Annotated in this window: 98 protein-coding genes (2 of these 98 cut by a window edge); 44 read left to right on the forward strand and 54 right to left on the reverse strand. The window is 62.3% G+C overall.

What is annotated here, in order from left to right; translation table 11 throughout:
• The 4 genes in view from OHD58_RS00515 to OHD58_RS00530 are tightly spaced (at most 15 nt apart) and all read right to left on the reverse strand, a layout consistent with a single transcriptional unit that may run on beyond the window.
• Positions 1–2,059, reverse strand: partial view of an acetate--CoA ligase family protein gene (locus tag OHD58_RS00515; RefSeq protein ID WP_263801073.1) — the 5' portion only. 164 nt of this gene lie to the left of the window's left edge; the window shows 2,059 of its 2,223 coding nt (coding positions 1–2,059); it begins with the start codon at positions 2,057–2,059; the stop codon falls past the left edge of the window.
• Between the two features lie 3 nt (positions 2,060–2,062).
• Positions 2,063–3,226, reverse strand: a complete 1,164-nt coding sequence (locus OHD58_RS00520) for an acyl-CoA dehydrogenase family protein (protein ID WP_263801074.1) — start codon at positions 3,224–3,226, stop codon at positions 2,063–2,065.
• 3 nt (positions 3,227–3,229) lie between these two features.
• The gene (locus OHD58_RS00525) at positions 3,230–4,336 is read right to left on the reverse strand and encodes a 3-hydroxyacyl-CoA dehydrogenase NAD-binding domain-containing protein (protein WP_263801075.1); all 1,107 of its coding nucleotides are present in this window, start codon (positions 4,334–4,336) and stop codon (positions 3,230–3,232) included.
• A 15-nt stretch (positions 4,337–4,351) separates the two neighbouring features.
• Positions 4,352–5,278, reverse strand: a complete 927-nt coding sequence (locus OHD58_RS00530; RefSeq protein WP_263801076.1) for a 3-keto-5-aminohexanoate cleavage protein — start codon at positions 5,276–5,278, stop codon at positions 4,352–4,354.
• A 77-nt stretch (positions 5,279–5,355) separates the two neighbouring features.
• Here OHD58_RS00530 and OHD58_RS00535 point away from each other — a divergent pair, with 77 nt between their 5' ends.
• Positions 5,356–6,348 (forward strand): GlxA family transcriptional regulator, encoded by a 993-nt coding sequence (locus tag OHD58_RS00535; protein WP_263801078.1) that lies wholly within the window; start codon positions 5,356–5,358, stop codon positions 6,346–6,348.
• Between the two features lie 15 nt (positions 6,349–6,363).
• Here the strand turns inward: OHD58_RS00535 and OHD58_RS00540 are convergent, their stop codons facing one another.
• From OHD58_RS00540 to xylB, 4 genes are all read right to left on the reverse strand, one after another.
• The gene (locus OHD58_RS00540; protein ID WP_318528222.1) at positions 6,364–6,789 is read right to left on the reverse strand and encodes a GFA family protein; all 426 of its coding nucleotides are present in this window, start codon (positions 6,787–6,789) and stop codon (positions 6,364–6,366) included.
• A gap of 193 nt (positions 6,790–6,982) precedes the next feature.
• Positions 6,983–7,192: a hypothetical protein gene (locus tag OHD58_RS00545; RefSeq protein ID WP_263801079.1), complete on the reverse strand. Its 210-nt coding sequence runs from the start codon at positions 7,190–7,192 to the stop codon at positions 6,983–6,985.
• Between the two features lie 140 nt (positions 7,193–7,332).
• Positions 7,333–8,643 (reverse strand): xylose isomerase, encoded by a 1,311-nt coding sequence (gene xylA / locus OHD58_RS00550; RefSeq protein ID WP_263801080.1) that lies wholly within the window; start codon positions 8,641–8,643, stop codon positions 7,333–7,335.
• Complete coding sequence (xylB, locus tag OHD58_RS00555; RefSeq protein WP_263801081.1) at positions 8,640–10,094, reverse strand: xylulokinase; 1,455 nt, start codon at positions 10,092–10,094, stop codon at positions 8,640–8,642. Before xylB ends, xylA begins: the two co-directional genes overlap by 4 nt.
• A 385-nt stretch (positions 10,095–10,479) precedes the next feature.
• On the opposite strand from xylB, the gene OHD58_RS00560 reads away from it, so the two are divergent.
• The 4 genes from OHD58_RS00560 to OHD58_RS00575 are packed head-to-tail and all read left to right on the forward strand — an operon-like array spanning position 10,480 to position 14,310.
• Positions 10,480–11,508, forward strand: coding sequence for a sulfate ABC transporter substrate-binding protein (locus OHD58_RS00560; protein ID WP_263801082.1), 1,029 nt, complete (start codon positions 10,480–10,482; stop codon positions 11,506–11,508).
• 12 nt (positions 11,509–11,520) lie between these two features.
• Positions 11,521–12,375 (forward strand): sulfate ABC transporter permease subunit CysT, encoded by an 855-nt coding sequence (gene cysT / locus OHD58_RS00565; RefSeq protein ID WP_263801083.1) that lies wholly within the window; start codon positions 11,521–11,523, stop codon positions 12,373–12,375.
• Entirely contained in the window at positions 12,368–13,249 is an 882-nt protein-coding gene (cysW, locus tag OHD58_RS00570; protein ID WP_263801084.1) for a sulfate ABC transporter permease subunit CysW, read from the forward strand. The genes cysT and cysW overlap by 8 nt, the downstream gene beginning before the upstream one ends.
• A 20-nt stretch (positions 13,250–13,269) precedes the next feature.
• A complete protein-coding gene (locus tag OHD58_RS00575; protein WP_263801085.1) occupies positions 13,270–14,310 on the forward strand; it encodes a sulfate/molybdate ABC transporter ATP-binding protein in 1,041 nt (346 codons plus the stop codon).
• An 18-nt stretch (positions 14,311–14,328) separates the two neighbouring features.
• Here OHD58_RS00575 and OHD58_RS00580 read toward each other — a convergent pair whose 3' ends face one another.
• Positions 14,329–15,648: a tetratricopeptide repeat protein gene (locus tag OHD58_RS00580; protein ID WP_263801086.1), complete on the reverse strand. Its 1,320-nt coding sequence runs from the start codon at positions 15,646–15,648 to the stop codon at positions 14,329–14,331.
• 261 nt (positions 15,649–15,909) lie between these two features.
• On the opposite strand from OHD58_RS00580, the gene OHD58_RS00585 reads away from it, so the two are divergent.
• A complete protein-coding gene (locus OHD58_RS00585) occupies positions 15,910–18,774 on the forward strand; it encodes an autotransporter outer membrane beta-barrel domain-containing protein (protein WP_263801088.1) in 2,865 nt (954 codons plus the stop codon).
• A gap of 60 nt (positions 18,775–18,834) precedes the next feature.
• Here the strand turns inward: OHD58_RS00585 and OHD58_RS00590 are convergent, their stop codons facing one another.
• Both OHD58_RS00590 and OHD58_RS00595 read right to left on the reverse strand, forming a co-directional pair.
• Positions 18,835–19,458, reverse strand: coding sequence for a LysE family translocator (locus OHD58_RS00590; protein ID WP_263801089.1), 624 nt, complete (start codon positions 19,456–19,458; stop codon positions 18,835–18,837).
• Positions 19,459–19,552: 94 nt separating this feature from the next.
• Complete coding sequence (locus tag OHD58_RS00595; RefSeq protein ID WP_263801090.1) at positions 19,553–20,281, reverse strand: MBL fold metallo-hydrolase; 729 nt, start codon at positions 20,279–20,281, stop codon at positions 19,553–19,555.
• Between the two features lie 177 nt (positions 20,282–20,458).
• On the opposite strand from OHD58_RS00595, the gene OHD58_RS00600 reads away from it, so the two are divergent.
• The 3 genes from OHD58_RS00600 to OHD58_RS00610 all read left to right on the forward strand — a co-directional run bounded on the left by OHD58_RS00600 (position 20,459) and on the right by OHD58_RS00610 (position 23,288).
• Positions 20,459–21,139: a L,D-transpeptidase gene (locus OHD58_RS00600; protein WP_412177144.1), complete on the forward strand. Its 681-nt coding sequence runs from the start codon at positions 20,459–20,461 to the stop codon at positions 21,137–21,139.
• A 78-nt stretch (positions 21,140–21,217) separates the two neighbouring features.
• Entirely contained in the window at positions 21,218–22,384 is a 1,167-nt protein-coding gene (locus OHD58_RS00605) for a diphosphate--fructose-6-phosphate 1-phosphotransferase (protein WP_263801092.1), read from the forward strand.
• Between the two features lie 97 nt (positions 22,385–22,481).
• Entirely contained in the window at positions 22,482–23,288 is an 807-nt protein-coding gene (locus tag OHD58_RS00610; protein ID WP_263801095.1) for an ion transporter, read from the forward strand.
• A 45-nt stretch (positions 23,289–23,333) separates the two neighbouring features.
• Here OHD58_RS00610 and OHD58_RS00615 read toward each other — a convergent pair whose 3' ends face one another.
• Complete coding sequence (locus OHD58_RS00615) at positions 23,334–24,608, reverse strand: RNA polymerase sigma factor (RefSeq protein WP_263801096.1); 1,275 nt, start codon at positions 24,606–24,608, stop codon at positions 23,334–23,336.
• Positions 24,609–24,729: 121 nt separating this feature from the next.
• The gene (locus tag OHD58_RS00620; RefSeq protein WP_263801097.1) at positions 24,730–25,164 is read right to left on the reverse strand and encodes a YciI family protein; all 435 of its coding nucleotides are present in this window, start codon (positions 25,162–25,164) and stop codon (positions 24,730–24,732) included.
• A gap of 221 nt (positions 25,165–25,385) precedes the next feature.
• On the opposite strand from OHD58_RS00620, the gene OHD58_RS00625 reads away from it, so the two are divergent.
• Positions 25,386–25,610, forward strand: a complete 225-nt coding sequence (locus tag OHD58_RS00625) for a hypothetical protein (protein ID WP_263801099.1) — start codon at positions 25,386–25,388, stop codon at positions 25,608–25,610.
• 29 nt (positions 25,611–25,639) lie between these two features.
• Here OHD58_RS00625 and OHD58_RS00630 read toward each other — a convergent pair whose 3' ends face one another.
• Positions 25,640–25,876 (reverse strand): hypothetical protein, encoded by a 237-nt coding sequence (locus OHD58_RS00630; RefSeq protein WP_263801100.1) that lies wholly within the window; start codon positions 25,874–25,876, stop codon positions 25,640–25,642.
• Positions 25,877–26,083: 207 nt separating this feature from the next.
• Here OHD58_RS00630 and rpsU point away from each other — a divergent pair, with 207 nt between their 5' ends.
• The gene (gene rpsU / locus OHD58_RS00635; protein ID WP_263801101.1) at positions 26,084–26,341 is read left to right on the forward strand and encodes a 30S ribosomal protein S21; all 258 of its coding nucleotides are present in this window, start codon (positions 26,084–26,086) and stop codon (positions 26,339–26,341) included.
• A gap of 142 nt (positions 26,342–26,483) precedes the next feature.
• The gene (locus OHD58_RS00640) at positions 26,484–26,660 is read left to right on the forward strand and encodes a hypothetical protein (RefSeq protein WP_263801102.1); all 177 of its coding nucleotides are present in this window, start codon (positions 26,484–26,486) and stop codon (positions 26,658–26,660) included.
• An 86-nt stretch (positions 26,661–26,746) separates the two neighbouring features.
• Here OHD58_RS00640 and OHD58_RS00645 read toward each other — a convergent pair whose 3' ends face one another.
• The 5 genes from OHD58_RS00645 to chvE form a co-directional block, all read right to left on the reverse strand.
• Positions 26,747–27,517: an SDR family NAD(P)-dependent oxidoreductase gene (locus OHD58_RS00645; protein WP_263801103.1), complete on the reverse strand. Its 771-nt coding sequence runs from the start codon at positions 27,515–27,517 to the stop codon at positions 26,747–26,749.
• A gap of 10 nt (positions 27,518–27,527) precedes the next feature.
• Complete coding sequence (gene araD1 / locus OHD58_RS00650; RefSeq protein WP_263801105.1) at positions 27,528–28,514, reverse strand: AraD1 family protein; 987 nt, start codon at positions 28,512–28,514, stop codon at positions 27,528–27,530.
• Positions 28,515–28,720: 206 nt separating this feature from the next.
• Positions 28,721–29,977: a multiple monosaccharide ABC transporter permease gene (gene mmsB / locus OHD58_RS00655; RefSeq protein WP_263801106.1), complete on the reverse strand. Its 1,257-nt coding sequence runs from the start codon at positions 29,975–29,977 to the stop codon at positions 28,721–28,723.
• On the reverse strand, positions 29,974–31,509 hold the full coding sequence (gene mmsA / locus OHD58_RS00660) for a multiple monosaccharide ABC transporter ATP-binding protein (RefSeq protein WP_263801107.1): 1,536 nt from the start codon (positions 31,507–31,509) through the stop codon (positions 29,974–29,976). Before mmsA ends, mmsB begins: the two co-directional genes overlap by 4 nt.
• Before the next feature lie 126 nt (positions 31,510–31,635).
• Positions 31,636–32,706, reverse strand: a complete 1,071-nt coding sequence (gene chvE / locus OHD58_RS00665) for a multiple monosaccharide ABC transporter substrate-binding protein (protein WP_263801108.1) — start codon at positions 32,704–32,706, stop codon at positions 31,636–31,638.
• A gap of 246 nt (positions 32,707–32,952) precedes the next feature.
• Here chvE and OHD58_RS00670 point away from each other — a divergent pair, with 246 nt between their 5' ends.
• The 10 genes from OHD58_RS00670 (at position 32,953) to OHD58_RS00715 (ending at position 43,444) form a co-directional block, all read left to right on the forward strand.
• A complete protein-coding gene (locus OHD58_RS00670) occupies positions 32,953–33,927 on the forward strand; it encodes a LysR family transcriptional regulator (RefSeq protein WP_263801109.1) in 975 nt (324 codons plus the stop codon).
• Positions 33,928–34,142: 215 nt separating this feature from the next.
• On the forward strand, positions 34,143–35,669 hold the full coding sequence (locus tag OHD58_RS00675; protein WP_263801110.1) for an ABC transporter substrate-binding protein: 1,527 nt from the start codon (positions 34,143–34,145) through the stop codon (positions 35,667–35,669).
• 109 nt (positions 35,670–35,778) lie between these two features.
• Positions 35,779–36,720 (forward strand): ABC transporter permease, encoded by a 942-nt coding sequence (locus tag OHD58_RS00680; RefSeq protein WP_263801111.1) that lies wholly within the window; start codon positions 35,779–35,781, stop codon positions 36,718–36,720.
• Positions 36,720–37,583 (forward strand): ABC transporter permease, encoded by an 864-nt coding sequence (locus OHD58_RS00685; RefSeq protein ID WP_263801112.1) that lies wholly within the window; start codon positions 36,720–36,722, stop codon positions 37,581–37,583. The genes OHD58_RS00680 and OHD58_RS00685 overlap by 1 nt, the downstream gene beginning before the upstream one ends.
• 5 nt (positions 37,584–37,588) lie before the next feature.
• The gene (locus tag OHD58_RS00690) at positions 37,589–38,812 is read left to right on the forward strand and encodes an amidohydrolase/deacetylase family metallohydrolase (protein WP_263801113.1); all 1,224 of its coding nucleotides are present in this window, start codon (positions 37,589–37,591) and stop codon (positions 38,810–38,812) included.
• Between the two features lie 8 nt (positions 38,813–38,820).
• A complete protein-coding gene (locus OHD58_RS00695) occupies positions 38,821–39,828 on the forward strand; it encodes an ABC transporter ATP-binding protein (RefSeq protein WP_263801576.1) in 1,008 nt (335 codons plus the stop codon).
• Positions 39,825–40,820 carry an ABC transporter ATP-binding protein gene (locus OHD58_RS00700; RefSeq protein WP_263801114.1) on the forward strand — a complete coding sequence of 332 codons (996 nt, stop codon included), beginning with the start codon at positions 39,825–39,827 and terminating at the stop codon, positions 40,818–40,820. Before OHD58_RS00695 ends, OHD58_RS00700 begins: the two co-directional genes overlap by 4 nt.
• A gap of 14 nt (positions 40,821–40,834) precedes the next feature.
• Complete coding sequence (locus OHD58_RS00705) at positions 40,835–41,326, forward strand: RidA family protein (protein WP_263801577.1); 492 nt, start codon at positions 40,835–40,837, stop codon at positions 41,324–41,326.
• Positions 41,327–41,362: 36 nt separating this feature from the next.
• Complete coding sequence (locus OHD58_RS00710) at positions 41,363–42,562, forward strand: aminotransferase class V-fold PLP-dependent enzyme (RefSeq protein WP_263801578.1); 1,200 nt, start codon at positions 41,363–41,365, stop codon at positions 42,560–42,562.
• Between the two features lie 63 nt (positions 42,563–42,625).
• Complete coding sequence (locus OHD58_RS00715) at positions 42,626–43,444, forward strand: IclR family transcriptional regulator (protein WP_263801115.1); 819 nt, start codon at positions 42,626–42,628, stop codon at positions 43,442–43,444.
• Here the strand turns inward: OHD58_RS00715 and urtE are convergent.
• From urtE to urtA, 5 genes are all read right to left on the reverse strand, one after another.
• Positions 43,441–44,136, reverse strand: coding sequence for an urea ABC transporter ATP-binding subunit UrtE (gene urtE, locus OHD58_RS00720; RefSeq protein ID WP_263801116.1), 696 nt, complete (start codon positions 44,134–44,136; stop codon positions 43,441–43,443). The genes OHD58_RS00715 and urtE overlap by 4 nt on opposite strands.
• A 121-nt stretch (positions 44,137–44,257) precedes the next feature.
• Positions 44,258–45,004 (reverse strand): urea ABC transporter ATP-binding protein UrtD, encoded by a 747-nt coding sequence (urtD, locus tag OHD58_RS00725; RefSeq protein WP_263801117.1) that lies wholly within the window; start codon positions 45,002–45,004, stop codon positions 44,258–44,260.
• Between the two features lie 3 nt (positions 45,005–45,007).
• Complete coding sequence (gene urtC / locus OHD58_RS00730) at positions 45,008–46,240, reverse strand: urea ABC transporter permease subunit UrtC (protein ID WP_263801118.1); 1,233 nt, start codon at positions 46,238–46,240, stop codon at positions 45,008–45,010.
• Positions 46,237–47,847, reverse strand: a complete 1,611-nt coding sequence (gene urtB, locus OHD58_RS00735; protein ID WP_412177153.1) for an urea ABC transporter permease subunit UrtB — start codon at positions 47,845–47,847, stop codon at positions 46,237–46,239. Before urtB ends, urtC begins: the two co-directional genes overlap by 4 nt.
• A gap of 105 nt (positions 47,848–47,952) precedes the next feature.
• Positions 47,953–49,182, reverse strand: coding sequence for an urea ABC transporter substrate-binding protein (gene urtA / locus OHD58_RS00740; RefSeq protein WP_263801579.1), 1,230 nt, complete (start codon positions 49,180–49,182; stop codon positions 47,953–47,955).
• A 438-nt stretch (positions 49,183–49,620) separates the two neighbouring features.
• Here urtA and OHD58_RS00745 point away from each other — a divergent pair, with 438 nt between their 5' ends.
• Positions 49,621–50,799, forward strand: a complete 1,179-nt coding sequence (locus tag OHD58_RS00745) for an adenylate/guanylate cyclase domain-containing protein (RefSeq protein ID WP_263801120.1) — start codon at positions 49,621–49,623, stop codon at positions 50,797–50,799.
• Positions 50,800–50,810: 11 nt separating this feature from the next.
• Here the strand turns inward: OHD58_RS00745 and OHD58_RS00750 are convergent, their stop codons facing one another.
• Positions 50,811–51,614, reverse strand: coding sequence for a SapC family protein (locus OHD58_RS00750; RefSeq protein ID WP_263801121.1), 804 nt, complete (start codon positions 51,612–51,614; stop codon positions 50,811–50,813).
• Between the two features lie 91 nt (positions 51,615–51,705).
• Here OHD58_RS00750 and OHD58_RS00755 point away from each other — a divergent pair, with 91 nt between their 5' ends.
• Positions 51,706–52,053, forward strand: coding sequence for a DUF6916 family protein (locus OHD58_RS00755; protein WP_263801122.1), 348 nt, complete (start codon positions 51,706–51,708; stop codon positions 52,051–52,053).
• On the opposite strand, the gene OHD58_RS00760 is transcribed toward OHD58_RS00755, so the two are convergent.
• Positions 52,046–52,576 (reverse strand): GNAT family N-acetyltransferase, encoded by a 531-nt coding sequence (locus tag OHD58_RS00760; protein ID WP_263801124.1) that lies wholly within the window; start codon positions 52,574–52,576, stop codon positions 52,046–52,048. The genes OHD58_RS00755 and OHD58_RS00760 overlap by 8 nt on opposite strands.
• A gap of 73 nt (positions 52,577–52,649) precedes the next feature.
• On the opposite strand from OHD58_RS00760, the gene OHD58_RS00765 reads away from it, so the two are divergent.
• The gene (locus tag OHD58_RS00765) at positions 52,650–53,240 is read left to right on the forward strand and encodes a 2OG-Fe(II) oxygenase (RefSeq protein WP_263801126.1); all 591 of its coding nucleotides are present in this window, start codon (positions 52,650–52,652) and stop codon (positions 53,238–53,240) included.
• Positions 53,241–53,256: 16 nt separating this feature from the next.
• Here the strand turns inward: OHD58_RS00765 and OHD58_RS00770 are convergent, their stop codons facing one another.
• The 4 genes from OHD58_RS00770 to OHD58_RS00785 all read right to left on the reverse strand — a co-directional run bounded on the left by OHD58_RS00770 (position 53,257) and on the right by OHD58_RS00785 (position 72,090).
• A complete protein-coding gene (locus OHD58_RS00770) occupies positions 53,257–53,778 on the reverse strand; it encodes a phage tail protein (protein ID WP_263801127.1) in 522 nt (173 codons plus the stop codon).
• A 9-nt stretch (positions 53,779–53,787) separates the two neighbouring features.
• Positions 53,788–54,291, reverse strand: a complete 504-nt coding sequence (locus OHD58_RS00775; protein WP_263801128.1) for a phage tail protein — start codon at positions 54,289–54,291, stop codon at positions 53,788–53,790.
• Between the two features lie 12 nt (positions 54,292–54,303).
• Positions 54,304–54,813, reverse strand: coding sequence for a phage tail protein (locus OHD58_RS00780; RefSeq protein WP_263801129.1), 510 nt, complete (start codon positions 54,811–54,813; stop codon positions 54,304–54,306).
• A 165-nt stretch (positions 54,814–54,978) separates the two neighbouring features.
• Complete coding sequence (locus tag OHD58_RS00785) at positions 54,979–72,090, reverse strand: hypothetical protein (RefSeq protein WP_263801130.1); 17,112 nt, start codon at positions 72,088–72,090, stop codon at positions 54,979–54,981.
• 72 nt (positions 72,091–72,162) lie between these two features.
• On the opposite strand from OHD58_RS00785, the gene OHD58_RS00790 reads away from it, so the two are divergent.
• Positions 72,163–72,921: an invasion associated locus B family protein gene (locus OHD58_RS00790; protein WP_263801131.1), complete on the forward strand. Its 759-nt coding sequence runs from the start codon at positions 72,163–72,165 to the stop codon at positions 72,919–72,921.
• A gap of 9 nt (positions 72,922–72,930) precedes the next feature.
• A complete protein-coding gene (locus tag OHD58_RS00795; RefSeq protein ID WP_263801133.1) occupies positions 72,931–73,314 on the forward strand; it encodes a hypothetical protein in 384 nt (127 codons plus the stop codon).
• A gap of 23 nt (positions 73,315–73,337) precedes the next feature.
• On the opposite strand, the gene OHD58_RS00800 is transcribed toward OHD58_RS00795, so the two are convergent.
• The 6 genes from OHD58_RS00800 to OHD58_RS00825 all read right to left on the reverse strand — a co-directional run bounded on the left by OHD58_RS00800 (position 73,338) and on the right by OHD58_RS00825 (position 79,854).
• The gene (locus OHD58_RS00800; RefSeq protein ID WP_263801134.1) at positions 73,338–73,880 is read right to left on the reverse strand and encodes a gluconokinase; all 543 of its coding nucleotides are present in this window, start codon (positions 73,878–73,880) and stop codon (positions 73,338–73,340) included.
• Positions 73,881–73,895: 15 nt separating this feature from the next.
• Positions 73,896–74,879: an ABC transporter permease gene (locus OHD58_RS00805; protein ID WP_263801136.1), complete on the reverse strand. Its 984-nt coding sequence runs from the start codon at positions 74,877–74,879 to the stop codon at positions 73,896–73,898.
• Complete coding sequence (locus tag OHD58_RS00810) at positions 74,876–75,856, reverse strand: ABC transporter permease (protein ID WP_263801137.1); 981 nt, start codon at positions 75,854–75,856, stop codon at positions 74,876–74,878. Before OHD58_RS00810 ends, OHD58_RS00805 begins: the two co-directional genes overlap by 4 nt.
• Entirely contained in the window at positions 75,853–77,373 is a 1,521-nt protein-coding gene (locus tag OHD58_RS00815) for a sugar ABC transporter ATP-binding protein (protein WP_412177154.1), read from the reverse strand. Before OHD58_RS00815 ends, OHD58_RS00810 begins: the two co-directional genes overlap by 4 nt.
• 95 nt (positions 77,374–77,468) lie before the next feature.
• Positions 77,469–78,593 (reverse strand): sugar ABC transporter substrate-binding protein, encoded by a 1,125-nt coding sequence (locus tag OHD58_RS00820; RefSeq protein ID WP_263801139.1) that lies wholly within the window; start codon positions 78,591–78,593, stop codon positions 77,469–77,471.
• A 229-nt stretch (positions 78,594–78,822) separates the two neighbouring features.
• Positions 78,823–79,854 carry a LacI family DNA-binding transcriptional regulator gene (locus tag OHD58_RS00825; RefSeq protein WP_263801141.1) on the reverse strand — a complete coding sequence of 344 codons (1,032 nt, stop codon included), beginning with the start codon at positions 79,852–79,854 and terminating at the stop codon, positions 78,823–78,825.
• A gap of 276 nt (positions 79,855–80,130) precedes the next feature.
• On the opposite strand from OHD58_RS00825, the gene pcaC reads away from it, so the two are divergent.
• The 4 genes from pcaC to OHD58_RS00845 are packed head-to-tail and all read left to right on the forward strand — an operon-like array spanning position 80,131 to position 82,958.
• On the forward strand, positions 80,131–80,532 hold the full coding sequence (pcaC, locus tag OHD58_RS00830; protein WP_263801142.1) for a 4-carboxymuconolactone decarboxylase: 402 nt from the start codon (positions 80,131–80,133) through the stop codon (positions 80,530–80,532).
• Entirely contained in the window at positions 80,529–81,290 is a 762-nt protein-coding gene (gene pcaH / locus OHD58_RS00835; RefSeq protein WP_263801143.1) for a protocatechuate 3,4-dioxygenase subunit beta, read from the forward strand. Before pcaC ends, pcaH begins: the two co-directional genes overlap by 4 nt.
• On the forward strand, positions 81,290–81,904 hold the full coding sequence (pcaG, locus tag OHD58_RS00840) for a protocatechuate 3,4-dioxygenase subunit alpha (protein WP_263801146.1): 615 nt from the start codon (positions 81,290–81,292) through the stop codon (positions 81,902–81,904). Before pcaH ends, pcaG begins: the two co-directional genes overlap by 1 nt.
• Position 81,905: 1 nt before the next feature.
• Positions 81,906–82,958: a 3-carboxy-cis,cis-muconate cycloisomerase gene (locus OHD58_RS00845; protein ID WP_263801148.1), complete on the forward strand. Its 1,053-nt coding sequence runs from the start codon at positions 81,906–81,908 to the stop codon at positions 82,956–82,958.
• Between the two features lie 48 nt (positions 82,959–83,006).
• Here OHD58_RS00845 and pcaF read toward each other — a convergent pair whose 3' ends face one another.
• The 3 genes from pcaF to OHD58_RS00860 are packed head-to-tail and all read right to left on the reverse strand — an operon-like array spanning position 83,007 to position 85,862.
• Complete coding sequence (gene pcaF, locus OHD58_RS00850) at positions 83,007–84,212, reverse strand: 3-oxoadipyl-CoA thiolase (RefSeq protein WP_263801149.1); 1,206 nt, start codon at positions 84,210–84,212, stop codon at positions 83,007–83,009.
• Positions 84,205–85,008, reverse strand: a complete 804-nt coding sequence (locus OHD58_RS00855) for a CoA-transferase subunit beta (protein WP_263801150.1) — start codon at positions 85,006–85,008, stop codon at positions 84,205–84,207. Before OHD58_RS00855 ends, pcaF begins: the two co-directional genes overlap by 8 nt.
• Entirely contained in the window at positions 85,005–85,862 is an 858-nt protein-coding gene (locus OHD58_RS00860) for a CoA transferase subunit A (RefSeq protein WP_263801151.1), read from the reverse strand. The genes OHD58_RS00855 and OHD58_RS00860 overlap by 4 nt, the downstream gene beginning before the upstream one ends.
• A 131-nt stretch (positions 85,863–85,993) precedes the next feature.
• Here OHD58_RS00860 and OHD58_RS00865 point away from each other — a divergent pair, with 131 nt between their 5' ends.
• A complete protein-coding gene (locus tag OHD58_RS00865) occupies positions 85,994–86,767 on the forward strand; it encodes an IclR family transcriptional regulator C-terminal domain-containing protein (RefSeq protein ID WP_263801152.1) in 774 nt (257 codons plus the stop codon).
• Between the two features lie 29 nt (positions 86,768–86,796).
• On the opposite strand, the gene pobA is transcribed toward OHD58_RS00865, so the two are convergent.
• Both pobA and OHD58_RS00875 read right to left on the reverse strand, forming a co-directional pair.
• Positions 86,797–87,966: a 4-hydroxybenzoate 3-monooxygenase gene (pobA, locus tag OHD58_RS00870; protein ID WP_263801153.1), complete on the reverse strand. Its 1,170-nt coding sequence runs from the start codon at positions 87,964–87,966 to the stop codon at positions 86,797–86,799.
• A gap of 100 nt (positions 87,967–88,066) precedes the next feature.
• A complete protein-coding gene (locus OHD58_RS00875; RefSeq protein WP_263801154.1) occupies positions 88,067–88,981 on the reverse strand; it encodes a GntR family transcriptional regulator in 915 nt (304 codons plus the stop codon).
• A 139-nt stretch (positions 88,982–89,120) separates the two neighbouring features.
• Between OHD58_RS00875 and OHD58_RS00880 the strand changes: the two genes are divergently transcribed.
• The 6 genes from OHD58_RS00880 to OHD58_RS00905 are packed head-to-tail and all read left to right on the forward strand — an operon-like array spanning position 89,121 to position 95,329.
• The gene (locus OHD58_RS00880; RefSeq protein WP_263801155.1) at positions 89,121–90,311 is read left to right on the forward strand and encodes a C45 family autoproteolytic acyltransferase/hydolase; all 1,191 of its coding nucleotides are present in this window, start codon (positions 89,121–89,123) and stop codon (positions 90,309–90,311) included.
• Positions 90,293–91,234 carry an ABC transporter permease gene (locus tag OHD58_RS00885; protein WP_263801156.1) on the forward strand — a complete coding sequence of 314 codons (942 nt, stop codon included), beginning with the start codon at positions 90,293–90,295 and terminating at the stop codon, positions 91,232–91,234. Before OHD58_RS00880 ends, OHD58_RS00885 begins: the two co-directional genes overlap by 19 nt.
• Positions 91,231–92,064, forward strand: coding sequence for an ABC transporter permease (locus OHD58_RS00890; RefSeq protein ID WP_412177145.1), 834 nt, complete (start codon positions 91,231–91,233; stop codon positions 92,062–92,064). Before OHD58_RS00885 ends, OHD58_RS00890 begins: the two co-directional genes overlap by 4 nt.
• A 4-nt stretch (positions 92,065–92,068) precedes the next feature.
• Positions 92,069–93,724 (forward strand): ABC transporter ATP-binding protein, encoded by a 1,656-nt coding sequence (locus tag OHD58_RS00895; protein ID WP_263801157.1) that lies wholly within the window; start codon positions 92,069–92,071, stop codon positions 93,722–93,724.
• Between the two features lie 19 nt (positions 93,725–93,743).
• Positions 93,744–94,595: an alpha/beta hydrolase gene (locus OHD58_RS00900; RefSeq protein ID WP_263801158.1), complete on the forward strand. Its 852-nt coding sequence runs from the start codon at positions 93,744–93,746 to the stop codon at positions 94,593–94,595.
• Positions 94,592–95,329, forward strand: a complete 738-nt coding sequence (locus OHD58_RS00905) for an MOSC domain-containing protein (RefSeq protein WP_263801159.1) — start codon at positions 94,592–94,594, stop codon at positions 95,327–95,329. The genes OHD58_RS00900 and OHD58_RS00905 overlap by 4 nt, the downstream gene beginning before the upstream one ends.
• Here OHD58_RS00905 and OHD58_RS00910 read toward each other — a convergent pair.
• The 12 genes from OHD58_RS00910 to OHD58_RS00965 form a co-directional block, all read right to left on the reverse strand.
• Positions 95,310–96,383: a C45 family autoproteolytic acyltransferase/hydolase gene (locus OHD58_RS00910; RefSeq protein ID WP_263801160.1), complete on the reverse strand. Its 1,074-nt coding sequence runs from the start codon at positions 96,381–96,383 to the stop codon at positions 95,310–95,312. The genes OHD58_RS00905 and OHD58_RS00910 overlap by 20 nt on opposite strands.
• Before the next feature lie 107 nt (positions 96,384–96,490).
• The gene (locus tag OHD58_RS00915; protein WP_263801161.1) at positions 96,491–98,050 is read right to left on the reverse strand and encodes an ABC transporter substrate-binding protein; all 1,560 of its coding nucleotides are present in this window, start codon (positions 98,048–98,050) and stop codon (positions 96,491–96,493) included.
• A 36-nt stretch (positions 98,051–98,086) separates the two neighbouring features.
• Positions 98,087–98,938: an alpha/beta hydrolase gene (locus OHD58_RS00920; RefSeq protein ID WP_263801162.1), complete on the reverse strand. Its 852-nt coding sequence runs from the start codon at positions 98,936–98,938 to the stop codon at positions 98,087–98,089.
• A 293-nt stretch (positions 98,939–99,231) separates the two neighbouring features.
• Positions 99,232–100,248: a histone deacetylase family protein gene (locus OHD58_RS00925; RefSeq protein ID WP_263801163.1), complete on the reverse strand. Its 1,017-nt coding sequence runs from the start codon at positions 100,246–100,248 to the stop codon at positions 99,232–99,234.
• The gene (locus OHD58_RS00930) at positions 100,245–100,763 is read right to left on the reverse strand and encodes a GNAT family N-acetyltransferase (RefSeq protein WP_263801164.1); all 519 of its coding nucleotides are present in this window, start codon (positions 100,761–100,763) and stop codon (positions 100,245–100,247) included. The genes OHD58_RS00925 and OHD58_RS00930 overlap by 4 nt, the downstream gene beginning before the upstream one ends.
• Positions 100,764–101,696: a 3-keto-5-aminohexanoate cleavage protein gene (locus OHD58_RS00935; RefSeq protein WP_263801165.1), complete on the reverse strand. Its 933-nt coding sequence runs from the start codon at positions 101,694–101,696 to the stop codon at positions 100,764–100,766.
• A gap of 8 nt (positions 101,697–101,704) precedes the next feature.
• The gene (locus OHD58_RS00940; RefSeq protein WP_263801166.1) at positions 101,705–103,075 is read right to left on the reverse strand and encodes an aspartate aminotransferase family protein; all 1,371 of its coding nucleotides are present in this window, start codon (positions 103,073–103,075) and stop codon (positions 101,705–101,707) included.
• A gap of 47 nt (positions 103,076–103,122) precedes the next feature.
• Entirely contained in the window at positions 103,123–104,757 is a 1,635-nt protein-coding gene (locus OHD58_RS00945; protein WP_263801167.1) for a N,N-dimethylformamidase beta subunit family domain-containing protein, read from the reverse strand.
• Positions 104,758–104,759: 2 nt separating this feature from the next.
• Positions 104,760–105,518 (reverse strand): amino acid ABC transporter ATP-binding protein, encoded by a 759-nt coding sequence (locus OHD58_RS00950; protein WP_263801581.1) that lies wholly within the window; start codon positions 105,516–105,518, stop codon positions 104,760–104,762.
• 8 nt (positions 105,519–105,526) lie between these two features.
• A complete protein-coding gene (locus tag OHD58_RS00955; RefSeq protein WP_263801169.1) occupies positions 105,527–106,186 on the reverse strand; it encodes an amino acid ABC transporter permease in 660 nt (219 codons plus the stop codon).
• Between the two features lie 16 nt (positions 106,187–106,202).
• Entirely contained in the window at positions 106,203–106,850 is a 648-nt protein-coding gene (locus OHD58_RS00960; RefSeq protein WP_263801171.1) for an amino acid ABC transporter permease, read from the reverse strand.
• Between the two features lie 68 nt (positions 106,851–106,918).
• Positions 106,919–107,701: an ABC transporter substrate-binding protein gene (locus tag OHD58_RS00965; protein ID WP_263801173.1), complete on the reverse strand. Its 783-nt coding sequence runs from the start codon at positions 107,699–107,701 to the stop codon at positions 106,919–106,921.
• Positions 107,702–107,848: 147 nt separating this feature from the next.
• Between OHD58_RS00965 and OHD58_RS00970 the strand changes: the two genes are divergently transcribed.
• The 6 genes from OHD58_RS00970 (at position 107,849) to OHD58_RS00995 (ending at position 114,729) form a co-directional block, all read left to right on the forward strand.
• Complete coding sequence (locus OHD58_RS00970) at positions 107,849–108,826, forward strand: LysR family transcriptional regulator (protein ID WP_263801174.1); 978 nt, start codon at positions 107,849–107,851, stop codon at positions 108,824–108,826.
• Positions 108,827–109,004: 178 nt separating this feature from the next.
• Complete coding sequence (locus OHD58_RS00975) at positions 109,005–110,525, forward strand: alpha-N-arabinofuranosidase (RefSeq protein WP_263801176.1); 1,521 nt, start codon at positions 109,005–109,007, stop codon at positions 110,523–110,525.
• Positions 110,526–110,552: 27 nt separating this feature from the next.
• On the forward strand, positions 110,553–111,638 hold the full coding sequence (locus OHD58_RS00980; RefSeq protein ID WP_263801582.1) for an ABC transporter ATP-binding protein: 1,086 nt from the start codon (positions 110,553–110,555) through the stop codon (positions 111,636–111,638).
• 33 nt (positions 111,639–111,671) lie between these two features.
• A complete protein-coding gene (locus OHD58_RS00985) occupies positions 111,672–112,946 on the forward strand; it encodes an extracellular solute-binding protein (RefSeq protein ID WP_263801177.1) in 1,275 nt (424 codons plus the stop codon).
• Positions 112,947–113,020: 74 nt separating this feature from the next.
• Entirely contained in the window at positions 113,021–113,905 is an 885-nt protein-coding gene (locus tag OHD58_RS00990; protein ID WP_263801178.1) for a carbohydrate ABC transporter permease, read from the forward strand.
• Positions 113,902–114,729 carry a carbohydrate ABC transporter permease gene (locus OHD58_RS00995; protein WP_263801179.1) on the forward strand — a complete coding sequence of 276 codons (828 nt, stop codon included), beginning with the start codon at positions 113,902–113,904 and terminating at the stop codon, positions 114,727–114,729. Before OHD58_RS00990 ends, OHD58_RS00995 begins: the two co-directional genes overlap by 4 nt.
• On the opposite strand, the gene OHD58_RS01000 is transcribed toward OHD58_RS00995, so the two are convergent.
• On the reverse strand, positions 114,726–115,343 hold the 3' portion of the coding sequence (locus OHD58_RS01000; protein ID WP_263801181.1) for a LysR family transcriptional regulator. It continues 321 nt past the right edge of the window; the window shows 618 of its 939 coding nt (coding positions 322–939); its start codon lies beyond the right edge, outside the window; its stop codon occupies positions 114,726–114,728. The genes OHD58_RS00995 and OHD58_RS01000 overlap by 4 nt on opposite strands.

The raw sequence follows: 115,343 nt of genomic DNA on the forward strand, positions 1-115,343 counted from the left end.
TGCGAATCCCGAAATCGGCAATGCCGAGAATGGCATCCACCGCAGCATCGAGATCGGCCTTGGCGCGGCCGCGATAGCCGTCGAGCAGCGGGAACAGTTTCAGGCCACGCAACGCGTTCTCGACATCCTGGCGTGTCGCCGGCAAGAGCAACGTGGCGCTGTCCTTCAACAGCTCGACCAGCACGCCACCCGTACCGATGGTCATCACCGGTCCGAACAGCGGATCGGCGGTAATGCCGACGATCAGCTCGGCAATGCCGTCCTGAACCATGCGCTCGACATAAAGCCCGCTGCCCAGAACGGCGAGGTCGGCTGCTGCCGCCCTCACCGCATCGGCGTCGAGCAGATTGAGCCGCACCGCGCCATGCTCGCTCTTATGTGCAACGCCGAGCGCCTTCAGCGCGACGGGAAAGCCCAGCGCCACGGCGGCGCTCACCGCCTCATCAGTGGTCGAGACGGATCGACCGCCCGGAACAGGCAGGCCGGATGCCGCCAGGAGAGCCTTGGCGGCGGCTTCGGAAGGCTGGCTCCATTCCTCGCCCCCATGAAATGGGGGAGAGGTGGCGAGGCCCGCAGGGCCGAGACGGAGAGGGGGCAACTTCCTTGCGCCGCTCATCCCCCTCTCCGCCTCGCTTCGCTCGGCACCTCTCCCCCCCATGGGGGGCGAGGAAGGTTGCTTCCACATCTCCCCGATGAACGCCGCAGCCTCCGCCGCATCCATGGCTTCAACAATACCGTGCAACGGAACGATACCGCGTTTGAACAGCTCCGCCGCGTGCTCTTCCGGCAGGTTTTCCAGCATCGAGCTGACGATCGCACCGCGTGCGCCGTTGGTTTTCAGCGCGGCCTCGAAAGCTCGCACCGTCGGCCACCAGTCGGCATCCGAGCAACGGTCGGCGCGCGGAAAATCCAGCACCAACATATTGAGATCGAACCCGCCCGAAACCATCGCCGTAAACGTCTCGGTCATCGCCGGTTCGTTGTTCCAGATGAAGGTATGGTAGTCGAGCGGATTGGCCACCGCGACGAGCGGGCCGAGCGTCGATTTTACCCGCGCGCGGTGCGTTTCGCCGAGCGACGGGAAACGAACTCCACGCCCTTCCGCGCTGTCGGCTATCACCGAAGCCTCGCCGCCGGAGCAACTCATCGACGACAGGCTGCGGCCGGCAAGCGGCCCTCCGGCATGAAGCAGCTTCAGCGTCTCGAGAAACGACGGGATCGAATTCACCCGTGCGATGCCGAGTCGCTTCAGGAAGGCATCGGAAGCAGCGTCGGAGCCGGCGAGCGAAGCCGTATGCGAGATCGTCGCCGCGCGCGCCTGTTCGGAGCGGCCGACCTTCATCGCGACGATCGGCTTCTTCAGTTCGCGTGCGCGCGCCGCCAGCCGCTCGAATCCGGCGGCACTGTCGAAGCCTTCGATGTGCAACCCGAGGCACGAGACGCGCTCGTCCTCGATCAAGCCGAGCGCCATTTCCGACAGGCCGGTCTGCGCCTGGTTGCCGGCCGTCATCAGGAAAGCGAGCGGCAGGCCGCGCTTCTGCATGGTCAGGTTGCAGGCGATATTCGACGACTGCGTGATGATCGCGGCACCCCGTGTACCCGGTGCAAGCCGCTGGCCGCCGTGCTGGTCGGGCCACAGAAGCGCGCCGTCGGCATAGTTGATCAGGCCGTAACAATTCGGCCCGATGATCGGCATGTCGCCGGCCGCCTCGATCAGTTCGCGCTGCAGCCGCTCGCCGTCCTCGTCATAGTCGCCGGTCTCCAGGAACCCCGAGGCGAAGCAGGTGGCCGCCCCGGCGCCGCGTTCGCGCAGCGCGCGCACCATCTCGATCGTCAGGTTGCGATTGACGCCGATGAAGGTTGCGTCCGGCGCTCCCGGCAGTTCCGCGACGGTCTTGTAGGCCTTGACGCCTTCGATGGTGTCCTTGGTCGGATGGACCGGCCAGATGTCGCCGGCAAAGCCCATCTTCAGCGACTGCTTGACGACACTGGTGCCGAATGCGCCACCGCCGATGACGGCGATGGATTTCGGACGCAGAAGGCGCTCGAGGCGGTTCATGGATCAGGCTCCGAACGGCCGTAACAGCGCTCTGCTGATGATGTGGCGCTGGATTTCCGACGTTCCTTCCCAGATGCGCTCGACCCGCGCATCGCGCCAGATGCGCTCTAGTGGCAGGTCGTCCATCAGCCCCATGCCGCCATGGATCTGGATCGCCTCGTCGGCGACGAAAGCCAGCATTTCGGTGGCCTTGAGCTTGGCCATCGCCATGTCCTGGTCGGTGACCGTGCCCTGGTCGTATTTCCAGCCGGCCTCGAGGATCATCAGCTCGGCCGCCTTCAATTCGGTCGCCATGTCGGCGAGCTTGAAGGACACGCCCTGGAACTTGCCGATCTGCTGGCCGAACTGCTGGCGCTGCGCGGCGTATTCGATGGCATGGCCGAGCGCCCGGTCAGCGCGACCGAGGCAGGTCGCGCCGACCTGCAGGCGCGTCGCGCCGAGCCAGGAATTGGCCACCTCGAAACCCTTGTGCACCTCGCCGAGCACCTGTTCCTTCGGCAGCCGGCAATCGTCGAACTCAAGGATCGAATTGGTGTAGCCGCGATGCGAGACATTGCGGTAGCCGTCGCGGACGCTGAACCCCTTGGTACCCTTGTCGACGAAGAAGGCGGTGATCTTCTTGCGTTTGCCGCGTGGCGAATCCTCCTCGCCCGATGCCATGAAACAGATGGCGAAATCGGCAATGTCGGCATGGCTGATGAAATGTTTGGTGCCGTTCAGCACCCAGTCGGAGCCGTCCTGCACGGCGGTCGCCTTCATGCCGCGCAGGTCGGACCCGGCGCCAGGCTCGGTCATCGCAAGGCAGTCGGATTTTTCGCCGCGGATGCAAGGGAACAGATATTTCTCGCGCTGCGCGTCGGTGCCGGCAAGCAGGATGTTCGAGGGTCTCGCCACACAGGTCCAGTGCAGCGCATAGTTGGCGCGCCCGAGCTCCTTTTCGTAGAGCAGCCAGGTCAGCGTATCGAGGCCGGCGCCGCCGACGTCGGCAGGCATGTTCGCCGCATAGAGGCCTGCAGCGATTGCCTTGGCCTTGATCTCCTCGATCAGCTCACGGCGCAGATGGCCGCTGCGCTCGACCTCAGCCTCGTGCGGATAAAGCTCATTTTCGACAAAGGCCCGCGTCGTATCGACGATCAGCTGCTGTTCTTCGGAAAGGCCGAAATGCATGACTCAGCCCTTCTTTTTCCCGCCGGACTTCTTCTTCGATTTCTCGCTTTTGTCCTTCTTCACCGGCTTGGCCGCCTTCGCTTTTGCCGCGGCTTTCGAAACCGGCTTTTTCGAAGCGAGCCTGGCGAGCTGTTTCGTATAGTCGTTGTGCAGCGCGCCGGCGCCCCAGCCCTTGCCCTTGTTCTGCTTCGACAGCGCTTCCATGATAGCGACCAGATTGTCGTCGCGGATCTTTTCCAGCTCGCGGATCGACAGGCCGTGCGCCTGTTCGTCCGATTGCGTGGCGATCAGGTCGACCAGCTCGTCGTTGAACTCCGGCACGTCCATGAGCTTGGTCCACGGCCACTTCAGGCAGGGTCCGAACTGCGCCATGAAGTGGCGCATGCCCGCCTCGCCGCCGGCAACGCGGTAGACCTGGAACATGCCCATCTGCGCCCAGCGCAGGCCAAAGGAATAGCGCATGATGTCGTCGAGTTCCTCGACCGTGCAGATGCCGTCCTTGACCAGCCACAATGCCTCGCGCCACGCCGCTTCCAGCAGGCGGTCGCCGACGAACGCCTCGATCTCCTTGCGGATCACCACCGGCTTCATGCCGATCGAGGCATAGATTTCCTTGGCGACCTCGATCGCTTCCGGAAAGGTCTGCTCGCCGCCGACGACCTCTACCAGCGGCAGCAGATAGACCGGATTGAACGGATGGCCGACCACCAGCCGTTCCGGATGCTTCTTCATCGCCACCTGCATGTCGGTCGGCTTGATGCCTGAGGTGGAGGAGCCGACGATCGCGCTGGCCGGCGCGTGAAGGTCGATCTCGGCCAGCACCTTGTGCTTCAGGTCGAGGCGTTCCGGCACGCTTTCCTGGATGAAATCGGCGTCAGCCACCGCTTCCGCGATGGTTTTCGCGTAGGTGACCTTGCCTTCCTTCGGCAGGCCACCCGGCAGCATTTTTTTGTAGGCGCGCCGCGCGCCCTTCATCACTTCGCCGACCTTGCGAGCGGCTTCCGGGTCCGGATCGAAGATCGAAACGTCGATGCCGTTGAGGACGAGACGTGCAACCCAGCCGGCGCCGATCACCCCACCGCCGATAGCGGCCGCTTTTTCGATTGTCATGGTCAGGCTCCGTCGTCAGGCCGCTTTGGCGCTTAGCGGCGCACGCTTGGTCAAATTAAGCTTCTTGCGCACCTCTTCGGGGCCGAGCACCCGCGAACCCATATTCTCGATGATCGAGACCGCACGACCCACCAGCTGCGCATTTGTCGCGAGTTCGCCTTTGTCGAGCCAGAGATTGTCTTCCAGCCCGACCCGGACATTGCCGCCCGCCAGCACCGCCGCCGCGACATAGGGCATCTCGTTGCGGCCAAGCGCGAAGGCCGACCAGGTCCAGTCCGAGGGCACGTTATTGACCATCGCCATGAAGGTATTGAGGTCGTCCGGCGCACCCCACGGTACGCCCATGCAGAGTTGCACCAGCGCATCGGCCTTCAGCACGCCCTCGCTCACCAACTGCTTTGCGAACCACAAATGCCCGGTATCGAACGCCTCGATCTCGGGTTTGACGCCGAGTTCCGTCATCATGCCGCCCATGGCCCGCAGCATGCCCGGCGTATTGGTCATCACATAGTCGGCTTCGGCAAAATTCATGGTGCCGCAATCGAGCGTGCAGATTTCCGGCAGGCACTGGCGCACATGCTCCATGCGGTTGGTCGCGCCGCCCATGTCGGTGCCGGCCTCGTTCAGCGGCAAGGGATTTTCCGGCGAGCCGAACACCATGTCGCCTCCCATGCCGGCCGTCAGGTTCAGCACCACGTCAACGCCGGCATCGCGGATGCGCTCCGTGACCTCGCGATACAGATGCACATCGCGGCGCGGCTTGCCGGTCTCGGGATCGCGCACATGGCAGTGGACGATCGCCGCGCCGGCCTTCGCTGCGTCGATCGCCGAATCGGCGATTTGCTTCGGCGAGCGCGGGACATGCGGGCTGCGGTCCTGGGATCCGCCGGAACCGGTCACCGCGCAGGTGATGAAGACCTCACGGTTCATTGCAAGCGGCATGGAAAGCTCCTCCAGACTTGTTTTCTTTGAACCATGCCCGACTTGGCAAAAACTGATTTGCCATTTACGAACTCAATTTGATGAAAAACGAAAAGCATACAATCTTTCAACCGGAGCGGACGCCGCTCAAGGTGACGCTGCTCATCTTGTCGGGCTCGTCGCTGATGTGCGTGGCGTCGGCCGTCGACCCGTTGCGCGCCGCCAACCGCGTGGCCGGCGAGACGATGTTCGACTGGAAGATCGTTACCGTCGACGGCCAGCCTGCGGTGACCACGAGCGGCCTGCCCATTGCGGCAAGCGGCCCGTTCGAGACGGGCGAAAAGACCGATGTGCTGGTCCTCGTCGGCGGTTTCGGCACCCGCGATCAGGTTTCGCATGGGCTGGTTTCCGGCGTGCGCCGGGTCGCCAGGGCGGCACGCGCCTGCGGCGGCGTCGAGGCAGGCACCTGGCTGCTCGGCCGGGCCGGATTACTGGAAGGCCGCACCGCCACCACCCACTGGGAAGACATGGAGGATTTCGCGGCCGCTTTTCCAGGCGCCGACGTGCGGCCGGACCGCTATGTCATCGACGGCCCGGTGTTCACGGCCGGCGGCGCCTCACCGACCTTCGACCTGATGCTGCACCTTATCCGCACACGTCTCGGCATGGCGGTGGCGCTCGATGTGGCAAGCGTCTTCATCTACGACCAGGCCAAGGCGGCGACAGACGCACAGCCTCTGGTGTCGCTCGGCCGCCTCGATGGCTATGACCCGCGGCTTGCCCAGGCGATCCGGATGATGGAGGCGCATGTCGACGAGCCGCTGACCATCGCCGCCATCGCCAGGCGCATCGGTGTGACGGCACGCGCGATGGAGATGGTTTTCAGAAAGTCGATCGGCGAAACGCCAGGCGCCTACTATCTTCGGCTGCGTCTCAACGCGGCACGTCGTCTGGTTCTCGACACACGTGTCGCTATGGCCGACATCGCCGCCCGCACCGGCTTCTCATCGGCGGCAGCCTTTTCACGCGCGTTTTCGAAGGCTTTCGGCGAGGCGCCGGTCAGGCTGCGGCGCCGATTGATTGCTCAGTGAGGGTTCTCGACAAGCTTATTCCGGATCGCGATCAAATTGATCTGCGGATGCGATCGGGGCAAGCCACTTTTCTCGGCGGGTGATCCATCCTTCACGACTGGGACGAAGATCGCTCGGCCCGTCGTCGAGCGACCCGAGCATGATTTCCACCTGGCCTTTGCTAAGATGGAAGAGACGGGAGCCGCAGATCGGGCAGAAACTCCGGCCTCGGTACTCTCGGGCTTCGCCCTGCAGGGCGAATGCGGATTCGGGCCAATCCGCATAGTAGACAAACGCCGCTCCGGTGGCCTTTCTGCATTCCATGCAGTGGCAAGTGCCGATTTTCAGAGGCTCGCCGGTCACCTCGAAACGAACGGCACCGCAACTGCAGCCCCCATAGCGAACCCGCATGCCTTCCTGGTTGAATCTGGGTCCAGGCTTCAAGACAGGATAGTCGCTCACCTCGTCCTCTTTGGTTGTCGCTGCTTGGCAGAACGTAGGGCGGAACGCCTATGGCGCAATCCCTGCGTTCCGAAGCGCCTTTATCTCAAGTCGGGGCTCAGCGCAGCATGCCGGCGGGCGCTGGACACGCGCATCGTGATGGCCGACGCGAACGCCGCCTTTCCGAGGTGTTCTTTGGCGCGGCGCGGCTGGATCAGGCAGCTTCGCGTCGATCGTCCTCACTGATCAGCGAGCGCATCCGGTTCGCAAGCTCCACCTGGAGGCGGTTGGCCACCGCCCGGTCGACAGCATCTGTTTCCGGGGTCGCATTCTCGGGCAGTGAGAGCAGGAGATCGACGATCGAATCCGCACCAGGCGCCGGTGCCGACGCCCCGATCCTGCGTTCGTTTTCGTGATTTGCCATGATCGGCCCTCCTCTCCTCATGTCGAGGGCGAGAAGTCGCCGCTTGAGGCGGCGCATTGAGGGCCGGATCAAGGCAATTGGGCGGCGGCCACATGAAGTTTTTCTAACACCATGACAGCCGCCGAATATCCGACCACCCGCTAGACGTAGCGGTTGACCACGTTCTCCAGAAACTCCTGCCGGCCGGACTTCGGCTGCGGCTCGATCTTCTTCTTCACCACGCGCTCGGCGATTTCCTCGAGCGTGCGCTTGCCGGACAGCATCGCCTTGCCTTCGGCTGATTTCCAGCCGGCGTAGCGTTCTTCCAACGGACCCGACAGCGCCTTGTCCTCGATCATCCGCGCCGCCGCCTTCAGGCCGCGGGCACAGCAGTCCATGCCGCCGATATGGGCGATCAGCAGATCCTGCGGGTCGAGCGACTGGCGGCGAAGCTTGGCGTCGAAATTGGTGCCGCCTGTCTTGAAGCCTCCAGCCTGCAGCACCTGGTAGTAGGCCAGCGCCATTTCCGGCACGTTATTGGGGAACTGATCGGTATCCCAGCCCGACTGGTAGTCGTTGCGGTTCATGTCGATCGAGCCGAAAATGCCGAGCGCATTGGCCAGCGCCAGTTCGTGCTCGAAGGAGTGTCCGGCGAGGATGGCATGGCCCTGCTCGATATTGACCTTGACCTCGTTCTCCAGCCCGAATTTCTTCAGGAAGCCGTAGACCGTCGCCACGTCGTAATCATACTGGTGCTTGGTCGGTTCCTGCGGCTTCGGCTCGATCAGGATGGTGCCCTTGAAGCCGATCCTGTGCTTGTAGTCGACGACCAGCGACAGGAAGCGGCCGGCCTGCTCCTGTTCGCGTTTCAGGTCGGTGTTGAGCAGCGTCTCGTAACCTTCGCGGCCGCCCCACAGCACATAGTTCTCGCCCTTCAGCCGCTTGGTGACGTCAATGCATTTCTTCACGGTCGCGGCGGCGTAGGCGAACACATCCGGATCGGGATTGGTCGCCGCGCCGGACATGAAACGGCGATGCGAGAACAGGTTGGCCGTGCCCCACAGCAGCTTGATGCCGGTTTTCTTCTGCTTGTCGGCGAAATAGTCGGCGATCTCATCGAGACGGGCAGCGCTTTCGGCAAAGGTCGACGCCTCTGGCCGTACGTCTGCATCATGGAAGCAGTAGTATGGAGCGCCGAGCAGCGAGAACATCTCGAAGGCGACGTCGGCCTTGAGTTTCGCGTTTTCCATCGTATCGCCGAACCACGGACGCTCGAACGTCTGGCCGCCGAACGGATCCCCGCCCGGCCAGGCGAAGGAATGCCAATAGGCGACGGCGAAGCGCAGATGATCCTCCAGCCGCTTGCCTGCAACGACTTCGTCTGGATTGTAGAAGCGGTAAGCGAGCGGATTGGTGCTCTCCGGACCCTCGTATTTGATTTTCTTGATATCGCCGAAGAAACCGGTGTTCACGATGAAACTCCTCTGATGGCAGGGTAGAGCGCACTGTAGCGCTGATAAGCTTCGGCAAACGCGCCGGAAAGCTTTGGGTCGGGATCGATGGTCTCGGCGGTTTCCGGTGGCGCACAGATTGCGAACGGGTCGGCTCGCTCCGCCGCGACAAGGCCAAGCCGCGCGGCGCCGAAGGCCGCGCCGAAATCACCGTCGGCCGGGATGTCGACCGGAATGCCGAGCGCGGTCGCGATTGCTTTCAGCCAATAGCGTGAGCGCGAACCGCCGCCGATGGCGGTTACCCGCGTCAGTTCCGTGCCGGCGGCGTGCAAGGCTTCAAGGCTATCGCGGAATGCGAAAGCAACGCCTTCGAGCACGGCCTGAGTCAGCACCGCACGGCTGGACTCATGGGCGAGCCCGGTGAAAGAACCGCGGATCACCGCGTCATTGTGTGGGGTCCGCTCACCGGAGAGATAGGGCAGAAAGGTGACACCGGTGGGTGCCTTGAGGTCGTCGCCGAGTTCCGCGGTGAGTTCCCCGGCTTTCCTGCCGGTGATCTCCGAAAGCCAGTTGAGCGAATCCGTCGCGGACAGGATGACACCCATCTGGTGCCACGCCTGCGGCAGCGCATGGCAGAATGTGTGGACCGCGCTCTCCGGATTGGGAAGATAGGAGCCGTTGGCAGCAAACAGCACGCCGGAGGTGCCGAGCGACACGAAGGCGGCACCGGCCTTGACGGTGCCCATGCCGCAGGCCGATGCAGCGTTGTCCCCTGCCCCGCCCGCGACAACGACGCCGGATCCCATGCCCCATGCCCCGGCGAGCTCAGTGCGGAGGGTCCCGCCGGCTTCCGTTCCTTCCACCAAGGACGGCATGTGACGTTCGTCGAGGTCTGTCGCGGCGAGCAGTTCGGGCGACCATTTGCGCTGGGCAACATCCAGCCAGGACGTGCCAGCCGAATCCGACATTTCGGAAATGTGCTCGCCGGTCAGCCAAAGGCGCAGGAAATCCTTCGGCAAAAGCACCTTCGCCACCTTGGCGAAAATATCGGGCTCGTTGTTTTTCACCCATGCGAGTTTCGGCGCGGTGAAACCCGGAAAGACGATATTGCCGGTGATTTTTCGGAACCGCGGATCGGCATCGAGCTTTGCCGCTTCCATGTGGCTGCGCGTGTCGTTCCACAGGATGCAGGGGCGTAGGACACGATCGGCATCGTCCAGCAACGTCGCCCCGTGCATCTGGCCGGACAGCCCGATGCCGCGCACGGCGGCGAGTTCATTCGGGAGCGCGGCCCTGAGCGCGGCGACCGCATCCTCGGCGGCGCGAATCCAGTCAGCCGGATCCTGCTCCGACCAGCCGGGATGCGGACGCGAGACATCCAGTGCACCGTTGGCCGAGCCGACAATGCGCTGCGCCGCATCGATCAGCAGCGCTTTCACCCCGGACGTCCCGAGGTCGAGGCCTAGATACATTGCGTTCCTCCCGGCGCCGACTGGCGGCGAACATTCGACCAGTCAGCCAAACAGTCGTCGCGAAATTAAGATCTGCGGCGCGACATCTCCTCTGAATAGGAGATTCACAGGAAAATGTCCGCCTGCGCAAGCGGGTGGAGCAGATTTTTTTCGTGCCTCGCAATAAATATGTATGGCGAACCTTGGATTTGGTGGCGGGCCAGAGGCGGGCTGACTGGGCCTTGAAATCAGATTTTCAGAATCCGGGAAAAGGCAACCAGATTTCGTCAAAGCCTTTCATTTTGGAACCAGATTGCCGAACGCCGGGCGAATACGAACCGCGCCTGCATTATCATTCTCTATAAATTCACTAGAGTTATCGTCACCCTTAACCGGAGGCAGACAGATGACAAACCATCTTTCCCGACACCTTCTTGCCGGCCTCCTCGCCGGCGCAGTGCAGTTCAGCGTTCTCGGCTTGGCATTCGCCGACACCACGATTCTCAACGTTTCTTATGATCCGACCCGCGAGCTCTACAAGGAATTCAACGCAGCGTTCGCAGCGAAATGGAAGGCCGACACCGGCGAGACGCTGACGATCCAGACCTCGCATGGCGGCTCCGGCAAGCAGGCGCGCGCAGTGATCGACGGGCTCGACGCCGATGTCGTCACGCTGGCGCTCGAAAGCGACATCAATGCCATCGTCGAGAACTCCAAGAAGATAAATCCCGACTGGCGGACAAAGCTCCCGAACAACTCCTCGCCCTACACCTCGACCATCATCTTCCTCGTCCGCAAGGGCAATCCGAAAGGCATCAACGACTGGGGCGACCTGGTCAAGGACGGCGTGCAGATCATCACGCCGAACCCGAAGACGTCGGGCGGCGCCCGCTGGAACTATCTCGCGGCCTGGGCCTGGGCAAATGGCCAGTACGGCGGTGACGAGGCGAAGATCAAGGAATACGTCTCCAATCTGTACAGCCACGTTCCCGTGCTCGATACCGGCGCGCGCGGCTCGACGGTGACCTTCGCCGAACGCGAACAGGGCGACGTACTTCTGGCCTGGGAAAACGAAGCCTATCTGGCGCTCGACGAATTCGGCGAAGATAACTTCGACATCGTCTTCCCGCCCTCTTCTATACTCGCCGAACCTCCGGTCGCCGTCGTCGACGCCAATGTTGACGTCAAGGGCACCCGCAAGGTGGCCGAAGCCTATCTGAGCTATCTCTATTCGGCGGAAGGCCAGACCCTTGCCGCAAAGCATCACTACCGGCCATCCAAGCCCGATCTCGTGCCGGCCGACCAGCTGCAGAAAATTCCCGATTTGAAGCTGGTAACGATCGACGACCCGATCTTCGGCGGATGGGCCAAGGCGCAGCCGTATCATTTCGGCGATGGCGGTATATTCGACCAGATCTACAAGCCGGCCCAGTAAGAACGGGGTAGCATGTCCTCATCACCCGCTTCGGCGGCGGGGTGGCGGTTCAGGACGCCGAGTGTCATTCCGGGCTTCGGATTGACGCTCGGCTTCTCGCTTGCCTACCTCACGCTTATCATTCTCATCCCCCTGTCGGCGCTTGTCTGGCGAACGACTTCGCTTGGCTGGACGGATTTCTTTGAGATCGCCACCGACCGGCGCACGCTGCGGGCGCTCGAGGTCAGCTTCGGCACTGCGCTGATCGCCGCCGGCGTCAATGTCGTCTTCGGCACCATCGTCGCCTGGGTGCTTGTGCGCTACAGGTTCCCCGGGCGGCGCATCGTCGACGCCATGGTCGACCTGCCTTTCGCGCTGCCGACCGCGGTGGCGGGCATTGCGCTCACCACGCTCTATGCGCCGCGCGGCTGGATCGGCTCGCTGCTCGGCCCCCTCGGCGTCAAGGTCGCCTACACCCCGCTCGGCATTGTCATCGCGCTGATCTTCATCGGCCTGCCATTCGTGGTACGCACCGTGCAGCCGATCATGGAAGAGATCGACAAGGGCGTCGAAGAGGTGGCCGCGACGCTGGGGGCCAGCCGCTTCCAGACCATCTGGCGGGTGCTCTTTCCGGGGCTGGCGCCGGCGATCCTCACCGGCTTCGCGCTCGCCTTCGCGCGCGGCGTCGGCGAATACGGATCGGTGATCTTCATCGCCGGCAATCTGCCCTACGTCTCGGAGATCGCGCCGCTGCTGATCGTCATTCGCCTTGAGGAATACGACTACGCCGCCGCGACGGCGATCGCCACGATCATGCTGGCCCTGTCATTCGTGATGCTGCTTTTCATCAACCTCGTCCAGACCTGGAGCCGCAAGCGCTATGGCTGAGACACAGACCGCTCCTTCGCCCCGCCAGCCGCGGTTCCGCTCGGCGGTAACCGAGACGAGACCGGCGCGTTATGCCCTGATGGCAATCGCCTTCGTTTTCCTCGCCATCTTCCTGCTTCTGCCGTTGATCATCGTCTTCATCGAGGCCTTCCAGAAGGGCTTCGGCGCTTTCGGCGAGGCGTTGGCCGACGCAGACACCTTGTCGGCGATCCGGCTGACATTGCTGGTCGCCGCGATATCCGTGCCGCTCAACATGATTTTCGGCATTGCCGCGGCCTGGGCGATCGCCAAATTCGAATTCAAGGGCAAGGCGTTCCTGACCACGCTGATCGACCTTCCCTTCTCCGTCTCGCCGGTGATTTCCGGCCTCGTCTACGTGCTTCTCTTCGGTGCCGGCAGCGTGCTCGGGCCATGGCTGAAGGCGCATGGCGTCGAAATCCTGTTTGCGGTACCTGGCATCGTGCTCGCCACGGTCTTTGTAACTTTCCCCTTCGTTGCCCGCGAACTGATCCCGCTGATGCAGGAACAGGGAACCGGAGATGAAGAGGCCGCGATCTCGCTCGGCGCCACCGGCTGGCAGACTTTCTGGTATGTCACGCTGCCCAACATCAAATGGGGACTGCTCTATGGCGTGCTGCTGTGCAATGCGCGCGCCATGGGCGAGTTCGGCGCGGTCTCCGTCGTGTCGGGCCATATTCGCGGCCTCACCAACACCATGCCGCTGCATGTCGAGATCCTGTACAACGAATACAACGCGGTAGGCGCCTTCGCGGTCGCTTCGCTGCTGGCCGGGCTGGCGCTCGTCACGCTGGTCCTGAAAACCTTGCTGGAAATGCGCTACGGCGCCGAGCTCGCCGCGACGCGCGGGCATTGATGAATAATAAGGGTCGGTGAATGGAAGTACGCGTCGCCAACGTGCGCAAGGAATTCGACCGGTTTCCGGCGCTGCGTGATGTCTCGCTGGACATCCGTTCCGGCGAACTGATTGCACTGCTTGGACCATCCGGCTCCGGCAAGACGACATTGCTGAGATTGATCGCCGGCCTCGAACGGCCAACCAGGGGCGCGATCTACTTCGGCGACGAGGATGCATCGCTGAAGACCGTGCAGGAGCGCAATGTCGGCTTTGTCTTCCAGCACTACGCGCTTTTCCGCCACATGACGGTAGCCGACAATATCGGCTTCGGCCTGAAGGTCAGGCGCCGCAACCGTCCGCCAGACAGCGAGATCAAGAGGCGCGCTTCCGAATTGCTGGACCTGGTTCAACTGACTGGACTCGAGAAGCGCTACCCGGCGCAGCTTTCCGGCGGCCAGAGGCAGCGCGTGGCGCTGGCCCGCGCGCTCGCCATAGAACCTCGCGTTCTGCTGCTCGACGAGCCCTTCGGTGCGCTTGACGCGCAGGTCCGCCGCGAACTGCGCCGCTGGCTGCGCGAAATCCACGACAAGACCGGCCATACCACCGTCTTCGTCACCCATGACCAGGAAGAAGCGCTGGAACTCGCCGACCGCGTCGTGGTCATGAGCCAGGGCCGCATCGAGCAGGTCGGCACCGCCGATGACGTTTATGACACGCCCAATTCCCCCTTCGTTTTCTCCTTCATCGGCGAGTCGAGCTCGCTGCCGGTCAAGGTGGAAAAGGGCGAAATCTGGATCGCCGATCGCACGATCGGCATCTCGGCGCCCGAAGTGCCAGACGGCGACGCCGTGCTCTATTTCCGGCCGCACGACATCGAGCTTCTGGAAGGCTCCGGAGGCTGCATCGCCGGAACCGTGGCGGCCAGCCGCCGCGTCGCCGGCACCCGCCATGTCGAACTGGAAGTGGGCGGCGACAGGCAGCGCGTCGAGCTCGAGATCCCGACCTCGCATCCGGCTTCGGAAAAAACCCGCATCGCGTTCCGGCCGAAGAAGTGGAAGCTTTTCCCGGTCGCGGGCTGAGCTTGCTTCGGCGGAAGACTAAGGCATCTCGCGTGCCCGCTTGACGAACAATGCCGCCAGCGGACTTTCCGGGCGGGCGGAAAGGCGTTCGGCAGCCAAGGCTGCGGCAAGCGCTTTCTGGTTCGAGCGAAGTGCCGCCTCGATCAATGTCAGGTCGATCACGTCGCGCTGTGCATGGCTGCCGCCGAAACGGTAAGCGATGTCGCGCACCGGCCGCATTAGCCGCACCGTCTCGGCGTAATTCCCGTCGCCGAAAGCCTTGATCGCGAGCGTCACCGGATGGCCGACATCATGCGTGAACGCGGCATTGTCGTCGCCCGCCCGCATCGCTTCCTGTTGTGCTTCGAGCAGGTCTCGCGCCGGCCCGGCAAATCCGGCACCAACGAACGCCATCATGGCGTGCGCGTCGTTGAAGGCGTAGTTGCCTGACTTCGCCTTGGGCACCCAATTCTGCGCCACCCCATCCCAGCGATTGCCGACATCATGGCCTGCAAGATGCAACCGCCACAGGATCGCCGAGGCATCTACCATGTTGAGTGCCAGCATCGAGCGCGCACCGAAGATCGGCCCGTCGAAAAGCGCCAGCACCTCGTCGATCTCGCCGAGATCGTAATGAAACAGCGCCAGGTGCCACCAGTTGTGGACCTGCAGGAAGCTGTCCGCCGACCAGTTTTCCGGGCTGGCGCGCATCCAGGCGATGCCATCGCGCTGTCGGCTCTGCATTTCCATCACATGCGCCACCGCGTGCTGTGCCCAGCCGTCGCGCGGTTCTATCTCGATCGCCTTGCGGCCGGCGGCTTCGGCACGGGCGTAGTCGCCCATTTCCTCCAGCCCGAACGCCTGCATGCCAAGCATGGCGTGATAACCGGGCATGCCATGATCCCATGCCGGCAAGGCACGAGCGATGCGGTCGCGCAGCATGCGAGAATTTCCGGTGAAGAAATCGATCTGATGGCCGGCCTGCAGCGCCAGCGCATCGCGCGGTTCGTCTATCGTCAGGTCTTCGAGAATCGTTCCGGCCTCATGCCAGCGCCCGCGGGATAGTCGTCCCAGTGCTTCGACATGTCTTGCTTCACGCCCGGTCGCCGCAAGCGCTGCCGCCGCGTTGTGACAGGCCTGAGTTGCCTCCAGCGCCTCGCGCTCGGTCGAAAGGCCGTAGAGATATCCTTTCAGCACATGCGCCATGACGAACCCGGGATCTGCCTCGATCGCCGAATTCACCGACGCAACCGGATCGCCGACGAAGCATTGCAGCTGATGCAGGGCGCGCTCGTAGTGTCCGAGGCTTGCCTCGCTGGCACCTGACAGCGGCAAGCCAAGCGCATCGCGAAATTGCATCTACCATCTCCTGCGAGGGCTTGCCACATCAGGGCCGCAATGCTCGAAACCGAACCCTACCGCATACCCTTCGGACCTGCCAACCACATGTGGGGTCCCTGTCAAGCAAGTGGCTGATTTGCAACAGTTAACGAGAACAAGGACATGAGGCGTCTCGCGTAGGTTGTATCCCTTTCCCGATTGTGGCCTTATTGCGGCGGGATCGTGGGAAGAAGATCGGCGCGCGTACGGGGACGCGCGGCAAGTGCATAAGGAGACGCGATGCGGCGTCCTTCCCTGATCTCACGGACAACCATGCTTTTGTCCGGAACCGTCCTTTTTTCCACTGAGTTGTTGTTTTCTCCAGGATCGGCGAACGCCGCCTGCACCTTCGTCCCCACTGCGGGCGACGACACGTTCATCTGCGACAGCGACACTTCGCCAGGTGGCTTGACCGATCTCAATGGCAACAACACCCTCCAGTTGCCTGGCGGCGGCACGGGGACACTCAACGGCAATGTAACTTTCGGCGCCGGAAACGACCACATCGAAATCCAGTCCGGTACGATCGCCGGCACGATAAATCAGGGCGATGGCGCCGATACCTTCAATATCAGCGGCGGCAGCGTAACCGGCAATGTCCAGCAAGGCAGCGGCATAGACGACTTTCGCATGACCGGCGGCCAGATCCAGTCGCTGAACCAGGGCGACAATCTCGATACCTTTTTCATGTCGGATGGACGCATCGTCGACGCCTTTGACGACGGCGACCAAGCGATCATGACCGGCGGCCGGATCGGCCGTGTCAACATGAAGCTCGACGACAATCTTTTCGATATGTCCGGTGGCACCATCGACAGAAACCTCGTCACCGGCTTCGGCAACGACACGATCATCCTGTCCGATGGCACGATCGGCGGCAACATCAGCGTCAGCGGCGGCACCGACAGCGTGACGGTGACCGGTGGTTCGGTCGGCGGCAACGTGATGATGAGTTTCGGCACCGACACGTTCACCTGGGATAGCGGCGGCATCATCTATGGCGCCGTCGACCTGGGCGGAGACAATGATACCGCCACGCTCAGCAACCTCACCAATGCGCATCACGGGGCGAGCCCGCAGATCACCGGCGGACTGGGTACGGACAGTCTTGTGTTCGAAAACGTTTCCTCCGGCGGCGTCGACCGTTTCCAGAACTGGGAGAGCATTGCAGCCACGGCCGACACGGAACTGACGTTCGACGGCGCGCTGACACTCGGCGACAGCGGAACGGGAACCGGTTCGCTCACAGTCGACGAGACCAGTACCCTATTCGGCGGAGGGGCGAACGGATCGGTCGCCGCCTTCACTTCCGGGCAGCTCGCCGATGTCGTCAACTCCGGGCGCATCGACCTCACCAACGGCGGTGATAGCCTGGCCGACACGTTCACCATAGCCGGCAACTATACCGGCGACGGCGGGCTCTTGCTTCTGCAAACCGAGCTCGGCGACGACAGTTCCGCCTCCGACCGGCTGGTGGTTTCAGGCGGCACCGCCTCAGGTTCCACCAGCATCAGCGTGATCAACGTCGGTGGTGCCGGCGCCTCCACTGAGGTGGATGGCATCATGGTGGTGGAAGCTGCCAACGGCGCAACCACCGAAAGCGGCGCCTTCGCGCTGAACGGCCCGGTTGCCGCCGGCGCCTTCGAATATTTCCTCTTCCGCGGCGGCGTCAGCGCCGGCACCGACGAGAACTGGTACCTGCGTTCCACCCTCGTGACTCCGCCCGCTCCGCCGCCGACGCCGGAAGATCCGGATCCGGTGCCGCCTCCCCCACCCGAGCCGGCGCCGGCTCCACCTCCGCTGGAACCCTTGCCTCCGAGCCCGCCTCCTCCGGAGCCAGGCGAGCCGCCCGCGCCACCACCGGCACCCGCGCCGGTCGAGCCGGAACCCACTCCGCCGCCGCCTCCGCCGGCGCCACCACCGCCGCCGCTTCCACCGGAGCCAACGCCGGAAGATCCGGATCCGGTCGATCCGGCGCCTCCGGTCGAGCCGACCGATCCCGCGCCGGCGCCCACCCCGGAACCGGCACCAGCACCGGCGCCAACACCGCCCGCGCCACCACCGGTTCCACCGACGGAACCGGCGGCCGTGCCCGCGCCGAGCGTGGCCCCGCCGACTCCCGGTGCGACACCGGTGGTCGCCGAAGTGGTACCTTTGTACCGCATCGAGGTGCCGACCTACGCCGCGTTGCCGCCAGTCGCCCATCACCTGGCGCTTTCAACGCTGGGCACGTTCCATGAGCGGCGCGGCGAGCAAGCCCTGCTCGAAGGCGCCGGCTTCCTGCCGACGGTATGGGGCCGGGTGTTCGGCCAGGATACCGACATGAAATGGGGCGGCACCGTGGCACCGAGTTTCGACGGCACGCTGTTGGGCTTCCAGGCCGGCGCCGACCTGATCGGCTGGGAGTCAGTACCCGGCCACCATGACCGCGCCGGTCTGTTCGTCGGACATTCCCGCATGAACGGCGACGTCAGGGGTCAGGCGCTTGGCTGGAACGATTTGACCGTCGGTGAAATCGATCTCGACGGCACCAGTTTCGGCGGCTACTGGACCCATATCGGCCCCAACGGCTGGTATCTCGATGGCGTCGTCATGGGAACCTGGTTCAGCGGCGACGCAATCTCCGACCGCGCGGTCGGCATCGACATCGATGGAACCGGCGTCTCCGTCTCTCTCGAAGGCGGTTACCCGGTCGCGTTGACGCCGGAATGGACGATCGAACCGCAGGCGCAGTTGATCTGGCAGCATCTCTCGTTCGACGACCAGGCCGACGACTTCTCGACCATATCGCTGGACGCGGACGACGGGCTGACCGGCAGGCTGGGCTTCCGGTTGCAGGGCAACTTCCCGATGGGGACGGGCAGCCTTCAACCCTACCTCAAGGCCAATGTCTGGCACAATTTCGACAGCACCGACCGGCTGAGCTTCGGTGGCGATCCGATCCTTACCGAGCGAGACGGAACGTCCCTCGAACTCGGCGGCGGTGTGGTTGCCAAGCTATCGGAGTCGACCAGCCTGTTTGCCACAGCCGACTACACGACCAATCTGGGCGGTGAGAAGGTCCGGATATTCGAAGGAAATCTCGGCATCAGCCTGAAATGGTAGCGGTCTGACCCTGCTGTTTATCAAAAGGCCGGCGGGCAACCGCCGGCCTTTTCTTTGCAATCAGTTTCCCGACCGCATGGCGACCGTCGCAATGCCGGCTCCGACCAGCAAGGTACCGCCGGTCTTGTTGAAGATGCCGATAGCACGCGGGTTGCGCACGACATTGCGTGCCCGCGAAGCGATCAGCGCGTAGCCGAAGGCATTGGCGAAGGCGAGTACCAGGAAAGTCGCCTCGAAAATCATCATCTGCGTGAAGAAATCCGCCGAACGGTCGAGGAATTGCGGCAGGAAGGCAACGAAGAAGGTGATGCTCTTCGGGTTGAGCGCGGTTACGAGCCAGGCATGGCCCATCATCTTCGCTGCCGACGCCGCGTCGGTACGCGGTTTTGCATCGAGCGCACCGCCGGCGCGGAACAGTTTGATACCGAGATAGATCAGGTAGGCGGCGCCGATCCATTTGAGCAGCGTGAATACGGTGGCCGACGCCATCAGCAGGGCGCCGATGCCGAGCATCGACAAAGTCATCGCGGTGAAATCGCCAAGAGCGACGCCAACCGCCATCGGCAGCGCGGTACGCCAGCCCTGGCCGAGCGCGTAGGAAACGACAAGCAGGATGGTCGGTCCGGGGATGATGAGAAGCACGGCGGAGGCAGCCGCGAATGCTGCCCAGGTTTCGAAGGTCATCGGAAACTCCTGTCCAAAGAAAAGGATAAATCCCCGGCTCTCGACAGTTGTAAAGAGGAAAACGGCGGCGCCGGTCGCTCGTCGTAAACGGCCACTACGGCTTGCTCTCCTCGATATAGCGCCGGGCGATCTCGCGCATCCTTGCCGCGTCGAAACTTTCGCCGTGACCGCCATGTACGATGCTAACCGGCAGACCCGCGATACGGGCCATGGTCGTGCGGTAGGCATCGCGGTCACTGTCGGGCAATTCATCGTAGAGTTCATCGTCGTAGATGGCATCGCCGCTGAAGAAGAGGCCGTCGCGCTCATCCAGCAGACCGATCGAGCCCGGCGAATGCCCAGGCAGGTGCAGTACCCGGAAAACGCGATCTCCCGTTTCCACCACGTCGCCGTCGTCGAGCAAGCGAGCGAGCGGAGCGGGCGTTAGCCGGTATTTTTTCGCGTTCCATCCGTCTGACGGCTTTGCCGATACCGGATATTTCAGCGCGCGAAATGCATCGGCGTAGGTGACCTTGTCCTCCATGGTCGCAAAGACCTCTGCCTCGATGCGCGGTCCCGCGCGCTCTGCGAATTCATGCAGCGATCCGACATGATCGACATGAGCATGAGTAGCAACGACGACTACCGGCTTGCCCGGCGTGAGGTCCAATGCAGCCGACAGAATACCAAGCCCCATCCCGGTATCGACGACGAGGTCTGCGTCCCTTCCTCGCAAATGCCAGATGTTGGACCGGAATATCTCGTGGACATGCGGCTCATCGAGCACGGTCAGGTCATCTGAGACCTGCCGCTTTCGAAACCAGTTCCTGCCCCCGTCCGTCATGCTGTTCTCCAACGAAGTTAACGCACGCAACGCCGCGTTCAGTCTTTTTCAACCATGAATCGACATGATCGGATAATTCTCAACTCATGAGGCAACAGCGTGTCGCGTAAGTTTTCTGCGTTCACATCCACCCCACAAACCATTGAAGCGCAAGCTCCGGTCTCCCGCAGGGCGGTATTGACCGGCCTCGGTATCCTCGGCCTCGGCAGTGCCGCCGGCTGCACCAGCACGTTCGACATGCCGGACATGGGGCTCGACACAACAACGACCGGCACGATCCGGCCGCAGATCAGCGTCGACCGGAACATCACCGACAACGGCACGATGTATGCTTCGCTCAACGACAACGGATTCGTTGTGCCCGCCATCCCCTTCGATAAGATCAAGCCGGAGTTCCGCCGCCAGATCGTCGTCGACCCGACCGGCGAGGCGCCGGGCACGATCGTCGTGAAGCTCAACGAGCGGTATCTCTACTGGGTACAGGAAGGCGGCGACGCCGTCCGCTATGGCGTCGGCATCGGCAAGGCCGGGTTTGAATGGAACGGCCGAGCGGTCATCCAATACACCAAGCAATGGCCGACCTGGACACCGCCCAAGGAGATGATCGCGCGCAAGCCGGAGCTGGTCAAATGGGCGGCTGGCCAACCCGGCGGCCTGGACAACCCGCTGGGCGCGCGTGCGCATTATATTTACAAAGACGATCAGGACACCGGCTATCGAGTGCATGGCTCGCCCGAATGGTGGACCATCGGCACGCAGGCTTCATCGGGCTGCGTGCGCATGATCAATCAGGACGTCATCGATCTCTACAACCGGGTCAGGGCCGCACCCGGGAAAGTTCCGATCGTCGTGGCATGAGGCATTTCCACGCGCCCGGTTGCACCGGCAGATGAGACGCGCGAATGTAACCCAAGCGTCTCTTCCGGAGGAACCCGCATGCCTCGAACTTTCGTGATCGCACAGGGTGGCGGCCCAACCGCAGTGATCAACCAGACCCTGGCAGGCGCGGTCAGCGAGATCGAGCGACGCTACCCCGATGCGAAAATCCTTGGCTCGCGGCATGGCGTGCGCGGCATCCGCGACGGCGACTATGTCGACTTTTCGGACGTCCCGCCAGAACGCATGCGGGCGATCGGCAAGACACCTGGTGCGGCACTTGGCAGTACCCGCGACAAACCGGATGCCGCCTATTGCGATCTTGTGCTGAAGGGCCTGCGGAAGGTCGACGCCGATACGTTCATCTACATCGGCGGCAACGACACGGCGGGAACCCAGCAGATCCTGTCGGACGCAGCCGCCGGCTCCATCGCCTTCGTGCACGCGCCGAAGACCATCGACAACGACCTGGTCGAAAACGATCACACGCCGGGCTTCATCTCGGCCGGCGAATTCGTCGCCGGCGCCTTTCGCAGCGTCGATCTCGACTTCCGCGCCCTCCCCGGCATCTATGTCGGCATCGTCATGGGGCGTCACGCCGGCTTCCTGACCGCGGCGGCGGCCGCGTGGCGCGACGACGAGGATGACGGCCCGCACCTCCTCTATGCGCCGGAACGCGCCTTTTCGGTGCCGCGTTTCATCGACGACGTGAAGGCGACGATGGCGAAATACAAGCGTTGTATCGTCGCCGTTTCGGAGGGCGTGTCGACCGAGGATGGGCGGGCGCTGGTCGAAAGCCTGGTGCCGGCGGACAAGCTCGAGCGCGACGCACACGGCAACATCAAGCTGTCCGGCAGCGATTTGAGCATGGCCTTCGAACGCGCGCTGGCCGAAGGCCTGCCAGGCAAGCGTGCCCGGGTTGATGCGCTGGGCTACATGCCGCGCGGCTACATTGGCGCGATCAACGAAACCGACGCTCGCGAGGCTTTCGAGGCAGGCGTCTTCGCCGTCGATACCGCCGACCGTGGCGGCGGCTCGGTGGCGTTGCAGTACGATGGCGGCAAGACCGTGATGCGGCTTGTGCCGCTGTCGAGCGTCGCCGGCAAGACGCGCCACATGCCGGACGGTTTCATGCTGCCCGATACGAACCAATTATCGAAAGAGGGCATGGCCTACCTCAACCGGCTGATTCCGATCAAATACGAGATCGGGCGCCCGTTTGTCTGACAGCGGTCTGCTTGTTCTTTGCGCACGAGCACGAGATGGCGCGGCGCCGGAAACAGGGATATTGAGCGTCTGACAGCGACACGCCTCGGGGGATGGTATGGGCTCGCATTCTCGCACGACGACGTGGCGCCATAGGCTCTACCGGCAGCTTCATCCGACAGCCTGGCACAAAAGAGGCCTCTCGCCGCTGAACAGGAGCATCGCGGTGCTGATCTGCCTTGGGGTCGCCATGGCGGTTCTGCAAAGCGAACCGGAGATACTCAATGGCCGCGAACGCCTTTTCCGTATCGGCGAAGTGGCCTTTGCCGTCGTTTTCCTGGTCGAATATCTGGCGCGTCTGTGGATTGCCGCGGAGAACCCCCGCTATGGCCCGGGCTGGCGTGGTGTTGTCCGCTATGTGATTTCGTTTCCGGCACTGGTCGACCTGCTGGCGCTCTCGTCTCTCTTCATGACGCTCCTGGGGGGCGAAGGCGTAGTGCTGCGCCTCTTTCGTCTTTCGCGCATGCTGATGCTGGCGCGGCTCGGCCGCTTCTCAACCGCCATCGGCGCTATCGTCTATGCGGTAAAGTCGCGGCGTTATGAACTGATCATGAGCCTGGCGATCGCGGTGATGCTGCTCCTGGTGTCCTCGACCTTGCTCTTCATCATCGAGGGGCCGGGCCAGGCGGAGGACTTCGGCAGCATTCCACGCGCCATGTGGTGGTCGATCGCCACGCTCACCACGGTCGGCTATGGCGATGCCTATCCGATCACCGCCATCGGCAAGGTGGTCGCCGGTCTGACAGCCGTCACCGGCATCGGCCTGATCGCAATGCCGACCGGTATTCTGGCGGCCGCCTTCAGCGATGCCATCCAGATGCAGCGCAAGGTCCGCGAAGAGAAGGACGCAAAGACAGACGCGTGACCGAAACTGGCATGCCTGGCGCAGGAGGCAGCCAGCGCATCGGAATCAGGACGCCAGCGAAGTCCGGCAAGCCTCGGCGCGATCGAGCAGAAGATCGCGCTCCCGCTCATTGCGGGTCATCGAGGCCGCCTTCAGGAATTCGGCGCGGGCTTCGTCGAAGCGGCCGAGTTTGGACAACAGGTCACCGCGCACGCTGGGCAGAAGGTGATAGCCTTGCAGGGATCGTTCCGCCTGCAATTGGTCGACAAGGTCGAGCCCCGCGGCCGGGCCGTAAGCCATCGAAATAGCGACCGCCCGATTGAGTTCGACGACCGGCGACGGCATCCGTTCGGCAAGCGCGTGGTAGAGCGCGGCGATGCGGCCCCAATCGGTGTCGCCGGCGGTACGCGCCCGTGCATGGCAGGCAGCGATCGCCGCCTGCAGCGCGTACGGTCCGCGATCGGGATTGAGCGTTTCGGCGCGATCGACGGATGCAAGCCCGCGACGGATGAACAACTGATCCCAGCGCGCCCGGTTCTGGTCGAGCAGCAGCACCGGCTCGCCCGACACACCGACACGCGCCTTGAACCGTGACGCCTGGATTTCCATCAGCGCGATCAGGCCATGCACTTCCGGTTCTTCCGGCATCAGCCCGGCGAGGATACGGCCGAGCCGCAGCGCCTCTTCGCAAAGCTGCGGCCTGATCAGGTCTTCGCCGGCGGTTGCCGAATAGCCCTCGTTGAATATCAGGTAGAGCACCTCAAGCACCGATGACAGCCGCGCGGCGCGGTCCACACCTCGCGGGACTTCGAAGGCGACATGTGCTTCGGCTATCGCCCGTTTTGCCCGCACGATGCGTTGCGCAATGGTCGTTTCAGGAACCAGAAAGGCACGGGCGATTTCTTCGGTTGTCAGGCCTCCAAGCAATCTGAGCGTCAGCGCCACCCGCGCTTCGGTAGAAAGTGCCGGATGACAGGCGGTGAAGATGAGGCCGAGCAGATCGTCGCCGATATCGTCATCCAGTGCTTCGTCGATATCGGGTGTGGCGAACTCCTGCTCGATTTCCGCCTCGTACCCCAATTCTCCATGTTTGCGATCGATCATCTTCGCCCGCCGGAAATGGTCGATAGCCCGGCGCTTGCCGGTCGCCATCAGCCACGCCGCGGGCTTGGCGGGAATGCCAGATACCGGCCACTGCTTGAGCGCGGCGATCATGGCATCCTGTGCGAACTCCTCGGCAAGCCCGACGTCGCGCACGATTCTTGCCAGGCCGGCGATGATCTTGGCCCGCTCGATTCTCCAGACGGCTTCGATGGCACGATTGGTTTCGATGGTCGTCACGCAGGCGATCAGACCATCTGCCGGCTACTGCCGCAAGACTTGATGACAAACAGGGGCTCGTCACGCGGGACAACTGGGACTCCCGGACCGTCTGTCCGGAAGTCCAGCTTTGTGCTCAGTATCAGGACTTGCCCGAAAGCTTCTCCGTCTCGGCACGCAGCCGCTTTTCCTGCTCGCGGATTTCAGGGGTGACCGCGTCGCCGAAATCGTCCATGTCGAAGATCTGACGGATTTCGATCTCGGATTCGCCTTCCATCGGATTGGGACAGCGCTTGACCCATTCGATGGCTTCGTCGAGCGAGCGCACCTGCCAGATCCAGAAACCGGCGATCAGTTCCTTGGTTTCGGCAAACGGCCCGTCGATGACGGAGCGTTTGTCTCCGGAAAAACGAATGCGCGCGCCCTTCGAACTGGGATGCAGGCCATCGCCCGCCAGCATGATGCCGGCCTTCACCAATTCCTCGTTGTATTTCATCATTGCGGTCAGCAGTTCCTCTGTCGGCATAATGCCGGCCTCGCTGTCCTTGTTCGCCTTCACGATCACCATGAAACGCATTGTCGTAACTCCCTTTCGAGTTCTGGTTCGGAGCGGGTTTCAACCTCGCTCTACCGTCACGTCGGTCGGCATCCGGTGAAATCGACAAGCCCGATACATTTTTTTGGTTTTTTATGAGACGAACCGCCAATAGTGCCGCCAATACGTGATAAACGTACCTATCGCCCGCATTTCCCGAGAAGACTTTTGCAGCGGAACGGCGAAGGCGCAGGAAAATCCAGATGGCAGCCCATCGTTTTGCAGTTGGCCAGACCGTGCGCCTGAAAGGCAGTTTCGGCATGTCTCCCCATGCGGCCGAAATCTACCGCGTCACCGGCACGTTGCCGGCCAGGGACAACTCGCCTCAATACCGAATTCGCAACGACGACGAGCGTCATGAGCGTGTGACGACGGAAGACAACCTCGAAGAAACCGAAACGTCGCCGATTGCGGGCGCCAGTGAATAGCCCGACCAGCTAATATATCCGCCGCACGACTACGACTTCACCGTTTTGCGCGGCGACTTCTTCTTTACCGGCGCGCCATCGCTTGCCGCCAGGTCCGCGGCCTCCTTGGCAAGGCGAAGCTCCTTCAGTTTCGACGATTTCGCCTTGCGCCTCTCGGCCTCCGCCGCATGCTCGGCCAGAACGAGATCCCGCGCCGTCGCCTCACGCTCGGCCTTCCTGAATTTCAGGTCGGCCCTTGCACGCGCTTCCTTCGAATTGTCGGTCAAATGAGGTTATTCCTTGCGGATGGCGTGAGAGAAGGCCTGATTGATAGCAGAGAGCGAGCTGGAAATGGGAAATAAGTTGGTAGGCGGGGTGTATTCGCCGCCAAACCTGATACTATTGCCGCTACTCAGGTCCGCCAACCCGGCGCACCCTTACCGCTTGCCCCGAATTCGCCAGGCGATCCGGCGCATGCAAAGTCAGGAAAAAAATTGCAGGTATTAGTACGCGACAACAATGTCGAACAAGCTATGCGGGTATTGAAGAAGAAGATGCAGCGCGAAGGCGTCTTCCGGGAAATGAAGGCGCGCCGCTCCTACGAGAAGCCATCCGAAAAACGCGTCCGTGAAAAGGCCGAAGCTGTCCGCCGCACACGCAAGGCGGCTCGCAAGCAGGCGCAGCGCGAAGGCCTGTTGCCGGCGCCCAAGAAAAAGATTCTTCCGGCCCGGCCTTCCGCCGCCAAATTCTAAGCTCGAAGGGGCCGTCCTGCGGCCCCCGCCGACAAGTGGATCGTGACCGCTGAAGCGTATGTTGAGGCGGAATGGAATTTTGTGCGTCTCGTTGCGACCGTCGGCCCTCTCCGGAAGGCGGCTTCTCTCACAGGACAGGGCGATGATCATTTTCAAGAAGAAGCCGGAAACGACCGCTCCGAAGCCGGCTCAATCAGCACCAATCGTCGGCGCCCAGCCTTCCGTCGAAGAGACCGAGGCCGCTCGCCATACAAAGCCCGACAGCGACGGCAAGCGCCGCCGCAAGCGGCAGACCGCTGAGGACAACCGGCTTCTCTGATCGAGGCCAGCGAACTCGATTGCCGCCGGCGGCCAAACCAGTCCGCCGACGCTTAGAGCAAGCTGCCCCGCTGGTAGTCGCGAAACTCACACCCAGCCGCCATCGACGATAAAATTCTGCGCGGAGCACATTCGCGAATCGTCTGATGCCAGGAATAGCGCCATGCGGGCGATGTCGTCAGGCATGACGCGGCCGGCCAGGCACTGGCTCCTGTCGATCAGCTCATTGGCGGAGTCATCCACCCACAGATCGAGCTGGCGTTTGGTCATCACCCATCCCGGCACCAGCGTGTTGACCCTGATTCCATGCTTGCCGAGATCGCGGGCAAAGGAACGTGTCAGGCCGTGTGTAGCGGCTTTCGATGCCGCGTAGCCGGGATAGCCGCCACTCGCCGTCATCCAGCCGACCGAGCCGAAATTCACGATCGAGCCGTTCCCGGCGGCGATCATGCCGGGCGCCACCGCCTGGATGGCGAAAAAGGCGTGGCGCAGATTGACCGCGACCCGCGCGTCGAAATATTCGGGTGTCACTTCGCGCCAGTCGTGGCGCGTGTCGTTGGCGGCATTGTTAACGAGAGCCAGCGTCGGGCCATGAATGGCCTCGATCTCGCCTATCGCGGCATGGTAGGCATCGATATCGGTCACGTCGCAACGGCGAAACTGGACGAGGCCACCGGATGCCTTCAGTTGCGCGGCAAGCGCGTTGCCATCGTCCCCGGCGAGATCGACGAAGCCAACCCTGGCGCCTTGCGCTGCGAAAGCCCGCACCAGTGCTTCGCCGATGCCGGTAGCACCACCCGAGACGAGAACGGGGCGACCCTGAAGGCTAGGATAGATGGCGCTGGCGTCGGCGGTCATCGGCACCGCCTCACAGCGCCCGCACTTCGACCGGCGAGGCGGCGTCTAGTTTCAGTGGGTTGCGCAGTGGCAGCCCGAAACCCGGCACTTCGATCTCGAAGATGTCGCCCGCTTGGGCTTTCACCCCGTCGGCGAAGGACAGCGTCGCCGTACCGAACATGTGGATGTGCACATCGCCGGGCTGGCGGAACACGTCATACTTGAAGTGGTGATGCTCCAGATTGGCGATCGTGTGCGACATGTTCGCCTCCCCCGAAAGGAACGGCTTTTCCCACAACGTCCCGCCGCCGCGCAGAATGCGCGACATGCCACGCACATCTTCCGGCAATTCGCCGACGAGGATTTCCGGTCCGATCGAGGCGTTCCTGAGCTTGGAATGCGCAAGGTAGAGATAATTGATGCGCTCGGTGACGTGGTCGGAAAATTCGTTGGACAAGGCGAAGCCGATGCGGAACGGCGCACCGTCGTCGCCGATGATATAGATACCGGCAATTTCAGGCTCCTCGCCGGCATCGAGCGCGAAAGCCGGTGAGAGCAGCGGCTTGCCGGGCTCCACCACCATGGTGCCGTTGCCCTTGTAGAACCACTCCGGTTGCACACCGGGGCCGCCATTCGCTGGCTTGCCACCCTCCAGGCCCATGCGGAACATCTTCATGGAATCGGTCAGCTTTTCCTCGATATCCGCCTTCTTGTGCATGGCGTCGCGGGTAGCCGCCGAGCCGAGATGCGTAAGGCCGGTGCCGGTCAAATGGAGATGCGCCGGGTCGGGATGGCGGATCGGCGACAGCACGCGGCCTTCGTTGTAAGCGATCTCCAGATCGACCGTCTCGCCGAGCCCGCGCTCGGTGATGACCGCGTGAAGCTGCTTGCCGGCGCGCACCGCTTCCAGTGCCAGTGCGTAGACGGATTTGGCACCATTGACCAAGCGAGCCGCGTCGCCATTGCGCACGGCGACGAAGCTCGTTCCGTCGGTGCCGGAAATCTGGGAAATCAGCATTTTATCCTCCTTGAGGTCTGCCGATGCGGCGTGGCATCTGCAGACAAAAACCTACTTGCGCGCCGATTGCCTCGCCTCGGCACGGTCGTCTTTCGTCATGTGCTTTTCCGGTTGCGTCCGCGTCGGTTCACGGGCTTCAATTCCGCCCGAACCTTTGGATTCATTCCGCTTCCGTCAAATGCTGCTTGCCGTTCCCTCCCGTCGGTTCAGGCTTTCTTCTTGTTGTAGAGATCGAAGGCAACCGCGCCGAGCAACACCAGGCCCTTGATGACCTGCTGCCAGTCGATGTTGATACCCATGATGCCCATGCCGTTGTTCATGACGCCCATGATGAAGGCGCCGATGACCGCACCGGTCACCTGGCCGACGCCACCCAGCGCGGAAGCGCCGCCAACGAAGACGGCCGCGATCACGTCGAGCTCCAGTCCGGCGCCGGCCTTCGGCGTCGCCATGTTGAGGCGGGCGGAATAGATCAGGCCGGCGAGAGCCGCGAGCATGCCCATGATGACGAAGATGTGGAAGGTCAGCCGCTCGGTATTGATGCCCGATAGCGCCGCTGCCTTGACGTTGCCGCCGATGGCGTAGATGCGCCGGCCAAAGGTCATGCGCTTGGTGATGAAGACGAACAGCGCGATCAGCACGCCCATCACGACCAGCACGTTCGGCAGCCCCCTGAAGGAGGCGAACTTATACATCAGGAACAGGATGATGGCCGAGATCACTAGGTTTTTCATCACGAAGAACACGAAAGGTTCTGCCTCGTAGCCATGGCTTTCGCGGCTGCGTCTACTCTTGACCGCCAGGTAGAGCATGGCCACGACGATCAGGATGCCGATAACAAGGGTCGTCGAATGCAGCACGATGCCTGTTCCCGGAGTGGGGCCTCCGGAAGCGTTGAGGGTCGGCGCGACGAGGGTGAGCGGCCCGATCACATCCGGGATGAAGCCCGCGCTGAGCAGCTGGAACAGCGGCGGAAACGGGCCGACTGAGCGGCCGCTCAGCACGTTGAGCAGCAGGCCCTTGAACACCAGCATGCCCGCCAGCGTAACGATGAAGGAAGGGATCTTCATATAGGCTATGAAATAGCCCTGCACGCCGCCGATGACGGCGCCGAGCGCAATACACAGGAAGCCGGCCAGCAGCGGATTCATGTCGTAGTCGACCATCAGGATCGCCGCCACCGCCCCGATGAACCCGGCGACCGCGCCTACCGAAAGATCGATATGTCCGGCCACGATGACCAGCAGCATGCCCAGCGCCATCACGACGATGTAGGAATTCTGCAGGACGACGTTGGTCAGGTTGACGGGATAGAAGAGCACCCCGTTTGTCATGTACCAGAAGAACACCATGATCGCGATCAGGGCGATCACCAGACCGTATTCGCGCAGGTTTTCCCTGACGGCGTCCTGTACGGTCGCCTTCGCGGCGCTGACGGGCGATGCGGAGGTTTCTGTGCTCATGACGCTGCTTTCTCTTCTCCGCGGACGATCGCCCGCATGATCTTTTCCTGGCTTGCCTCGTGGCCGGCGAGTTCGCCCACGATGCGCCCTTCGTTCAACACGTAGATGCGGTCGCATATGCCGAGCAGTTCCGGCATTTCGGACGAGATGACCAGGATGCCTTTGCCTTCTCCGGCAAGCTTGTTGATGATGGCGTAGATCTCATATTTCGCGCCGACGTCGATGCCGCGCGTCGGCTCGTCGAGGATCAGCACGTCGGGATTGGCAAACAGCCACTTCGACAGCACGACTTTCTGCTGGTTGCCGCCCGAAAGGTTGCCGGTGATCTGATAGACGCTTGACGAACGGATGTTGGTCTTCTTGCGATATTCGTTCGCGACCTTGAGTTCGCCCATATCGTCGATGACGCCCGATCTCGAAACACCGGGAAGGTTCGCGATCGTCACATTATGCTTGATGTGGTCGATCAGGTTGAGGCCGTAAGTCTTCCGGTCTTCCGTCGCATAGGCGAGCCCCGCAGCCACCGCCTTCCCGACCGTCGCGGTATCGGCACGCTTGCCGTGCACGTACACCTCGCCGGTGACGTTGGCGCCGTAGGCGCGGCCGAACACGCTCATCGCGAATTCGGTGCGGCCAGCGCCCATAAGCCCGGCGATGCCGACGACCTCGCCCTTTTTCAGGTGCAGGTTTATGCCCTTGATGATCTGCCGGTCGGGATGCAGTGGATGATAGACCGACCAGTCCTTCACTTCGAAAATCGTTTCACCGATCTTGGGCTCGCGCGACGGGTAGCGGTCTTCCATCGTGCGGCCGACCATCGAGGTGATGATGCGGTCCTCGGTCACATCTTCCCGGTCCATTGTTTCGATGGTCTGGCCGTCGCGGATGACGGTAACGCGATCCGCAACCTTCTTCACCTCGTTCAGCTTGTGCGAGATAAGGATCGCCGTCATGCCCTGCTTCTTGAATTCGAGCAGCAGGTCGAGCAGCGCCTGGCTGTCCTTCTCGGACAGGCTTGCCGTCGGCTCATCGAGAATGAGTAGCTTCACGTCTTTCGCCAGCGCCTTGGCGATCTCGACAAGCTGCTGCTTGCCTGTGCCGATGTTGGTGATCAGCGTGTCGGGGTCCTCGCGCAGACCGACCTTCCTCAAAAGTTCCTTTGCACGCCGGCGCGCCACGTCCCAGTCTATGATACCCAGGCGTGCCTGCTCGTTGCCGAGAAACATGTTTTCGGCGATCGACAGCATCGGCACCAGCGCCAGTTCCTGGTGAATGATGACGATGCCCAGCTTCTCGCTGTCGTGAATGCCGTTGAAACGGCATTCCTTGCCTTCAAACTGGATGTCGCCACTGTAGCTGCCGAAGGGATAGACGCCCGAAAGCACCTTCATCAGCGTGGATTTGCCGGCGCCGTTCTCGCCGACGATGGCATGGATTTCACCGCGCTCGACATTCAGGTTGACGTTCGACAAGGCTTTCACGCCGGGGAACGTCTTGGTGATGTCGCGCATCTCCAGGATCGTATCGCTCATCATATTTCTCCCGGGCGGCTAGGAGGCAAATGAGGGGCGGCACACCTGCACCGGCAGAGTTCAACCTGCCCCTCATCCGACCCTATCGGGCCACCTTCTTCCCGTAAACGGGGAGAAGGGAAGACCTTACTTCAGGTCTTCGGCCTTGATGTAGCCGGAACCGACCACGATCTGCTCGTAGTTCGACTTGTCGACCGATACCGGCACGAGCAGGTAGGACGGAACCACCTTCACGCCGTTGTTGTAGGTCTTCTCGTCATTGATTTCCGGCTTGCCGCCGGACAGGGCGGTGTCGACCAGATTGGCAGTGACCTTCGCCAGTTCGCGGGTGTCCTTGAACACGGTCGAGTACTGCTCGTCGGCGATGATCGCCTTGACCGAAGGCGTCTCGGCGTCCTGGCCGGTGATGATCGGCCACGGCTGGTCGGCGGTTCCGTAACCGACGCCCCGCAGCGACGAGATGATGCCGCGCGAGAGGCCGTCATAGGGTGCGAGCACGCCATGGACACGGCTTCCGTCCGAATAGTTCGCCGACAGGATGTTGTCCATGCGGGCCTGCGCCACCGCTGCGTCCCAGCGCAGCGTACCGACCTTCTCCATGCCCAGCTGGCCCGACTTGACGACGATCTCGCCCTTGTCGACCATCGGCTGCAGCACGCTCATGGCACCATCGTAGAAAAAGAAGGCGTTGTTGTCGTCAGGCGAGCCGCCGAACAGCTCGACGTTCCACGGCTTCTGGTCGGCGAAACGCTCGTTGAGGCCCTTCACCAGCGATTCAGCCTGCAGGACGCCGACCTTGAAGTTGTCGAAGGTGGTGTAATAGTCGACATTCGGGCTTTCGCGGATCAGGCGGTCATAGGCGACGGTGATCGCGCCGCTGTCCTTCGCCTGCTGCAACACCTGCGACAGCGTCGTGCCGTCGATCGACGCGATGACCAGCGCCTTGGCGCCCTTGGTCACCATGCCCTCGATCTGGGTGAGCTGGTTCGGGATGTCGTCTTCCGCATATTGCAGATCGACGGTGTAGCCCTTGGCTTCGAGGGCGGCCTTGAGTTCGTTGCCGTCGCTGATCCAACGGAGCGACGACTTCGTCGGCATCGCGATGCCGACGATCCCTTTGTCCTGCGCCGAGGCGCCGAACGTCATAGCCGCGAGGCCGAGCGCGAGCGCGCCGACTAACGTCTTGATGATTTTCACTCTTTCTCTCCCTTGTGAAAAACCGCAGTCGGCATTGGCCGCCGCCGCGCTTCATCCTGGCCGCGTGGGCGCAGGGTGAATTCTGTGATGCTACCTCCCGATGGTCGCGCGCCTGCGTTCTTCCCGCAATGTTGAAACGCGACGGCTGAAAATTTCGGATATCGATATAACTGTCAAATGCAAAATCAGCTATTTGCCATACCGAAAATGATATAGATTGATGCGACCAAGGGAGTTGAGGACAAGATGCCCATCGATCAGAAGCCAACGCCGCAAGGGTCAAGCTATGAAGACGACGAAGGGCTGCTGCGCAGCGGTTTGAAACTCAGGCACATGCGCCTGACGGTTGCCCTCGAAGAGCACGGCCAGATCAGCGCGGCGGCGCAGGTGATGAATATTTCACAGCCGGCGGCGTCGCGCATGATCGCCGAGATCGAGGCGATCCTTGGCGTGCAGATCTGCGAGCGCTTGCCGCGAGGCGTCCGCCTGACCCCTTACGGCGCCGCGCTGGCGCGACGGGCGAAGAGCATCCTGCTTGAAATGCGAGAGGTCGATCGTGAGATTGCCGACCTGAAACTCGGCAAGGGCGGCTCGGTTTTCCTCGGCGCTGTGACCGCGCCGGCGATCGAACTCGCGGTCCCCGCCATAAGAAAAGTCAGGCAGGAACATCCGCGCATCGAGATCAGCGTACAGGTGGAGACAAGCGCGGTTCTGGCGCGCGAGTTGCTGGCATCGCGGCATGATTTCATCATCGCGCGCATCCCCGACGACCTCAATCCACGGCTCTTCGAAAGCCGGATCATCGGCGTCGAGAAGGCCTGCCTGATCGCGCGGCGCGGTCATCCCCTGTCGACCGGCAGGACGATCGGACTCGACGAACTCAGCCAATTTGACTGGGTGTTCCAGCCGGGGGGATCGCTGCTGCGCCAGACCGTCGAGGGCATTTTCGTCAGCCAGGGCGCCCCCCTGCCCGACCGCATCCTCAACACCAGCTCGCTGCTGCTGACGCTTGTCATGATCGCGCAATCCGACGCCATCGCGCCGATCGCCGTCGACGTCGCCCGCTTCGTCAACAGCCGCTCCGGTCTCGCCGGCGCCATCGACATCCTGCCCATCGCTTTCGACATCAACGTGCAGCCTTACAGCCTGGTCAAGGTGAAGGACCGCACGCTCTCGCCGACCGCGAGCATGCTTTACGAGCAGATTCTTCGCGAAATCTGATTGCAAATCTCCAGATCGCCCGTTTTTCGGGCGTTTCATCAAAAACCGACCGGCTTTTTCACGAATTTTCGCAGCTATTTCCAAGGCTTCCAGCGTCCCGACTGGCAGGATCGACTTCGGCTTGACGAAACGGTTTCCAAATGGGATAGTCATCCATAACTAGAATATAGATTACATAATAATGTAACATGAGAGGAACCAGCATGAGACATTTCATGAAAGTTGCCGTTTCGCTCGCCGCAGCGCTGCTGCCGGCGACGGGCGTTGCCTGGGGACAGGCAAAAGGCGGCGTGATCGACGTCGCCACGGTCGGCGAACCGCCGACGCTCGATCCGATGGCATCAACCGCCGACCTCGTCGGCATCGTCACCCAGCACATCTACGAGACACTCTATACCTTCGATAAGGATTGGGGCATCACTCCGCTGCTCGCCGCGGACATGCCGCAGATTTCGGCGGACGGGCTGACCTACACGATCCCGCTGAGGACCGGCATCAAGTTCCATGACGGCTCCGACATGAATTCGGCTGACGTCGTCGCCTCGCTGCAACGCTGGATGAAGGTTGCGACACGCGGCAAGCAGGCCGCGGAAACGATAACCGCAGCGGAAGCCGTCGATGACAACACAGTCAAGATCACGCTCAACAAGCCATTCGCGCCACTGCTATCGCTGCTGTCACTGAACAATGCGGCGGCGATCATCATCCCGTCGGAAAATGCCGCCGAGGATCCGATGACAAAATTCATCGGTACCGGACCGTATATGCTGAAGGAGCGCAAGCCCGACCAGTTCATCCAGCTCGCCCGCTTCGATGGCTATTCATCGCGGGACGGTGAGCCGAACGGCTATGGCGGCGCCCGCAAGCAATATCTCGACGAAATCCGTTTCGTGCCGGTCCCCGATCCGAACACACGCACCGAAGGTGCCGTGTCCGGCCAGTTCGCCTATGTCGACTCGCTGCCGGTGGAAGCCTTCGAGAAGATTTCCGGCGGCAAGACAGAACCCGTATTGCTTAAGCCGTTCGGCTGGCCGGTCTTCGTGCTGAACACCAAGGAGGGGCTGAACTCCGACATCAAGATCCGCAAGGCAATCCAGGCGGCACTCGCGCCGAAGGACATGCTGCTTGCCGCGTTCGGCTCGGAAGAATTCTTCACCGTCGACGGAGCCATGTATCCCGAAGGTTACAAATGGCACACCGAAACCGGCACCGAACCCTACAAGCCGGACGGAGATACCGAAGCCGCCATGGCTCTGGTGAAGGAAGCCGGATATGACGGCTCCAAGCCGCTGCGCATCCTGACCAGCCGCCAGTACGAATTCCACTACAAGATGGCGCAGGTCGCCGCCGAATATCTGAAGGCCGCCGGTTTCCAGGTGCAACTGGACGTGGTCGAATGGGCGACGCTGACCAAGAACCGCACCGACGCGGCCCTGTGGGACATTTATATCACCCACAGCCCGTTCCTACCCGAGCCTTCGCTGACCGGCATCATGTCCGACACTTCGCCGGGCTGGTGGGTCTCAGACAAGAAGCATGAGGTCCTGGGCGCCTTCAACGCAGAGTCCGATCCGGAGAAGCGCGTCGCCCTGTGGCCGGCGGTGCAGCAGGCGGTCTACGATGAAGTTCCCGCGTTCAAGGTCGGCAACTTCAATGCGCTCGCCGCCCAGGCGCCGAACCTCAAGGGTGTGACACCTGCCCCCTGGCCATATTTCTGGAACGCCTATCTCGAAGGCAACTGATCCAGTCCTCCCGCCTGTCCCGCCCCAAAGCGAGGCAGGTCTCCAGGCGCCGGCGCCAACCGTCCGGCGCCTGGAGCAAAACCGGCTCAAACAGCGATGTGAACGGCAAATGCTGCGCTCGATCATCAACAGGCTGCTTGGCATGATCGTGGTTATGGCGATCGTCGTCACCATCGTCTTTGTCATTGTGCGCGTCACACCGGGTGACCCGGCCGCAGTCATGCTCGGCCCTGAAGCGACGGCGGAGGACATCGCCGCGCTGCGCACCAGGCTCGGCCTCGACGGCTCCATACTCGAACAGTTCGGGCGTTATGTCTTCGGCGTCGTACAAGGGGATTTCGGCCAGTCGATCTTCCTCAACCAGCCGGTCACCCATGCGCTCGCCCAGCGCGCCGAACCGACATTCTTCCTCACTATCTTCTCGCTGCTGATCGCCACCGTGATCGCCCTGCCGGTCGGCATCCTCTCGGCCTATTGGCGCGGTTCGCTCTTCGACCAGGCGGCAACGACGGTCGCCATGTTCGCCGCGAGCGTCCCCAGTTTCTGGCTTGGCCTGCTGCTGATGCAGTTCTTCGCTGTGAAGCTCGGCTGGTTCGACACGTCAGGCTACGGCGGACCTGGAGCCTCGCTCGGCGAGCGGCTCCACCATCTTGTGCTGCCAGCGCTGGCACTTGGCCTCGTGAGTTCGGCGCTGATCACGCGTTTCACCCGCGCTTCCATGCTTGACGTGCTGAATGACGACTATGTCCGCACCGCCCGCTCCAAGGGTATGAGCGAATGGCGTGTCGTCCTCAAACATGCATTCAAGAATGCGCTGATCCCCATCCTCACGGTGCTCGGGCTGACCGCCGCGCTGCTGATCTCGGGGGCTGTAGTGACCGAAACCGTGTTCGGACTGCCGGGCGTCGGCAATCTTGTCGTTTCGGCGGTGCTCAGGCGCGACTATCCAGTCATCCAGGGCGCCCTGCTGGTCATCGCTGGCCTTTACGTGCTGGTCAACTTTGGCATCGACATGCTTTATCTCCTTGTCGATCCGCGGGTGCGCTACTGATGGCCGCGGTCGCAACTCCACTCCACGCCGAACCCGGCCTGCTATCGCGTCTGGTAACCCGGCGCACCTCATTGGTCGGGCTGATCATTCTCGGCGTGATAGCGCTCGCCGCCATCCTGGCACCGGTGATCGCGCCCTATTCTCCATCGAAGCTGTCGATCGCCAGTCGGCTTGATGCGCCGAGCCTCGCACATCTGTTCGGCACGGACGATCTCGGTCGCGATGTCTTCACCCGCATGCTTTATGCCGCCCAGGTTTCGTTATCCGTCGGGCTTGCCGTAGTCGTGCTCGCCTCGATCCTCGGCATTATACTCGGCTTGACCTCCGGCTTCTTCCGCAAGGCCGACGCGCCTGTGTCTCGCCTGATCGACGCCATGATGGCGTTTCCCGACATCCTTCTCGCCATAGCCCTGGTCGCCGCACTCGGTGCATCGGCGACGAACGTCGTCATCGCGCTCGGCATCGTCTACGCGCCCCGGCTGGCGCGTGTCGTTCGTGCCTCGACCCTGGTCATCCGCGAACTGCCCTATGTCGAAGCCGCGCGTGCGCTCGGCGTGCCGACGCCAGTGATCCTGGTGCGGCATGTGCTGCGCAACGTCACCTCGCCGCTCTTGGTGCAAGGCACCTTCATCTTCGCCAACGCCATTCTGGCGGAAGCCGGCCTGTCATTCCTCGGCGTCGGCATCTCGCCCGACATTCCAACCTGGGGCACCATGATCAGCGTCGGCCGTCAGTACATGGATCAGGCGCCGTGGATCATGATGTATCCGGGCGGTGCCATCGTCGTCACCGTTTTGTCGCTGCAATTGGTCGGCGACGGATTGCGCGACCTCCTCGACCCGCGCCTTGCAAAGGACATCTAGACGAAATGATCGGCAATCGTTTCCCCCCGGCCGAACGGCCGCTGCTCATCAAGGGCGCCAGGCCCGTAGGCTTCGATAAGGCATTCGATCAACCGGTCGACATCCTGATCGGCATGGACGGGCGCATCGCCGACATCGGCGGAACGATCGCCGCCGGCGAAGACGCACGCGCCCTCGACGCCAAGGGCGCCTGGCTTTCGCCCGGCTGGACCGACATCCATGTCCATGTCTGGTATGGCGGCACCGACATTTCGCTGAAGCCCGCGCAATGTGGCGCCGCGCACGGTGTCACCACCATGGTCGATGCCGGCTCGGCGGGCGAGGCCAACTTCCATGGACTGCGCGAGTACATCATCGAGCCGGCCAAGGAGAACATCTACGCCTTCCTCAATCTCGGCTCGATCGGCCTCGTCGCCTGCAACCGGGTCAGCGAACTGATCGACATGCGTTCGATCGACATCGATCGCACCATCGCCACCGTCGAGAAGAACCGCGACGTCATCGTCGGGCTGAAGGTGCGCGCCAGCCATGTCATCACCGGCGGCTGGGACCTGACGCCGGTGAAGCTCGGTAAGAAGCTTGGCCGCATCCTGAAACTGCCGATCATGGTGCATGTCGGCGAGCCGCCGCCGCTTTATGACGATGTTCTCGGCGTCCTCACAGAAGGCGACATCGTCACCCACTGCTTCAACGGCAAGGCCGGCGGCTCTATTCTCGAGGACGAGGACCTCTACCGGCTTGCCGAGCAGGCGGCGGCGCGCGGCATCGTGCTCGATGTCGGTCACGGCGGCGCCTCCTTCTCGTTCGACGTCGCCAAGGCGGCGCTCGAGCGTGGCCTGCCGCCAAAAACCATCTCGACCGATTTGCACAACCGCTCGCTCGACGGCGCGGTCTGGGACATGGCGACGACGATGTCGAAGCTGCTGTCGCTCGGCATGAAGATGGAGGACGTGGTGACCGCCTCGACGACTGCGCCGCGCCACGCCATCGGGCTGGACGCCGATCGCCTGCTGGAAAGGGGCAAGCCTGCGGAGTTCACGCTGTTCGATGTTGTCGATGCCGACGTGACCGTGAAGGATTCGCAAGGTGCAACGAGCACCCTTCATCGCACGTTCGAGCCGCGCCACGCCATTCTCGGCGCTGAACCGGTGGTCGCGCATCGCTACATGCCGCCGGCGCGCGAAGCCGGAGAGCCGCATGCCTGTCCTCACTGCGGATGGGTATCATGACCAGCGAAATCGCCCCCGACACCATCCTGTCCGTGCAGGACCTGAAAACCTGGTTCGTGACCCGACGCGTCACCGCCAAGGCGGTGGACGGCGTGACTTTCGACCTGAAGCGTGGCAAGACACTCGCGGTGGTTGGAGAATCCGGCTCCGGCAAATCAGTGACCAGCCTGTCCATCATGGGATTACTGTCAAAGCCCGGCGCCATCGCCGGCGGCAAGATCCTGTTTCGCGACCGCAAGGAACGGGTACACGATCTGGCCGGTTTCGCGCCGAAGGAATTCCGCAAAATCCGCGGCAAGGAGATCGCCATGATCTTCCAGGAGCCGATGACCAGCCTCAACCCGCTCTACACGGTCGGCGACCAAATCGGCGAGATGATCGCCTTGCATGAGCCCGTCAGCCGGCAGGAGGCCCGGCAAAGGGCGCTCACCATGCTGAAGCACGTCGAAATCCCCGACGCGGCGTCGCGGCTCGACGATTACCCGCACCAGATGTCCGGCGGCATGCGCCAACGCGTCATGATCGCCATGGCGCTGGCGTGCAGTCCATCCCTGCTGATCGCCGACGAACCGACGACGGCGCTCGACGTGACCATCCAGGCACAAATCCTTGATCTTCTGCGGCGCCTGCAAGCCGAGTTCGGGATGTCGATCCTGTTCATCACCCACAATCTCGGCGTCGTCGCGGAGATCGCCCACGACGTCGTCGTCATGTATGGCGGCCGCGTCGTCGAACAGGCGCCGGTCAACGACCTGTTCGCCCATCAGCGGCATCCCTATACCAAGGGGCTGCTCGCCTGCACCCCGAACGCAGCGCGCGACATCGATGCCGGCGGCGAACGCCATGCGCTCTATTCTATTCCCGGAAGCGTGCCGCCGATTACCGCGCTGCCGCCGGGCTGCGCCTTCGAACCGCGCTGCGAATATGCGCTGGAAGCCTGTCGTGCGGCCCCGCCTGCGCTGGTTGCTGCAGGGCATGAAGGCTTTTCCCGCTGCATCAGGAGCGCCGAGCTATGAGCGCCGCGATCGCCATGCCCGATATCCAGGATGCCAAGCCGCTGCTCAGCGTAAAGAACCTGACCAAGTATTTCCCCGCACGCAACGGCCGCATCGTGCATGCCGTGGAAGACGTCAGCTTCGACGTCAGACGTGGCTCGACAGTGGGTCTGGTCGGCGAATCCGGCTCCGGCAAGACAACGGCGGGCCGCTCGGTGCTGCGGCTGGTCGAGCCCACCAGCGGCAAGGCGCTGTTCGACGGGGTCGATCTTTTCAGCCTGTCGCCACGCGAGATGCGTGCCTATCGGCAGCGCCTGCAGATCGTCTTCCAGGACCCGTTCTCCAGCCTCAACCCGCGCATGCGCATTTCGGCGATCATCAGTGAGGCGCTCGACGCGCGCGGTTTTCCGCGCGGCAAGGCGCGCCAGGAACGCATCGCCGAATTGCTGACGCTGGTCGGCCTGTCACCGGACCACGCGACGCGCTATCCGCACGAATTCTCCGGCGGCCAGCGCCAACGCATCGGCATCGCCCGGGCGCTCGCCGTCGAGCCGGAATTCGTCGTCGCCGACGAGCCGGTTTCCGCGCTCGACGTTTCGGTGCAGGCGCAGGTGCTGAACCTGCTCGGTGAATTGCAGAAAAAACTCGGCCTGACGCTGCTTTTCATCGCGCATGATCTGTCGGTGGTCGAATATCTCTGCGACGAGGTGGTCGTGATGTACCTCGGACGCGTCATGGAGCGCGGACCAAGCCGGCAGGTCTATGCCGCGCCGCGCCATCCCTACACCAAGGCACTGCTCGCCACTGCGCCGGTTCCCGACCCGACGCGCCGCCGCGCGCACGTGCCGCTGCAGGGCGACATTCCGAGCCCGATCAACCCGCCATCGGGCTGCGTCTTCCGCACCCGCTGTCCCGAGGCGATTGCTGCCTGTGCCGAAATCATTCCGCCGGTCGAACATGTCGGCGGCGGCCAGCATGTGGCCTGCATCCGCCACAACGACCCGATTGCCTGACTGGAGTACGCATGATGACTTTTTCCGAGGCTTTGAAGCATCCGGAAAACACACCCTATGACCGGCTGAAGGCACTCGGGATCACCTTGCCCGAGGCACCGCCGCCGATCGCCAATTTCGTCACGCATGTGCTGGAGGGCAAACTTCTGTTCCTTTCCGGCCAGGGCCCGAACGACAGCGAAGGCCGTGCCCATACGGGCAAGGTCGGCGCCGATGTCAGCGTCGAAGCGGCCTATGGCCACGCGCGGCTGACCGGCATCAATCTGATTGCCGTGATGCACGCGGCACTCGGCGATCTCGGCCGCGTTCGCCGTGTGGTAAAGTTGCTCGGCATGGTCAACGCAACGCCCGACTTCGCCGATCATCCAGCGGTGATCAACGGCTGTTCCGATCTCTTCATCGAAGTGTTCGGAGAAAACGGCATCCATGCGCGCTCGGCGGTGGGTCACGGCTCGTTGCCGGGACAGATCACCGTCGAGATCGAAGCCATCGTGGCGATCGACTGAGAGTTTGAGATGAACATGCAAGGTAAGAACACCCCGATGCCGAGAGACGATATCCGCAGCCGCCTGGGACTCAGGCCAGTGATCAACGTGTCGGGCACCATGACCTCGCTCGGCGCATCGATCGTGGTGCCGGAAGCCGTCGAGGCGGTGTCCGCCATTCTCACCGAGTTCGTGGAACTCGGCGACCTGCATCGCCAGGCCAGCAAGACGATCGCCGACCTGACCGGCGCCGAAGCCGGCTTCATCACCGCGTCTTGTTCGGCGGCGATCAGCCTGGCGGTAGCCGCAGCGATGACCGGGCCGGATCTTGCCGCGATCGAACGGTTGCCGGATACGACCGGCCTCAAGGATGAGGTAGTGATCCTGTCCGGTCACATGGTGGGTTACGGCGCGCCGGTCGAACAGGCGATCAGGCTCACCGGAGCGAAGGTCGTGCCGGTCGGCCAGACTACCCATGCCCACGCCTACCAACTGCGCGGCGCCATCGGCGAGAAGACCGCCGCGGCGGTCTATGTGGTGTCGCACCACGTAGTCGACTATGGCCAGATTCCGCTCAAGGTGTTTGCAGCCGTCGCCCATGAGCGCGGGGTGCCGGTGATCGTCGATGCGGCATCCGAATACGACCTGACCGGCTTCCTCGCCGATGGTGCCGACCTCGTTCTTTACTCCGGCCACAAGTTCCTTGGTGGCCCGACCTCCGGCATCGTAGCCGGACCGAAGGAAAGGGTGCGCGACGTCTACCTGCAGAACCGCGGCATCGGCCGCGGCATGAAGGTTGGCAAGGAAGGCATCGTCGGGGCGTTGGCGGCGCTTCAGGCCTGGAAGACGCGCGACCATGACGGCATACGCGCCCGCGAGAAGAAAGCGCTCGACTGCTGGGTGGAGGCATTGGAAAAAAGACCGGGGATCAAGGCCGAAATCGTTCCCGACCCGACGAACAACCCGCTCGACCGGCTGAAAGTATCGGTCGACCCGGCTGAAGCGCGCATCACCGCCTGGGATATTGCCGACAGGTTGGCAGCGGGCGATCCGCCGGTAATTGTGCGCGACCACGAAGTCGAGCACGGCCATTTCTACCTCGACCCGTGCAATCTGCATCCTGACGAGGAGTTCACCGTCGCGGTGCGCCTGGAGGAAGAGCTGGATCGCGCACGCAAATCCAACACCATCATCGCAACACCGTTTGAGGAACGGCTGCTGGCGCGCGAGGCTTCAATCCTGAAATGGCCGGATTGACGATGCCCTGTTCGCCGGCGCACGGACACCTTACAATGTTCTCGATGCAGATTCTGGAATCCTATGCCGACAACCATCGCAAAGCTTGACGTCAGCCCTGCCAAGAGCACCGCAGAACCGCGCCGCTCGCGCACCAGCGGCATCGACCGGGCGCTGCAGATCCTCGACTACCTGCAGAAGGCGGAGCGGCCGGCAACCGCCTATGAGATCGCCCGCGACATCGGCGCACCCTTGTCCACCATCTACGTGATCGTCGACGATCTGGTCGAAAAGGAACTGCTCGACCGCCAGGATGGCGGTTTGCTGTGGTTGGGGCCGCGTCTTTATCACTATGGCCTGACCTATGCCCGTACGCTCGATCTTCTCAACGTCGCGGTGCAGGAGATGCACGAACTCGCGCAGAGTTCGGGCGAGACGATCCAGATATGCGGCCGCGATGGCGACCACATGGTCGTGCTGGCGATGGAGGAAGGCAAGGATCATTTCCAGGTCACCTCGCGCGTCGGCACCCGCAGCCCGCTCAACTGGACGGCGTCGGGCCGCATGCTGATCGGCCATTTGCCTGAAGCCGAACGCCGCGAGATCTTTGCCCGCTCCGCCACCACCTCGCCGACCGGCCGCGCCGAAACCGACAAGAATGTTCTGGCCAGGACGGCGGCGGCGGCTCTGGAACAGGGCTTGTCGATCCAGGCCGGCGAGTCGGATTTTTCGGTGGCCTGCATCGCCGCGCCAGTCTGCGACACCCAGGGCGCCTGCCGTGCGACGATCTCGATCGTCGTGCCGGACGTGAAGTTGAAGCAGAAGGATCCAGACCTGATTGCCCTGGTGAAGACCAGTGCCCGCCGCATCGAAGCGCGGCTCGGTTGGCATGGCCGAGGCTAGACCGTCAGGAACTTCCTGACGTCCGGTCTGTCGAGATCTTCGGCAGGCCCAGTGTGGACGACCAGGCCACGATCCATGATATTGACCTCGTCGGCAAGCTCGCGACAGAAATCCAGATATTGCTCGACAAGCAGAACGGCGATGCCAGCGGTGTCGCGCAGATAGCGGATGGCGCGGCCGATATCCTTGATGATCGACGGCTGGATGCCCTCGGTCGGCTCGTCGAGCACAAGCAGCTTCGGGCGCATCACCAGCGCCCGGCCGATGGCCAATTGCTGCTGTTGCCCGCCGGAAAGGTCGCCGCCGCGCCGTGACAGCATCTGTTTCAGCACCGGGAACAGTTCGAAGACATGCGTCGGGATATTGCGATCGGCGCGCTTCAGCGGCGCGAAGCCGGACTCGAGATTCTCCTTCACTGACAGCAGCGGAAAAATCTCCCGCCCCTGCGGCACGAATGCGATGCCCGACCGGGCGCGATCATACGCCGCGCTCCGGTCGAGCGCCTTCCCCTCGAAGGCTACGCTTCCCGACGTCAGCCGGTGATGGCCGACGATCGATCTCATCAAACTGGTTTTCCCGACGCCATTTCGCCCGAGCACGCAGGTGATTTTCCCCGCATCGGCCTTGAGCGATACGCCGCGCAACGCCTGCGCGGCGCCGTAGTGGAGGGTGGCGTCGGTGACGGTCAGCATCTTGCAGCCTCTTTGCCGGTCGGGGAGACAAGCGCCCCCTCCATCACGCTGCGCTTAGTGGAGGGGAAAAGCACAGCCGCCACCCCATCAAATCTTTCCAGACATACCCGCCAGAACATCGTCACCGCCCCAGATAGACTTCAACGACGCGTTCATCGGCCGAAACGAAGTCCAGCGTGCCTTCCGACAGCACCGAACCCTCGTGCAGGCAGGTGACCTTGACGCCGAGCTCGCGCACGAAATGCATGTCGTGTTCGACCACGATCACCGAATGCTCCCGGGCGATATCCTTCAGCAGCCGAGCCGTCTCCTCGGTCTCGGCGTCGGTCATGCCGGCAACCGGCTCATCGACCAGCAGAAGCTTGGGGTCCTGCGCCAGCAGCATGCCGATCTCCAGCCACTGCTTCTGGCCATGGCTGAGACTGGCGGCGAAATGGTCGCGCTTGTCGTGCAAACGGGTGATGTCGAGGATATCGTCAATGCGGCGCGTTTCCTCCGCCGAGCGGCGATGGAAAAGGGCCGGGAAGATCGAACGCGTCCCTTTCAGCGAAAGCAGCAGATTGTCTTCCACCGAATGGCTCTCGAAGACGGTCGGTTTCTGGAATTTGCGGCCGATGCCCATCATGGCGATCTCGGCTTCGTCATGTCGGGTCAAATCGATGTCGCCGTCGAAGAACACCTCGCCGCTGTCCGGCCGGGTCTTGCCAGTGACAATGTCCATCATCGTCGTCTTGCCGGCGCCGTTGGGGCCGATGATGGCGCGCATCTCGCCACGGTCGAGCACCAGCGAGAGCTGATTAATTGCCCGAAAGCCGTCGAAAGAGACCGAAACGCCGTCGAGATAGAGAATGGTGTTGCCCCGGCTCATCGCTCACTCCGCCGGCTGAGGTTCTGGCGTGGCGCGGGGCGCGGCCTTCCAATCGCCTATCCTGGCCGTGGCCCGGACAATCGTCGGCTGCGGGTTTCCGCCGTCCGTCGGCGGAGCTTCGAACTGCGTAGCGCGGCGCGCTTTTGCGTCGCTCCGCCACTGGTCCCACATGCCGACGATACCCTTCGGCAGGAACAGGGTGACGGCGACGAACAGACCGCCGAGCGCGAACAGCCAGAACTCCGGCATCGCACCGGTGAACCAGCTCTTGCCGGTATTGACGAGAATGGCGCCGATGATCGGACCGACGATCGTGCCGCGGCCGCCGACGGCAGTCCAGATGACAACCTCGATGGAGTTTGCCGGATCGAACTCGCCGGGATTGATGATGCCGACCTGCGGTACGTAGAGCGCGCCTGCGATGCCGGCCATGACGGCGGAGATGGTGAAGGCGAATAGCTTGACGTTTTCAGCCCGCCAGCCGAGGAAACGCGTGCGGCTCTCGGCATCGCGCACCGCCATCAGCAGCTTGCCGTATTTCGAGCCGACCATTCGCCAGGTGACGAAGACGGCACCCGCGAGCGCAATGGAGCTGGCCGCAAACAGCGCCGAGCGCGTGCTGCTCGCTTGCACGTTGAAACCCAGAATATCCTTGAAATCGGTGAGGCCGTTGTTGCCGCCAAAACCCATGTCGTTGCGGAAGAAGGCGAGCAGCAGCGCGTAGGTCATCGCCTGGGTGATGATCGACAGGTAGACGCCGGTGACGCGGCTCCTGAAGGCAAACCAGCCGAACACGAAGGCGAGCAGGCCGGGAACCAGCATCACCATCAGTGCGGCGAACCAGAACTGGTCGAAGCCATACCAGAACCACGGCAGTTCCTTGTAGTTCAGAAACACCATGAAGTCCGGCAGCAGAGGGTTGCCGTAGACGCCGCGGTCGCCGATCTGCCGCATCAGATACATGCCCATCGCGTAGCCGCCGAGCGCGAAGAAAGCACCATGGCCAAGCGAAAGGATGCCGCAATAGCCCCAGACGAGATCGAGCGCCAGGGCGAGCAGCGCGTAGCAGAGATATTTGCCGGTGAGCGCCACGATGTAGCTCGGCACATGCAGCGCGCTGGTGGACGGCACCGCCAAATTGAGCACGGGCACGATCACCGCTGCTACGAGCAGGATCATGATGGTGATCAGGATGCGACGGTCGGCGCCGGCCGCGAAGAACCTTCCTGTGATCATGCTTCCACCGCCCTGCCCTTGAGCGCGAACAGGCCCCGCGGGCGCTTCTGGATAAACAGGATGATCAAGACCAGCACGAGGATCTTGCCCAGCACCGCGCCGGCATAGGGTTCGAGGAACTTGTTGAGAATGCCGAGCGAGAAGGCGCCGACCAGCGTTCCCCACAGATTGCCGACGCCGCCGAATACCACCACCATGAAACTGTCGATGATGTAGCCTTGGCCGAGATTGGGCGAGACGTTGTCGATCTGCGACAACGCCACGCCGGCTATGCCGGCAATGCCCGACCCAAGCGCGAAAGTGAGCGCATCGACCCGCGGCGTCCTGATGCCCATCGAAGACGCCATGCGGCGGTTTGCGGTGACGGCCCGCATCTGCAGGCCCCAAGGCGTGCGCTTCATGACGTAGAGCAGGATGGCGAAGATACCGAGCGAGAAGGCTACGATCCACAGCCGATTCCAGGTGATCGCCAACTGGCCGATCTCGAAGCCGCCCGACATCCAGGATGGGTTGCCGACCTCGCGATTGGTCGGACCGAAGATGGTGCGCACGGCCTGCTGAAGGATCAGCGACACACCCCAGGTGGCGAGCAGGGTTTCCAGCGGGCGGCCGTAGAGAAAGCGGATGATGCCGCGTTCGATGGCGAGGCCAACGGCTCCAGCGACCAGGAATGCGAGCGGCAGGGCGATTGCCAGCGACCAGTCGAAGAGGCCGGGAAACGAGGTGCGGATGACGTTCTGCACGACGAAGGTGGTGTAGGCGCCGAGCATCACCATCTCGCCATGCGCCATGTTGATGACACCCATGACGCCGAAGGTTATGGCGAGCCCGATCGCGGCGAGCAGCAGCACCGAACCCAGCGACACGCCGTACCAGACGTTTTGCGCAGCATTCCAGATGGCAAGGGTGCTGTTGATGCCGGCGATGGCGTCAAAAGCCGCCTCCTTGGTAGCGCCATCTTCGGCATTCGCTGAAAAGCCCGTAAGCAGCGACAGCGCATCGCGGTCGCCGCGCGCCTTGAGCACGGCAATCGCCGCCAGCTTTTCGCTTGCGGGCAGATCGGAGACGAGAACGGCTGAGGCGCGCGCCTGCTCGAGTTGCTTTTTTACGCCTGCGACAGTCTCGTTGAGGATCGCCGCATCGAGCGCTTCGATGGTGGCCGCGTCGGGCGTCTTGAACATCGTAACGGCGGCCGCGAGGCGGGCGGCAGGATCATCGGAATTCAACGTCAGTCCGCCAAGCGCATCGCGGATGATGCGGCGCAGCGTGTTGTTGACCTTCACTTTGGTCATCTCGGTCTTCGCGGCCTCGCCGGCATTTTCGCCATTCAACGGATCGGCAAGGACGATAGTCTGGCCTTCCTCTTTGCCGATAAACGCGACGGCATCGGCTTTGCGGAAGTAGAGGTTGCCGTCCGACAGCGCTTTGAGCGGACGCTCGACGGCGGCATCGCCGGTGGCGGCGAGTTGCCGCACGACCTGCTCGGTTGCCTGGAAGTTTTTCGCCGCGGCGAATTTTGCGATGATAGCCCTGAGCGCCGCCTCATCGGCGGAGGCCGGCGCGACAAAGACCAGTACCAAAAAGAATTTCAGCAGCAATTGTCGCAGCGAGAGGGTCACAAGCAGGCCTTTGTCTGATGTGAAGAGGTCTCCGGGCGAACACCAGCGAGATCCGCCCGGAGCTGTTGGCTATGAGGGCTCAAGCCTCAGGCATCAGTTGATACCCTTGCCCCCGCATTTTCCGGTGGCGACGTTGAAGTTTCCGCACGACAGGGGCGCGCGCCAGTCGGCGATGAGGTCCTTGGAGTCCGGCAGGTAGTCCGACCACTCGTCGCCGACCACCAGGCCCGAGGTCTGCCAGACCGTTTCCATCTGGCCGTCGGCCTGGATCTCGCCGATCAGCACCGGCTTCGTGATGTGGTGATTGGGCATCATTGTCGAAGAGCCGCCCGACAGGTTGGGCACGGAAACGCCGATGATGGAATCGATCACCGCGTCAGGTGCTGTGCTGCCAGCCTTCTCGACCGCCTTCACCCACATGTTGAAGCCGATGACGTGGGCTTCCATCGGATCGTTTGTCACCCGCTTCGGGTTCTTGGTGTATTCCTGCCACTTGGCGATGAAGTCGGCGTTCTCCGGCGTGTCGACGGACTGGAAATAGTTCCAGGCGGTCAGGTGGCCGACCAGCGGCGCAGTATCGAGACCGGCGAGTTCTTCCTCACCGACGGAGAAGGCGACGACCGGAATATCCTCGGCCTTGATGCCCTGGTTGCCCAGTTCCTTGTAGAACGGCACGTTGGCGTCGCCATTGATGGTGGAGACGACCGCCGTCTTCTTGCCGGCCGAACCGAAATTCTTGATGTCGGTGACGATGGTCTGCCAGTCGGAGTGACCGAACGGCGTGTAGTTGACCATGATGTCTTCCTTGGCCACGCCCTTCGATTCGAGATAGGCCTGCAGGATCTTGTTGGTGGTCTGCGGGTAGACATAGTCGGTACCGGCAAGCACCCAGCGCTTCACCGAACCGCCATCCTCACTCATCAGGTAGTCGACGGCCGGGATGGCCTGCTGGTTGGGTGCCGCGCCCGTGTAGAACACGTTCCGCTGGCTCTCCTCGCCCTCGTACTGGACGGGATAAAACAGCAGCGAGTTGAGTTCGTCGAACACCGGCAGCACGGATTTGCGCGACACCGAGGTCCAGCAACCGAACACCGCGGCAACCTTGTCCTTCTCGATCAGCTCACGGGCCTTTTCGGCGAAGAGCGGCCAATCGGATGCCGGGTCGACGACGACGGCCTCGAGTTTCTTGCCGAGCAAGCCGCCTTTCTTGTTCTGCTCGTCAATCAGGAACAGCATCGTGTCCTTGAGTGTCGTCTCCGATATCGCCATTGTCCCCGACAGCGAATGGAGGATGCCGACCTTGATGGTTTCTTCCTGGGCCATGGCCGGAGCGGCGAAGCCGATGCTTGCCGTGAAAGCCGCTGCCGACAGGAATTTTGAAAACGTCGAGAAATTACCCCTCATATTGGACACCTCCGAACAGGGTTGCTGCGCTGCAATACGCAAAGCAACCGCCGTGCCAGTTTGGCGAAAGGTGTCCCCCGGGAGCCGCGAGAGCAACGTTATCAAGCGCTTATGCAATGTTGCTGATTTTACCGGTCGCGGCAGCTAATCGGCATTCATGCGCGCAGACTGACTGGATTGTCTAAAAAATAGGCACAACCAAAAGGCCGCCTATTTTATAATCGGAAGTGCATGAGAATTATCTGGCCGGCAACAAACAACGATACTCCATCGCATTGCCCGACACGAAATCGCGATTATGTTGAACTGCAGCTGTCCGTCCCTCGCGGATTTCCATCCAGCAACCGAGAACTGAAAATGGCGTCTTCCGAAAGCGAGATTGTGCAGTGGATCGCGAAGCAGGGCCTGCAGGGTTCGAGCCTGCCGGCACTGCTCGACGGGCTTTCGCGGAAGCTTGCTGAAGGTGGGATGCAGCTGTGGCGCAGCTATCTGGCACTGCCAACGGTCAATCCATTGTTTCGCGTGGTGAACAGTACCTGGCGGCAAGGCGTTGCCGCCGTTCAGGAGACGATCAGCCACGAACAAAGCCCGACGGCTTTCGGCGAGAGCCCGTTCGGCTCGATGCAGAGGGAGGGGCAGGAAACACGGCGGTGGCGGCTGGAGGAGCCGGGTGGCGATGGTGGATTTACCATCCTGGCTGATTTCAAGAAGGCCGGAGCGACGGATCATTTCGCCAGTCTTCTCGCATTTCAGAACGAGGACGTCCCAAGTCTTCCGGGGCTGGTAATCTCTTTCACCACCGACCGTCTCGGCGGTTTCACCGACGAGGAACTGGCAATGCTGGGCAGGATCAGCCCGCTGGTCGGCGTCGCCGCCTACCGCATCGCGCTGCTCGACCTCGCCGCCAATATGCTCGACACCTATGTCGGGATGTCCGCCGGCCGGCGCGTACTGAATGGCGAGATCCGCCGCGGCGTCGGCGAGACCATCTATGCGGCGCTGCTTTTTGCCGATCTGCGCGGCTTCACCAGCCTGGCGGACACGATGCCTGCCGAGCAGTTGATCGGCAGGCTCGACGAGCATTTCGACGCGATGGCCGAACCCGTGGCTGCACGCGGCGGCGAAGTGCTGAAGTTCATGGGCGACGGGCTGCTGGCGGTGTTCCACATTCCTGCGCAGGACGGCTCACCCGAGGCGGCTTGTGCCGCCGCGGTGGCAGCGGCAGAGGAAGCCCTGTCGCGCAACAGGGCCGTCAACGAACGCCACGCCGCCGAAGCACGGCTCGACCTCGACATCGGCCTCCACCTTGGCGAGGTTTTCTACGGCAACATCGGGTCCGGCAGCCGCCTCGACTTCACGGTCATCGGCCCCGCCGTCAATGAGGCAAGCCGCATGGAAGCCTTATGCGGCAGGCTCGATACATCATTGGTGTTGTCGAGAAATTTTGCCGAAGCCTGCGGCCGTGACGTCCGAAGCCTCGGACGCCATGCTTTGCGCGGCCTGTCGGACCAGCGCGAACTGTTCACGCTTGCCTAAAGTGCATTGGATTACCCTGTCTTCCGCACCGTCGCCTGGTAGGCGAGCGCATTCCAGCTGTTGGACGAAGCCAGGTGGCAGTAGATCAACGCCAACGCGCCGGCTTTCCTGAGATCCAGGAAATCCTTATCGGAGAGTGCGTTGAGCGCGGCCTCGTCGACAACCTGGAAATCAGTGAGGTTCAAGACCTCCTTGCTCTCCAGCGTTACCGTGCTGCGGCGGCTGACGAACAGGCCGAGCGCATCGATCTTGTCGATTGTCGCGCGCGTTGCATTGTAGCCGATCTGGTACTGGTTGCAGAATTCGAGCGCACCGCGCGTCGTCTCGCTTGGCTCGGTTCCCTTGAACAACGGCGCGGTGACGGCCGCCTCGCTGTCGATCAGCGGCGCCACCACGGTCTCGATAACACGGTCGCTCTCGCGATCGATGCAAAGCTTCAGGCGACCTGCCTGCTGTGCGTCCTCCGCCAGCACGAAGGGATAGCGACGGACATAGCCCGGAATATAGTGCGGTTGGCTCCACGAGCCGTCCGCCTCGACGAACAGGTTCTCATCCTGGCGCAAGCCGGTAATCACCACCGGCGCCTTTTGCGCGCCGACGAAAACGATCGGATAGGACCGCATCGCTGCCGGCATTTCCGACGCCATGATCGGGATGGCATGCGCCGACGCGGCGAAGCCGAAGTCCGGCTTGATGACGAGGCTCAGCGAGCCGTGTCGTGTCGGATTCACCGCCTCAGGCGATTTGTAGAACATCGGCAACTGTGCAGACGGCACGCCTGTTCCCGGTGCCGCATTTCCATTGGTGTCGGCCATCATTGCCACTCCCGCTTTGTAATCAATCGCCCCGCCGCTTTCTACGCGTGCCGAAAACTTTGCGCAAATGCCAAGCGTCGACGCAACAGCTATGGACAGCACGAACTCGTCACGCGAAAACTCCATCTTTCATTTGGCTAGACGCGAAACCATGCTCGATATTCTGACAATTGCCCATTTCCAACCGCATGCTGGCGAGGCGTTCTTCATCGATAGCGGCGACATACCGGTTCCGCTGATGTTGAAAACGGTAAAGCCGCTTGGAACGGCGCTGCGCGAGGGTGGCGGATTTGCACTGACTTTCAATGGCCCCGCAGCGCCCTTGCTGCCGCAGTCGATTTATCCGCTCCGCCACGCGATGCTGGGCACACTGGACCTGTTCATCGTACCAGTGGGCAAGGACAAGGACGGCATTCTCTACGAAGCGATCTTCACTTAAATCCGCGGCGGCGCTCCAGCAGCAGATAAACGCCCTTGTCCTCGGCGATCTCGAAACCCAACCGGCGGTAGAGCGCAAGCGCCGGGTTCATGCGCTCGACATGGATGCTGACGGTTCTGTCGCCAGCCTGGTCGATCAGGTCGCGCAGAGCCGCCGTGCCGAAGCCCTTGTGGCGCGCTCGCGGCAGGAAGGCAATGTCGATGATGCGGCACTCCCGCGCCCAATGGACGAAATATAGCCGGCCAATTGCCGATCCGCCGCGCTCGACGACCAGCCATTCGGCACCCGAATAGTGGCGCATGTAGTGGGCATGCTGCGCGGTGAATTGCTGGGCGAGGAATTCCCGCTTCGCCTGCTCCGGCCAGCCGGTTTGTGCGAGTTCTTCCATGCGAGTCGATGCATAAAGATCGGCTAGGAATAGTCGATCATTAGCCGTTTCCGGCCGCAGCAAGAGGCCCAAACCGGCGATCCGCTGCCAACCGGCGACTGGCGCGGCAGCGTGCGCGTGATTAGGGTCAGCCATGGCGCACCGCCTGCACAGGAACGACGCAGCGGCGGACGTCGAAGCAGCAAACCGCTGAGCCGGAGAAGTGGGGATGGCGGGGCATACGGTCGACTATCTCGAGATCGCGGAAGTGCTGGACGACAAAGCGTGTAGCGTGCTGCGCGACGAGATCCGAGCCGCCTTGGGCGGACCCGCCGGATTGCTGGGGCGCCCGGACCAAAAGCCGGCATGGCCCGAGATCCGCAGGACCCGACGCGCTGAGATAACGCCGGAGACGGAAGCGCGCGTGGTGGCCCTGCTGGCAGCGCAGAAACCGGCGCTGGAGCGGCATTTCGGTCTTGCCCTCGGCGCCTGCGAGAAGCCCCAGTTTCTTCACTATCGGGAGGGTGATTTCTTCGTGCCGCACCAGGACGGCAATACGCCGCTCATCTATGATGAATCGCGATTGCGCCGGATCTCGGCCGTGATCTTCCTCAACCGCCAGTCGGAGGATTCTTCGCCTGAAAGCTACACGGGCGGTTCGCTCGTGCTGCATGGGCCTTACACCGGTCCGGACCTGCGCATTGCGATACCGACGCTGCCCGGCTCGCTGGTCGCATTTCGTTCGGAAACGACCCACGAAGTCACTCCGGTCACGCGCGGTGAACGCTTCACCATCGTATCCTGGTATCGCGGTGCGTGACGACAACTGGCCGAACTCAGGGACGCGGCGGGAAGACACCTTGCAGCGCGATGCAGAAATTGAGCGTCAGGTAGGGCTGCAAATTGTTGTGCGGCAAGGAGCCTCCATTAACGGGGAGCGCTTGCTGGGCCATCTGAACCACCACGCCAGGCGCAGCGTAGAGATTGCCTCCGGTCGATCGCGCCAAAGCCTCGGTTGGGCCGGGAATTCGATCCTCGCCAACATCGTTATAGGTCTGAAGGGCATGGTTATGTTGCGGCATTTCGGACGTCAGGAGGTTCACAGCTTCCACGCCGCCCTCCTCTCCGAGGTCATGCAGCGACAAACCAGGCCCTTGGCCCGGGTGCATTGGCGACCGGCCTTGCACATTTGGCAGTGCGAAAGTCGATTTGCCGTCGCCGCCATAGGTCGTGCCAAGCAGCGAAAACAACGCCGTATTCTGCGAGATCGGCATGATCTGGCCGTTGCAGAACGCCCAACCCCTGGGTGCAAAATTAAAACCGTAGATACGGATTTCGGCGACGAACGGGTCAGCCATCTTTTGCTCCTAGGTCTGAGAGGGGAAAATGCCGAACATCGAGATGATGAAGTTCAGGCAGAGATAAGGGGCGAAGTTCGTATGCGGCTGACTATCGCCCTGCGGCGTGACGGATTGCGGCGACAGTCCGACGGTCGGTGGCGCGGCATAGAACGGCGTGGCAGTCAGCGGCGTTCCGATCGTGTTGCCGGCAGCATTCGGCGTCGAGTTGGCATCGGACGAAGCCGCGAATGGGTGTGTGTGGATGGGCAGTTGATTGGTCGTCAGCAAAACGGTTTCGGTACCCGCCAGTTCGCCGATGGAGAAGCCGGAACCTTGATGAACCGGGATGCGCCCGCGAAGGTCCGGCAAGCCGAAAGTGGACTCGCCGTCGCCGCCATAAGTCGTACCGATCAGCTGGAACAGCGTCTCGTTTTCGGAGATCGCTATGAGCTGTCCCTCGCACATCGACCAGCCGGCCGGCGCGAAGTTGCCAGCGAAGATTCGGATTTCACCGATATAGGGCTGTGCCACGGTTCGCCTCCTTCAGTTCTGGCTCGGGAAAATGCCCTGAAGGGCGATGCAGAAGCTCAGCGTCAGATAGGGCTGCATATTGTTGTGTGCCTGGCTGCCGCCGGCATTGCCAATGGTTGCCGGCTGCAATCCGACCGGCGAGGTGGCGGCGCGATAGGCTTCGTAGTTTCCGGACGTCGCCAGCATCAGGCTGCTGGATGGGATAGCGGTCGTGCTGGTGACGCTCGTTGCTTGCAGGGTATGCTGATGCGTCGGCATTTCCTGGATCGTCAGCGTATGGGCCTGCTCGCCGGCAGCCTGGCCAAGGAAATGTCCCTCGCCACCGGTATGAGTCGGCGTGCGGCCCTGCAAGTTCGGCAGTCCGAATGTCGTCTGCCCGTTGCCGCCGTAGACCGTACCGAGCAGCGAGAACAACGCCTGGTTCTGGTTGATCGGAAGCAGTTGGCCGTTGCACAGGGCCCACCCCTTAGGGGGGAAGTTGAACGACATGATCCGGATTTCGGCTAAAAACGGCTCAGCCACGACACACGCCTCCCTGATTGGAATAATCAGATTACACATGTCGAACGCAAAGTCCACAGCGTTCTAATTATAATATATGTCGGTTCAGAAAAATAAAATCGAACGAACTTGAGCGGTTATAAAGTTAACAATATTTAACCAAGACAGAAGGATTTCCGTCTGAAGTTAATTGGATACATAAACGGAATAGTATTCACCTCGCGGTGCATAAACAACATTTGGCAAGCGGCGCTCGCCGGTTTGCAGCCAGCCATACATCAACGTCGAGCTTTGGTCGGCCGCATAGGTGTCGCCATAGCCCAGCATGTGGCCGAACTCATGCATGACGGTGGTCAGGAGATCGTACTGACCGGCAGGTGCCTGGGTGCCGTCGGCAAGCATGCGGGTTTCGCCGACCCGATTGGCGAACTCCTCGTCGTTCAGCGGCGTGGTGTCAACGAACCAGCCATGGCCAGCGCCATCGTCATCTATCCGGATATGCGAGCCACCTTCCAGGCCGAGGTAGTTACCGCCGAGATCGGCGATCTCGAACGTCGCCGCGTTGAGTACTGCCAGTTGCTCGTCGGTCAGGCCGATAGCCACCCAGCGATCGATGGCGGCGGCAATGATCCGATCCAGCGTGTCACCGGTGAGCACGTCGCCCCACATATCCTCGCCGACAGCGGCAACGCCGCCTTCGGCTGCCAGTAGCGGCGTGCTCGGTAGCGTCGGGGTTCCCGGCAGCAGGATCGTGTTGTTCTCAACGACGGGAACGTCGCCGGCGCCTGGCAGAATCGCCGTCGTCGATGACGGATTGTTAGTGGCAAGAACAACCGCCGAATCGTTGGACCCGGACGCGCCGCGCGCAAGCACTATACTGCCGCCGGTTGCCTCACGAACATTGACGCCGACAATGCCGACCGCAGCGGTATAATTGACGTCGTTACCACGTACGTCGGCATGGCCGATGGCGCCGTTGCGGGCAGCAACCGAAATCATCGTGACTGCGTTCACATCGGTCGCCGTCACCACGTTGTTCGTTACGGTGGCATGGAATTCGGGGGTTCTGCCAGCATCGGGTGCATCAACGAGGATCGCCCGGGCTGCGCCCGAATTATAGGTGACGTTGTTGCTGTCGATCAGGAACCTGGCTTGTGACACCTGACCGGTCAAGCTGCTCACGAGTGCCAGAATCGCGTGGTTGGTCGCACTCGCCGGCGAGACGACCGTGTTGTTCTGGATCGTCGCCTCGAGCAGGGAAGAACTCGTGCCCTGACCGGGGACCTGCCCGACGAAGATCGCGACACCGCCGAAGCCCGAAATCGTATTGCCCTGGGCCGGAGACGGACCGCCGATCATCACCCTGGCGTCGGCATTGCCGCCGTTTGAGATGACAACGCCTTCATTGCCCTGTGTGCCGCGCGTGATGGTGTTGCTGCTGATGGTTGCGTTCAGGATGGAGTTTTCCAGGGCGCTGATTTGGATCGCCTGCGATTTGTTGTTCGAGAACTGGTTGTTGTCGATATGGACGAAGGCCTGCGCCGTCCCCCCGAATTCCATCTGGATGCCGTCGGAGCCGCCGGTAAGGGAGTTGTCATGGATGTTCGAGTTGCTGATCGTCAGGTTCATCGTACCTGACTGGTTGTAGACTTCGACATGGTGCTCGACGGAACCGCTGATATCGACATTGTCGATCAGAGAATTGCCGAACAGGCCGTTGCCACCCAACACATCGCCAAACGCAATGGCGCCCTCGATGACACCGGTGTTAGTGCCGATCGTGCCGTTGATGACGCTGTCTTCCAGCGAGAAGCCGGTGACGGACATGCCTCGGATCGCACTGTTCTGGAAATCGTTCAATTGCATCCATGCCAGCCGGACATCGGCGGTGTTGTTCAGATAGATGCCGTTGCCGGTGGTCGTGGCGCCGTCGGCGCCGGTCTTGTTGGCGATGGTGCCGCCGGAACCTGCCGTTCCATTGCCTGTGACATGCAGCCCGCCCGCGGAGCCCGTCGTGTCGAGGACGATACCCGTGGCGCTGCCGCCGTTCGATGAGATCGATCGGAACGTCACATCGGCTGCGCTGATATTGGTGTTAGCGATGTTGAGCGCCGTACCGGTACCCGAGTTGATCGTGTTGCCCGTGCCCTGCACGGTCACCGTGCCGCCGCCGGTGGCATTGAAGCCGGTGCCGGACGTGGTGTTGATGACCAGCCCGCCACCGGTGAAGTTGATCGTCGCGCCGGTGTTGGTCTGCAGGTCGACACCTCTGCCACCGGTGGTGAGCGTCTTGGTGGCGCCGCTGAAGTTGATCACGGCGGTGCCGGAATTGTTGTTGACGTCGATGCCGTTGTCGACGCCGCCGGTGGCGCTGAGGTTGCCGCCGAAGCTGACGGTACCGGCGGTGCGGCCGGTCACCTCAACGATGTTGCCCACCGTGGTCTTGCTGACCGCCGCGTTGATGGTGATGGTGTTGTTGTCGCCCGCGGCGCCGTTGATATCGACGCCGATGCCGTTCGGATCATCGTCGCCGGCGCCGCCGATGTTGCCGCCGCTGATCGTGATGTTGCCGTTGTCGCCGGAAATATCGATGCCGTCGCCGGCGACATCATCGATGCTGACCGAGCCGAAGGTGACGGTGCCCGGCGACGCGTTGACGACCAGGCCGTCGCCGGTCGAATTGTCGATGGTGACGGCGCCGACGACATTCAGCGAACCCGACATGCCGGTGAGGCTGATGCCGTTGGTGCCGCCGCCGGCGGTCGTCGACGCGAACGTCATGCCAGCGGTCACGCCGTTGAGTATGAGCGCAGTTCCGCTGGATGCGCCGATCGTATTCTGATTCGCACCTGTCGTGACGTTGACCGTGCCGCCGCCGGTGGCGGTGAAGCCGGTGCCCGAGGTTGTGCTGATGGCCAGCCCGCCGCCTGCGAAATCGATCGTCGCGCCGGTGTTGTTGGTCAGGCTGACGGCGTTCGCGGTTGTCGAAGTGATCGACTTCGTGCCACCCGAGAAGGTGATCGTGCCGGCAGCCACTTGATCGATGAAGATGCCGTTCTGGCCCGCGACAGTGTGCGTGATGTTGCCGGACAGCGTGATGTTGCCGGCTCCCGCCGTGCGGTCCTGGATGTCGATCGTTCGGCCGCTGCCCGTTGTATTGGAAATGGTTCCGGTATAGCTCAACCCTGCTGTGCCGCCGGTGCTGGCGGTGCCAGCTCCATCTCCGATACGAATGACTGGACCGGTGCCGCCGCCGTTGAGCGCGCCGGAACCGAGATTGACCGCGGCCGTGGTCGAACCCGAGACGGTGTTCATGATCACCGCGCTGACGCCGCCGGCGGTCTTGTTCGTGGACGCGAAGTTGACGCCGCTTGCGCCGATTGTAATGCCGCTGAGATTAACCGCCGTCGCGGTCGCTCCGGCGCTGAGCGCTCCGGTGCCGGTGATGGTAAGCGTGCCGCCGCCATCGGCCTGCAAAGCCGCACCGGTGGCGGCGCCGCTGGCGCTGATCGCGGAACCGGCGAAAGCCAGCGTCGCGCCGTTGGAAACGTCGACCGCATTGCCCGAGCCGGTTGTCTGTAGCGTCGATGCGCCGGCGAAACTGATTGAGTGTGCGGCGCTGTTGACGACGGTAAGGGCATTGTTCGCGTTGGCCACGACGATGCCGACGCTTCCCGCGGCAGTGAAGCTGGTCGTGCCGCCGGTGTTGTTGTTGAAGCTCAGCCCGTTGTCCAACCCACCACTTACGCTCAGATCACCGCCGAAGCTGACCACGCCGCCGGAGCGGCTGTCCACCTGCACGATCTTGCCCGCATTCGCCTTGGCGATGCTGGCGTCGATTGTGATGGTGCCGCTACCGCCGTTGACGAACACGCCACGACCGGTCGGATCGGTGGTGTTGCCAATCGTGCCGCCGCTGATCGTGACCGCACCGGTGGCAGTGGTGGCGTCGATCTGGAAGCCGTCGTCGCCGCTCCCGTCGATGGCGATGCTGGAGAGATTGATCGTGCCGACTAGTCCGGTGATGAACAGCCCGTCGCCGGTCGAGTCGGCAATGTTAACGGTGCCAACTGTCAGCGAGCCGGACATCTGCGTGAGACTGATGCCGTTGGTGCCGCCGCCGGAGGTGATCGAGTCGAGCACCATGTTGACGGTGGTCGGGTTGATCAGCAGCGCGGTGCCGTTGTTCGAGGTAATCTGGGTGGTGCCCACATCGACGATATTGACCGTGCCGGAAGTGGTGGCGCGGAAGCCGAAAGCCCCGGCACCGTTGACAGTGATGTCGACGCCGCCGTTGAAGGCATAGGTGCCGGTATTGGCGCCGAGATCGACGCCGTCGCCATTGGCGCCGCCGTCGTTGAGGATGGTGACGAGACCTGTGAAGGTGGCGTTGGCGGCCGAGTTGATGATTACGATGCTGTCGAGGCTGGCGTCGTCGATCCGCGTCGTGCCGGTCACCGTCATCGACCCGGCATCGAGATTGTCCACGCGAACGCCGGCGGCAACATTGTCAACGTCGAGACTGGCGATGTCGATGTCGAAACCGATGCCGGTGATGTTGCTGACGGCCAGCCCGGCGCCGGTGGCTCCGGTGGCGTTGCCGATGCCAACCGCGCCGAAATCGAGATTCAGGTTCTGAGCTATATCTTCGACGAAGATACCGACGCTACCCGGCGTCGCTGCGGTGCGGTTGATGTCGACGGCACCAAAGTTGATCGTCACATTGCTGCCGAAGGTGACGGTGCCGGAAATCCACACCCCGGCCGAACCGTGATTGTTCAGCGTCGTCAGGCCGGTGACAGTGAATGACGAGTTGGCCGCCAGATTGGCCAGTTCGATACCGGTGGATGCTACCGTGCCAGTCGAGGCGATCGTGTCGAACGTGACGCCGGTGGTGACACCACCGAGGTTGACCGCACCCGCGCCAGTCGCGGTGATGGTGTTGCCGGCGCCGGAAATGTTGATGGTGCCGCCGTTGATCGCGACGAGGCCAAACGTGGTGTTGGTGACGATGTCGAGGCCGCCGGTGAAATTGACGGTCGAGGTAGTGTTGTTGTTGTTGATATTGATGCCGGTGCTGGCGCCGATCGCCGTGGTTGTGCCAAGGTTGACAGTGCCCGAGAAGGTGATCGTATTCGCCGCCGTGGCGCCGGTGACGCTGATGCCGCCGGCCAGGGCGCCATTAGAGGCGACGGTGCCGCCAAAGGCGAAGCTGCCGCCGCCGCGGTTGGCGATCGACACCGCCGTCCCGGATGTGTTGGCGATCGAACTGTCGGAATCGAAGGAGATGGCGGCACTGCCTCCGGTGATCTGAAGCGCGCTGGCGCCCGAGATGTCGACATCGACGGCATTGATAACGCCGGCGTTGGTGAGCGAAATGCCGCCGGCCGTGCCCCCGGTGATGGTGCTGTTGCGGATATCGGCTGAAATGCCGGTGCCGACAATGCCGAAGCCGGCGCCGTTGTTCGAAATCACCAAGCCATCTACTACCGAACCGGCAGCCAAAGAGAGGGTGCCGCCAACAGCCGTCGACGTGAGAAGCGGAGCACCCGAGCCGTCGGCGTTCGGATTATCGATGAGCCCGGTGGTAATGCCGAACAGCAGCACGTTTGCCGGAGCGCCGCCTGCGACCATGAAGGTATCCTGGTCGCGGAAGCTCAGTATGCTCTGGCCCGCGCCGAGGTTGAACGTACCTCCAGCCAGACTGATGATGTCCTGCCCGGCGCCTGCGGCGTCCAGCAGCACGATGTAAGTAGCCCCCGACAACTGGGCGGCTGCAATGCTGCCCGGATCGTTGCGCGTGCCGATGCCGGTTGCGCCATCCTGCACCCAGAATGCGTTGACGCTGAGGCTGCTGGTGTCGCCAACCAGATTGACGTCGAGGAAGTCGTAGGGGCCGCTTGCCGCATTGAGACCGGCGACGACGATCGGTGTGGTCGCATCGATTGTCGAAGCCGCCAGATCGGGGTCCACGTTTGATCCGTCGCCATACTGGAAGCGGCCGGTGATGTTGGCATTGGTGAGGTCGACGCCGATGGCGACATTCTCGATCGTGCCGGAGTCCACCGTCTCGAAGGTGAGCGTGTTGGCATTGCCTGTGAGATCGATGCCAACCGATCCCGCTGCGACCGGCGTCACGCCGGCGATGTCCAGAGTCTGCAACTGAATGTTGCCGGTGGCCGTGCGCAAATCGACACCGCGCTGGCTTGCTCCGACGCCGGTTATGTCCACGTTGCCGAAGGTGACGCTGGCATTCGTGCCGGTGATGTTGAGTCCAGCAGTGTTGGCGGAGGCGCCAAGGCCGATTGTCGTCGCACCGAGGCTCAGCGTTCCCGAATTGCCGCCGAGCTGGATGCCGTCGCCGGTGCTGGTGTTGATCGTGATAGCGCCGAACGTCACGTCACCGGCAGCACCGGAAATCGACAATCCATCGGCGGCAGCCCCGGTCACCGAAACCGCGGCGGAAATATTGAGCGTCGCACCTGCGCCGAGGCCAGCAATGACGGCGTTGCCGCCGTTAGTCGCCGTCAGGCTGGTTCCGCTGAAGGCAATCGTGCCGGCAGTTGGTGCGGTGGTCGTGCCGATGTTGAAGAGCTGCGCACCGGCATTGGCGATGACATTGCCGGAGAAGGTGACATTACCGGCGGTGCCGTCGATTTCGACCGCCTGGCCTGTTGCACCGGAATGGGTGATGGCCGCGCTTATCGTAACGACGCCGGTGGCGCCGCCGCTGTTGATATCGAATACATCTTCGGAACCGCTCTGGGTGGCGCTGCCTCCGGTGACGTTGATGGTTCCGGCATTGCCAGTGAGGCTGTAGGCGTCGGCGCCATTGGCAGAAACGGTGAGTCCGTTGAGCGCGATGGTGCCGGAGACTTGGCTAGCAATCGCGACGCTCGCCGCCGTGGCCGGGCCGATCGAGCCACCACCAACGGTCACGCCAGCGGTCGAGTTGGCTATGCTGAGCCCACTGCCTGCCGCGCCGTCGATATTGACCGTGGTGAAGGTGACGGCGCCGTTTGCTCCGGTTAGGTTGATGCCATGAGCCGCCGTGTTGTCGATGGTCGCCGACACAAAATTGAAGGTCGTACTCGAGCCACCGCTTATCTCGATGCCGTCGCCCGCAGCCGTTCCAGCAACGGTAACATTGCCGCCGGTAAAGGAACCGCCGTCGACGTTGGACAGCAGGATGCCGTCGCCTGCAGCAACGACGCCCGAGGTCGAAAGCGTTTCAAATGAAACGCCGCCGGCTCCAACTGTTGCATTGGTCCAGTTCAGAATCTGGCCGGTAGCAGTGAGGATGCTTTCAGTGAGGCCCGACGCGGCGACCGCGATGCTGCCGCCCGTCGCATTGAAGCCGGTGCCGCTCCCGGTTTGGATATCCAGCCCACCGGAGAATGCGGTCGAACCTCCGCTTTGCGACACGCCTGCACCACTTGTGGTGTCGATGGCGACAAGGCCACTCGTGGTCAGCGCACCGCTTGCCCAGCCGATACCGCCTCCGTTGCCCACGGCATCGTTGTCGATCGTCACCGCGTTGAAGCTGAAGGTTCCGGTGTTGGTGTTGATTGCGCTGATACCGAAGCCCGTCGTGCCCGTAATCGACGTATTTCCTGTGACGGCGAACGTTCCGTCCACCTGGTCGAAGAGAATGCCGTTGGTCCCGCCGGTGGCGGTGATGCTGTCGAACTCCATATCGACTGTCAGCGGGTCGAGCAGCAGCGCCATGCCGCCGGTCGTGTCGATGTTGGCGTCGCCGGCGCCGCCGGAGTTGACCGCCAGCGTGAAGGTGGTTCCGAGCGTCTTGGTGTCGACCTCGAGGCCGGTCCCTGCATTGTTAAAAATGTTCAGCGAGTCATAGGAAAGATTCCCGCTGACATTGATGAACGACAGGCCGGCGCCTTGCACGCGTTGGTTGGCAAGCGTGCCTTGGCCAATGTTCGTGGTGCCGCCGGCGCTCACGATGTCGGCGGTACCAGGATTGCCGTCGGCGTCGAAGGTGACCTGGTTGAACACCATGCCGCCGCCGATGCCGTTGGCGGTGACCGTGTTGGCGTCGAGCGAGGTAACGTAGGTGCTGTTGGGGGTAGAACTGAGCACATCCACGGCCTGCGAGCCTGCCAGCATCGTCTGCCAGGTCGTGTTGTCAAGCGAGAGCGCCACGGCGGCCGCTGCCGCAGTGTGCCTGACATGTAGGCCGTCCCCTGGCGAGGTGACCGAATTGCCGGAAATCAGGTTGAGATTGACGCCGCCCGAGCCGGAGGCGTCGATGTCGATGCCATTGCCCGTGGCGCCGCCGGCGAAGCTGCCGATATTGAGGCCGGTGAAGTTGAAGGTACCGGTGTTGCTTGTCTGGTTTATGTCGATGGCGTTCAGTGCACCGGCAGTGCCCGAAACCGTCATGCCCGTGAAGGAAGCGCTACCGCCGAAATTGCTCGCCGAAACGCCGCTGCTGGTCAGCACGCCAGGCGTTGCGCCGTTCGGCAAGGTTCCGCGCGTTATGCTGACATTGCCGGCCGTGCCCCCGGACAGCGAGATCAACTGACCGGCAATGTTGATGTCGTTGTTCAGGATCGACAGGCTCGACTGCAACCCGGTGGTTTCAAAGGCGAAATTGCCTACGGCGACATCCTGGATCGTAACGCCCTCGATAGTGATGCCGCTATTGTTGAACGCCGCATCGGCACCGTCGATAAAGAACATTGCTCCGCCGCCGCCGGTGAAATCGAATGTGGTGTGGCGGATCTCGTTGTCGCCATACAACTGGAACATATCGTTCGCGCCGCCACCGACCACCGCCTCGTCGGCGGTAACGTTGCCGCCGAAACCGCCGAGGTCGCCAGATACATTGGCCGGCTGTTCTACACCGGTCGAGACCGCATTGCCGTTGCCGAAGCCGGTGATCGACTGGCCGGCGTCCAGCGTGAATGCTGTACCTAGCGCACTGAGGTCGATGGCGCCGACGAAGGCGAAGGTTTCGGTTCCGGAGAGTGCCTGCGCCGCGGCGACCGATATCGTGCTTACCGTCTGGCTCAGGCCGAAAGTTCCGGCATTGATGAAACCGCCGCCCTGCGAGACGAGGATCACAGCGTTTGCCACGGGCGGCAGATTGGCATTGCCGGTAAAGGCAACGTCGTCGAAATCATACGTGCCGGACGCCGGATCGAGCCCGACAGCGTTCACGGTGAACCCGCCGGCTACTGCCGAGATCGTCGAATTGCGTCCATTGGCGTCGGCAGCCTCGCCGTCACCGAAAGTGAAATTGGCGTTGGCGGTCGTGGCGGTCGTGAGGCCTCGCGACAAATCGACACCGATGCCGATGTTGGTAATCGACGATCCCGTGGCGAAACTGATGGCGCGGTTGTTGAGCGTCGACGACAGGTCGATGCCCCTGCCCGTTAGCGCACCGGTTCCGGTGATCGACGTGACGCCGAAGATCGCAGTCGTCTCGCTGCCGGTGAAATTGATACCGGTCTGATCGGTGCCGACGCCGGTGATCGTCGTCTGGCCGAAGGTAACGTCGGTATTGGTGCCGGAGAAACGGATTCCCGACGTATTCGGAAAAGCCCCGAGCGCGACATTCGTGGTCCCGAACGTCAGCGTGCCAGCATTTCCGCTGAGGCCGATTCCGGTGCCGCCGGACATGGTGACCGAGCCAAACGTGGCGCTGCCGGCAACGTTTTGAACGACCAGTGCACCGCCCGTTATCGAAAGCGGTGCACTGGCATCGAACACTGCGCCGGCTCCGAGTGCACCGACCACGCCGCCGCCACCGCCCGTCGCTGTCAGCGAAGCGCCGGAGAACGAAACCTCGCCGCCGGTGAGCGCCGTCGTGTTGCCTATCCGGAAGAGGTCGCCACCAGCGGTTGCCGAAAGCGTGCCGGTGAAGGCGGCCGAGCCGCCAGTGATTCCATCAACGCGCACGGCAGCGGTGGAAGAGAAACCCGCATTGGTGATGTCGGCGCCGACCGAGATTGTCGCACTGCCGCCGGAAACGACCACGCCATCGCCTGTACCGCTGTTGGCGATCGTGCCGTCGCTGATCGTGATGGTGCCGGTGTTGTTGGTCAGCGCGACGTCGTGCCTGAACACCGAGGTCGTGACCAGGTTGGCGACTGTAAGATTTATAGCGCTGTTCTCGACAACCAGGCCCGAGGTGAATTCGCCGGTCGTGTCGATCGTCGTGGTGCCGTTGAACGTATAGGCGCCGGTGACATTGGAAAGCCGGATGGCGATACCCGTCGCAGCAGCAACGCTTGAAATGTCGACGCTGCCGAACGTGACGGGTCCGCCACTGGTGTTCTGGATATTGATGCCGGTCTGCGTGGCTCCACCGGAGCCGTCCACCGTCACGCTTGCGAAATTGACGCCGCCGGCACCGATGGTCATACCGGTGCCGCCGATGGTCATGCCATTTTCGCTGACACCTGCGCCGGTCGAAATCGTGTTGCTCCCACCCGTCACCGTCAGCGTTCCGCCGTCGACGGCTCTGAAGGCGAAGCCTCCATCCGTGTTCAGGTTCAGCCCGCCGCTGAAATTGATCGCGCTGCCGGTGTTGCCGGTAAGGTCGATGGCGTTGGCAGCACCGGTGTTCGCGGTGATTACGCCACCGAAATTCACGCTGCCGCCAGTCATCGCATCAACGCGCACGGCACTCGCGGCATTGTTCTGCGTGATCGTGCCATTGTAGTTGACGGTGGCGGTGGAACCGCCGACCGAAACGGCGATGCCGCTTGTATTGACGACCGAACTCCCCGTCCCGAAGGTCAGCGTTCCGCTCGATCCGTTCAGGATGCCGATACCGAGATTGCCGCCGGTGATGTCGAGGTTCGCGAAGTCGGCGGTGCCGTCAAAATTGTCCACCCGCAGACCGGCAATCGTGCCGCCCGCGATCTGGGTAGTGCCGGTGAAATTGACCGTTGCAGCCGAGTTGGCAAGCACGATACCGGTCTGTACCGGGCCTTGCACGTCCAGATTGTTGATCGTGATGGTGCCGAGGGCGCCGTCCAGGAAAGCACCGGTCGCCGCGCCGCGGATCACCACGCCTGAGCTGTTGAGGCCTGTTATGCCGCTTCCGTCGAGCGCTATAAACCCTGACGTGGCAATGAGGTTCGCAATGACGTTGCCATCGGAAAGATCGATCGTGTTGCCGGCTGCGTTATTGAGCGTCGGCGCACCTTGCAAGAAAGGATCGTCGAGCGTGGCGCCGGTGACGACATTGGTGCCCGTCACATTGGCGGGCGGTCCGCCGATGTCGACGGTCGCACCGTTGGCGAACGACACCAGCGACTGCCCGGCCGCAAGGGTAAAGCCATCGGCATCGGTGTCGATGACTTCGGCCGGAGCGGTGCCGACCAGGACGAACACCGTGTTGGCGCCGAGCCCGAGATCATCGGCTAGGTCGGCAGCGATAAGATCGTTGATTGTGGAGCCATCGCCGGCTCCAGTGCTGACCCTGCCGACGAAAACGACACCGGCGGCATCGAACAGTTGCGGCCCGGTGAGGGTCGTAGCGCCAAAGGAATAGGTGCCGCTTGCGGCATCCAGCCCGCGCATGTCGAGCGATGCGGTAATGCCCTCGATCGAACCGCCACCGAAGGTGAAATCCGTATTTGCTGTCGCTCCTCCGATGCCGTTGGTGCCCATCTGCACGCCGGTGTCGACGTCCGCAATAGTGCCGCCATTGGTGATGGTGACCGAACCGCCCAGCGTAGCGGAAAGGTCGATGCCGGCGCTGCCAGCCACATTCGTGCCGGTGACGTCGAGCGATGCCGCAGTGAAAGTCGAGGAGCTTAGAGCCAGATCGAGCCCCGCTCCGCCCTCCATGCCGGTGATGTCGACATTGCCGAAAGTGATGGTGCCGTTGGCGTCCGCGACCGAGATGCCGCCAAATGCCTGGTCAATGGTCACGTCGCCAAACGTCACCGCGCCGGAATTTCCTTCGAACCAACCGAGAGCAATGCCGTAGTCGAACGTGCGGGTAATATCCACCGGTCCGGCAAAGGTCACGGGGCCGGTGGAGCCGTCGATGCCGATGCCAACAGTGCCTGCCTGGTCGATGGTGACTGGTCCGCCGAAAGTGATTGCGCCCGAATTGTCTGCAAGGAAGCCCAGGGAGATGCCGGCTTGGGCGCTCCGGGAAATATCCACCCGCCCGGCGAACGTTACCGGTCCGGTGGAATCGTCGATCCCGATGCCGACTGACGCTGACTGATCAATGGAAACCGGACCATCAAACGTCACCACCCCTGCGGAACGCTGGATCGCAATGCCGCCGCCCAAGCCGACATTGGTCAGGTCGACGCTGCCAAACGTGATGTTGGCGGTGCTATCGGCGATTTGCAGACCACCGATTGAGGTATTGGCGACAGTGGTTGCGCCGGTCATGACAAATTCGCCGGAAACCCCGGCGAGCGCCGCACCGAATAGACCGCCGTCTTGCGAAAGGCTGGTGAGGACCAAATCCAGGTCTGCGCCCAGCGCGGCAATGCCACCGACGGTGTTGCCAGAGATGGTGCCGCCAGTTGCCTGGAAGGCACCGCCGCCGGCCGAAATGACCTCGATGCCGAGGATGCCGTTGTTGAGCGCATTCAGCGTGTCAAACGTGTAGACGCCATCGCCGAATATGGTCAGACCGAAATCCGCATTGTTCGAAAGCAGTGTCGCGCCAGTAAAATTGAACGTCCCGTCGCTGTCTATCAACAGACCAGAACCGCCATTGCCGGTCGAGGTGAAGTTCGAGCCGCTGACATTCGTCGTCGTGCCCGTGAACGACGCACCGTGCAGCCCGGCGCCTGTCACCACAACGCCCGTCAGCGTCAACCCATCTATATTGTCGCCAAGAATGCCGACCCCACCAACACCATTCGAGATGTCGATGTCGGCGATGATGGTCCCGTCACCGAGCACTACCGTGTCGCCGGCGCCAAGATTGGTAAGTGTGGCCGCGCCGTTGCCGGTAGGGTCGTCCTGGATGAACCCATGCACGACATTGGCGCCGGTGACGTTGAGCGGCACCCCGCCCAGCGCGTATTGGGCACCGTTGCCAAACGAGGCGAGCGTCTGCCCGTCGTCAAGCGTGAAGCCATCGGCGTCGTCGACCGCCGCACCGTCATTGACCAGCACGAAGACGGCGCCGCTATCGGTGTTGGCATCCGCCGTGCCGATCGCCGCGAGATCGTTGACGGACGTACCGTCGCCCGCGCCGGTCGCGGCCGAACCTACAAAAATGATGTTGCTCGAATCGAAAAGCTGCGGACCGTTGAACACGGTCGCGCCGAAGGCATAGCTCCCCGCGAGAGGATTGAGGCCTCGCGCGTCGAGCGATGCCGTGAGGCCTTCGATCGAACCACCGCCGAAGACGAAGTCCGTGCTCGCTGTCGCGCCGCCGACGCCGTTGGTGCCAAGCTGGACACCGGTATCGACATTCGCGATGGTGCCGCCATTGGTGATGGTAACCGAGCCGCCAGTCGTACCCGAAAGGTCGACGCCGGTGGTGCCGGCTGAATTGTTGCCGGAGACATCGAGGGACGCGGCGGTGAAGGTCGACCTGCTGCCGGCGAGATTGAGGCCGGCAGCGTCGCACCCGCAGATGGCGTCGAGGCCGGTCACATCAATATCGCCGAAATTGATTGTCCCGTTGACGCCGATCACATCGACGCCGCTCTCGCCCGGATCGGCGACCGTGGTGTCGCCGAACTCCACCGAGCCCGTATTGTCGACGACGACGATGCCGCTGAACCCGGCGCGGCTGACGGCGGTGGCGCCGTCGAAGCTGACCGCGCCGGTATTATGATTCAGTACGATGCCTTCTTCGCCGGTGTCGGCGATGGCGACGGGCCCGTCGAATATAACGGTCGCATCGGAGTTTCTGACAATGAGCCCGATGCCGGCGGCGCTGCCGATATCGACCGCTCCGTCGAACCTGACTGTACCGCCGGACTGTTCAATGGCGAGTCCGTCACCACCGACGACGCCATCGATCAGCACCGGACCGCCGAAGGATATATCGGCCGTGCTCAATCCGATCAGAATGCCAGCAAATCCAACATTTTTGATGGTCGTCGCCCCGGTCACGGCGAAGCTGCCGCCCACGTCGAGAAGCAACAGCCCGCCTAGACCGGCTGCCGGGTTGTCATGGGTGATCGAATCCAGCGTAACATCGAGATCCGTGCCGGAGATAAAAGCGGCGGTGTCGTCATTCCCGGCGATGCTTCCGCCGGCAATCGACAGGCTCGCGCGTGTCGTCGCGAAAACGGAAAGTCCGCTTCCGGCATTATTCTGGATATTGAGCGTCTCGAAACTGTAGTCGCCGTCGCCGAAAATCGTCAGACCATCGACGGCATTGCCCGAAAGCGTCGTCGTTCCGCTGAAACTGAAAACGCCATCGCTCTCGATGACAAGCCCGGCGCCACCATTGCCCGTCGAGGTGAAGTTCAAACCGCCGACATTGGTCGATGTGCCGGTGAACGATGCGCCGTCGAAGCTGGCGCCACTGACTGTGACGCCGGTTAGCGTCGCGCCATCGATGTTGTCTCCGAAAATACCGACGCCGCCGGCACCGTTGGAGATCGTTATATTGGCAATGACGGTGCCGTCGCCCAGCACGACGGTGTTGCCGGCACTGAGATTGGTCAGCGTGGCCGCGCCGTTGCCGGTCGGATCACCCTGGACCACGCCATTTTGTACATTGTCACCGGTAACGTTGAGCGGCACCCCGCCCAGCGCATATTCGGCGCCATTGCCGAACGAGGCGAGCGTCTGGCCGTCGCCGAGTGTGAAGCCGTCTGCATCGTTGATGACGCTGCCATCGTTGATCAGCACGAAGATCGCATCCGCGCCTGCATTGGCATCGGCGGTACCTATCGTGGCGAGATCGTTGACGGAAGAGCCGTCGCCGGCTCCCGTCGCGGTGGAGCCTACGAAAACGATGTTGGCGGTGCTGAACAGTTGCGGCCCGTTGAAAACCGTCGAGCCGAACGCGTAGGTGCCGGTGAGCGGGTTGAGACCGCGCGCGTCCAGCGAGGCGGTGATGCCACCCACCGAGCCGCCACCGAAACTGAAATTGGCATTGGCGGTGTTGGCCAGCGATCCCGCGATGCCGAGCCGGACGCCCGTGTCTACATTGGCGATCGTGCCGCCATTGCTGACGGTGATCGCCGAACCGACCTGGGTGCCCGAAAGGTCGATGCCGGTGCTGCCGGCAGCTCCGGTGCCGGTGATGTTGACCGACTGCGCTGTGAATGTGGTGCGGCTGCCCGAAAAATCGAGGCCTGTTGCGCCAGTCCCAAGGCCTGAGATGACCACGCCGCCCACCACCACCGGGCCGTTGATGCCGGCGAAGGTGATCGCGTCCGCCCCCGGGTTGATGATCGTGATGTCGGCGAAGCGGATCGATGCCGGCGAATTGGAAATGGCTATCGCCGCACCAGACGTGTTGGAGATCGTCGTCGCGCCGGTGACCGTGAAGCTGCCGGTGACGTCGTCCAGAATGACGCCCGAAGTGCCCCTGCTATGGGTGATCGAGGTAAGTACGACGTTGGCGTTGATCGGATCGATCTTGACGCCGACGTCGCCATTGCCGGAAATCGTGCCGCCGGTCGTTTTGAACGTACCGGTGGCCGATGTCACCTCGATGCCGTCGTCGGTGTTGTTCAGCGCATTGACGGTCTGGAAATTATAAGTGCCGTTGCCGGTTATCGACAGACCATCGACAGCGTTGCCAGAAAGCAATGTCGCGCCGGTGAAGTTGTAGGTGCCGTCGCCTTCGATGTGCAGCCCATCGCCGCCATTGTCCGTCGCGCTGAAGTTCGAGGCGTTGATGCCAGTCGAGGTTCCGGTGAATGACGCGCCGTGCGAACCAGTTCCGTCGACTGTAACGCCGGTGAGCGTCGCGCCGTTGATGTTGTTGCCGAGTATGCCGACCTCACCACCGGTGACGGTGATGCCTTGCAGCGTGTTGCCGTTGCCGAGTGAAAGGACCGGATTTGCCGGGTTGGTGCCCTGAATGGTGCCGTCGCTGCCGCCGAAAGCGAACGAACTGATGGTGCCGTTGAGCAAAATTGCCTGCACCGTCTGGCCGCCGCCTATAACCGTCTGGCCATTGGTGAGGGTTACGCCGCCTGTCAGTAGATTCCCTGAGCCGCCGAGCGCCACAACAAAGCCGGAGCCGGCTTTGGTGACCGCATCGTCAAGCGTCGTTGGATCTCCGAGCGTCCCAAGGCCAAGCGTATTTTCGCCGTCCGCGAAAAAGAAAAGACCGAACTCGGATCCAGTCCGTACATTGATTGCCAGGCGGCTGAGCGATGCAGCGGTCTCGTCGGTGTCGAGCCTGACGCCGATATCGCCGCGAACACGCTCATTGGCCCGCTTCCGCAAACCTTCGCTCACATTATAAAGCGGCTCGCGATCGCCGTCGGCCACCCGCTGGGTGCCGCCCAACGGGATCGTCAGCCTGGCGAAACCTGCAAACGTCGTGTCGTCACGGTCATCGTAGCGAACCTCGCCGCCGAACGTCAGCGAGGCGCCGCTGTCGCCGAGCACGTTTCCAACCTTGTATTCGAAGCCTGCCTTTCCGCCTGTAACACTGTCCGCCGTGTTGCCGGCGTCTTCGAAATGATAGCCGCCGATATGCAGCCGCAGCGCATGGTCCTTGGGCAGGTCGATCGGCGCCTGCACACCAAACTCGCCTTCCACGCCCCAAGAGGCATAATCGCGGCGGTTGAGCACCGAAATCTGCTCGAGCAACTGATTGCCGACCAGCGACAGGCTGGATGCTGAGGTCGAAGTCTCCCGCTCTTGGTCGCCGAACGGCAGGTGGACGTTGACATGCGCATCGAAATTCGTGGCGATCGCCTCGACGCCGAGCGTAGCTCCGGTGAACTGGTGTCCGTCGAGCCTTTCGACGTTGAGATAGGCGTAGCCGCCGAGGATCAGGTCCGGATTGACAACACGGCGCAGACCGAGACCGACGTCACCGCCGGTTCCTTCAGAGAAATCGTGCTTGAGGCGCAAGTCGAGAAAGACAACCGAATCGGGAGTCTGCGTAAGCGGAATAAAACCTTCGAGCGACGAATATGCGCCTTGATGATCGCCACCAACGATCGTCTGGACCTGCGGCTGCCACAGTGCGTCCTGAGCATGGGCGGCCCCTGCGCCGGCGAGCGCAATCGTGGAGAGTGCGGAAGTTTTCCAGAGATGGCGCGAGAATTCGCTCCGGTAATGCCGTGACGAACGGCTTTCACCGGATTCAATCGATTTCTTCGACTGAGTCTGGCGAGTTACTTTCGCCGAATACATGCTTTTACCGCCTCAGCCACAACACCCGAGGGGCACCGTATCCGTGTTTCTTGGTCCCGGAGACTACCAATCTTGCATAATCTGCAACATTTCAGCGATGTGATATTTCGGCAACATCTCCCGCAACAATCTGCTCGCAATAACGCGCTCCGCGCCCTGCGGTTGTCTTTCCTAAACGGAACGATGGCTGTATTGGTGCACCGCGATAATGCAGCATGCAGGTCGAAAAGAGACCGGACGCGCGCCAAAAGGGAGAATTTCATGAATCTTGTTCCTGACCGGCAATTCAGCCGATTGACCTTTTGTGCATTCGCTGGACTTCTTTCGGCGGGCATTGGTTCAGTACCGGTATCGGCACAGGAAGCCGCCAAGCCTGAGGCACCGGCGGCCCAAGCGCCTGCGCCGGAAAAACCAGCCGTTGCCTGGACCGTGAATTGCGCAAGCGGGGCAAACGCAGGCGCGCTCGAATGCCAGATGTCGCAGAACCTGACCGAGTCGAAAACCGGACAGCGGGTCCTGACCGTGACGATCCGCAAGCAGCCGAAAGACGGGGCCATGGCGATGCTGCTGGCGCTTCCCCATGGGTTGTTCATACCTGCCGGCGCTTCCTACCAGATCGATGCGGCCGAGAAGAAGACGGTGGCCATTCAGACCAGCGACCAGAACGGTGCCTATGCGGCCGTCCCGCTCAACGCCGATCTCATCAAGGCGCTGAAGACAGGCACCAGCCTGAACATCAGCATGGAATCGGTCACCCGCAACCCGGTCACGATCCCGGTCTCACTCAATGGCTTCACCGCTGCCATCGATAAACTCGACGCGGTCAACTAGGGCGCGGTAGTGACGGCAACCGGAAAAGTATACCGCAACAAAAGCCTGTCGCTTGACGGCAAGCATTTCGAGAACTGCACATTCGATCGTTGCGAGCTCGATTATGGCGGCGGGCTTCCCCCCGTTCTGGCAGGCTGTTCGTTTGCGGATTGCCGTTTCTCGTTTTCGGGCGAGGCCGCTTATACGCTGGCGTTTTTGAGCGGCATGCACGGCGGCGGTTTTGCGCCGATCGTCGAACAGACGTTTCAGGGCGTCCGGGAAGGGGCGTATCTCGCGGTGCCCATCAAGAACAACACCGATGCGCGCAATATCCCGGCAATGCCGCCGGACGCACATCCCCTAGCGTCCAGGGTTCCGCGGATCGTGCAGATAGCCAAAAGAAGAGGCGACTGAACCGCGCCTGACGGCGGCCGCTTCTATCTGATAGTTCTATTGACCCGCAGGAACTCCGACGAGGCTTCAACGAGTTCGGCAACAGGATGTGATCCATCGAGCGTGAGCGCGTTCTCGTCGGCAGCCGGCGGCTCGAGGTCGGCGAACTGGCTTTCCACGAGGCTGGCCGGCATAAAATGCCCTTTGCGCATGGAGACGCGTTGCCGCGCCGTCTCCGGATCGATATCGAGATAGACGAAGGAAATACGTCCCCAATGTTGCCGCAGCCGTTCACGATAGGCGCGCTTGAGGGAGGAACATGCGGCAACGACACTTTCTCCTCGTGACGCGGCGGCCGCGATTTCGCTGCCGATGGTATCGAGCCAGCCTTTCCTGTCGATATCGGTCAGCGGCAGGCCACTTGCCATCCGCGCGACGTTTTCCGGCGGATGCAATATGTCGCCCTCGACAAACCGGGCTCCGAGCGTCGCCGCCAAAGCCGACGCGACCACCGATTTGCCGCTTCCGGCGACGCCCATCACCACAACAGCCGGCAAGGTGACGTCGGACTGCGTTATCGATGCCATTTCATCCACCACGTTTCACCGGCTTGCGGGAGCGCGGCCATAAAACAGAAGCATGGCGACGATTACGACACCGTAAATGATCTGCCGCCCGGCCTCCGGCATCTGCATGACAGAGAGGATGGATTGCAGGAGCGTGATGAGGATCACGCCGGCCACCGTCCCGAGATAGGAGCCGCGGCCGCCGAGGATCGACGTCCCTCCCAGCACCACCGCGGCGATCGACGGCAGCAGGTAGGCGTCGCCCATCGCCTGCGCCGCCTTGGAGGAATAACCGGCGAGGAGGATGCCGCCGAATGCTGCCAGGCCGCCACACACGGCGAAGGCAATCATCACCACGCGCCGGGTGCTGACGCCGGAGAGATAGGCGGCACGCTCGCTGTTGCCGATGCCGTAGATTGTCCGGCCAAGCGACGTGCGCCCGAGGAGGAAGACCATCGCGCCGCTGACCGCGAGCCAGACAAGCACGGCATTCGGCAGACCCGGAACGACAAACCCGGTTGCCAGCCAGCGCACTGCCGGCGGCGCCGAATCCTGCGGCGAAAATCCCCCCGTATAGACCACCATCAATCCTTGCGCGACGACGTTGGTGGCGAGTGTTACGATCATCGAGGGGATGCGAAGATAGGCCACGCCGACGCCGTTCACCAGGCCGAATGCGACGCCGCAGAGAACGCCGAACGGGATGGCCAACGCCGCGCCGACAGCGCCGAACCCGGCGGCCGCGCACGCCATCATCGCACCTGCCGTCATCACCCAAGGGATGGAAAGGTCGATATGCCCAAGCAGGATCACCAGCATCATGCCGGCCGCGATCACGCCGAGAAACGAAGCCACCTTGAGTTGCTGCAGGAGATAATCGAGCGACAGGAAGTTGGACGAATAGAGGCTGCCTAGCAGAAGTAAGAGCAGGATGCAGCCGAATGCCGTAACCACCGCCGGGTCGGCGCGGCGGATCAGCCTGGGGAAACGCCCGCTGATGCGGCCAGCCATCTCGCTCATCCGAACCACTCCAGCCGGTTGCGCACGCGTAGCAGGCCGAACGCGCCGATGCTTACCGCCAGCATCAGCACGATGCCCTGGAGCAGCGGCTGCCAGAGCGGATCGACATCGAAGACGAACAGCATGTCGCCGGTGGTGCGGGCGGCGAAGGCACCGAAGATTGCGCCGACGGCACTGCCCTTGCCGCCGTAGAGCGAGACCCCGCCCAGCACCACGGCGGCGATCGACCACAGCGTATAACCGTTGCCGCTCGCATAGGCGGCCTCGCCGGTATAGGTGAAGAATGTGAGGAACAGCCCGCCCACCGCAGCCAGCAATCCGGCAAGCGTGTAGGCGGCAAACTTGCCGCGCCGGATCGGTACGCCCGACATGAAAGCCGCAGATTCGGACGATCCGGCCGCGTAGGCGGCACGGCCGATCTCGGAGCGGCGGAACGGCAGCCAGACCAGCAGCACCACGGCTGCCAGCGCCACCAGGCTGGATGGCACGACACCGAACAGTTTGCCGGTGAATACGTCAGCCAGGTCCTCGTTGACCGAACCTCCGGGAAATGGCCTTAGCAGCAGCGCGATGCCGAAATAGACCGCCCCGGTCGCGATGGTCGCGACGATCGGCTGCAGCCTGCCGTAGATGACCAGCAATCCGTTGATCGCGCCGCAGACCATCCCCGCGATCAGCACGCCGGCGACTCCCAGCGCGGTCGGCACCGGTGCACCGACCACGATCCAGGATGCCAGGCAGTTGGTTAGCAGGAAGATCATGCCGACCGACAGATCGATGCCGGCGGTGATCACCACCAGCGCCTGTGCCATGGCGATGAAAGCCAAGAGCACGCCCTTGTTCGCCGCCGTCTGGGCGACATTGGCCGTCAGCCCGGCCGGATGGTTCGCGATGTAGATGGTGAACATCAGCAGAAACAGCGCCAGCGCAATCAAGGTCCCGCGCTGGTCGGCCAGACGGTATCGCCAGTCCTTCATGCCCCCATCCTCGCCCGCAACGCCACATCCCGGTCATCGATGTCGAGAGCGCTTGCAATCAGCGCCCGCTCAGTCAGGTCGTCGCCGGCCAGTTCGCATTTGACGGCGCCCTCGTAGAGCACCAGCACGCGGTCGCAGCAGCCGATCAGTTCGTCATAGTCGGTCGAGTAGAAGACGATCGCCGCACCCGCGTCGGCAAGCCGCCGCAGCAACTGGTACATTTCCTGTTTGGTGCCGACATCAATGCCGCGTGTCGGATCGTTAAGCAGAATGATGCGTGGATGCCGCATCAGCCATTTTGCGATGACCACCTTCTGCTGGTTGCCGCCCGACAGTGTTCCCACCGGGATATCGAGGCCGGCGGTGCGGATAGCGAGCAGCCGGATCATCTCGTCGATAAGACCTTCTTCGGCGCCACGGTTGATAACGCCGCCCCTGGCGAGCAGATCGAGCGCCGCGAACGACAGGTTCTCACGCACTGTCATCGGCAGCATCAGCCCCTCTGTCTTGCGGTCTTCCGGGATCAACGCCATGCCGATTTTTTTGTCCCGTGCCGCGGCGGGGCTGGAGATCCGGATCGGTTTTCCATCGATCAGAACCTCGCCCGACAGACCGCGCAGCACGCCGAAAAAGGCAAGCAGCAATTCGCGCTGGCCCTGGCCGTCGAGACCACCAAGCCCGACGACTTCGCCGGCATCAACCGTGAGCGAGATATCGTTCAGCCGGTCCGCCCAGGAGAGATTGCGGCATTCGAGTACCGGAGGTCGGTCGACCGGAATGCGGGGCGGCTTCGGCGGAAAGATGTGACTGTATTCGCGCCCGATCATCAGCTCGACCACTTCCGTGTCGGATTTGGTGCCGGCGGCGTAGGTAGCGACATTGCGGCCGTTGCGGAACACCGTGCATTCGTCGGCCAGCTCGGCGATCTCGTTCATGCGATGCGAGATGTAGAGGAGCGCCAGCCCTTCGGAGCGCAACCGCTTCAGTACCGCAAAAATCTTGGAGACGTCGGCGGCGGTCAGTGCCGATGTCGCTTCATCCAGAATGAGAATGCGCGGCTTGCGGGCGAGCGCCTTGGCGATCTCGACCATCTGCCGGCGCGACAAGGGCAAGTCCTTGACCAGCGCGAGGGGATGGATGTCCTCGGCGCCGGCACGCGCCAGCGCGTCTTCGGCGATCCTGCGCTGTTGCTTGCGGTCGATCATGCCAAACCGTTTTGGCGGGTTGGAGATGACGATGTTGTCGGCGACGGTGAGCTCGGGAATGAGCGACAATTCCTGGAAGATGCAAACGATGCCGGCTTCGTTGGCTGCCGATGGCGAGGCGAACTTGACCTCGCGGCCTTCCAGCGTCATACGGCCTTCGTCGGGGGCGACAACGCCCGCCATGACCTTGATGAGCGTCGACTTGCCGGCACCGTTCTCGCCGAGGATTGCATGGATGCGGCCGGGAGCAACCGTCAGCGCGGCGTTCTCCAGCGCCCGCACGCCGCCATAGCGCTTGGATATGCCTTCCATGCGGAAAATCGGCGCAACGTCCAACAATCCCTCCCCAGGATGCTTTGGAGACTGGCGTCGCGGATCGCGACGCGACACCAGTCCATGGTTAGAAGCTACTGATTTTCCTTGGTCTGACCCATGATTTCCTGCGCCGTGAAGTTGATGTTGCAGGTGGGGAAGGCGTTGCCCACGAAGAAGTTGTCGGACTGGTCCGGATAAAAATCCTCGCCTTCCTTGAAATTTGGATCCTCGACAATGGCCGTCGGCAACTTCACCGACTGGGGAACAACGTTACCCTCCAGCGCGGCGATGGCCGTCTTGATAGCGACGGCGACCTGCGCCGGGCCGGTGCCGGCCGACGAGCATTTCAGCCCTTCGCCTGCGAACTTCGCACAGAACTTGCGGAAGCCGTTCTCGGTCTCGCCGCCGAACGGAACAAAGGCGTGCTTGGCGTCGATCATCGCCTGCACGACACCGGTATCGCCGCCTTGCGCGGTTATGCCGTCGAACTTCTTGTGTACGGCGATCGCGTCGGCCGTCGCTTTTTGTGCGGTTGGATCGTCCCATTTGCCGAGCACTTCAACCACGTCCCATTTCTTGCCGGTCGCGCCGAAGGTTTCGTGGATGCCATTGTGGCGGTCGGTGTCGACGGAAGTGCCGGCAACGCCGCGGACCTCGAGAATCTTGCCGCCTTCGGGCAGATGTTTGACCAGCCAGTTGGCCCACAGCACGCCGAGGCCCTTCTGGTCGACGTTGACGTTGATGGCGTCTTCCGTATCGAGGATGTTGTCGAAAGCCACGAGAATAACGCCGGCTTCCTTGGCGCGCTTGATGACGGGCGCGAAGGCAGTCGGATTCTGTGCGTTGACGACGACGGCATCATAGCCGGAATCGATGAAGTTGTTGATCGCTGAGATCTGCGCCGGCACGTCCTCGCCGGTCGACACTACCTTGAACTCCTTGAGCTTGGCAGCGACGTCGGGCTGTGCGGCATAGGCCTTGGCGGTCTGGATCATCTGGATGCGCCAGGTGTTGGCAATGTAGCCGTTAGCGAGCGCAATGCGGTAGGGACCGTCTTTCTTCGGGAACTTGAAGAATTTCGTTTCCGCGGTCCAGGGCGCGAAGCAATCCGGTTCGGCCGCCGGCCCGCTGACGATTTCAGGCTCAGCCATGGCGACCGAACTCAACAGTAGAAATGCAGAAGCGGCAACGAAGCCGCCGATACGTGATTTGATCATCGAACTTCCTCCCAGTTGCAGTTTTAACGCTGTTTGCATGCCCTCATGGTTCGATGCCGCCAGCTATTCTCCGGCTGAACGGCATTGCCGCGTCATTTTCGGCAAGTAATCGCACTTCCTCCATCGCGATGACTTGGCCGACTTTAAATATTTGAAGTAAGCAATGGATGGTAGCGCTACCATTCATTGCTGTAAAGAGGAAAGATATCCCGATCTCTGGTTTTAGACGTCAGATCTTGCGGGCTGTACTTTCACGCGGTTTAAGTGCGAACCCGACGTCGATCACCGGTTGTTCCGGCCTGGAGCCCGCGATGGCGGCGCGCAGCATGGAAACTGCGCGCCGGCCTATCTCGTAGCGGGGCGTGCTGACGCTGGTCAGCGATGGGAAGGCGACGCTCATCATGTCGAGGTCGTTGAACCCCGCGATACCCATTTTGGCCGGCACCTCGATCGCCGAACAATGGCATTCGAACAGGACGCCGAGTGCCAGGTCGTCATTATTGCAGAAGACGGCGTCGAGGGCCGGCACTTTGGCGAGAGCATCGCGTAGCAATTCACGCCCGAGCGGGATGCTGGACGGCATCGTCGTGGTCGTGACCAGGCGCGGATCGAACAAACCTGCCCGTTTCATTTCCGCGCGGTAGCCGGCGAGGCGGCGCTGCGAACGCGGATCCATGCGCGCGCCGATAAAGCCGACCTTGCGATAGCCTCTGTCCACGAGATGGCGGGTGACGGTACGCCCACCTTCGAAATGCGAAAAGCCGATCATCATGTCGACCGGATCAGGCCCGATCTCCATGATTTGAACGACCGGGCACCCTCCACCCTCGAGCAGTTTCCGCGCCGTCGGCGTCTGGTCGATACCGGAAACGACAAGAGCCGACGGGCGCTGGCTTAGGAACACCCGCAACAAGCGCTCCTCCTCGAGGCCGGAATAATGGGTATTGCCGAGCTGGACCTGCAGATGGCTGTCGCCGAGACCATCGTAGATGCCGCGCACCACCTCGGCGAACACGTTGTTCGTCAGCGAAGGCACCAGAACCCCGATGACGTCGGTCCGTACCGACGCGAGCGCACGGGCGTTCGGGTCCGGTACGTAGCCAAGCTCGTCGATCACCGCTGCGATCTGGCGGCGCAAATCCTCGGAAACGCGCTGCGGCTCGCGCAGCGCGCGCGAAACCGTTATAGCGCCCACTCCCGCACGCTTTGCGACATCGGCGATCGTCGGTCGTCCGCCGCCCCGGCGCGAGCGTGGCTTCATCGGCGTCCGGCCATAAGGCTGCCGTCCCGGGCGCTTGCAATGATTTCGACGTTGGCGAGCATCCTCAGCACCTGTTTTGCCGCGCGGGACGGGACTGCACACAGAGCAGGTCACACTTGGCGTCGCGCAACGCCTGTCTCTTGTCAAGGCGAGCGGGCGGCCGACAACGGTGCAAAGGACTCTGGTTTTCGGTTGTAAGCGAAGGAAATTCATATCACTTTGCGGCTTGACCGCATTGGGCGGACAAACGACCGTATCTTGCCGGAGTATGCCTATATGCGCGAAGCAAAAACAGGCGACCGTCACAGCCAGGGGATGGCCACGCGCAGGGCCGTGCTTGGCGACGCCTATGTCGACCGCGCCGGTGCAGCGGCGACCGATTTCGACCAGCCCTTCCAGCAATTGATCACCGAAGCAGCCTGGGGCCATGTCTGGTCGCGCCCGGACTGGACGAAGCGCGAGCGCTCCATCGTGACGATCGCATTGCTCGCCGCGCTCGGGCGGGATGAGGAGTTCGCGTTGCATATCCGCGCCACGGCCAATACCGGCGCCAGCCGGGAGGACATCCGCGAGGCGATGCTGCATGTGGCGATCTATGCGGGCGTCCCGGCCGCCAATCACGCCTTCAAGCTTGCCAGGAAGGTTTTCGACGAGATGGACGGCAAGGACCAGAAATGAAGACCGAAGCCAGCGGACTCTCAAACCGCAAGCCAGAAACCGAAGCCTTCTTCCCGCGCGATCGGGACTGGCATCCGCCGGCCTTCGCGCCAGGCTACAAGTCATCCGTCCTGCGCTCGCCCCGAAAGGCGCTACTTTCGCTCGACGGCACGTTGTCTGAAATCACCGGGCCTGTTTTCGGCCACGATATTCTCGGCGAACTCGACGACGATCTGATCCGCAACTTTGCCAGGCCAGGCGAAAGCGCCGTCGGCCCGCGCATAATCGTCCACGGGCGGGTGCTGGACGAACGGGGCAAGGGCGTCCCCGGCGCCCTGCTCGAATTCTGGCAGGCCAATGCCGGCGGACGCTACCGCCACAAGCGAGAAGGTTATGTCGCGGCGCTCGACCCGAATTTCGGCGGCTGCGGCCGCACCGTAACCGGCGCGGACGGATCGTACAGCTTCCGTACCATCAGGCCAGGCCCGTATCCCTGGCCGAACGGGCCGAACGACTGGCGTCCGGCGCATATCCATTTTTCGATTTTCGGCCATGGCTTCGCGCAACGCCTGATCACGCAGATGTATTTCGAAGGCGACCCGCTGATCTGGAAATGCCCCATCGTCCGCACGATCCCCGACAAAGCGGCGATCGAGCGGCTGATCGCGGGACTGGACATGGAAGCGACGATTCCGATGGACGCATGCGCCTATAAGTTCGACATCGTCTTGCGTGGCCGCCAATCCTCGCTTTTCGAAAACCGGCTGGAGGGCAATTGATGCCGCAATCCTCTGACCGGCTGAAGGAAAGCGCGTCTCAAACGGCTGGGCCCTACGTCCACATCGGCCTCATGCCCAACTTTTCGGGCATTGCCGGCGTCTTCGGAACCGATCTTGGCGCGATCATGGTCGATGAAAAGACGCGCGGCGAACGCATCGACGTAAAAATGCGTGTTTTCGACGGAGCGGACCAGCCGCTCACCGACGCGCTGGTTGAGATCTGGCAGGCTGACGCCGACGGGTTCTACAATTCGCCCTCCGAACCGCGCGCAGTAGCCGACCCGAATTTCACGGGTTGGGGCCGCCTGGCGACCGATATGACGACCGGCGAATGCGTGTTCAGGACCATCAAGCCTGGCCGCGTTCCGTTCGGGGACGGCCGCCTCATGGCGCCTCATATCACCGTCTGGATCGTCGCGCGCGGCATCAATATCGGCCTTCATACCCGCATGTATTTCGGCGACGAGACGACCGCCAACACCGAAGATCCGGTGCTGGCGATGATCGAGGACCGCACGCGCGTTCCGACGCTGATCGCACCGCGTGACGGCGATATCTACACGTTCGACATCCACCTCCAGGGCGAGCACGAAACCGTGTTCCTCGACATCTGACATGGCCGTGTCCGCTTTCGACCATCCGTTCCTGTCCGGGCTCCTCGGCGACGATGAAACCGCGCAACTGCTCGGCAGCGGTGCCGAGATCGCTGCGATGCTTTCGTTCGAAATCGCTCTCGCCAAGGTCGAGGCACAACATGGCCTGATCCCCGCCGAGGCGGCTGCGGCGATCCGCGATGGATTGAACGGCTTCAGGCCCGACATGGCGAGTTTGAAAGCGGCCACGGCGCGGGACGGGGTTGTCGTTCCGGAGTTTGTCCGGCAATTGCGCGCAGCGGTCGGCGAACCGCACGCGAAGCACGTTCATTTCGGCGCAACCAGCCAAGACGTCATCGATACCGCGAAAATCTGCAACCTGGTGCCGATTCTGGTGAATTTCGATGACCGTCTGGCGAAAATTGACGCCCTTTTTGCCGGTTTGGACAGCCGTTTCGGTAAAAATCCGCTGATGGCCTACACGCGCATGCAGCCGGCTATTCCGATCGCGGCGAGCGACCGGATCGAAAGCTGGCGCGCACCGCTCGGCCGCCATCGTGCACGGCTGGCGGCTTTGCGACCCTCGCTTCTCGTTGTCCAGTTCGGCGGCGCGGCGGGAACCCTCGAGAAGCTAGGTGACAATGCCGCAATCATCCGCAAGGCCTTGGCCGAAGAACTCGGCCTTGGCGACGCGCCGCAGTGGCACAGCCAGCGCGACCGCATCGCCGAATTCGCAGGCTGGCTGTCGTTGGTTACGGGCAGCCTCGGCAAGTTCGGGCAGGATGTGGCGCTGATGGCCCAGACCGGTTCCGGGATCGCTCTCGGCGGCGGCGGTGCCTCTTCGGCAATGCCGCACAAGCAGAACCCGGTCGCCGCCGAGATTCTGGTAACGCTGGCGCGCTACAACGCGGTCCAGCTTTCAGGCATCCATCAGGCGCTCGTGCATGAACTGGAACGGTCGGGTTCCGCCTGGACACTGGAATGGCTGGTCCTGACCAACATGGTGATGGCGACAGCCGCCGCAACAAGAATCGCCGTGGAACTTGTTGGCCATATCGAGCACCTGGGACAATAGACCTACGCCGCACTCAGCCCGACGACTGATGCGCCATCAGCCCGGCAATCAAACCCTTTCGAGCGCGACCGCGATGCCCTGTCCCACGCCGATGCACATGGTTGCAAGCGCCAGCTTGGCGCCGCGTTCCTTGAGCTCAAGCGCCGCCGTGCCGGTGATGCGGGCGCCGGACATGCCGAGCGGATGACCGAGTGCGATGGCGCCGCCGTTCGGGTTGACGTGCGCCGCATCCTCGGAAATCCCGAGTTCACGGAGCACGGCGATCCCTTGGGAGGCGAAAGCTTCGTTGAGTTCGATCACATCGAACTCGGATGGCTTGATACCGAGGCGCGCGCACAGCTTCTTCGTCGCCGGCGCCGGGCCGATACCCATGATGCGCGGCGCGACGCCCGCGCTGGCACCGCCGAGAATGCGGGCAATCGGGGTCAGGCCATATTTCCGCGCGGCTGCTTCGGAAGCAACGATGAGCGCAGCCGAACCGTCGTTGACTCCGGAAGCGTTGCCGGCAGTCACGGTGCCACCCTGCCGGAACGGAGTCGGCAGCTTCGCCAGAGCCTCGACGGTCGTGCCGGCACGCGGATGTTCGTCCTTGGACACCACGATTGCATCGCCCTTGCGCTGCGGAATGGTGACAGCCACGATCTCCCTGCCCAGCCGGCCGTTCGCCTGCGCGGCCACTGCCTTGTCCTGGCTGCGCACCGCGAAAGCGTCCTGGTCGGCGCGGCTCACCTTGAACTGCTCGGCAACGTTTTCCCCGGTTTCCGGCATGGAATCCACGCCATACTGCTTCTTCATTAGCGGATTGATGAAGCGCCAGCCGATCGTGGTGTCGTAGATCTCGGCGTTGCGCGAAAATGCGGTCTCTGCCTTGGGCATGACGAAGGGCGCACGGCTCATCGATTCGACACCGCCGGCGATGATGATTTCGGCCTCGCCGGCCTTGATTGCGCGCGCGGCGATCGTCAGCGCGTCCATGCCCGAGCCGCACAGGCGATTGACCGTCGAAGCCGGCACCGATTCCGGCAATCCCGCGAGCAGCAGCGCCATGCGGGCAACGTTCCGGTTATCCTCGCCGGCCTGGTTGACGCAGCCATAAACCAGGTCGTCGATCGCCTCCCAGTCTACACCGCTGTTGCGCTCCATCAGGGCTTTCAACGGTATCGCGCCGAGATCGTCGGCGCGAACGGAGGAAAGAGAACCGCCGAAGCGGCCGATCGGGGTGCGAATGTAGTCACAGATAAAGGCCTCAGCCATTCTTCGATTCCTTCTTATCGGCAGCAATGCGCCGCTTGTGAGCCTCGGCGGTGCGTGCCCTGAGATCGCGCAACGTGCTGAGCTCGATCTCCGTTGGCGCCGCCGTTTCAGTCAGCTCTTCCGAGAACTTTACCGCCCAGCCGCACGTCTCCTGCACCTGGTCGCGCGTCACCCTCGGATGGAGCGACACGACGGTGAATTCCTTGGTAACCGGATCCGGCTTCCAGATTGCAAGGTCGGTGATGAGCAATGTCGGTCCGGCGGTGCCGATGCCAAGGCGCTGGCGGTGATTTCCACCCTCGCCGTGCCCGAAGGTGGTGAAGAAATCGATCTTCTCGACCATGGCGCGCTTCGACTGCGCCACGGTTATGTAGACCTCGCCGGACGAGGTGGCGATTTCCGGCGCGCCGCCGCCGCCAGGCAGGCGCGTCTTTGGATGCGCATAGTCGCCGATGACGGTTGTGTTGAGGTTGCCGAACTTGTCGAGTTGGGCGGCGCCCAAAAACCCGATCGTCACCCGACCGCCCTGCAGCCAGTAGCGGAACATCTCGGGGACCGATACCGTGGTGACAGCGGTGTCGCACAATTCTCCGTCGCCGATCGATAAAGGCAGGACATCGGGGGCAGTGCCGATGGTGCCGGATTCATAAAACAGGGTGATACCAGGTGCATGCGTGAGGCGGGCGACATTGCAGGCCGCCGACGGCGCGCCAATGCCTACGAAGCAAACGTCCTCGCTCTTCAGCGTGCGGCTGGCGGCGATCGTCATCATCTCATCTGGACTGAAGCCGCTCATGCCACGCCCCTCAGCTCGGTTACACGCTCGGCAAAAACATCCGGTCCCGCCTCGATCACATTCTCTTGCATCCACTGCTGGAATCGCTCCCGGTCGGCGGCGATATCGTCCCATTCGCGATAGGCGGCGTTGTCGCGTCCGTAATAGCCATGCGTGTAGGATGGATGCGAACCGCCCGGGACGACAGAGATCGCCGAAATCGTCCAGTTCGGCAGCACTGTAAGATTGGGATGGAGGTCGTCGAAATCGTCGACAACCTCCTCGACGGTGACAACTGCCCGTTTCGCGGCGAGCACCGCTTCCTTCTGGATACCGATGATGCCCTCGACCAGCACATCGCCTTTCCGGTTGGCCTTCTGTGCATGGATGAACGTCACGTCCGGGCGCAGCGAAGGCACCGCAGCCAATATCTCGCCGGTAAACGGGCAGGTAATCCACTTGATATTCGGGTTGACGCTGGGCAACTCGGTGCCGCGATAGCCGCGGAAAACCGCGCAAGGCAGACCGGCGGCGGCCGCCTCATAGGCATTTACCAGGGCCGCGTGAGAATGCTCCTCGATCTCTATCACGTTCGGCCAGCCATTCTCGATCGAATCGCGTGCCCGCCGAAGCAGGCCGACACCTGGATTGCCGATGTATGAGAAGACGAGTTTCCGCGCCATGCCCATACCGATCATCTGGTCATAGATCAGATCTGGCGTCATTCGGATCAGCGTGAGGTCGCGAAATCCCTGGCGGATCGCCTCGTGCGCAGCGGCCGTTGGAATGAGGTGGCTGAAACCCTCGAAGGCGACCGCGTCGCCATCATGAAGATTCTCCGCGACTGCGTCGCGCAGCGCTAGAAACTTCGTCATTCGCTCCTCCAAGTCCAAGCAAAAATGTTCGTATTGCGAACAAATGTTTTGTATGCGATATTTCTGAGAAATTGCTTCACAAATGTCAAGCGCGCATCCTGAAGGTGCGTGCCGGATTGATCGAACGTGCAATGACCGGAACACTTCAATCGCGAGACCATGTCGGTTCGCTCGAACGCGGGCTCGCGGTGATGGAAATTCTGGCTGCACATCCAGTTGGGCTGACGCTGACCGAGACGGCCGACAAAGCTGGCCTTACCCGCTCTGGAGCAAGGCGTTTCCTCTTGACCCTGGTCGCCACGGGCTATTCGATCCAGACCGGCCGGCATTTCGCGCTGTCACCGCGATTGCTGTCCGTCTCACGGACATGGCTGCAGGGCTCTTCGCTGTGGTCCTATGCCGAACCTTTCCTGCGCGAGGTGGCCACGCGCCTCAACGAATCGAGTTCCGCGGCCGTGCTTTCCGGTGAAGATGTGGTCTATATGGCCCGCGTTCCCGGCCGTCACATCCTGAGCGTGGCCCTGCATGTCGGAACCAGGCTGCCGGCCTGGTGCACCTCGATGGGGCGTGTCCTGCTGTCGGACCTGCCGCCACCGCAATTGCGGGAATTCCTCTCGACGGCCAGGATCGAACGCAACACCGAAAAGAGCATTACCGACCGGAACGAGCTCGCCGCCGAGATCACCCGGGTGGCCCAGGCCGGCTTTGCCATCGTCGATGAGGAGCTCGAGATTGGTCTGCGCTCCATTGCCGTACCTGTCCGCGACCGTTCACGAAAGGTCGTCGCCGCGATCAACGTCTCGACCCAGTCGTCGCGTTTCACGACAGCCGAAATGGAACGCGAGATCCTTCCGCATCTGCTTGCGGCGGCGCGTTCGATCGAGGATTTCTTTGTGGTGCAATAGCCGGCGCGCCGTCCCTCTCGCGTGCTGGTCTATAGCGGCAGTCCGACATAGTTTTCGGCGAGCACCGTCGATGCCGCACGCGACTGGACCAGATAAGCCAGTTCGGCCTCTTGCATCTTCCGGCCAAACGGCCCGACCTCCGGAAACTCATGCATCAGCATCGTCATTGACCAGGAGAAGCGCACGGCTTTCCAGACACGCGAAAGCGCCTTTGCCGAATACGCGTCGATGCCGGCCGTCGAATTTTCCGCGTAGAATTCCCGCAAGCCCGAAAACAGATAGTGCACGTCGCTGGCGGCGAGATTCAGCCCCTTGGCGCCGGTTGGCGGGACGATATGAGCGGCATCGCCAACCAGGAAAAGCCTGCCGAACCGCATCGGCTCGGCGACGAAGGAACGCAACGGAGCAATCGACTTTTCGAAAGCCGGCCCGGTCTGCAAACGTTCGGCATCGCGCGGCGGAAGCCGCCTGCGCAATTCGTTCCAGAAACGGTCATCGGGCCATGTCTCCAGCTTCTCATCGAGCGGGCACTGAATGTAGTAGCGGCTGCGAGTCGCCGACCGCATCGAACAAAGAGCGAAACCGCGCTCATGCTGGGCGTAGATAAGCTCGTGGCCGACCGGCGGCACCTCCGCTAGAATGCCGAGCCAGCCAAAGGGATAGACGCGCTCGAAAGTCGCTATTGATTTTTCGGGCACGGACTTACGGCTGACGCCATGGAATCCATCGCAGCCTGCGATGAAGTCGCAGTCGATCCGACGCGTAACGCCATCGCGGCGATAGGTCACCAAAGGCTTTTCCCCATCGAAACCGTGCGGTTCCACCTCCTCGGCCTCATAGACCGTTTGTGCGCCATCCTGCTGGCGCTGCTCCATCAGATCGCGCGTGAGCTCCGTCTGGCCGTAGACGATGACCCGCTTGCCCGTCAGCCCATGAAGATCGATCCGATGGTTCTGTCCATTGAAAGCCAGGGAGAAACCGTCATGCGGCAGCGCCTCGGCGTGCAGCCGTGCGGCTGCCCCGCACAGTTCCATCAGGCCGACAGTTCCCTCCTCCAGCACGCCGGCGCGGACTCTTTCAAGGATATGCCCCCTGCTTGCGCGGTCCACGATGACATTGTCTATGCCCGCCCGGGAAAGCAGTTGGCCCAGCAGCAGCCCGGACGGCCCCGACCCGATTATCGCGACCTTCGTACGCATCGCCCCTCTCAAATTTCCCGGCGAATTCTATGAGGTATGCCGCGCCCTGCAATGGGATTTGGCGCGACGTGATGGAAAAACCCGATCGAGGCCAGATCCGCTAAGCATGATTCGGCCAGCGAAATTCGGACGCCTGGCGCAGATGCTGGCGAAGCAGTGCTTCCGCCCATTCAACATCGCCGAGTTCTACAGCCTCGAGGATCGCAAGATGTTCGCGGCAGGACTGCTCGACGCGCTCCGGCGGCAATTCATGAAAAGCGGCCGATTCCTGCATGCGCCGTAGATTGTTCTGTTGACGCACCGCATCCGTAAGGAACCGGTTTCCCGAAAAACTGGCCAGGCTTTCGTGGAAGAACGCGTTGACGCGAAACCATTCGTCGCTCTCCGTGTTGCGGGACGGATTCTTCAGAATGCGTTCATGCGACCGCCTGATCTGGGCTGCTTGTTCGGCGTCGACCTTGAATCCCGCTACGCGCAGGGACGCGCACTCCACGACAGCGCGGAAGGCGTAGCTTTCACGGTATGCCTCGTCGCCAAGCAGCGTCTCGACGAACCGCCAGCCATGACCGGGAAGGCGTTGCGCCAGCCCTTCGGCGGCGAAGCGCATCAAAAGCTTGCGCACGACGCCGCGCGAAACACCGTAGCGAGGCATCAATTCCGCCTCGGATACTTCCTGCGGAAGTTCACCGAGCGCACGCTCGCGCATCATTCGGCGATAAAGCTCCTCAAGCGGTGAATTGGGCAACAGGTCACGCGGGTTGAGGTCCAGGGTATCGCGCGCGATTCGCAGCCCGCGCTTTTCCGTCGGCTCGAGTACCCCCTTTTCGACGAGGAGATCGAGGGCAGCGCTGATCGGCGATCGCGAGACGCCGAAGGTGCGGGCAAGCTCGGGAGCGGAAATACGCATTCCCACGCTCATCTCGCCGTCGCGTATCCGATCGATGATCCGGCGCGCGAGATCTAGCTGCAGCGCGCTCGGGCCTTCCGCCTGCTCAATGTCGCTTGTCGTTGGCACGTTCGTGATCCCCATCGGTATCGCATTATAGCCATAAGACAATGCTGCGCGAGCCGGCTTAGCGAAGCGGATTTCTGCTTTTCATTTGATCAAAATGCATTATGCTGACATGAAAAGCAAATATCGGGGCGGCCGCACGATGACTGGAACAACGCCATTTCCCCTTGTCGAGATCGCCGGGACGCCGCGCCAACGCGGGCGCATGTATGGCGAGCAGGCGCGTGAACGCATCCACCTCTCGGCCGGGCACTACACCAGCCAACTCGACCGTCTCGGCTTCGACGGAGCCAACGTGGACCGGCTGGTCACCACCTTTCTTCCCCGCATCAGGCAATGGGCGCCTGATCTGGTCGAGGAAATGGAAGGCATCGCCGAAGGTGCGAAGCTCAGCCTGACATCGATCGTTCTGGTGAATGCCCGCACGGAGGTGCTGCAGCTCGCCCGTCGCGAGGCGGGCGTCGGCGACGACGAACCGGACGGTTGCACCGGTGCTGTCATATTGCCCGAGGCGACACGCGAAGGTGCCCTGATCCACGGCCAGAACTGGGACTGGAAGGCCGAGTGCGCCGAGACATCAATCGTGCTGCGCATCCTTCGCGACGACGGCCCGGATATCCTGACATTCACCGAAGCCGGTGGCCTGGCCCGCAGCGGCTTCAACTCAGCGGGCATCGCGATCACCGCCAACTATCTCGAATGCGACCGCGATTACAGCCAGATGGGCATACCCCTGCCCTTCATCCGTCGTCGTGCGCTCGAAGCTCAGCATTTCGCGCTCGCCCTGCGCGTTGTCGCGATCACGCCCAAATCCGGCTCCAACAATATGATGGTCAGCACGGCCGAGGGTTATGCGGTCGACCTCGAATGCGCACCCGATGAAGCTTTTCCGATCTACCCGGCCAATGGGATGATCGTGCATGCCAACCACTGGCAGAGCCAGGTCGCGCTGTCGAAAGTGCGGGAGACCGGGCTGGCCAGCGTGCCGGATAGCCTCTACCGCGACCATCGCGTGCTGAAGGTGCTGTCGGAGCGGCCGGGAGACATCATCGCCGATGACCTGAAGCGCGCGCTGTTCGACGATTTCGGCGCACCATTCTGCGTCTGCCGCCCACCGATCAAGAAAGAGGGCGGCAACCTGTCGGCTACAGTCGCGATGATCATCTGCGAGCCGGCGAAAGGCATCATGGAGGTCGCGCCGCTGCCCGCGCTAAACCGCATCTTCACCCGCTACGAGCTGGCAATGGACGAAGCGGTGCTTGCCCGGGCGGCGGGAACCGGCGTCGAAGGACACGGCGAGGAAAGGGAAAAACGATGGTCCGCTTCCTCCTGACGCGGATAGCCAGTTCGATTCCGACCTTGCTGATCGTTTCGGCGACGGTCTTCATGCTGATGCGACTGATACCCGGAGATCCAGCGACACTCATGCTGGGGGATCTCGCGCAGCCCGGCCAGGTCGAGGCCATGCGTCGCCAAATGGGGCTGGATCAACCCATCGCCGTCCAGTTCCTGATCTGGATGGGGAATGTCCTGACAGGGGATTTCGGCCAATCGATCGCCACCCGCCAGGACGTTCTTCCCCTGATCCTCGACCGTTTCTCCGTATCGGCCACCATCGTCCTGGTGGCCGTTTTCTTTGCCGCCCTTATCGCCGTGCCCGCCGGCATGTTCGCCGCGTGGCGACAAGACCGCTTCAGCGATATCGCGGTGATCGCGATATCGACGCTGCTTCTTTCCATACCGAGTTTCTGGATGGGTCTGATGCTGCTACTGATCTTCGGCTTGCAACTCGGCTGGCTGCCGATCGTCGGTTACGTGCCCTTCAGCCGCGATTTCACCGGCGCGCTTCTTTACATCATCATGCCGGTCATCACTTTGGTACTGGTCGAATCCGGATCGATCACACGCATGGCCCGCGCCAGCACGATAGAGGTCTCACGGCTCGACTACATCACCCACGCTCGCGCCAAGGGCCTGTCGGAATCGGCAGTCATGTGGAGGCATGCCTTCAAGAACGCCTTCGCGCCCACCTGGACGCTGATCGGGCTTATTCTCGGCAGCCTGCTGGCCAACATAGCGGTGATCGAAACCGTGTTCACCATCCCCGGCCTCGGCCGGCTGCTGATCGATGGCATCTATGCGCGCGACTATCCTGTGGTGCAGGGTTGCATGCTGTTCATCGCTTTCATCTATGTCGTCGTGAACCTGATCGTTGATCTTATATATCCGCTTCTCGACCCAAGGGTGACGGCATGATCGCCCGCGCTCTCGGCCTGCCGCGGCTTCGTTTCAACGGACTATTCGGCGGCGCCATGGTGGCACTGCTGGTCCTGGTCGCGATCATCGGGCCATGGCTGGCGCCTTACGATCCGCTGAAACTCGACCTGATGGCGCGGCTGCAAGCGCCTTCCGCAATGCATGTGCTTGGCACAGACGAGTTCGGACGCGATATCCTGAGCCGGCTGATTTACGGAGCCCGCACCAGCGCCTGGATCGCTTTCAGCACGGTCGCCTTCGCGATCGTGCTGGGCGTTGTCTTCGGCGTACTGGCCGGCTTCCTGCGCGGCTGGACCGACCGCATTCTGATGATGTTCAACGATGCCTTCCTGGCGTTTCCCGGGCTGCTGCTGGCTCTTGGCTTCATGGCCGTGTTCGGTGCGAGCCGCAACGGCATCATCGTCGCGCTGGGGCTTGCCTACATGCCGGTCGTCGTACGCGTAGTGCGCGGCACGGTGATGTCGATCCGCGAACGAGAGTTCGTCGAGGCGTCGCGCGTCATGGGCAACAGCGAGATCGTTACCATGATGCGCCATGTGCTGCCCAACTGCATCGCTCCCATAACGGTGCTGGCGACAACCATGTTCGGCTGGATCATACTGTCCGAAAGCGCATTGAGTTTCCTCGGGCTAGGCGTGCCGCCGCCGGCGCCCAGTTGGGGCAACATGCTGTCCACGGCACGGCCCTATATCAGCCAGGCGCCGCACCTCATCATCCTGCCGGGCCTGTGCATTTCCGTGACGCTGCTTGCCGTCAACATGCTGGGCGACGCGGTTCGCGACTGGCTCGATCCCAAGATGCAGGACTGACACGATGACAGGTGAGCAGGCCCCGGTTCTTTCTGTGAAAAACCTGTCGGTGGCGGTCGGCCAGTCCGGCGCCAAGGTGGTGGACGGTCTCAGCTTCGACATCCCCGCCGGCGAGATGCTTGCGCTGGTCGGCGAATCCGGCTCAGGCAAGACCATGGCAGCGCGCTCGGTCCTCGGTCTGCTGCCTACCGCGCTCAAGGTGACGCCCGACAGCAGCATCCGCTTTCGGGGCCGCGAACTGACGACACTGCCAGCCCCTGCCATGCGGAGCATACGCGGCGCTGAAATCGGCATGGTGTTCCAGGAGCCGATGGTTTCCCTCAATCCGTCGATGACCATCGGCCAGCAGATGGCGGAAGGGCTGTTGCTGCACCAGCGGCTCGGCAAGGCCGAGATTCGCGATCGTAGCTTCGACATGCTGAAGCGCATCCGCATCGAGGATCCGGAGCGCTGCCTCGCTGCCTATCCGCACGAATTCTCGGGAGGCATGCGCCAGCGCATCATGCTTGCCTCGGTGATGCTGCTGAAGCCCGCTCTGCTGATCGCAGATGAGCCCACCACGGCGCTTGACACGCTGATCCAGCGCGACGTTCTCGATCTGATGGTGGAGCTCACCCGCGAGAACAATACTTCCGTCCTGCTTATCAGTCACGACCTCGGCATGGTCTCGCATTATGTTCGCAATGTCGTCGTCATGCACAAGGGCACGGCTGTCGAACAGGGCAACAGCACAACGGTGCTGCGTTCGCCCAAGGATGAATACACAAAACGGCTGGTCGACGCACTGCCGCGCCGCAGCGCCGGCGGCATTCGGTCCGACGCGGCACTGGAACCCCTGATCGAGCTCAAGGATGTTGTGATCGACTATCCTGGGCGCAGCCGCCTTTTCGGAAAGACCGCAGCCAAGCGTGCCGTCCACGGCGTCGACCTGACCATCGGATGCGGCGAGACACTGGCGCTGGTCGGGGCCTCCGGCTCTGGCAAGACGACGCTCGGCCGCGCCATCGTTGGCCTGGTCACGCCGACGGAAGGCACGATCCGGTTTCGCGGTGGCGCGATCTCGCGCAAACGCGATGCGGAAGGCCGGGCACAGCGCCGAAACGTCCAGATCGTTTTCCAGGACCCGTATTCTTCCCTCGACCCGCGCCAACGCATTGCTGATATCGTAGCAGAGCCCCTCAAGCTCGATCCGACCCTGGATGCCGCGAAACGGCGCGATCGTGTCAGCGAGGTCTTCGCCGAAGTCGGGCTCGGCCCCGAATTCGCGCGCCGCCTGCCGCACCAATTGTCGGGAGGCCAGCGACAGCGCGTGGCGATTGCCCGCGCCATCGTAAGCCGGCCAGCATTCGTCGTCGCCGACGAACCGGTCTCCGCACTCGACATGACGGTCCAGAAACAGATACTGAAGCTGATCCGCGAACTGCAGGCGCGCCATGGGTTTGCCTGCCTGTTCGTTTCCCACGATCTGGGAGCGGTGGAGCAGGTCGCCGACCGGGTCGCCGTGATGGAAAACGGACGCATTGTCGAGATCGGCTCGCGCGACGACGTTTTCGATCGGCCGCGCCACGAATATACCCGCCGCCTGCTCGACGCAGCGATGCTGCTTGACCGGACCTTGTCCGGCAGCGCAGCGGAACCAAAGCGGGCCGCCAATTCATGAGCCGGCATTGAACGTTCAAGTGGAACGGTCACCCCGCAAGCTGGGTTTCTACGACCTCGGCGCGACGCCCTATTTTGCCAGCCGAATGGATCAGCGGCTCTCTTATTGCCTTTATGTGCCGCGCGACTATCAGCAAGACGGCTGCGAGCAACTCGATCTCGTCGTCATCGTTCACGGCACGGCGCGCTGGGCGGAACAATACCGGAATGGATTTGCCGATTTCGCGGAGCAGCAGCGCGCGATCATTCTCGTGCCGCTTTTTGCCGCCGGCATGACCGACCCAGGCGAGCTTTCAAGCTACAAGCTGATGCGCTCCGGCGGAATCGCCTACGATCTTGTCTTGCTGGATATGGTCGACGAGGTGAACGAGCGCTATCGGCTCCGCTCCGACCGCTTCCTGATCCATGGCTTCTCGGGCGGTGGACACTTTTCCCACCGGTTCCTCTATCTACATCCGGAGCGGTTGTTGGGCGTATCAATCGGGGCGCCGGGCATTGTCACCCTGCTCGACGGCCAACATGATTTCTGGGTCGGCATCCGCAATTTCAGCAGTGTTTTCGGCAAGGACATCGACATCGCCGCGATGCGAGAAATTCCCGTACACATGGTGATCGGTTCGGAAGACACCGAGACCTGGGAGATCAGGCTCACGCCGGAGGATTCCTGGTGGATGGATGGCGCCGAACGGCTTGCCGAAACAAACCGGCTGCAGCGTATGGCGGCCTTGCGTGAAAACCTCGAATCCCATTCTATCGCGGTTCGGCAGGATATCGTACCGGGTGTGGGTCATGACGGCAGGGCCATGCTTGCGGCGGTCCAGACCTGGTTTGGCGAAATCCTTGCAGCGGAAAGGCGAAAGCGGCAGCCATGAGGGCGCTTGGACGCATCATCGAAATCTGGCGCTATCCGGTCAGTTCCATGGGCGGGGAACGCCTGGAGGAATCCCCGCTTGATGCCCGCGGCATCGAACATGACCGCATCTGGGGGGTGATCGAGCGCGAAAACGGCGAGGTGGCGGCGCCGGAGAAACGCAAGCATTGGCGTCCGTTGCCGAATCTTTTTTCACGCATGGTGGCGGCGGAACCTGACGTGGGAAAAGGCGATGGCACCTGGTACCCCGTCTCGTCGCCGCAAGCGCAGGACCTGGCAACCCGCTTTCTCGGATTTCCGGCGGCATTGCGTCCTCACACGGCCTACGGAACCGAAAGTGAGGGCAAGGTAGCGCCGCGTTATGAACGGGCCGACATTCACCTTCTGACCACCGCCTCGATGCGCATGCTCGCCTCGCTGCTGCCCGACCCCGCCGAGGTCGACCGGCGGCGTTTTCGGCCGAGCATCGTGGTCGACACCGTGCCAGGCCTCGAAGGCTTCGTTGAGCACGAGATCGTCGGGAAGAAGCTAGCGGTCGGCAACGCAACAATCACGATTTCCGAACCCTGCGCGCGGTGCAGCTTCACGGCACTGGCACAGGGAAATCTTTCGTTCGAACCGGCCGTCCTCCACAAGATCTCGCAGCATGGGAAAGGCGGCTTCGGTGTCCTCTGCAAGATCGAAACGCCGGCGGTCATCCGCGTGGGCGATGCAGTCACCCTTGTCGAGGCGTAAGCCGCATCCAGCCTTCAATGGCCGGTGGTCCGGCGCAGACCGAAAGCGATATCGTGTCTCCGATCTCGTAGACAACTGCGCCAATCGTCATTGATTCCGTGATCGGGTCTTCCAGGCCGGGCACGATGGAAACGGCTCCATCGGCACGGCAAGCCGAAAGTGCGGATTTCACGATCTCCGCGTCAACCGCCAGGGCCGCATCTGCAGACAAATCGGCCACGAGACTCGCGAGCCTCCCGCGCGAATTCTCGCTGCCGGAGAGATTGACTCCGGGGAAGAGGCTGTCCCTGCTCTTGAGCGGGTGGTTCGTGTGAAGAGAACGACCGCTGTCGACATCAAGTTCAACCGCACCACCTGCCGAACACTCCAGCGTCTTTATCCCGTACCGGTCACCAAGCTGATAATTCTGCCCGGATGCATGCGGCACCCGCCGCAGGAAATCCGCCGCATCGCCGGCATTCGATCTCGCCAGCGCGCCACGCATGGCGAAGGCGACCGGCAGTCCGGAACGGCTCACCCCAAGTTGCGACAGCGTGTTGACGCAAACGCCGATGCCCTGTCCGTTTAGTCCCATCAGGCCGATCATGCCGGCCGAGGTGAAAACCAGCGTTTCGTGTCCGTCATCGGCCGCGATCCGTAGCAGGGCTTGTGCGCCATCGTGCCAACGCGGCAGATCCATCGTCTGCCCGACAAGAGTCGGCCTGCCTCCGGCCGGCGCAATCGCCAGACTGCTGCAATGACCGTCGCCCGTCGATTTGGAAAACCACCACTCCTCGTCCATGAGTTGCAATGCATAGGCGGTTTCCTCGGCAATTGTCGCGCCTTCGGCGATGCCCGTGACCTCGTCGAGAAGGTCCGGCGTCAGGCTGGCGCTCATCGCCCGGAAATTCGTCGCCCCCAGAAAACGCGAGAGAAAAACCGCCGGCGGCTCGCCATAGGCCTCGCCGATCGCCTGGTGCCAGCGCGCGATCTTTTCGCCTATGACGATGCGGAGCGCTTCGCCGTGAACGCGGCCGCGCTCCCGGGCACCAGTGGGGCAATCGACAATAGGCATGGAGTCCGTCCGCATGTGACCTCCTTCAACGGCTATGCGAGCGCTGGGGTTCAACGAAAAGGGCGGGAACACCCGCCCTCGCACTGTTCCAATGGAGTGGGCTCTGTCTATTTTTTCTTGACGCCCCAGGCCCGCGTTTTTTCACCGGGCCACACATTGTAGCCTTCAATGTTCGGTCCGACAGCATCGGTGACTGCTTCATAGTAGAGGCCGAGTATCGGAACGTCTTGCGCCATCAACGCGTGGATCTGCTTGAACAGGCCCTTGCGCGTCTCGAAGTCGGTCGTCTTCGTCGACTGGAGGTAAAGTTCGTAGGCCTGGTCGTTTTCCCATTGGCGGGTGGGTGCCTTCTCCTTGTCGCCGATCAGGATGCCATAGGCCTGCGAGGGATCGATGCGCGCCGAGTAGCCGAACGACTGCATCTGGAATTTGCCCGCCAGGTAGTTGTCGAGTTGGGCCGCCCAATCCAGCACTTCAAGTTCGGCGTTGATCCCAGCCGCCGCCAGCATTGCCTGCACCAGGACCGAATTTTCGTACATGCCCTGATAGCGTGTGTTGGTCTGGATCTTGATCGTCTCCCCTTTGTAGCCGGCTTCAGCCAGCAGTTTCTTGGCTGCCTCGATGTCGTATTGCGGCCACTTCAGGAAGTCTTCGTCGAAAAAGGCGCTCGCTTGAGCCACGCCCGAAGGATTGAACTCGGACGTGCCGTTGGTGCGAACCGCCGCGATCTGCTTGAAATCGATGGCATGCGCGATCGCCTGGCGCATCTTCACATTCGACAAAAGCGGATCCTTGGTCTGGATAAGCAGGGGCGTGAAGGCCAGGCCTGGTATCGACAACACCTTGATGCCGCGGCCCTTTGCCTCCTCGGCACGCTGCGGTTCCAGGTTTGGCAGGACATCGATCTGGCCGGCGAAAAGGGCCGTCTCAGATGCGGCGGTGTCGGGGATGACGAGGAACTTTACCTCATCGACATAGGCTGTCCGGTCGCCGGTAAGACCGTCCATCTTTTCCTTGAGTGGCTTGTAGTCCGCGTAGCGTTCCAGCGTGAGATATTGCCCCTTCTGCCATTCCTTCAGCTTGAAGGAACCGCTGCCGATTGCGCTGTCGGCAATCCATTTTCCGTCCGCACCGACATTCTTGGGGCTGGCGATCCAGCCATTGCACTGGATATTTGCCAGCTGCGCGAGGAATAACGCGTTGGGTTCATTAATCTTGAAGACGACGGTTCGGTCATCGGGCGCTTCCACCGCCTCAACCTTGAGGCCCTGCGAACCATCGAAAAACGGATTGCAGAACCACGCTTCACCTGCCGCGACACGGCGGTCCCAGTTCCATTTGACGTCCGACGAAAGCACCGGATCGCCATTGTGGAAGGTCGCTCCTTCGCGCAACTTGAAAGTGTAGGTCTTGCCGTCTTCCGAGGTTTCCCAGGATTCGGCCAGCACCGGCCCGATCGTCAGGTCGTCGCGGAAGCCGACCAGCGTCTCGAATATGTGGTGCAGGATGGTGTCGGTGTTCGCGTCACGGTTCAAACCTTCCGTGTCGCGGATATCCGCATTGACGCGGATGTTGAGGGTACCCCCCGACTGCGCCTGTGCTTGGGCGGCAAATCCGGTCAGCAGTCCTGCCGCCAGTGCCGCCAATATCGTCGATTTCCAGTTCATGGCTTTCTCCGAGTGTTCCGTCCGCATTTATTTTGGTTAAGCGAGCGTGCGGACAGCGCTCAGCGTTTCCGTGAAGAACTCTTTCACATGTGCGATCAGTTCCCGGTCGTTGTGCGCAACGCCCGGTACCACATCGAGCCGCACCCCTATTCCATGCTGCTCGAAACTCTTCTTGAGCGACTGGAGGCGGTCGTTGCGGTCGGCTCCAGCCAGATCGGCGCCGGGCATCCACAAGGCATCGCTGGGCGTGATGGTAATTTCCCAGGTCTCGTGGTCGTCTCCGCCAATGACCATCTGCACCGGAACTTTGCGTGCGGCATCGAGGTCGATCTTCTTGCCGAAGACGGCTTCGAAATCGCGCACGCCGACCCAGAAATCATGGTCGAAATCGAGCAGCGTCACGACACCAGGCGCGCCGATCGACGCCGCCATGAGCCGTTCCGGATGGAGATAGAGAAAACGATGGGTGAAATGGCCGCCGCCGGAAAAGCCGTACATCATCACGCGGTCGCCAGCGATGCGGTAGCGCTCGCGCATCTCGTCGATCATGTCGAGCATCACCGCATCGTAGTGCAGGTCTCCGGCGCGCAGCATCTTGTAGGAAGAGAGATCGCCCGGAAAGCAGATGTTGGCCGGAAAGAGCGGACACAGGACGATGACGCCGTTTTCTCCGGCGAAATCCGCGAACGCGTCGCGGTAAGCAAGCATGCCGCGCTCAGTGCCATGCACGATCACGGCGAGCGGGTAGGTCTTGTCTCCGTCTTCCTCATAATCATCCGGAACATAGGCACAATAGGGAAAGCGCTGGTCGAAACGCGAAGCGTAGACCGTGGTGTGTCCGAAATCATAGTAGGACAGCTTCTGGCCGTGGCCACCGACTTTGCGCATCGACTTTACCCTCCGTACTTGAGGCACTGTTTCATAATTTTATGCAACTGAAAAGCATTCAAGGGAGTGCATATCCTCGAAATCGCGTATTTTGCGGCTTTCAAGGTCTTCTGAGCAGAGAAATGGGCGTGTCCGGCAGAACGGGATTGCCGCGTTATCCTTCCAGCCTTGCCAGATTCCGGCTCGATGATGGGCTGCCATGCGCCCCGCATGAATCAGACGGCCAGAATATCCTGGGGATGGGCCTGACCTCGCCGGAGTGATGAGGCCGGTTCCGTCACTAACCCTGCGCGTTACGCTACTCCGCCCAGGAATGCCTCAAGATTCAGGCCGAGGTCGTCACAGAGGTAACCACCCTCCTGAACGATCACGCTTGGCAGGCCGAGGGTCGAAATCGCTTCTCCAATGCGGCTGAAGCCATCGGTCGTTACCGACAATCCACCGAAAGGATCGCCCTCGAAGGCATCGAGGCCGAGCGCCACGACCAGAACGTCGGGCGCAAATGCCTGGATGCGGCGAAGGCCTGCGTTGAGCGCCTCGAGGAACCCCTCATCCCCGGTCTTGCGCGGCAGTGGCAGGTTGAGGTTGTAGCCGAGCCCGGCGCCCTCGCCGCGCTCGTCGGCATGGCCCCAGAAGAACGGATAGAAGCGAACCGGATCGGCGTGGATGGAGACGGTCAGCACATCCGGGCGCCTGTAAAAGACGCCTTGCGTGCCGTTGCCATGATGCAGGTCCACATCGAGGATCGCGACGCGGGCAGCCGATCGGCGCAGATGCTGCGCGGCGACCGCTGAATTGTTGATGAAGCAGAATCCGCCGGCGACATCGTTGAAGGCGTGATGGCCGGGCGGACGGCAGAGTGCGTAGGCAGCGGCTTCGCCCGACATCACCGCCTCCGTTGCGGCGACCGCGCTCCAGGCGCTCCAGCACGCGCTTTCCCATGTCTCGGCGGAGATCGGGCACGACGTATCGGCCATGTGGTAGCCTGCCTGCCCCACCGCCGAGGCCGGATAACTGCCGTCGCGGGCGATCGGGTGGATGTTCGGGATAACCTCCAGCGAAGCACCCTCTATGCGCCGCCAGCGCTCATAGATGTTCTGCAGAAATTCGAGATATTCCGGCGAGTGCACCGCGGCGACCGGCTTCAAGCCGTAGTCGCGGGGGCGTTCTATCGTGCAGCCGGCAGCGTTGGCGCCCACAAGAAGCCGCTCGACGCGTTCCGGCTGTTCCGGATTGGGCTGCGGGGCGCCGCTCGACAGGAAAGCCCTCGGATCGTGACGCTTCTGTTCTTCAGCATAGAAGGCTTTCACGCGTCGTCTCCGTCATCGCTTGCTAGCGCCAGGAAGGCATCGCCGCGCGCCGCGAAGATCTTCTCCTCGCGCGACCATTCCATGCCCATACGTTCATAAAAACGCTGTGCCGATGCGTTGGCGGCATCGACCGACAGGCGCAGGTAAACCCCGCCCCTGTCGCGCGTTTCGGCGGCCAGGCGCCGCAGCAGGCGCTCGCCGACACCCAGGCCGCGGAATGCCGGTTCGACATAGAGGTCCTGGACATAGACGCCCGGCCGGCCATACCAGGTGGAAAAGCTCGGAAAGGAGAGGCAAAGACCGGCGAAAACCCCGTCAATTTCGGCGATCAGGACGGCGAAGGCCGGTGTCTCTCCAAAACCATGGCGCAGGATGTCTGCCGGGGTGCTGGACACCCTGGCAACCTGATCCAGCACTTCGGCGATACCGAGGATCGCCGCGTGGATCGCCACTGCGTCGTCCGGGGTCGCGGCGCGGACGATCACCTTGCCCGTCTTGTCCCGGCTGCCTCCCATCTAGAACGCCACCCTGTCGCCACCCTTCAACGCAAGCATCTTACGCGCTTCGGCCGGCGTCGCCACTTCGAGCGAAAGGCCTTCGAGGATGGAGCGAATGCGGGCGACCTGTTCGGCGTTGGATTTCGCCAGTTCGCCACGGCCGAGATAGAGGCTGTCTTCCAGTCCGACACGCACATTTCCGCCGAACGTCGCCCCCATGGTGATCAAAGGCATCTGGTGGCGGCCGGCCGCTAGGACGGAGAAGTGGTAGTCGTTGCCGAAAAGCTTGTCGGCGATGCGTTTCATGTGAACAAGATTCTCCGGGTCCGCGCCGATGCCGCCCAGAATACCCAGCACGAACTGGATGAAAAGCGGCCCCTTGACCAGGCCGCGATCGTGGAAATGCTTCAGCGTGTAGAGATGGCCGACATCGTAGCATTCGAACTCGAAGCGCGTGCCGCAGCCATCGCCCAACCGTTTCAGTATGTCCTCGATATCGGCGAAGGTGTTCTTGAAAATCGTCGAGCGCGTCGCTTCGAGAAGTTCCGGTTCCCACGGGTGCTGCCATTCGACACCAGGTTTCGCCATCGGAAAGATGCCGAAATTCATCGAACCCATATTCAGCGAACACATCTCGGGCTCCGCCCGAAGTGCTGCCGCCAGACGGTCGTCGAGCGCCATCAGCGACGAGCCGCCGGTCGAAATGTTGATGACCGCGTCACTCGCCTGCTTGATGATCGGCAGGAATGCCATGAACACCGCCGGATCAGCACTCGGACGGCCATCGGCAGGGTTGCGGGCGTGCAGATGCAGGATCGACGCCCCCGCTTCGGCCGCCGCAATCGCCTGTTCGGAGATCTGCCGCGGGGTCACCGGCAGGTAGGGGCTCATGGTCGGCGTGTGCACGGATCCGGTGACGGCGCAGGTTATGATGACTTTACTTTTCGACATGTGCCGCCTTAACCGTTGACCGGGAGGTCGAGTTCGCGTGCCAGAACCTCGAAGCAGTCCTCGAGGATGCCGACCAATTCATCGATCTGCTCTCTGGTGATGATGAGCGGCGGCGCCAGCATGAAATTGTCGAGTTCAAAGCCATCACCGCGAACCCGCCGCGAATAGATGATCAACCCGCGATCGTAGGCAAGGTTGAGCAGGCGCTGGTTCGCCGCCTTGGCTTTCGGCAGTGGAGCGAAGGTCTCCGGATCGGCGACCATGTCCGCGCCCAGCAGCAGGCCCTTGCCGCGAACCCCGGCAATGAAAGGAAAGCGGCCGGCCAGACGTTCCACTTCGCTTTTCAGCACATCGCCCATCGCCGCAGCATTCTCGACCGCACCGAGACGTTCCAGCTCGTCCAAAACCGCAAGGCCCGCCGCGCAGGAGAGCGGATTGCCGGCATAGGTGTATCCGTGCTGGAAGCCGCCGGAGTCCAGCACCGGGCCGACCAGCCGCTGCGATGCGGCCATGGCGCCGAGGGGCGCATAACCTGAGCCGATACCTTTCGACAAAGTGATGATATCCGGCTTGCAATCCCAGTGATCGCCGCCGAGAAACCTGCCGGTGCGTCCGATGCCGCTCATCACCTCGTCATGAATGAGCAGAATGCCGTATCTGTCGCATATCTCGCGGATGCGCGGAAAATAGCTGTCCGGTGCCACCAGCGCCGCCGTCGCAGCACCACCGACCGGTTCCATGATGAAGGCCAGCACGCTTTCCGGTCCTTCCTCGCGGATTTTCTCCTCCAGCATGTCGGCATAGCGCAAGCCACGCTCTTCCATCGATAGATTGTCGCGGTCGCGATAGGCCGTTGGCGCGGGCACGGTCGGCATGATCTGTATCTGCGGGGCGAATGTCTCGGTCAGCGCCAGATCGCCGGTGACGCCCAGCGAGCCCATAGTGCCGCCATGATAGGAAGGGAAGCGCCCGATGATTTTCCAGCGTTTATCCTGCCCGGTCACCACGGCCCATTGCCGGGCGAGCTTTAGCGCGGACTCGACTGCTTCCGATCCCCCGGAAACGAAGAAGATGCGGTCGAGGCCGTTCGGCATTTTCGCGGCCACCCGGCGCGCCAGCTCTTCCGCCGGCTCGTTCTCGAAGTGCAGGCGGTAGGCGAAAGTTGTGCGGTCGAGCTGCCGCTTCATCGCATCGATCACGTTCCTGTTGCCGTGACCGACATTGACCACCATGGCACCGCTGGATCCGTCGATGAAACGGCGGCCATCCTGCGTGTACATGTAGATGCCCTCGGCCCGATCGATCAGCGGCCGGCGCAAGCGCGTCAGATAGAACAGGTTGGATGGCGCCGGTTCGTTCGTGGCGGTCTTATCGATCACGGAGTCAGTCCTTCCGATGGCGGATTCATGCGTTCGCCTCATGACATTCATTTTTGAAGATAGCGGTCGAGCACATTGGCGGTGACCCGCTCGACCATCGCGTCCTTGCGCAACAGGCCGGCGACCCACTCGCAACTGCCGGCGTTGAACACTTCGCCCTTGCCACGCGGGAAATTGACGATCATGCCGGCGCCGCGCTTCACCCGCTCTACCGCCGCCGGGCCATCGTCACCGACAAGCGTCTCCGCGACGAATTTGGCATCGGCGTCGGAAAGGAACTGATCGTCGGCCGGGATGTCGGCGCTTTCTTCCTGCAGCGACGACATGCCGAGCGCCAGTATCTGCATGCCCTCGGGAGCAGCACCTTCGCCGGTCGGCTCCGGCAGGCCGCGGCGGATGATGTAGTCGACACCGTCGACCTCGTAGCCGAAGACATGACCGTCAGCGCCAAGCAGGTCGCCGTAATAGAGGCCGGCCCCGGAAAACGCCCAATGGTCGGGCCGGTAGACCGGAAATCCGCGCACGCCGCGCGGGGCGCAGCCGCCCCAGCCGACATAGAGGCCATAGGTTGCGTTGAGCCCGAATGTCTGCGCGCCGGGGCGGCCGACTTCCGGGGCTTCCCAGGATGTCGAGGTGCGGGTCTTGTCCTGCTGCCGGTACACGGGGTCTTCGGCGCGGGCGCGATATTTGTAGCAGGTCTGGCGGCGGCCCTCGTCCTCCAGCCTGGTCTGCCACATGAAATTGCCGGCGAAACGAGCGGCGCGGCCGCCGCGCTCGACCCAGTTATCGACCGCGTCGCGCATCTCCCAGGTCCAGTATTCGTCGTGACCGACGAACACTGCGCAATCATAGCCGTCGAGGATTTCCGGCTCGAAGTGCAATTGGTGCTGGCTGGCCAGGTCGACCTCGTATCCGGCACGCTCTGCCCAGCGGAAGAAATGGCTATCGTAGCTGGCCCAGCCGGACGAGGCGTATTTGCGCGAATAGCCGTTGGCGAACGCCCATTCCATGTGCGGATAGCGCGCCGGCGTCGCCGGCGGCACGGTCACCTGCAACGGCACACGCGGCGCGTCTGCCGGCAGCACGACGAAGCCGCGGCAGAACGGTCGCTGCATGCTCACCGTCGGCGCGTACATGTTGCGGTCGGAACCGGTGATGCCCTGGTAGTGGTTGGAGCCGCCCCAGGTGTTGTAGGCAGACCAGGTGCCCGTCGCCGCCACCTGAAGGATGCGGCCGGTTTTCCGCCCGGCCTCCGGATAGACGATAAAAAGATGATGGCAATGGATCGGCGCGCCATCGCGCCCCTCCGCCGTCAGCGTGACCCGATAGGCGCCGGACGGCCAGTCACGCGGTATCGCGAATTCATGGCTGGTCTCCCAGCCGCAACCCTCGACGGAACACTGGTCGGGCGTCTCCTGCCAACGGGCATCGAGATTGTCCTGCGTCAGTACCTTTTGCTCGGCCGCGCCGTCGCGCACCACATCGAGCCGGTATGTCGGCGCGGTGGACGACACCTGCAGCCGCACATATTCCCCAGCCCGGTAGGCGTAACGGTCCGTGTAGCACCAGATCTCGCCACGTGCGCCATCCATGCCCGGCCATTCGTACTTGTTGCCGAGCACCGCCTCGCGGCGCTGTTCCGCCGTCAGGCCGAAATCCGGATAGGGGCTGTCATAACGCATCGTCAGGCTCCGGACGCGGCTGTCAGATATTTGCGCAGGAACACCTTGGTCCGCTCCTGCTTCGGCGCACCGAACATCTCGGTCGGCGTTCCTTCCTCGACCACCACGCCGCCATCCATGAACAGCACGCGGTCGGCAACCTCGCCCGCAAAACGCATCTCGTGGGTGACGATCAGCATCGTCATGTGCTCGGCTGCCAGCTGTTTCATCACCGCGTTCACTTCGTCGACCAGTTCCGGGTCGAGCGCCGAAGTCGCCTCGTCGAACAGCATCACCTTGGGCTGCATGGCGAGTGCGCGGGCAATGGCGACCCGCTGTTTCTGGCCACCTGAGAGTTTCGACGGAAACGCATCGATCTTTTCGGCAAGCCCGACCTTGCGCAGCAGTTCGGCTGCTTGCGCATGCGCCTCGAGCTTCGGCGTGCCCTTGAGCACGATCGGACCCATGGCGATGTTGTCCAGCACCGAAAGATGCGGAAACAGATTGAAGTGCTGGAACACCATGCCCATCTGCTGGCGCACCTGGTTGATATGGCGTTCGAATGCCTGCCCGCGCAGCCGCTGGTTCACCTGCACGCCGTCCAGGAATACCTCGCCGGCGTCCAGCGTCTCCAGGTGATTGATGGCACGCAGCAGCGTGCTTTTGCCCGAACCGCTGGGCCCAATGATGGCGATGATCTGACCGCGATCGACCGTGAGATCGATGCCCTTCAGCACCTCGTTGGCGCCGAACGCCTTGCGGGCGCCGCGCACTTCGACCATGGGCCCGCTCATCGAGACATCTCCACGCGGCGCTCGACACGGCGCAGGCCGAACTCCAGCACAAGGTTCAGCACATAATAGAGCGCTGCCGCGACAAGATAGAATTCGAACGGACGGTACGTTTCGCTGATTGCCAGTTGCGCCGCATGCACCAGTTCGGTGATGCCGATGACCGAGACGATGGACGATTCCTTGAGCAGCGAGATCATGTTGCCGCCGACTGGCAGCGCCGTGTTGCGGACCGCCTGCGGGACGACGATATAGCGCAGCGTCTGCCAGCGGCCGAAGCCTATGCTTCGCGCCGCCTCTGCCTGGCCGCTGTCGATTGCCACGATGCCGGCGCGAAAGATGTCGGCGTTGTAGACGGCGAAATGCAGGCCGAGACCAACGATGCCGGCGGCCAGCGCCGGAATGTCGATGCCGATCTGTACCAGGCCGAAGTAGATCAGGAACAGCTGCAGCAAAAGCGGCGTTCCCATGAACAGCCACATGAACAACCGCACCGGGTAAGCAAACACTGTGGGCGCGTAGAGCACCACCAGCGCGAACAGGATGCCGCCGAAAAAGCTCAGCAGCGAAGCCGAAACGGTGAGCACGACCGTCCACCATACGCCGATCCAGAGGATGTCCGCGTAAGGCAGGACGACGCTGAAATCGAGACCTTGCACCTGGCGCCTTCCTTGCTCAGTCTATCGCGTAGCGGCGATCGAGCACATCGACCATCCGCGCCACGCCATAGACCATCACCATGTAAAGCAGCGCGGCGATGCCGAAAATCTCGAAGGGCCGGTACGTCGAGCCGATGAAGCGTTGCGCCGTGTAGGTCAGTTCGATCACCGAGATGGTCGATACCAGCGCCGTACCCTTGACCAGTGCCACCGTGTTCACTCCGAGCGGCCGGATCATCAGGCGCGCCGCCTGCGGCAGCACCACGCGCTGCATCGTCTGCCATCTGCCGAACCCGATGCTGCGCGACGCTTCCGTCTGTCCCCGATCAACCGACAGGATCGCGCCACGCATGCCTTCCGCCATGTAAGCGGCGATGTTCAGTCCGAGCCCGATCACACCGGCGGCGAAGGGTTCGAGGTTGATGCCGATCTGCGGTCCGCCGAAATACAGGATGAACAGCTGGATCAGGCACGGCGTGCCGCGAAACACGCTGACATAGGCCGCGCCGGCAAACCGCAACGCCGCGACATCCGACATCCGGGCCGCTGCAACCAGCGCGGCGACCAGGAGACCGAGCAGAAACGCCAATGCCGAAAGCTGCGCCGTGACCAGCGCCGCCTCGACAAAGAAAAGGTAGACCCGCTGGACGAGCGAGAAGTCCATTGGCGAGGACCTTCAGGCGAGAGGAGTGCGGCCCGGCCCGCGCGAGCGGGCCGGAGACAGCGGAAATGCTAGCGGATGTCGCGACCGACCCATTCCATGGCGATCTTCTCGTAGCTTCCGTCGGCCATCATATCGTCGAGGGCTTTCTGCATGGCCGCCTTGAGTTCCGGATTGTTCTTGCGGATCGCGATGCCGATGGCGACGCTGCCACCCTCGATGCCGGGTGTGTCGAGCTGGCGGATCTTCTCTCCCGTCTCCTTTACAGCCACCGCAACCGGAATGTTGTCGACCACGATCGCGTCGACACGACCGGCCTTGAGTTCCAGGAAGAGTTCCGGAAGGCCCTTGTAGGTACGGATTTCCCAACCGCCCTGCGCGCGCGCCCACTTCTCGTGCGTTTCTCCCAACGTGACGCCAAGCGTCTTGCCTTTCAGTTCGTCGAGGGTCTTCACCGTGGAAGCCTCGCTCACGAAGACGCCGCGGCCGGCATGATAATAGGGGCCGACAAAGTCGACGGCCTTTTCACGCTCCGGGGTGATGGTCATCGAGCCGACGATGGTGTCGAACTTGTTGGCGAGCAGGCCAGCGATGATGCCGTCCCACGCCGTCGTGACGACGGAGCCCTTGACCCCGATCCGTTCGGCAATGGCCATGCCTATCGCCGCGTCGAAACCAACCACCTCGTTCTTGTCGTTGACGAAATTGAAGGGCGGATACTGGCCGGTCATGGCGACCTTGATCTCGCCGGCAGCCTTGATCGTCTCGAGGTCGTCAGCCTGCGCGGGCGCGGCTGCAATTGCCGCGGTGAACATGAATGCGGCGGCCACCAGGCCGGAAAATACGGTTCTCATCTCGTTCATCCTCTGGGTCCGCGAGTGGCGGAACTGTCTGCGTTTGCAGTTATGTTTGCGACGCATCGCGAGCGCTGCGACGGATGATTGCCTTTGACGGTGCATTGCGCAAATAGATATTGAAAATGTTTGCCATGGATTTTGGAAATGAAGACGCCCCGATTTGATCGCCTCGTCTGGGATCTCGACTGGAACCTGCTGCGGACCTTTTCGGTGATTGTCGAGGAGAAGAGCATCACGCGCGCGGCCGAGCGGCTGACGCTGAAGCAGCCAAGCGTGAGCAATGCGCTGAAACGGCTCGAAACACGCATCGGGCGCCGGCTCATCGAACGCGACGCAAATCGTTTCGAACTGACCGATGTGGGCCGCCTTCTCTACGAGGAAAGCCTCGATGTGTTCGGCACCATCTCGCGGCTGCAGGTTCTGGTGCGTGATGTGCGCGAGGAAGTAACCGGGCATGTGGTGATCTGCGTCGCCAGCCATGTAGTGTCGCCGTTGTTCGACCGCGCCCTGGCGGAATTTCACCGCGAGCACCCCCGCGCAACGCTCACGATATCCGTCCTGCCGAGCGTGGAGGTGGCCAAGCTGGTGCGGGAGAGACGCGCCTCGTTCGGCATCTGCCTTGTCAGCCAGCGCGATGCCGCGCTCGAATATGCCGTCGTCTACCGTGAGTTTTTCGGCTTCTTCTGCGGCCCGAGTCACAGGCTGTACGGGCTTTCCGGCCTGACATTTGGGGATCTGGAAGGCGAAACATCGGTGTCGTTCCAGACCGACCACATCTCGGATGCGCTGCGCCCGGTGGCGCTGCTGCGCGGCGAAGCAAAGCTCGAGGCAAATGTCATCGGCATCTCTTCGAGTCTCGAAGAGGTCCGGCGGATGATCGTTGCCGGATTGGGGATCGGCCCGTTGCCGCTGCATGTGGCCCGGCGCGACGTCGAGGATAGGTTGCTCTGGCGGCTTCCTCCCTACGAAAATCCGCCGGCCATCGACATCTTCCTGCTGACCAACCCGAAGAAGGTCTTGAACCGGGCGGAAAAAGCGCTGCTCGCTCTCCTGAACGGGCTGGTTTCCTCGACCCCGCTACAGGACCGAACCTATGGCGGCGGAAGCCATTCCGGGCGCTGAACGAAGGTCGGCACGGCCGGAATCATTCGTCCCGGCACCAGTCGTCAGCGCTGGCCTGACACACGACATATCAAATCTGACAACTTAGGATAGGGCGATATGATTTGATTGCAAGCAAGTGACCCATGAAGCTGATTGCGGGGTCGGCGGCGGAGGCATGCATTCGGGAGGACTATGAGTGAAAGTTCGTGCGTCGATCCACAAGGACTTTGCGATCTCCGAGATCGACGACCGCCTGTATTCGGCGTTCATAGAGCATATGGGACGGGCCATTTATTCCGGCATTTATGAGCCAGGGCATCCGACCGCCAACGCCGACGGTTTCCGCACCGACGTGCTGGATCTTGTACGAGCGCTGAAGATCCCGGCGATACGCTATCCGGGCGGCAATTTTGTCTCCGCTTACAATTGGGAAGACGGCATCGGCCCGAAAGAGACGCGTCCCGTGCGCCTCGATCTTGCCTGGCGCTCCAAGGAAACCAACCAGGTCGGCATCAACGAATTCGCCGGATGGGCCAAGGACGCCGGCATCGAGATGATGCTGGCGCTCAATCTCGGCTCGCGCGGCATCGATGACGCCCGCAATTTCGTCGAATATTGCAATCATCCTTCGGGTACCCACTGGAGCGACCTGCGCCGCAGTCATGGCGTCGAGCAGCCGTATGACGTGAAGATGTGGTGCCTCGGCAACGAGCTCGATGGGCCCTGGCAGATCGGGCACAAGGAAGCCAAGGAATACGGCCGCCTCGCGGACGAAACATCCAAGGCGGTCAAGGCATTCGGCAAGGGCATCGAGACGATCGTCTGCGGATCTTCCAACGACGCGATGCCGACCTATCCGGATTGGGAACGGCAGGTGCTGGAAGAGTGTTACGACAGCGTGGATTACATCTCGCTGCACAAATATTTCGGCAACAGCAGCCACGACACGCTGAACTTCTTCGGCAAGATCGAGGAAACCGGCCGCTACATCCAGTCGATCGCCGGCGCCATCGACTTCGTGAAGGCCAGGAAGCGCTCGAAGAAGGACATCTACATCTGCTTCGACGAATGGAACGTCTGGTATCACCGCCGCGAACAGGACAGCAAGAACTGGAGAAGCTGGGACTGGCCGGAGGCCCCCGAACTTCTCGAAGAGGACTACAACCTCGAGGATGCGCTGTTCGTCGGCGGCCTGCTCAACGAATTCATCCGCCGCTCTGACCGCGTCAAGATCGCCTGTATCGCGCAGCTCGTGAACGTCATCGCACCGATCCGGGCCGAACGCGGCGGCAAGGCGTGGGCGACCTCGATCTATTACCCGTACCAGTTCGCGTCGCTTTACGGCCGCGGCACGGCACTGCGCGTGTCGGTCGACGCGCCGACCTACAACTGCCAGGCTGCCGATGACGTGAGCTACCTCGATGCGGCCGGTGTGCTAAGCAAATCCGGCGACATGGTGACGCTTTTCGTGCTCAACCGCCACCTGTCCGAGGCAGCCGAACTGGCCGTCGACCTCACCGGCTTCGGCGATGCCCGGCTGGCCGAACATTTCGTCATCGGTGGTGAGGGAGGCGACATCCGTGCCGCCAATACGTCTGACAATCCGGAGAGGATCAAACCGCGCGCCGGCAGCGGCGTTGGAGTGGAAGATGGCAAGAGGCTGCGTGGATCGTTGCCGCCACTATCGTATCATGTCCTGCGGCTGGCACTGACCTAGCCTGTCACGGCGGAGGAGACCGTGAACATGAATGGGGTCAAGCTCACCGAAGTGAAAAAGAGCTTCGGGACCGTGGAGATCATCAAGGGCATCTCGATGGAGATCGCCCGTGGTGAATTCGCGGTGTTCGTCGGACCGTCCGGATGCGGCAAGTCGACATTGCTGCGCATGGTCGCCGGTCTTGAGGAGACCAGTGGCGGCAAGATCGAAATCGGGGCACGCGACGTCACCGAGGAAGAACCGGCCAAGCGCGGCGTGGCGATGGTATTCCAGTCCTACGCGCTCTATCCGCATCTCAACGTCTTCGACAATATGGCGTTCAGCCTGCAACTGGCCCGGCGGCCGAAGGCCGAGATCGACGAAAAGGTGAGGGCGGCAGCCGCGATCCTGAGATTGTCGGATCAACTCGCCAAGAAGCCTTCCGAGTTGTCCGGCGGCCAGCGCCAGCGCGTCGCGATCGGCCGCGCCATCGTGCGGGCGCCAGAAGTCTTCCTTTTCGACGAGCCGCTGTCCAACCTCGATGCCGAGTTGCGGGTGCAGATGCGGCTGGAACTCAGCCGCCTGCACCAGCGGCTTGGTGCGACGATGATCTATGTCACGCATGACCAGGTCGAGGCGATGACGCTCGCCGACAAGATCTTCGTGCTTCGCGACGGCACCGTGCAGCAGGCCGGCCGGCCGCTCGATCTCTACGACGATCCCGACAATCGTTTCGTAGCGGGTTTCATCGGCTCCCCGGCAATGAATTTCTTCGACGGCAACGTCAAGACGAGCGGCGGCGGGACCGCGCAGATCTTGTTGAATGGCGATGCACACGAAATGCTGGCCGTCGCAGTGAGGGATCCGCTGGCATCGGGGCAGCCGGTCACGGTCGGCATCAGGCCGGAACATCTGGAAATCGCGTCCGGCCAGACGTCGGGATTTGCCGTCAAGGTGGATGTCACCGAGGAGCTTGGCGGCGTCTCCTATCTGCATGGCCAGACGGCGGCCGGTACGCCGACGGTATTCGAGCGGCGGGGCAGCCGCGACGACCACAAGGGATCGACGGTCCGCCTCACGGCGCCGCCGAAGAACGTCATGATTTTCGACAAGACGGGCCCGCGCTTGCGCTAGCCCAAAACCAAGAATCAAAAAGGGAGTGAGACGATGAAGAAAGCACTGCAGAGACTTTTCCTTTCAGCAGCGATCCTCGGATCGTTAAGCGCGCAGGCTATGGCGGTCGACGTCGAGTGGTGGGACTTTCTCGCCGGCGGTGACGGCGTTCGCATGAAGGCTTTGATTGACAAGTTCAACGCCGAGCATCCCGACATCCAGATCAAGGCGACGACGCTTGAGTGGGGTACGCCCTACTACACCAAAGTGAGGACATCGGTTGGCGTCGGACAGGGCCCGGACATCATGACTTATCACCTGTCCCGCATTCCGCTTGCATTGCAGGATGGCAGTCTTTCCGAGATCACAGACGCCGACCTTACCGCGGCAGGCCTTACGAAGGGCGATTTCTTCGACGCCGCGATCAAGGCCGCGAGCGGCGAAGACGGCAAGCTTTATGCCGTACCGTTCGATATCCACGCCATCGTTCTCTACTACAACAAGAAGGCGCTCGAAGGCACAGACTACCTGGACGATAAAGGCAATCTCAAAGGCATAGCCTCGCTTGAGGACTTCACCACCGCGATGACAAAGCTGAAGGAAAAAGGCGTCAAGGCGCCGCTCTCCTACCAGACCGTCGGCGGCGGCGGCACGTGGCGCGTCTTCTACACGCTGTTCTCGCAGATGGGCGGCGAATTGATCACCGGTAATGAGGTGCTCGCCGGCGACAATGCCGCAAAAGCACAGAAGGCGATCGAGATCATGGCCGACTGGCGCAGCAAGGACCTGATCCCCGAACAGGCTGAATACGAGGCCTCGGTGGCGCTGTTCAGTGCCGGCGATGCGGCGTTCCATATCAATGGCGTCTGGGAGGTTCCGACCTTCAAGGACCTGGCGGCGGCAAACAAGCTCGGCTTCGAATGGGGCGCTGTCGAAGTACCGCAATTGCTCGAGAAGCCCGCGACCTGGGCGGACTCGCATGCCTTTGCGTTGCCAGCCAACAAGGACGAGGATCCCGCCGTTCGCCAGGCTGCCCTGACGGTGCTTGGCTGGATGGAAAAGAACTCGCTTGGCTGGGCGGATGCCGGACATATCCCGGCGTTCAAGAAGACCGTCGAGAGCGCGGAATACCAGGCGATGCAACCGAACGCCACCTATGCGACGCTGGCGGGCCACGCCGTCTTCGACCCGCGCAGCAAGATCGCCGGCGTTGCCTCGCCGGTCTACGACGCGGTGGACAACTACATCGCACCGGCGGTGCATGGCCAGTTGCCGGCGGCCGATGCCGTCGAGCAGATGAAGACCGAACTGCAGGGCATGCTGCAATAAGCTCTAATCGATCGCGAAACCCGCCGCCGACGCGGCGGGTTTCCGAAACATCTGAGCAAGGATAGGACGCAAGCATGTCCCTTCAGTCGAGGCGGCGGAAAGCCAACCTGACAGCAATGGTGCTGATCGCGCCGTTTGTTGCAACCTTCGCGATCTTCTTTGCCTATCCGACGCTCAAGGTGCTGCAGCTCAGCTTTACGGACTCGCCGCTTATCGGCGACGGCAACTGGATCGGCGTCGACAACTATGTCAGACTGCTCGGCGACCGGTTGTTCTACACCTCCCTGGTCAACAACGCCTATTTTGTGCTGCTGACCGTGATCCCGACGACGGCGATCGCTCTCGGCATCGCCTTGATGATTAGCCGCCTGAGGGGGCGGCTCCAGGCGCTCATCATGGTTCTGTTCTTCTTTCCGTACATCCTGCCCGTCTCGGTGGTGACGCTGATCTGGACCTGGATGCTCGATTTCCAGTATGGCATCCTGCAAGGCGTCTTCACGCTGTTCACCGGCAAGCCGGTCGCGGTGTTCAAGAACCCGCATTGGGTGATGCCGGTGATCGCGGCGGTTACGATCTGGTGGACGAACGGCTTCAACGTGCTGCTGTTCCTGGCCGGTCTGCGCAATATCCCGACCGATCTCTACGAGGCGGCAAAGCTCGACGGCGCCACGGCCTGGCAACGGTTTCGTCGCGTTACCTGGCCTTTGCTCTGGCCGATCACCGCCATGGTCCTGACGCTGCAATTGATCCTGCAGCTCAAAATCTTCGACCAGGTCTACCTGCTGTCGAAGGGCGGCCCGTTCAATTCGTCCTATGTGCTGCTTTTGCAGGTCTATCGCGAAGCCTTCCAGCTCGACCATGGCGGCTACGGTTCGGCCATCGCTATGACGCTGGTGGTCATCATCGTGATATTTTCGGTACTGCAATTCCAACTTTTGCGCGTGGTTGGACGGCGATGATCAGGAACCGGAAGCTCGCCAACCAGCTGTTCGGGCTGTTCGCACTGCTGTGCGCGGGTGTGTGGATGTTCCCGCTCTACTGGGCCTTCGTGACGTCGATCCGCTCAGAACAGAATGTGGTCGGTGGTGGCGGTGTCCTGCCTGATGAGTTCAACCTCGCATCCTATATCGACGTGATTTTCCGCACCAACCTGATGCGCTGGTACGTCAACTCGGTCGGCACCGCCGCGATCACGACCGCCGTCGTCCTGCTGTTCGGGGTCATGTGCGCTTACGCGCTGTCGCAGATCAAGTTTCCGGGCAGGCGCTTGCTCTACGGTGTCGTCCTGCTGAGTTTCATGGTGCCGCCGCAGGCCCTCTACGTCGCCCAATTCATCCTCATGAACGACCTTGGCCAGGTGAACAAATGGGGTGGGATCATCCTGCCGCAACTGATCGTTCCCGTCGTGATCGTCGTCTACAAGCAGTTTTTCGACGCGGTGCCCAAGGAGTTGCGCGAGGCGGCCGTGCTCGATGGCGCGAGCGAGTTCAAACTACTGTTCAAGGTCTACCTGCCGCTGAATTGGGGCATTACGACAGCGCTCGGGATTGTCACCTTCATCGCGACCTGGAACGAGTTCTTCCTGCCGTTCCTTGTCGTCACATCCGAAACGCAGATGACGATCCCGGTCGGCATAACCCAAGTCAACGACGCGTTCGGCGTGGCTTATGCGCGGATCATGTCGGTTGCACTGCTCGCCGCTGCTCCGGTCGCCATCGCCTACCTGATCTTCCAGAGAAAGGTCACGGAAGCGGTGATGATCTCGTCCGGCATCAAAGGCTAGGGTTTGGACACCCGAGAGCGTTCGATCTCGATTTCCACGAGTTCGAGGAACCGCCGGGCCAACGGCGAGAGCAGAGCGTCCTTCGCCATGATGATGTTGAAGGCGGGCACGACGGCTTTCACCCTTGTGTCTAGAGCCACGACCTTCGCGCTCAGATCCTCGGCGGCCAGCAGATAAGCCACTTCCCGCGCGAAGGGTGCGATCGCATTGGTGCGCGACACGGTGGCGAGCGTCAGCAGCACCGACGATGAAAATGTGATGCGGTCGGGAAATGGGGCGGAATCGGCAGCAAATGCGTCGCTGACGGCGGACCAGATCGGCGAGCCGGCCGGCTGCAGCACCCAATCGAATTCACTGAGCTGGCCGAGTGACAGGCCGCGCCGTCCGGCGAGCGGATGGCCCTGGCGCGCCAGGAATTCCAATGCCTCCTCGTCGATGCGGCGGACATCGTAGATCGACGGATCGTCGGATGGCGTCAGGCGCCCCAGCACGAAATCATATTCGCCGGCGCGCATGCGATGCATGAGCGTGACGCTCGGCTCGACGTCGATCTGCAACTGGACGTGAGGCGCGATCGCCCGCAGCGCCAGCGAGGCCGGCAAGGCAAATGCAAT

The sequence above is a fragment of the Mesorhizobium sp. ZC-5 genome, from assembly GCF_025753855.1.
Taxonomy (GTDB): domain Bacteria; phylum Pseudomonadota; class Alphaproteobacteria; order Rhizobiales; family Rhizobiaceae; genus Neomesorhizobium.

What these genes read in the sequence shown, in the direction of transcription:
- OHD58_RS00520 (WP_263801074.1), bottom strand. Translation starts at nt 3,226, where the DNA reads ATGCATTTCGGCCTTTCCGAAGAACAGCAGCTGATCGTCGATACGACG.
- OHD58_RS00525 (WP_263801075.1), bottom strand. Translation starts at nt 4,336, where the DNA reads ATGACAATCGAAAAAGCGGCCGCTATCGGCGGTGGGGTGATCGGCGCC.
- OHD58_RS00530 (WP_263801076.1), bottom strand. Translation starts at nt 5,278, where the DNA reads ATGCCGCTTGCAATGAACCGTGAGGTCTTCATCACCTGCGCGGTGACC.
- OHD58_RS00545 (WP_263801079.1), bottom strand. Translation starts at nt 7,192, where the DNA reads ATGGCAAATCACGAAAACGAACGCAGGATCGGGGCGTCGGCACCGGCG.
- xylB (WP_263801081.1), bottom strand. Translation starts at nt 10,094, where the DNA reads ATGTATCTAGGCCTCGACCTCGGGACGTCCGGGGTGAAAGCGCTGCTG.
- OHD58_RS00560 (WP_263801082.1), top strand. Translation starts at nt 10,480, where the DNA reads ATGACAAACCATCTTTCCCGACACCTTCTTGCCGGCCTCCTCGCCGGC.
- cysT (WP_263801083.1), top strand. Translation starts at nt 11,521, where the DNA reads ATGTCCTCATCACCCGCTTCGGCGGCGGGGTGGCGGTTCAGGACGCCG.
- cysW (WP_263801084.1), top strand. Translation starts at nt 12,368, where the DNA reads ATGGCTGAGACACAGACCGCTCCTTCGCCCCGCCAGCCGCGGTTCCGC.
- OHD58_RS00575 (WP_263801085.1), top strand. Translation starts at nt 13,270, where the DNA reads ATGGAAGTACGCGTCGCCAACGTGCGCAAGGAATTCGACCGGTTTCCG.
- OHD58_RS00580 (WP_263801086.1), bottom strand. Translation starts at nt 15,648, where the DNA reads ATGCAATTTCGCGATGCGCTTGGCTTGCCGCTGTCAGGTGCCAGCGAG.
- OHD58_RS00585 (WP_263801088.1), top strand. Translation starts at nt 15,910, where the DNA reads ATGCGGCGTCCTTCCCTGATCTCACGGACAACCATGCTTTTGTCCGGA.
- OHD58_RS00590 (WP_263801089.1), bottom strand. Translation starts at nt 19,458, where the DNA reads ATGACCTTCGAAACCTGGGCAGCATTCGCGGCTGCCTCCGCCGTGCTT.
- OHD58_RS00595 (WP_263801090.1), bottom strand. Translation starts at nt 20,281, where the DNA reads ATGACGGACGGGGGCAGGAACTGGTTTCGAAAGCGGCAGGTCTCAGAT.
- OHD58_RS00605 (WP_263801092.1), top strand. Translation starts at nt 21,218, where the DNA reads ATGCCTCGAACTTTCGTGATCGCACAGGGTGGCGGCCCAACCGCAGTG.
- OHD58_RS00610 (WP_263801095.1), top strand. Translation starts at nt 22,482, where the DNA reads ATGGGCTCGCATTCTCGCACGACGACGTGGCGCCATAGGCTCTACCGG.
- OHD58_RS00620 (WP_263801097.1), bottom strand. Translation starts at nt 25,164, where the DNA reads ATGCGTTTCATGGTGATCGTGAAGGCGAACAAGGACAGCGAGGCCGGC.
- OHD58_RS00625 (WP_263801099.1), top strand. Translation starts at nt 25,386, where the DNA reads ATGGCAGCCCATCGTTTTGCAGTTGGCCAGACCGTGCGCCTGAAAGGC.
- OHD58_RS00640 (WP_263801102.1), top strand. Translation starts at nt 26,484, where the DNA reads ATGATCATTTTCAAGAAGAAGCCGGAAACGACCGCTCCGAAGCCGGCT.
- OHD58_RS00645 (WP_263801103.1), bottom strand. Translation starts at nt 27,517, where the DNA reads ATGACCGCCGACGCCAGCGCCATCTATCCTAGCCTTCAGGGTCGCCCC.
- araD1 (WP_263801105.1), bottom strand. Translation starts at nt 28,514, where the DNA reads ATGCTGATTTCCCAGATTTCCGGCACCGACGGAACGAGCTTCGTCGCC.
- mmsB (WP_263801106.1), bottom strand. Translation starts at nt 29,977, where the DNA reads ATGAGCACAGAAACCTCCGCATCGCCCGTCAGCGCCGCGAAGGCGACC.
- mmsA (WP_263801107.1), bottom strand. Translation starts at nt 31,509, where the DNA reads ATGAGCGATACGATCCTGGAGATGCGCGACATCACCAAGACGTTCCCC.
- OHD58_RS00670 (WP_263801109.1), top strand. Translation starts at nt 32,953, where the DNA reads ATGCCCATCGATCAGAAGCCAACGCCGCAAGGGTCAAGCTATGAAGAC.
- OHD58_RS00675 (WP_263801110.1), top strand. Translation starts at nt 34,143, where the DNA reads ATGAAAGTTGCCGTTTCGCTCGCCGCAGCGCTGCTGCCGGCGACGGGC.
- OHD58_RS00680 (WP_263801111.1), top strand. Translation starts at nt 35,779, where the DNA reads ATGCTGCGCTCGATCATCAACAGGCTGCTTGGCATGATCGTGGTTATG.
- OHD58_RS00685 (WP_263801112.1), top strand. Translation starts at nt 36,720, where the DNA reads ATGGCCGCGGTCGCAACTCCACTCCACGCCGAACCCGGCCTGCTATCG.
- OHD58_RS00690 (WP_263801113.1), top strand. Translation starts at nt 37,589, where the DNA reads ATGATCGGCAATCGTTTCCCCCCGGCCGAACGGCCGCTGCTCATCAAG.
- OHD58_RS00700 (WP_263801114.1), top strand. Translation starts at nt 39,825, where the DNA reads ATGAGCGCCGCGATCGCCATGCCCGATATCCAGGATGCCAAGCCGCTG.
- OHD58_RS00705 (WP_263801577.1), top strand. Translation starts at nt 40,835, where the DNA reads ATGACTTTTTCCGAGGCTTTGAAGCATCCGGAAAACACACCCTATGAC.
- OHD58_RS00710 (WP_263801578.1), top strand. Translation starts at nt 41,363, where the DNA reads ATGCCGAGAGACGATATCCGCAGCCGCCTGGGACTCAGGCCAGTGATC.
- OHD58_RS00715 (WP_263801115.1), top strand. Translation starts at nt 42,626, where the DNA reads ATGCCGACAACCATCGCAAAGCTTGACGTCAGCCCTGCCAAGAGCACC.
- urtE (WP_263801116.1), bottom strand. Translation starts at nt 44,136, where the DNA reads ATGCTGACCGTCACCGACGCCACCCTCCACTACGGCGCCGCGCAGGCG.
- urtD (WP_263801117.1), bottom strand. Translation starts at nt 45,004, where the DNA reads ATGAGCCGGGGCAACACCATTCTCTATCTCGACGGCGTTTCGGTCTCT.
- urtC (WP_263801118.1), bottom strand. Translation starts at nt 46,240, where the DNA reads ATGATCACAGGAAGGTTCTTCGCGGCCGGCGCCGACCGTCGCATCCTG.
- urtA (WP_263801579.1), bottom strand. Translation starts at nt 49,182, where the DNA reads ATGGCCCAGGAAGAAACCATCAAGGTCGGCATCCTCCATTCGCTGTCG.
- OHD58_RS00745 (WP_263801120.1), top strand. Translation starts at nt 49,621, where the DNA reads ATGGCGTCTTCCGAAAGCGAGATTGTGCAGTGGATCGCGAAGCAGGGC.
- OHD58_RS00750 (WP_263801121.1), bottom strand. Translation starts at nt 51,614, where the DNA reads ATGGCCGACACCAATGGAAATGCGGCACCGGGAACAGGCGTGCCGTCT.
- OHD58_RS00755 (WP_263801122.1), top strand. Translation starts at nt 51,706, where the DNA reads ATGGACAGCACGAACTCGTCACGCGAAAACTCCATCTTTCATTTGGCT.
- OHD58_RS00760 (WP_263801124.1), bottom strand. Translation starts at nt 52,576, where the DNA reads ATGGCTGACCCTAATCACGCGCACGCTGCCGCGCCAGTCGCCGGTTGG.
- OHD58_RS00765 (WP_263801126.1), top strand. Translation starts at nt 52,650, where the DNA reads ATGGCGGGGCATACGGTCGACTATCTCGAGATCGCGGAAGTGCTGGAC.
- OHD58_RS00770 (WP_263801127.1), bottom strand. Translation starts at nt 53,778, where the DNA reads ATGGCTGACCCGTTCGTCGCCGAAATCCGTATCTACGGTTTTAATTTT.
- OHD58_RS00785 (WP_263801130.1), bottom strand. Translation starts at nt 72,090, where the DNA reads ATGTATTCGGCGAAAGTAACTCGCCAGACTCAGTCGAAGAAATCGATT.
- OHD58_RS00800 (WP_263801134.1), bottom strand. Translation starts at nt 73,880, where the DNA reads ATGGCATCGATAACGCAGTCCGACGTCACCTTGCCGGCTGTTGTGGTG.
- OHD58_RS00805 (WP_263801136.1), bottom strand. Translation starts at nt 74,879, where the DNA reads ATGAGCGAGATGGCTGGCCGCATCAGCGGGCGTTTCCCCAGGCTGATC.
- OHD58_RS00810 (WP_263801137.1), bottom strand. Translation starts at nt 75,856, where the DNA reads ATGAAGGACTGGCGATACCGTCTGGCCGACCAGCGCGGGACCTTGATT.
- OHD58_RS00815 (WP_412177154.1), bottom strand. Translation starts at nt 77,373, where the DNA reads ATGGAAGGCATATCCAAGCGCTATGGCGGCGTGCGGGCGCTGGAGAAC.
- OHD58_RS00820 (WP_263801139.1), bottom strand. Translation starts at nt 78,593, where the DNA reads ATGATCAAATCACGTATCGGCGGCTTCGTTGCCGCTTCTGCATTTCTA.
- OHD58_RS00825 (WP_263801141.1), bottom strand. Translation starts at nt 79,854, where the DNA reads ATGAAGCCACGCTCGCGCCGGGGCGGCGGACGACCGACGATCGCCGAT.
- pcaC (WP_263801142.1), top strand. Translation starts at nt 80,131, where the DNA reads ATGCGCGAAGCAAAAACAGGCGACCGTCACAGCCAGGGGATGGCCACG.
- pcaH (WP_263801143.1), top strand. Translation starts at nt 80,529, where the DNA reads ATGAAGACCGAAGCCAGCGGACTCTCAAACCGCAAGCCAGAAACCGAA.
- pcaG (WP_263801146.1), top strand. Translation starts at nt 81,290, where the DNA reads ATGCCGCAATCCTCTGACCGGCTGAAGGAAAGCGCGTCTCAAACGGCT.
- OHD58_RS00845 (WP_263801148.1), top strand. Translation starts at nt 81,906, where the DNA reads ATGGCCGTGTCCGCTTTCGACCATCCGTTCCTGTCCGGGCTCCTCGGC.
- pcaF (WP_263801149.1), bottom strand. Translation starts at nt 84,212, where the DNA reads ATGGCTGAGGCCTTTATCTGTGACTACATTCGCACCCCGATCGGCCGC.
- OHD58_RS00855 (WP_263801150.1), bottom strand. Translation starts at nt 85,008, where the DNA reads ATGAGCGGCTTCAGTCCAGATGAGATGATGACGATCGCCGCCAGCCGC.
- OHD58_RS00860 (WP_263801151.1), bottom strand. Translation starts at nt 85,862, where the DNA reads ATGACGAAGTTTCTAGCGCTGCGCGACGCAGTCGCGGAGAATCTTCAT.
- OHD58_RS00865 (WP_263801152.1), top strand. Translation starts at nt 85,994, where the DNA reads ATGACCGGAACACTTCAATCGCGAGACCATGTCGGTTCGCTCGAACGC.
- pobA (WP_263801153.1), bottom strand. Translation starts at nt 87,966, where the DNA reads ATGCGTACGAAGGTCGCGATAATCGGGTCGGGGCCGTCCGGGCTGCTG.
- OHD58_RS00880 (WP_263801155.1), top strand. Translation starts at nt 89,121, where the DNA reads ATGACTGGAACAACGCCATTTCCCCTTGTCGAGATCGCCGGGACGCCG.
- OHD58_RS00885 (WP_263801156.1), top strand. Translation starts at nt 90,293, where the DNA reads ATGGTCCGCTTCCTCCTGACGCGGATAGCCAGTTCGATTCCGACCTTG.
- OHD58_RS00890 (WP_412177145.1), top strand. Translation starts at nt 91,231, where the DNA reads ATGATCGCCCGCGCTCTCGGCCTGCCGCGGCTTCGTTTCAACGGACTA.
- OHD58_RS00895 (WP_263801157.1), top strand. Translation starts at nt 92,069, where the DNA reads ATGACAGGTGAGCAGGCCCCGGTTCTTTCTGTGAAAAACCTGTCGGTG.
- OHD58_RS00905 (WP_263801159.1), top strand. Translation starts at nt 94,592, where the DNA reads ATGAGGGCGCTTGGACGCATCATCGAAATCTGGCGCTATCCGGTCAGT.
- OHD58_RS00910 (WP_263801160.1), bottom strand. Translation starts at nt 96,383, where the DNA reads ATGCCTATTGTCGATTGCCCCACTGGTGCCCGGGAGCGCGGCCGCGTT.
- OHD58_RS00915 (WP_263801161.1), bottom strand. Translation starts at nt 98,050, where the DNA reads ATGAACTGGAAATCGACGATATTGGCGGCACTGGCGGCAGGACTGCTG.
- OHD58_RS00920 (WP_263801162.1), bottom strand. Translation starts at nt 98,938, where the DNA reads ATGCGCAAAGTCGGTGGCCACGGCCAGAAGCTGTCCTACTATGATTTC.
- OHD58_RS00930 (WP_263801164.1), bottom strand. Translation starts at nt 100,763, where the DNA reads ATGGGAGGCAGCCGGGACAAGACGGGCAAGGTGATCGTCCGCGCCGCG.
- OHD58_RS00935 (WP_263801165.1), bottom strand. Translation starts at nt 101,696, where the DNA reads ATGTCGAAAAGTAAAGTCATCATAACCTGCGCCGTCACCGGATCCGTG.
- OHD58_RS00945 (WP_263801167.1), bottom strand. Translation starts at nt 104,757, where the DNA reads ATGCGTTATGACAGCCCCTATCCGGATTTCGGCCTGACGGCGGAACAG.
- OHD58_RS00950 (WP_263801581.1), bottom strand. Translation starts at nt 105,518, where the DNA reads ATGGTCGAAGTGCGCGGCGCCCGCAAGGCGTTCGGCGCCAACGAGGTG.
- OHD58_RS00960 (WP_263801171.1), bottom strand. Translation starts at nt 106,850, where the DNA reads ATGGACTTCTCGCTCGTCCAGCGGGTCTACCTTTTCTTTGTCGAGGCG.
- OHD58_RS00965 (WP_263801173.1), bottom strand. Translation starts at nt 107,701, where the DNA reads ATGAGAACCGTATTTTCCGGCCTGGTGGCCGCCGCATTCATGTTCACC.
- OHD58_RS00970 (WP_263801174.1), top strand. Translation starts at nt 107,849, where the DNA reads ATGAAGACGCCCCGATTTGATCGCCTCGTCTGGGATCTCGACTGGAAC.
- OHD58_RS00980 (WP_263801582.1), top strand. Translation starts at nt 110,553, where the DNA reads ATGAATGGGGTCAAGCTCACCGAAGTGAAAAAGAGCTTCGGGACCGTG.
- OHD58_RS00985 (WP_263801177.1), top strand. Translation starts at nt 111,672, where the DNA reads ATGAAGAAAGCACTGCAGAGACTTTTCCTTTCAGCAGCGATCCTCGGA.
- OHD58_RS00990 (WP_263801178.1), top strand. Translation starts at nt 113,021, where the DNA reads ATGTCCCTTCAGTCGAGGCGGCGGAAAGCCAACCTGACAGCAATGGTG.
- OHD58_RS00995 (WP_263801179.1), top strand. Translation starts at nt 113,902, where the DNA reads ATGATCAGGAACCGGAAGCTCGCCAACCAGCTGTTCGGGCTGTTCGCA.